The organism is Geosporobacter subterraneus DSM 17957 (genome assembly GCF_900142145.1).
GTDB classification, from domain to species: domain Bacteria; phylum Bacillota; class Clostridia; order Peptostreptococcales; family Thermotaleaceae; genus Geosporobacter; species Geosporobacter subterraneus.
Genome location: NZ_FQZV01000011.1, coordinates 1 through 90,593, shown reverse-complemented (window position 1 = coordinate 90,593; position 90,593 = coordinate 1). Strand labels below are relative to the sequence as shown.

Annotated in this window: 80 protein-coding genes, 2 tRNA genes, 1 pseudogene, 1 riboswitch and 1 other annotated feature; of the genes and pseudogenes, 76 read left to right on the top strand and 7 right to left on the bottom strand. The window is 41.7% G+C overall.

Features of this window, described 5'->3' with window-relative positions; genetic code table 11:
- Positions 1-186: hypothetical protein (locus BUB56_RS19640; protein WP_330392558.1), on the bottom strand; the 186-nt coding region annotated here is incomplete at its 3' end.
- A gap of 161 nt (positions 187-347) precedes the next feature.
- Between BUB56_RS19640 and BUB56_RS05120 the strand changes: the two genes are divergently transcribed.
- The gene (locus BUB56_RS05120; RefSeq protein WP_110940294.1) at positions 348-719 is read left to right on the top strand and encodes a hypothetical protein; all 372 of its coding nucleotides are present in this window, start codon (positions 348-350) and stop codon (positions 717-719) included.
- Positions 720-821: 102 nt separating this feature from the next.
- Positions 822-1,892, top strand: coding sequence for a histidinol-phosphate transaminase (gene hisC, locus BUB56_RS05115; RefSeq protein ID WP_110940293.1), 1,071 nt, complete (start codon positions 822-824; stop codon positions 1,890-1,892).
- 49 nt (positions 1,893-1,941) lie between these two features.
- Here hisC and BUB56_RS05110 read toward each other — a convergent pair whose 3' ends face one another.
- Both BUB56_RS05110 and BUB56_RS05105 read right to left on the bottom strand, forming a co-directional pair.
- On the bottom strand, positions 1,942-2,619 hold the full coding sequence (locus BUB56_RS05110; RefSeq protein ID WP_110940292.1) for a metal-dependent hydrolase: 678 nt from the start codon (positions 2,617-2,619) through the stop codon (positions 1,942-1,944).
- 75 nt (positions 2,620-2,694) lie between these two features.
- Positions 2,695-3,366 carry an alpha/beta hydrolase gene (locus BUB56_RS05105; protein WP_110940291.1) on the bottom strand — a complete coding sequence of 224 codons (672 nt, stop codon included), beginning with the start codon at positions 3,364-3,366 and terminating at the stop codon, positions 2,695-2,697.
- 252 nt (positions 3,367-3,618) lie between these two features.
- On the opposite strand from BUB56_RS05105, the gene BUB56_RS05100 reads away from it, so the two are divergent.
- From BUB56_RS05100 to ppx, 3 genes are read left to right on the top strand one after another with little or no spacing between them, the layout of a single operon-like run.
- Positions 3,619-5,181 carry a Ppx/GppA phosphatase family protein gene (locus tag BUB56_RS05100; protein WP_110940290.1) on the top strand — a complete coding sequence of 521 codons (1,563 nt, stop codon included), beginning with the start codon at positions 3,619-3,621 and terminating at the stop codon, positions 5,179-5,181.
- Positions 5,178-7,343 (top strand): RNA degradosome polyphosphate kinase, encoded by a 2,166-nt coding sequence (locus tag BUB56_RS05095; RefSeq protein ID WP_110940289.1) that lies wholly within the window; start codon positions 5,178-5,180, stop codon positions 7,341-7,343. Before BUB56_RS05100 ends, BUB56_RS05095 begins: the two co-directional genes overlap by 4 nt.
- A gap of 11 nt (positions 7,344-7,354) precedes the next feature.
- Positions 7,355-8,872, top strand: a complete 1,518-nt coding sequence (gene ppx, locus BUB56_RS05090; protein ID WP_110940288.1) for an exopolyphosphatase — start codon at positions 7,355-7,357, stop codon at positions 8,870-8,872.
- Positions 8,873-8,889: 17 nt separating this feature from the next.
- On the opposite strand, the gene BUB56_RS05085 is transcribed toward ppx, so the two are convergent.
- The gene (locus BUB56_RS05085) at positions 8,890-9,168 is read right to left on the bottom strand and encodes a 2Fe-2S iron-sulfur cluster-binding protein (protein WP_110940287.1); all 279 of its coding nucleotides are present in this window, start codon (positions 9,166-9,168) and stop codon (positions 8,890-8,892) included.
- Between the two features lie 165 nt (positions 9,169-9,333).
- Positions 9,334-9,581, top strand: a binding site (T-box leader).
- Between the two features lie 124 nt (positions 9,582-9,705).
- Between BUB56_RS05085 and BUB56_RS05080 the strand changes: the two genes are divergently transcribed.
- From BUB56_RS05080 to BUB56_RS05050, 7 genes are all read left to right on the top strand, one after another.
- Positions 9,706-10,233 (top strand): tryptophan transporter, encoded by a 528-nt coding sequence (locus BUB56_RS05080; protein ID WP_242946224.1) that lies wholly within the window; start codon positions 9,706-9,708, stop codon positions 10,231-10,233.
- A 315-nt stretch (positions 10,234-10,548) separates the two neighbouring features.
- Positions 10,549-11,637, top strand: coding sequence for a pyruvate dehydrogenase (acetyl-transferring) E1 component subunit alpha (gene pdhA, locus BUB56_RS05075; protein WP_110940286.1), 1,089 nt, complete (start codon positions 10,549-10,551; stop codon positions 11,635-11,637).
- Entirely contained in the window at positions 11,637-12,620 is a 984-nt protein-coding gene (locus BUB56_RS05070) for an alpha-ketoacid dehydrogenase subunit beta (RefSeq protein WP_110940285.1), read from the top strand. Before pdhA ends, BUB56_RS05070 begins: the two co-directional genes overlap by 1 nt.
- 12 nt (positions 12,621-12,632) lie before the next feature.
- Complete coding sequence (locus BUB56_RS05065) at positions 12,633-13,925, top strand: dihydrolipoamide acetyltransferase family protein (protein ID WP_207650401.1); 1,293 nt, start codon at positions 12,633-12,635, stop codon at positions 13,923-13,925.
- 30 nt (positions 13,926-13,955) lie between these two features.
- Positions 13,956-15,329, top strand: coding sequence for a dihydrolipoyl dehydrogenase (lpdA, locus tag BUB56_RS05060; RefSeq protein WP_110940284.1), 1,374 nt, complete (start codon positions 13,956-13,958; stop codon positions 15,327-15,329).
- Between the two features lie 260 nt (positions 15,330-15,589).
- On the top strand, positions 15,590-16,249 hold the full coding sequence (locus tag BUB56_RS05055; protein ID WP_110940283.1) for a hypothetical protein: 660 nt from the start codon (positions 15,590-15,592) through the stop codon (positions 16,247-16,249).
- A 78-nt stretch (positions 16,250-16,327) separates the two neighbouring features.
- A complete protein-coding gene (locus BUB56_RS05050; protein ID WP_110940282.1) occupies positions 16,328-16,648 on the top strand; it encodes a hypothetical protein in 321 nt (106 codons plus the stop codon).
- Between the two features lie 5 nt (positions 16,649-16,653).
- On the opposite strand, the gene nhaC is transcribed toward BUB56_RS05050, so the two are convergent.
- Complete coding sequence (gene nhaC, locus BUB56_RS05045) at positions 16,654-18,060, bottom strand: Na+/H+ antiporter NhaC (protein WP_110940281.1); 1,407 nt, start codon at positions 18,058-18,060, stop codon at positions 16,654-16,656.
- A gap of 369 nt (positions 18,061-18,429) precedes the next feature.
- Positions 18,430-18,620, top strand: a riboswitch (Lysine riboswitch).
- 134 nt (positions 18,621-18,754) lie between these two features.
- Between nhaC and BUB56_RS05040 the strand changes: the two genes are divergently transcribed.
- The 4 genes from BUB56_RS05040 to BUB56_RS05025 all read left to right on the top strand — a co-directional run bounded on the left by BUB56_RS05040 (position 18,755) and on the right by BUB56_RS05025 (position 23,985).
- Positions 18,755-19,960, top strand: coding sequence for an aspartate kinase (locus BUB56_RS05040; protein WP_110940280.1), 1,206 nt, complete (start codon positions 18,755-18,757; stop codon positions 19,958-19,960).
- Positions 19,961-20,252: 292 nt separating this feature from the next.
- Positions 20,253-21,866, top strand: a complete 1,614-nt coding sequence (locus tag BUB56_RS05035) for a putative manganese-dependent inorganic diphosphatase (RefSeq protein WP_110940279.1) — start codon at positions 20,253-20,255, stop codon at positions 21,864-21,866.
- Positions 21,867-22,141: 275 nt separating this feature from the next.
- Positions 22,142-22,465 carry a hypothetical protein gene (locus BUB56_RS05030; RefSeq protein WP_110940278.1) on the top strand — a complete coding sequence of 108 codons (324 nt, stop codon included), beginning with the start codon at positions 22,142-22,144 and terminating at the stop codon, positions 22,463-22,465.
- 17 nt (positions 22,466-22,482) lie between these two features.
- A complete protein-coding gene (locus BUB56_RS05025; RefSeq protein WP_110940277.1) occupies positions 22,483-23,985 on the top strand; it encodes a leucyl aminopeptidase in 1,503 nt (500 codons plus the stop codon).
- 48 nt (positions 23,986-24,033) lie between these two features.
- Here BUB56_RS05025 and BUB56_RS05020 read toward each other — a convergent pair whose 3' ends face one another.
- Positions 24,034-24,537: a peroxiredoxin gene (locus tag BUB56_RS05020; RefSeq protein ID WP_110940276.1), complete on the bottom strand. Its 504-nt coding sequence runs from the start codon at positions 24,535-24,537 to the stop codon at positions 24,034-24,036.
- A gap of 194 nt (positions 24,538-24,731) precedes the next feature.
- On the opposite strand from BUB56_RS05020, the gene BUB56_RS05015 reads away from it, so the two are divergent.
- The 13 genes and pseudogenes from BUB56_RS05015 to BUB56_RS20335 all read left to right on the top strand — a co-directional run bounded on the left by BUB56_RS05015 (position 24,732) and on the right by BUB56_RS20335 (position 38,878).
- Positions 24,732-25,511 carry a short-chain-enoyl-CoA hydratase gene (locus tag BUB56_RS05015; protein WP_110940275.1) on the top strand — a complete coding sequence of 260 codons (780 nt, stop codon included), beginning with the start codon at positions 24,732-24,734 and terminating at the stop codon, positions 25,509-25,511.
- Positions 25,512-25,562: 51 nt separating this feature from the next.
- The gene (locus tag BUB56_RS05010) at positions 25,563-26,411 is read left to right on the top strand and encodes a 3-hydroxybutyryl-CoA dehydrogenase (protein ID WP_110940274.1); all 849 of its coding nucleotides are present in this window, start codon (positions 25,563-25,565) and stop codon (positions 26,409-26,411) included.
- 151 nt (positions 26,412-26,562) lie between these two features.
- On the top strand, positions 26,563-27,525 hold the full coding sequence (locus BUB56_RS05005) for an LCP family protein (protein ID WP_110940273.1): 963 nt from the start codon (positions 26,563-26,565) through the stop codon (positions 27,523-27,525).
- A 294-nt stretch (positions 27,526-27,819) separates the two neighbouring features.
- Positions 27,820-28,956, top strand: coding sequence for a hypothetical protein (locus BUB56_RS05000; RefSeq protein WP_110940272.1), 1,137 nt, complete (start codon positions 27,820-27,822; stop codon positions 28,954-28,956).
- A gap of 205 nt (positions 28,957-29,161) precedes the next feature.
- A pseudogene (locus tag BUB56_RS20345) lies at positions 29,162-29,431 on the top strand (transposase); the annotation flags it as partial.
- Between the two features lie 49 nt (positions 29,432-29,480).
- A complete protein-coding gene (locus BUB56_RS20340) occupies positions 29,481-29,690 on the top strand; it encodes a DDE-type integrase/transposase/recombinase (RefSeq protein ID WP_190014215.1) in 210 nt (69 codons plus the stop codon).
- Positions 29,691-30,044: 354 nt separating this feature from the next.
- On the top strand, positions 30,045-30,266 hold the full coding sequence (locus BUB56_RS04985; protein WP_110940270.1) for a helix-turn-helix domain-containing protein: 222 nt from the start codon (positions 30,045-30,047) through the stop codon (positions 30,264-30,266).
- 30 nt (positions 30,267-30,296) lie between these two features.
- The gene (locus BUB56_RS04980) at positions 30,297-31,574 is read left to right on the top strand and encodes an SNF2-related protein (protein WP_330392556.1); all 1,278 of its coding nucleotides are present in this window, start codon (positions 30,297-30,299) and stop codon (positions 31,572-31,574) included.
- Positions 31,575-31,757: 183 nt separating this feature from the next.
- Positions 31,758-32,138 (top strand): DUF4391 domain-containing protein, encoded by a 381-nt coding sequence (locus tag BUB56_RS20185; protein ID WP_408606936.1) that lies wholly within the window; start codon positions 31,758-31,760, stop codon positions 32,136-32,138.
- Between the two features lie 29 nt (positions 32,139-32,167).
- Complete coding sequence (locus tag BUB56_RS04975) at positions 32,168-34,054, top strand: site-specific DNA-methyltransferase (RefSeq protein ID WP_110940298.1); 1,887 nt, start codon at positions 32,168-32,170, stop codon at positions 34,052-34,054.
- Between the two features lies 1 nt (position 34,055).
- Positions 34,056-35,075 (top strand): virulence RhuM family protein, encoded by a 1,020-nt coding sequence (locus tag BUB56_RS04970; RefSeq protein ID WP_110940269.1) that lies wholly within the window; start codon positions 34,056-34,058, stop codon positions 35,073-35,075.
- Positions 35,072-38,119: a type III restriction-modification system endonuclease gene (locus tag BUB56_RS04965; RefSeq protein ID WP_110940268.1), complete on the top strand. Its 3,048-nt coding sequence runs from the start codon at positions 35,072-35,074 to the stop codon at positions 38,117-38,119. The genes BUB56_RS04970 and BUB56_RS04965 overlap by 4 nt, the downstream gene beginning before the upstream one ends.
- Positions 38,120-38,434: 315 nt before the next feature.
- Positions 38,435-38,878: a cyclic GMP-AMP synthase DncV-like nucleotidyltransferase gene (locus BUB56_RS20335; RefSeq protein ID WP_110940267.1), complete on the top strand. Its 444-nt coding sequence runs from the start codon at positions 38,435-38,437 to the stop codon at positions 38,876-38,878.
- A gap of 220 nt (positions 38,879-39,098) precedes the next feature.
- Here BUB56_RS20335 and murC read toward each other — a convergent pair whose 3' ends face one another.
- Positions 39,099-40,487, bottom strand: coding sequence for a UDP-N-acetylmuramate--L-alanine ligase (gene murC, locus BUB56_RS04955; RefSeq protein WP_110940266.1), 1,389 nt, complete (start codon positions 40,485-40,487; stop codon positions 39,099-39,101).
- A 257-nt stretch (positions 40,488-40,744) separates the two neighbouring features.
- Here murC and purR point away from each other — a divergent pair, with 257 nt between their 5' ends.
- The 47 genes from purR (at position 40,745) to lysS (ending at position 89,753) form a co-directional block, all read left to right on the top strand.
- Positions 40,745-41,560 carry a pur operon repressor gene (purR, locus tag BUB56_RS04950; RefSeq protein ID WP_110940265.1) on the top strand — a complete coding sequence of 272 codons (816 nt, stop codon included), beginning with the start codon at positions 40,745-40,747 and terminating at the stop codon, positions 41,558-41,560.
- A gap of 115 nt (positions 41,561-41,675) precedes the next feature.
- Positions 41,676-41,948 (top strand): septation regulator SpoVG, encoded by a 273-nt coding sequence (gene spoVG, locus BUB56_RS04945; protein WP_069978486.1) that lies wholly within the window; start codon positions 41,676-41,678, stop codon positions 41,946-41,948.
- 309 nt (positions 41,949-42,257) lie between these two features.
- Positions 42,258-43,640, top strand: a complete 1,383-nt coding sequence (gene glmU / locus BUB56_RS04940; protein ID WP_110940264.1) for a bifunctional UDP-N-acetylglucosamine diphosphorylase/glucosamine-1-phosphate N-acetyltransferase GlmU — start codon at positions 42,258-42,260, stop codon at positions 43,638-43,640.
- A gap of 16 nt (positions 43,641-43,656) precedes the next feature.
- Positions 43,657-44,604: a ribose-phosphate diphosphokinase gene (locus tag BUB56_RS04935; protein WP_110940263.1), complete on the top strand. Its 948-nt coding sequence runs from the start codon at positions 43,657-43,659 to the stop codon at positions 44,602-44,604.
- A 156-nt stretch (positions 44,605-44,760) separates the two neighbouring features.
- Positions 44,761-46,752, top strand: a complete 1,992-nt coding sequence (locus tag BUB56_RS04930; RefSeq protein ID WP_110940262.1) for a methyl-accepting chemotaxis protein — start codon at positions 44,761-44,763, stop codon at positions 46,750-46,752.
- 107 nt (positions 46,753-46,859) lie between these two features.
- Complete coding sequence (gene pth / locus BUB56_RS04925) at positions 46,860-47,417, top strand: aminoacyl-tRNA hydrolase (RefSeq protein WP_110940261.1); 558 nt, start codon at positions 46,860-46,862, stop codon at positions 47,415-47,417.
- Positions 47,418-47,510: 93 nt separating this feature from the next.
- On the top strand, positions 47,511-51,014 hold the full coding sequence (gene mfd, locus BUB56_RS04920; protein WP_242946223.1) for a transcription-repair coupling factor: 3,504 nt from the start codon (positions 47,511-47,513) through the stop codon (positions 51,012-51,014).
- A 55-nt stretch (positions 51,015-51,069) separates the two neighbouring features.
- Complete coding sequence (locus BUB56_RS04915) at positions 51,070-52,017, top strand: peptidylprolyl isomerase (protein ID WP_110940260.1); 948 nt, start codon at positions 51,070-51,072, stop codon at positions 52,015-52,017.
- A gap of 172 nt (positions 52,018-52,189) precedes the next feature.
- Entirely contained in the window at positions 52,190-52,741 is a 552-nt protein-coding gene (spoVT, locus tag BUB56_RS04910; RefSeq protein WP_110940259.1) for a stage V sporulation protein T, read from the top strand.
- Positions 52,742-52,913: 172 nt separating this feature from the next.
- Positions 52,914-54,521, top strand: a complete 1,608-nt coding sequence (locus BUB56_RS04905) for a putative polysaccharide biosynthesis protein (protein ID WP_110940258.1) — start codon at positions 52,914-52,916, stop codon at positions 54,519-54,521.
- Positions 54,522-54,553: 32 nt separating this feature from the next.
- Complete coding sequence (gene yabN, locus BUB56_RS04900) at positions 54,554-56,041, top strand: bifunctional methyltransferase/pyrophosphohydrolase YabN (RefSeq protein WP_110940257.1); 1,488 nt, start codon at positions 54,554-54,556, stop codon at positions 56,039-56,041.
- Between the two features lie 72 nt (positions 56,042-56,113).
- Positions 56,114-56,392: an HU family DNA-binding protein gene (locus BUB56_RS04895; protein ID WP_110940256.1), complete on the top strand. Its 279-nt coding sequence runs from the start codon at positions 56,114-56,116 to the stop codon at positions 56,390-56,392.
- A gap of 62 nt (positions 56,393-56,454) precedes the next feature.
- On the top strand, positions 56,455-56,697 hold the full coding sequence (locus BUB56_RS04890) for an RNA-binding S4 domain-containing protein (protein ID WP_110940255.1): 243 nt from the start codon (positions 56,455-56,457) through the stop codon (positions 56,695-56,697).
- A gap of 137 nt (positions 56,698-56,834) precedes the next feature.
- A complete protein-coding gene (locus BUB56_RS04885) occupies positions 56,835-57,821 on the top strand; it encodes a SpoIID/LytB domain-containing protein (RefSeq protein WP_110940254.1) in 987 nt (328 codons plus the stop codon).
- Positions 57,822-57,922: 101 nt separating this feature from the next.
- Complete coding sequence (gene yabP / locus BUB56_RS04880) at positions 57,923-58,213, top strand: sporulation protein YabP (RefSeq protein WP_207650400.1); 291 nt, start codon at positions 57,923-57,925, stop codon at positions 58,211-58,213.
- A gap of 73 nt (positions 58,214-58,286) precedes the next feature.
- Positions 58,287-58,796 carry a spore cortex biosynthesis protein YabQ gene (yabQ, locus tag BUB56_RS04875; protein WP_110940253.1) on the top strand — a complete coding sequence of 170 codons (510 nt, stop codon included), beginning with the start codon at positions 58,287-58,289 and terminating at the stop codon, positions 58,794-58,796.
- Positions 58,797-58,856: 60 nt separating this feature from the next.
- The gene (locus tag BUB56_RS04870; RefSeq protein ID WP_190014213.1) at positions 58,857-59,165 is read left to right on the top strand and encodes an FtsB family cell division protein; all 309 of its coding nucleotides are present in this window, start codon (positions 58,857-58,859) and stop codon (positions 59,163-59,165) included.
- A gap of 101 nt (positions 59,166-59,266) precedes the next feature.
- Positions 59,267-59,695 (top strand): S1 domain-containing RNA-binding protein, encoded by a 429-nt coding sequence (locus tag BUB56_RS04865; protein ID WP_110940251.1) that lies wholly within the window; start codon positions 59,267-59,269, stop codon positions 59,693-59,695.
- A 66-nt stretch (positions 59,696-59,761) separates the two neighbouring features.
- Complete coding sequence (locus BUB56_RS04860) at positions 59,762-60,682, top strand: Ppx/GppA phosphatase family protein (RefSeq protein WP_110940250.1); 921 nt, start codon at positions 59,762-59,764, stop codon at positions 60,680-60,682.
- A gap of 77 nt (positions 60,683-60,759) precedes the next feature.
- Positions 60,760-60,836: transfer RNA gene (locus tag BUB56_RS04855), tRNA-Met, on the top strand.
- 6 nt (positions 60,837-60,842) lie between these two features.
- Positions 60,843-60,919: transfer RNA gene (locus tag BUB56_RS04850), tRNA-Asp, on the top strand.
- Positions 60,920-61,060: 141 nt separating this feature from the next.
- The gene (locus BUB56_RS04845; protein WP_190014210.1) at positions 61,061-61,480 is read left to right on the top strand and encodes a sensor histidine kinase; all 420 of its coding nucleotides are present in this window, start codon (positions 61,061-61,063) and stop codon (positions 61,478-61,480) included.
- Positions 61,481-61,761: 281 nt separating this feature from the next.
- Entirely contained in the window at positions 61,762-64,170 is a 2,409-nt protein-coding gene (gene spoIIE, locus BUB56_RS04840) for a stage II sporulation protein E (RefSeq protein WP_110940248.1), read from the top strand.
- 318 nt (positions 64,171-64,488) lie between these two features.
- Positions 64,489-65,229 carry a vWA domain-containing protein gene (locus BUB56_RS04835; protein ID WP_110940247.1) on the top strand — a complete coding sequence of 247 codons (741 nt, stop codon included), beginning with the start codon at positions 64,489-64,491 and terminating at the stop codon, positions 65,227-65,229.
- Between the two features lie 53 nt (positions 65,230-65,282).
- Positions 65,283-66,197, top strand: coding sequence for a serine/threonine protein kinase (locus tag BUB56_RS04830; RefSeq protein ID WP_110940246.1), 915 nt, complete (start codon positions 65,283-65,285; stop codon positions 66,195-66,197).
- Positions 66,198-66,257: 60 nt separating this feature from the next.
- Complete coding sequence (gene tilS / locus BUB56_RS04825; protein WP_110940245.1) at positions 66,258-67,649, top strand: tRNA lysidine(34) synthetase TilS; 1,392 nt, start codon at positions 66,258-66,260, stop codon at positions 67,647-67,649.
- Between the two features lie 126 nt (positions 67,650-67,775).
- Positions 67,776-69,611, top strand: coding sequence for an ATP-dependent zinc metalloprotease FtsH (gene ftsH / locus BUB56_RS04820; RefSeq protein WP_110940244.1), 1,836 nt, complete (start codon positions 67,776-67,778; stop codon positions 69,609-69,611).
- Between the two features lie 775 nt (positions 69,612-70,386).
- Positions 70,387-70,785, top strand: coding sequence for a thioesterase family protein (locus BUB56_RS04815; protein ID WP_110940243.1), 399 nt, complete (start codon positions 70,387-70,389; stop codon positions 70,783-70,785).
- A 427-nt stretch (positions 70,786-71,212) separates the two neighbouring features.
- Positions 71,213-72,055 (top strand): fumarate hydratase, encoded by an 843-nt coding sequence (locus tag BUB56_RS04810; protein WP_110940242.1) that lies wholly within the window; start codon positions 71,213-71,215, stop codon positions 72,053-72,055.
- Positions 72,056-72,109: 54 nt separating this feature from the next.
- Positions 72,110-72,682, top strand: coding sequence for a Fe-S-containing hydro-lyase (locus tag BUB56_RS04805; protein WP_110940241.1), 573 nt, complete (start codon positions 72,110-72,112; stop codon positions 72,680-72,682).
- A gap of 176 nt (positions 72,683-72,858) precedes the next feature.
- Positions 72,859-73,194 carry a DUF3870 domain-containing protein gene (locus BUB56_RS04800; protein WP_110940240.1) on the top strand — a complete coding sequence of 112 codons (336 nt, stop codon included), beginning with the start codon at positions 72,859-72,861 and terminating at the stop codon, positions 73,192-73,194.
- Positions 73,195-73,363: 169 nt separating this feature from the next.
- The gene (locus BUB56_RS04795) at positions 73,364-74,863 is read left to right on the top strand and encodes an acetyl-CoA hydrolase/transferase family protein (RefSeq protein WP_110940239.1); all 1,500 of its coding nucleotides are present in this window, start codon (positions 73,364-73,366) and stop codon (positions 74,861-74,863) included.
- A 247-nt stretch (positions 74,864-75,110) separates the two neighbouring features.
- Positions 75,111-76,787 (top strand): acyl-CoA mutase large subunit family protein, encoded by a 1,677-nt coding sequence (locus BUB56_RS04790; RefSeq protein WP_110940238.1) that lies wholly within the window; start codon positions 75,111-75,113, stop codon positions 76,785-76,787.
- Positions 76,788-76,879: 92 nt separating this feature from the next.
- Complete coding sequence (locus BUB56_RS04785; RefSeq protein WP_110940237.1) at positions 76,880-77,278, top strand: cobalamin B12-binding domain-containing protein; 399 nt, start codon at positions 76,880-76,882, stop codon at positions 77,276-77,278.
- An 86-nt stretch (positions 77,279-77,364) separates the two neighbouring features.
- Positions 77,365-78,294 carry a methylmalonyl Co-A mutase-associated GTPase MeaB gene (gene meaB, locus BUB56_RS04780; RefSeq protein WP_110940236.1) on the top strand — a complete coding sequence of 310 codons (930 nt, stop codon included), beginning with the start codon at positions 77,365-77,367 and terminating at the stop codon, positions 78,292-78,294.
- Between the two features lie 87 nt (positions 78,295-78,381).
- Complete coding sequence (gene mce, locus BUB56_RS04775) at positions 78,382-78,786, top strand: methylmalonyl-CoA epimerase (protein ID WP_110940235.1); 405 nt, start codon at positions 78,382-78,384, stop codon at positions 78,784-78,786.
- 54 nt (positions 78,787-78,840) lie between these two features.
- Positions 78,841-80,388, top strand: a complete 1,548-nt coding sequence (mmdA, locus tag BUB56_RS04770) for a methylmalonyl-CoA decarboxylase subunit alpha (protein ID WP_110940234.1) — start codon at positions 78,841-78,843, stop codon at positions 80,386-80,388.
- 46 nt (positions 80,389-80,434) lie between these two features.
- A complete protein-coding gene (locus BUB56_RS04765; RefSeq protein ID WP_110940233.1) occupies positions 80,435-80,785 on the top strand; it encodes an OadG family protein in 351 nt (116 codons plus the stop codon).
- A gap of 54 nt (positions 80,786-80,839) precedes the next feature.
- Complete coding sequence (locus BUB56_RS04760) at positions 80,840-81,235, top strand: biotin/lipoyl-containing protein (RefSeq protein ID WP_110940232.1); 396 nt, start codon at positions 80,840-80,842, stop codon at positions 81,233-81,235.
- A 57-nt stretch (positions 81,236-81,292) separates the two neighbouring features.
- Complete coding sequence (locus BUB56_RS04755; RefSeq protein ID WP_207650399.1) at positions 81,293-82,456, top strand: sodium ion-translocating decarboxylase subunit beta; 1,164 nt, start codon at positions 81,293-81,295, stop codon at positions 82,454-82,456.
- A gap of 163 nt (positions 82,457-82,619) precedes the next feature.
- Positions 82,620-83,609 (top strand): biotin--[acetyl-CoA-carboxylase] ligase, encoded by a 990-nt coding sequence (locus BUB56_RS04750; RefSeq protein WP_110940231.1) that lies wholly within the window; start codon positions 82,620-82,622, stop codon positions 83,607-83,609.
- A gap of 280 nt (positions 83,610-83,889) precedes the next feature.
- On the top strand, positions 83,890-84,414 hold the full coding sequence (locus BUB56_RS04745; RefSeq protein ID WP_110940230.1) for an ECF transporter S component: 525 nt from the start codon (positions 83,890-83,892) through the stop codon (positions 84,412-84,414).
- A 76-nt stretch (positions 84,415-84,490) separates the two neighbouring features.
- Complete coding sequence (locus BUB56_RS04740) at positions 84,491-85,264, top strand: type III pantothenate kinase (RefSeq protein WP_110940229.1); 774 nt, start codon at positions 84,491-84,493, stop codon at positions 85,262-85,264.
- Between the two features lie 358 nt (positions 85,265-85,622).
- Positions 85,623-86,594 carry a tRNA dihydrouridine synthase DusB gene (gene dusB / locus BUB56_RS04735; protein ID WP_110940228.1) on the top strand — a complete coding sequence of 324 codons (972 nt, stop codon included), beginning with the start codon at positions 85,623-85,625 and terminating at the stop codon, positions 86,592-86,594.
- A 57-nt stretch (positions 86,595-86,651) separates the two neighbouring features.
- Positions 86,652-87,590 carry a quinate 5-dehydrogenase gene (locus tag BUB56_RS04730; RefSeq protein WP_110940227.1) on the top strand — a complete coding sequence of 313 codons (939 nt, stop codon included), beginning with the start codon at positions 86,652-86,654 and terminating at the stop codon, positions 87,588-87,590.
- A 190-nt stretch (positions 87,591-87,780) separates the two neighbouring features.
- The gene (gene greA, locus BUB56_RS04725; RefSeq protein ID WP_110940226.1) at positions 87,781-88,257 is read left to right on the top strand and encodes a transcription elongation factor GreA; all 477 of its coding nucleotides are present in this window, start codon (positions 87,781-87,783) and stop codon (positions 88,255-88,257) included.
- Positions 88,258-88,274: 17 nt separating this feature from the next.
- Entirely contained in the window at positions 88,275-89,753 is a 1,479-nt protein-coding gene (lysS, locus tag BUB56_RS04720) for a lysine--tRNA ligase (RefSeq protein WP_110940225.1), read from the top strand.
- Positions 89,754-90,593 lie beyond the last annotated feature (840 nt).

The following is a 90,593-nucleotide window of genomic DNA, read 5'->3' as shown; positions in this document are numbered from 1 at the left end:
AAGAGAATAGTCTCGATTGGTACCTAGTGAAGAATAATACTTTTGATAAAAAGAAAAAGGGATAAACGGAGTAATATCAATATGTTGGTTTAATAGAGAAAGTAGATTATTTTGATCCTGATGAAAGAACTTATCAAAGTCAGATGAGATATCACAAAGATTTAATTGTTTCGCTGAAATTGGCATAAGTTTCTCCTTTCTTGTAAGTTTTGAGTTATGTACAATTTCACAATGTATATATACCCAAAACGGGGGAAACTTAGCCATTTCAATAGATTAAAATGCAGTATTTGTGCGAGTTGTAGAGTTCTGCAACGAGCTAATAATTATATAAAAGGGGGGATTTTATGAAATGGATATTGAATTTAATGAAACAACTGGCAGCTGCTTTCATCGGTTCAGGTGTGGTTATGTTGATGCTTCATGTATTAGGCATAACGCTTTGGAAGGGGATGCTGGGGGTAGGAATTCTAGTGCTTACAGTGGGGCTTTTAGGCACCTTTGGCGGGGATGTAACCATATCGGGATTCATGTCTAACGCTTCAGCAAAAAGCGGGGCTCACCCCCAGGCAGCCTATCGTATGGATTTGACAGGACCTAGAAAATTCACGGAATATGAGAGAAGCAATAAACAGTTAGATCTGAACTTTGCCATCATACTTATATTTATTGGCCTATTTCTAACCATTGCAGGATTTTATATAGAGTCCTTGGGCTGATGATTTGTTGACATAAAAATTGAAAGTTGATATAATTGTTTTATTATTTTCAAGAATTTTAAGACAAAGACTTGGCTTTATGGTCCTGCAAGGGGGAAAAATATGGATATACAAAGCATTCCCAATTTATTAAACATTAAGGAATATCCAGAGAGCGAAATTAAAAGAATTCTAAATAAAGAACTGATTATTAAACTGTCCAATAATGAAAATGTCTACGGGCCTTCTCCAAAGGCCTTGGAGGTTATAAAGGAAGCTGTTGAAAACTTACAGTTTTACCCCGACCCACAGGCAGCCAGTCTGAAGCGAAAGCTTTGCAGTCTGTGGGATATTGAGAAGGAGCAAATATTGATTGGCAATGGAGCCGATGAGGTTATTGATCTGATTCTTAGAGGGCTGCTGCAGAAGGGGGATGAAGTGATTATCCCTACCCCAACCTATGATAATTACGCTATAGGGGTGGAGCGCTGCCAGGGAATCTGCAGGTTTTTAGATATGCCCATGGGTAATTTTGATTTGGTAGAGATTCAGAAATCCATTACCAATCAGACAAGAATGATTATTTTGTGCAATCCAAACAATCCCACAGGGGCCTTTATATCAGGGTTAGCTTTGGAGCAGTTTATTGAATCCTTGCCTGAACATGTGATTTTGCTGTTGGATGAAGCCTATGCCGAGTACGAGTATGCCCATGTAAGTGGGATTCGATATATCAGCAAAAAGAATATTCTAGCGGTTAGAACATTTTCTAAAATATACGGATTAGCTGCCTGTAGAATTGGCTATGCGGTGGGCAAAAGTGAAATTATTCAGAAGCTGGACGATGTACGCCTGCTTTTCAATACCAATACTTTGGGGTTAATTGCAGCGGAGGCAAGTCTTGATGACCCGATTCACATCGGAAAAATTAAATATTCCAACCAGAAAAGCAAAGCCCTGATGGTTAGGCAGCTGGAAAAACAAGGTATTTCCTATTATAATTCCAGCGGTAATTTTATTATGATTAATACAGGTGTAAACAGCGTAGAGATGTATAGACGATTGTTAGAACGCGGGATTGTAGTGAAGCCTATTCTCCATGAGAAATATCAGACCTGTATTCGGGTGACTCTTGGAACCGATGAAATGAATAATTATTTTTTGGATACCCTTTTCGGAATACTATATAAATGAGAAAAAGCTTAACGGGATGTTAAGCTTTTTCTCATTTATATGTGGAAAATTAGAATACGAAAACCTCTCCAGGTTTTAGAATAATCGTTTCAGCAGCGGTAACTTTCTCTTTGAAGATCTCCGGATCTGCAGTAATGACCGGGAAAGTGCCATAATGCATAGGAATCACCTTCTTAGGCTGGATGAATTCCACTGCCCGTACCGCATCCTCAATATCCATTGTAAAGTTTCCGCCAATAGGAAGTATGGCTACATCAATGTTTTCAACAGCTAGAAGCTGCATATCCATGGTTAAGCCCGTATCCCCTGCATGATAAAATTTCTTGCCATTTACCTCTATGATAAACCCGCAGGGATTTCCACCGTAGATCAATCCACTGATGGTTTCGATAGCTGAACCATGTAAAGCAGGAGTCATTTTTACGATGCCAAAATCAAATTTTGTTCTCCCGCCAATGTGCATCGGATGGGTTGGAACGCCTTTGCCGCTTAAGTAATTGGAAATTTCATAGTTGGTAATCACCGTGGCATTAGTACGGTTGGAAATGGTTACCGTATCTCCTAAGTGATCACCATGGCCATGGGTAACAAATATATGGGTTATATCATTAAAATCTGATGTTTTTACCGGTGCATTAGGGTTGTTGGATATAAAAGGGTCTACAAGGGCTTTAAAGCTTCCCTCCTCTACATAGAAAGAGGCATGGCCTAAATATTTCAGTTTCATTCAAATCATCTCCTTCAGGTTAATCATTTCTATTTCTATCATACCATAAATGATGGAATTTAACCAAATTTATGGTTAGCCATGCTGCTTTATGAAATCTATGATGGCATCATAGATCCTGTCCTTTTCGCAGCTATAATGCAATAGATGATTGCTTTTTTCGTAAAAACAAAGTGATTTTTGGTCCGAAGGAATCGTGTTATAAATAAACCGGGCACTTTCTGCCCTTACTACCGGATCCTTTGCTCCCTGAACTACCATTACTGGCAAATTCAGTTCAGGAAGCAGGCGTTTTGAATGGTGAAGCAAAATGCGAAAGTTCAGATTCGCAGCCATCGGAGTAAAGCAGGAGAAGAAATATTCCTTCAGCCGCTGATTATTTTTGGTTCGAATGTTTAATAGAAGGTCATCCTTCAGATTTTTAAAATCGATACAGTAAATGGGAGTGCTCATGGATACCATGCATTTTGGCTTGTACTTATGAGCTAATTGAAAGGCCAACAGTCCCCCCATGGAAAAACCAATAACAGTTATTTCATCACACTGCCTTGAAAGTTCTTTATATGCCTGATCTGCGGAGTCCAGCCATTTTTTATAGGAAGAGTATCTAAGATTTTTTCGGATACCGCCATGACCGTGCAAGGTAGGACATAGGGTGATGAAACCCTCCTTTTTCAAGCAATCAGCCAAGGGTTCAACTTCAAAGGGACCACCGGTATAGCCGTGTATTAATAAACATCCTTTCATATGCAGCACCTCCTACTCTTATTATAAAGTGTAAAATTACACTTTTAAAGCAATATTTCTTATACCTGTTCAGCAGAAATTTCCTTCATTAACATAGTATTAACAAAATAAGTGCCTCTGTATGTTATAATGCATAAGAAAAACTCAAAGAAGAATTTGTCAAAATTATAAGAGATAATTGAAAACATCCATGATGCATTGTAAAGAATGTGGGTAATATAATCAAAAGAACTGTTCTGGGGAGGATTCTTAATGAGTCAAAAAACAAAAAGAGAGACGATGGCAAGTATCGATATCGGCTCCCATGCACTTCGGATGAAAATTGTAGAAGTCCATGGAACGGAAGAGGTAAAAATATTGGAAATGCTTCGTCATCCTATATCATTGGGACGGGATACCTTTGCCATGGGAAAAGTACGGTTTGAGACGGTGGATGAAACCTGTGAAATTCTAAAAGGTTTTAAAAAGTTAATGAATGATTATCAAATTAAAACCTATAGAGCAGTAGCTACCAGTGCGATTCGAGAAGCTCAAAACAGAGACTATATCGTTGATCAGATCAAACTAAAAACCGGATTAATGATCGATGTAATCGATAATGGGGAAGAACGGTTCCTAACCTATAAATCTATTCGGGAAAATCTACCCAATCATCAAAAAATAAGATCTGAAGGGGCTATGATTGTAGATATTGGCTCAGGCAGTGTTGAAATATCCGTTTACAAAAACAACCACCTAGCCATCACGGAAAATATTAAACTGGGTTCACTGAGATTGCGGGAGGTTCTCTCCAGTATTGAGAACAGAACCTTGAATTATCCAAGACTGTTGGAAGAATATATAAGCAGCAATATTGACCGTCTGGATGTTTCAACAGAAAAAGGCAGTTTTAAAAATTTTATAGCTCTTGGGGGAGAAATCCGAATTATAAGTCAGCTATGTAATAAAACCAATGACTATGATAAACTGAAATATATCAAAAAAGAAGATTTTATGCTGGTTTATAAAGAATTAATGGAGCATCCCAATCACTATGCCGCAAAACAGTATGGATTAGCTCAGGAAAGGGCCGATATCCTGCTCCCTTCCATGATGATTTTTAAGAAATTTTTCAATATGACACAGGCCAAGGGAATCCATGCGCCTTTGGTTTCACTGCGGGATGGAATTATCTCCGATATCATTGATACAAAGTTTAACACTCAAAGAAAAAGAGACTTTATGGAAGATATCATTCACTCTGCCCGTTATTTGGCTGCAAAATATAAATACGATGAAAAGCATGGGAGAGCAGTAGAGGAAAAGGCACTGTTAATTTTTGATGCATTAAAGCCCATGCACGGACTAGGAGAAAGACAGCGGTTTTTGCTGCAGTTGGCAGCGATCTTGCACGATATTGGGAAATTTGTTAATCCGCTGGAACATTATATTTATTCTTACCATATCATCTTAGCCTCCAATTTGATCGGGGTATCTAGAGAAGAGATGGAGATTATAGCCAACATCGCCCGTTATCACAGCAAGGCGGTTCCACGGGCAGACCATGATAACTTCAGAAGGCTTAGTGAAGAAAACCGGGTAATTGTTTCAAAATTAGTAGCCATTATACGCTTAGCCGATGCTTTAGACCGAAGCCATCGGCAAAAAATCAAGACAGTACAGATCCTATGGGAAGAAAAAGAAATTATATTTCGGATTGATGCAGAAGAGGATCTTTTACTGGAAGAATGGACCTTTGAGACAAAGGCAGAATTTTTTAAAGAAGTTTTTGGTGTAACCCCAATTATGAGATTAAAGAGGAAGATGGGCATATGAATAAGCTGAATTTCGATAAACCAGAATATTTTATCAACCGGGAGCTCAGTTGGCTGGAATTTAATGACCGGGTATTGGAGGAAGCACGGGATCGGAAGAATCCACTTTTTGAGCGTCTTAAGTTTTTAGCAATTGTAAGCTCAAATCTAGATGAGTTTTTTATGATACGGGTAGCTTCACTTAAGGATCAAGTTAATGCAGGCTTTAACCGGCCAGATCCTTCAGGACTGACGCCGAAACATCAGCTTAAAAGAATTTCTATTAGGACCCATAGGTTGGTGGATGAGCAGTATACCTCCTTTAATAGGGCACTGGTGCCCGGATTGAAGAAAAATGGGATTCGTATTCTTTACCGGGAGGATTTTACAAAGGAGCAGAGAGCTTATTTAGAAAGCTTTTTTCTTGAGATGATATACCCAGTGCTGACGCCAATGGCCGTTGATTCCAGCAGACCCTTTCCGTTGATCCTGAATAAAAGTTTAAATATAGGCATCCTGATCAAAGATAAAGCATCTGAAGAAGGGTATATTTTCGCCACTGTCCAAGTACCTTCTGTACTGCCGAGACTGATCGAACTGCCCTCAGATGAAAGAGAAATGCGATACTTTGTGCTGTTAGAAGAAGTTATTATCATGAATATTGATAAGCTCTTTCAGGGAAAAGATGTTGTTTGTGCATATCCCTATCGTATTACCCGAAATGCGGATTTAAGCATTGAAGAGGAAGAAGCGGAGGATCTGCTGATTGAGATCGAAAAATCTCTAAAGATGAGAAAGTGGGGAGCTGCTATACGGCTGGAGGTAGATGAAAAGATGGATGGCCGTTTAGTGGAAATGCTTAAGAATGAGTTGGAAATTCATCACGGAGATATATACTATGTCAATGGCCCACTAGACTTGACCTTCCTGATGAAGATATACAGTTTGGGAGACTATGCTCACCTGAAGTATCCTGAGAATGACCCCCAGATTCCGGGAGATCTTTTAGGAGAAGCGGATATATTTGAGGCCATCAGCAAAAAAGATATTTTGCTGCATCATCCCTATGAATCCTTTGATCCTGTTGTAGCCTTTGTGAAACATGCGGCTCAAGATCCAAAAGTATTGGCTATTAAACAGACTCTATATCGTGTCAGCGGAGATTCCCCCATTGTCAGGGCCCTAGAGGATGCGGCGGAAAGAGGCAAGCAGGTGACTGTGCTAGTAGAGGTTAAGGCGCGCTTCGATGAGGAGAACAATATTCAATGGGCAAAAAGGCTGGAAAAAGCCGGATGTCATGTGATCTACGGTCTAGTAGGCTTAAAAACCCACTGCAAGATTATTTTAGTGGTTCGACAAGAGGAATCGGGTATTAAGCGGTATGTTCATCTGGGAACAGGGAATTATAACGATATTACGGCCAGATATTATACAGATATTGGAATGTTTACCAAAAGTGAATATTTTGGTGCAGATGTATCTGCTGTGTTCAATATGCTTTCGGGGTACTCTGAGCCGCCAGGATGGCATAAAATTGAAACTGCGCCGAAGGGCTTAAGAAACAGGTTTTTAGAAATGATTGATCGTGAGCGGGAGATTTGTCTTGCGGGAGGAAAGGGAAGAATTATTGCAAAGATGAACTCTTTGGTAGACAAGGAAATCATTTTAGCATTGTATCGTGCATCGGCAGCCGGGGTAAAGATCGACCTGGCGGTACGGGGAATCTGCTGCTTGCGGACCGGTATAGCAGGTGTAAGCGACAACATTAACGTAAGAAGCATTGTAGGCCGCTTCCTGGAGCATAGCAGAATCTTCTATTTTTATAATGGGGGCCGGGAGGATGTTTATCTCTCCAGTGCAGATTGGATGCCGAGAAATCTGGATAGAAGGGTAGAGCTTCTATTCCCCGTAGAAGAAAAAAACATGAAGGATCGGTTGATCAGTATATTGCAAATCATTTTAGAGGATAATGTAAAAGCAAGATTTCTAAATATAGAAGGGCGGTATAGGAAGATAGACCGACGGGGAAAAAAGCATCGGCATTCTCAAAATGAATTTTGTCAGATTGCCCATGAGCGTGTAAAGCAGTATAATAAAGAGACAAATAAGTCCTTTTTTGAACCGATTTTATCCAATAACGAAGGCGGTATAGATGAGGTGGCAATGGACCGGAAGGAAGAATAGAAGGTGAAGCTATGAGAAAGAAAATTGCTATTATAGATTTAGGCTCCAACTCTGTACGGATGATCATTATGAAAATCTACGAGGATGGATCCTATAAAATGATGGATCAGGCAAAAGAAATGGTGAGACTCAGTGAGGACATGGGGGATGAGATGACTTTAAAGCCCTTGGCTATCAAAAGGACCCTATTTACCCTAAAGCTCTTTAAAAAATTGATAGAAGCTCATAAAGCAGATGAGGTCTTCGCCATTGCAACAGCAGCTGTCCGTAATGCCGTAAACCAGCAGGCCTTTTTAGATAAAATCAAGCTGGAAACCGGGTTTGATTTCCGCGTAATATCCGGTGAAGAAGAAGCCTATCTGGATTATATGGGTGTGATTAACAGTATAAAGATAGGGGACTGTGTCATCGTAGATATCGGCGGTGCCAGTACAGAATTGGTATGGGTGGAAAATCGGAGGATGAAAGAAGCGATTAGTCTGCCCTTTGGAGCAGTCACACTAACAGAGAAATTTCTGGGGAAAGGAAATTATACTCAAGAGGGTATCAAGAAGCTCATAGATTATGTGACGAAGCAGTATAAAGATATTGAATGGCTGTCTAGGGTGGATGGCCTCCCGGTAGTAGGCCTTGGAGGTTCTATTCGAACGCTGGCAAAAATAGATAAGAGAAAGATTGGATTTCCTTTAGAGAGTCTTCATAATTATACCATGGAATATAAGGAAGTCCTATATGCCTATGATCTAGTGACAAAGGCCAATATAGAGTCCCGTAAGGATATACCGGGTGTAGAAAAGGATCGTGCGGATATTATAGCGGGAGGGCTTGTACCGGTAAAGGCTCTGATGGATTTACTGAAAGCAGACAAAATTGTTATTAGCGGGAACGGTCTCCGGGAGGGAATGTTCTTCAAATATTATTTGGAAACATTGGGTTATGAGGACGAAATCCTGGAGGATGTACTAAGCCACAGCGTTGAGAATACATTAAAAAACTACGATGTGAACCTAGAGCATTGTGAGCATGTGACAAAGCTGGCGTTATCAATATTTGACCAGCTGCAGCCCCTGCATGGGTATGGTGAAGAGGAACGAAAGCTTCTCTATGTAGGTGCCCAGCTCCATGATATAGGGATGTATGTAGATTATTATAACCACCACAAGCATGGTTTTTATCTGGCATTAAACTCCAGACTCAACGGCTTGAGAAATCGCGAATTGGTAATGTGTGCCTTCATTGTAGCCATGCATCGGAATGAAGAATTCAAAGTTGACTGGAAAAACTATAACATGCTCATCGATAAAAATGATTATGAAATCATCAAAAGGCTCAGTGTCTTTGTGCGGATTGCAGAAAAGCTGGACCGCAATGAATCGGGCAGTGTAGAGGACATTAGCTGCTATATCACGCCCGATAGCGTACAGATGATGTTAAAGACAAGCAATACGCCGGAATTGGAAATCGCTGCTGCCATGAAGAGTGATAGAGTTTTTGAAAAGTTATTTAATAAGAAGCTATATATTGTATAAAAAAGCTAGCATAAATGCTAGCTTTTTTCCGGTATCTCAATGACCGTGTTCTGTGAAATAGTTGTCTCGCAAGCCAAGCGATAGCCTTTTTCAAGTTTGCTCTTACTTAGCAGCTTTTTTTCCTGTTTTGTAGGCTCTGATACATCTCCATCTAGGATTCTAATTAAACACTTGCCGCACTTGCCTTTCCCGTCACAGGGAGCTTTGATTTTAACCTTGGCTTCCTTAGCGGCCTTCAGTGCATTTAGACCTTTTTTAATTTCAGTTTTGCAGATAAAATTTACCTGTATGCTCATACTTTGTTCCTTTCTCCCACCCTTTGGAGTCTATATAAAAGATAATGATTATTATTCTTATAATCTATATCTATTTTAACTTATTTCAGCGAGAAAATAAATATGAAAAAATTTTCAAAATCTATTGACTTCACCACTTTTATGTATTAAAATCATAACAATAAATTAAATTCGTTGAACAAGAGAAGTAGCCGGAAGATCTAGCTGCAGCGAGTCGGGGGTGGTGGAAGCCCGATAGCGAGGATACTGGTGAATGGACTTGGGAGAAGCCAGGTGAAAGATTTCAGTAGCCGGGGCCGGGAGTTTCCCGTTATAGGAACAGGATATCGAGGCAACTCTGTATCTGGTGAGAGAGATAGTTCTATTCTATCTAATTTGGGTGGTACCGCGGAAGCAAGTCTTTCGTCCCTTTTGGGATGAAGGACTTTTTATTTTGCCTAAAAAGAGAAAATACAGGAGGTGATTAGTATGTTGTGAACATCAGAAGAAGTGGATTGGCGTTGGGAAAATGAAAAAAACAAAAAGGAGAGATGGATAATGTTAAGAAAAAATATACTCACAGCATTGCTAATGGCCATTGGTTTTATTTTACGTCAGCTAATACCCGGTTTAATAGGAGGTATGAAAGGAGATATTATGCTTTCTGTTATCTTTGTATCTCTGCTGATTAACCGTGAATTTAAAAATGCACTATTAACAGGCCTTTTAGGCGGTTTAATTACGGCTATGACCACCACCTTCCCCGGAGGTCAGCTGCCCAATATCATTGACAAGCTGATTACCTGTATAGTGGTGTATTATATGATTAAAGCACTGAGCAGATTTGAAGGAAATCCAGTGGCCACGGGAGTAATCGCCTTTGTAGGAACTGTGATCAGCGGAAGTATCTTCTTAGCTTCCGCACTGATGATTTCAGGCCTGCCGGCACCTTTTACAACTCTCTTTTCAGTAGTTGTGCTGCCTACAGCTCTGGTGAATATATTTATGACCCTGGTGGTTTATGGAACAGTAAAAACAGCCCTCAAAGTGTCCGGCATCAAAATGGACGCTCCTGTAAAAGCTTAGGGATATGCAATTATATAGAAACTGATTATCAATTTTGGGGTAGGCCTTGTGTCTGCTCCTTTTTATTTAGAAGAAAGGTAGTTCAATATACACTCAATTGTTAGAGGCCTATTTTAAAAATACAGACACGGATTTGCCAATTTAGTCCTGTTGCAATGCTTTTCCAGTCTATAAATAGCATAACACAGCTTTTATCTATAGGTGATAAAGATTTGCAATTAATTTTGCATGTCCATTGATTAGTGCTTCCATAAATTTGTTTAAGTCATCAAAAAAAGGTTATATATTTGAAAAAGACATGAGGGAGGGAATTTCATGCTTGTAGATCAATACAATCCTTTTGAAGGAAAAATGCTGCAGATATTAGACCCGGACGGCAATGTCATAGAAGAAAAACTTTTACCGGAAATACCAGAGGATGAACTGGTAAGATTGTTTAAAATAATGCTTTTCACCAGAGTGGTAGATCGCAAGGCTCTTATGTATCAACGGCAGGGGAGGATGCTGACCTATGCTCCCAATGAAGGCCAGGAGGCTTGCCAAATCGGCAGTGCCTATGCTTTAGAACAGAGGGACTGGATGGCACCTGCTTTTCGTGAACTGGGTGCCTGGCTTACCCGAGGAGTGGATTTAAAGACATTATATCTTTATTGGTACGGTAATGAAATGGGAAGCAAAGTATCAGAAGATATTCGAATCCTGCCGGTATCCATTCCCATCTCTTCACAGCTGCTTCATGCGGTAGGATTGGGCTATGCAGCGAAGGTAAGAGGATTGGATGAAGTATCCATTGCTTATTTTGGAGATGGTGGAACTTCTGAAGGAGATTTTCATGAAGCCATGAATCTGGCCGGTGTATATAAAACACCTACTATATTCCTTTGCCAAAATAATCAGTGGTCGATTTCTGTGCCCAAACACTTCCAGACTGCTTCTGAAACTTTTGCACAAAAAGCCTATGCCTATGGTTTTAAGGGCATCAAGGTTGATGGAAATGATATTTTTGCCATGTATGCAGCGACAAAGGAGGCAGTAGACCGTGCCAGAGCCGGCGAAGGCCCCACATTGATTGAGGCGTATACCTATAGATTGGGCGCCCACACCACCTCCGATGATCCAACCAGATATAGGGATGATGCGGAAGTAGAGGCATGGCGGGAGAAAGACCCTGTGAAACGCTTCAGGATTTACCTGGAAAAACGGGGGTTATGGAACCAGGAAATGGAGAAAGCTTTTGTCGCAGAAAAGGAAGAAGAAGTGGAAAAAGTATTTTCAGATATTGAACAAAATGGCGGTACAGTCTTTGATGATATATTTATGTATCAGTATGCGGAGATGACTCCGATTTTAAGAGAGCAATATGCAGAATGGAAAGCCTTCTTTCAGGAAAGGGGGATGTTATAATGCCAGTATTCAATAATATTCAAGCCCTGAATTATGCCCTTATGCAGGAAATGGAAAAAGACCCGTCTATCGTGGTGTTTGGTGAAGACGTAGGATACGAGGGCGGCGTTTTTAGAGCAACGGTAGATTTGCAGGCAAAGTTTGGCGTAGAGAGATGCTTTGATACACCGATATCGGAGTCCGGTATCGTAGGAATGGCAGTAGGAATGGCCATTAACGGTCTTAAGCCTGTGGTTGAGCTTCAATTTTGTGGGTTTACCTATCCGGCCTTCAATCAGATTATCAGCCATGTATCCCGAATGAGAAACCGCTCCCGGGGCAGATATACGCTGCCTATGGTGATTCGATTCCCATTCGGCGGCGGCATCCGGGCCTTAGAACACCATTCGGAAAGTCCTGAAGCACTGTTTGCCCATATACCGGGCCTTAAGGTGGTAGCGCCTTCAACTCCTTATGACACCAAGGGATTGTTGCTGGCTGCACTCAGGGACCCTGATCCTGTAATTTTTATGGAACCCAAAAGAATTTATCGGGCTTTCAAGCAGGAAGTGCCGGAAGACGATTACGTTATAGAAATCGGTAAGGCAAACATTGTGAAAGAAGGGGAGGATCTTACCATTGTCACCTGGGGTGCAATGGTGAGAGATACCCTAAAAGCTGTAGAAAAAGCCAATGAGAAGGGTATCCATCCAGAGGTTATCGACCTGAGAACCATCGCGCCTATGGATCGTGAAACCATCATCAAGTCTGTGAAAAAGACAGGTAGAATCCTGATTGTACAGGAAGCCGTCAAGAGCTTTAGTGTTGCTTCTGAAATTATTGCTCTTGTAAATGAAAAAGCTTTCTTGCATTTAGAAGCACCGCCAGCTCGGGTAACAGCTCCAGATATAATTGTGCCATTGCCAAGAGGAGAGCAATTCTATATGCCCCATCCCGATATGATTTATGAGAAAATAAACGAAGTTGTAAACTTCTTAACCTAGGAGGGGATTTGTATGATTCGCGAATTTAAGTTTCCCGATATCGGAGAAGGTGTCCACGAAGGGATTCTTCTCAAATGGCATGTAAAGGTTGGAGATAGGGTGAAGGCAGGAGATCCCCTGGCAGAAGTTGAAACCGACAAGGTAAATGCAGAGCTGCCATCCCCCTATAGCGGAAAGGTTTCAGAACTATTGGCAGCAGTGGGAGGTACCATTCATGTAGGACAGGTGATTATCCGCATTGAGGACCAAAGTGGTAAGGTTTCTCAAGAAGCTGCATCAGAGCCGACAGTCCAAGTGGTAGAAGAAGAGAATGCCGGAGTAGTAGGTGCATTGGAGGCATCCTCTGAAGTGATTCCTTCCAGTGCAGAGGGCAGGAAAAACAGTTTTACAGAAAAGGAAATCCCTCAGAAAGTATTGGCCACGCCTGTTGCACGAAAGATGGCCTATGACTTGGGGTTAGATATACGAACCATAAAAGGTACCGGACCAGGTGGAAGGATTATGAAGGAGGATATTCGCAGGGCTGGGGAGAGCAATGAGAAGAAGCCTGCGGCAGTTGCTGTACAGGAAACACCGGGTACGGGAATTCTTCCATCCGGATCAGGAAAAATTGAAAGAGTACCTCTCAGCATGATGAGAAAGACTATTGCAAAAAAGATGGCTCAATCCAAATATACAGCCCCCCATGCAACTGCTATGGATGAGGCTGACGTAACGGAGCTGGTTCAATTTAGAAATAAGATAAAAGAAAGGTTTTTTGCAGATTATGGTGTAAGCATTACCTTCATGCCTTTTATCATGAAAGCAGTATGCTTGGCGTTAAAGGAAAATGAAAAGTTGAACAGCTCCTATGATGAGGAAAACCAAGAATTATTATTAAAGCGATTCTACCATTTAGGCATTGCTGTAGATACAGAAGAAGGTCTAATGGTTCCGGTGATACAGGACGTAGATAAAAAGAGCATCTTTGAGCTGGCAAAGGAATTGGAAGATCTCAGTGGGAGAGCCAGAATGAAGAAGCTGAAAATAGAAGAGTTGAAGGGCAGTACTTTCTCTATTACCAATTATGGTGCTGTGGGCTCTACCTTTGGTGTGCCGGTGATCAATTATCCCGAAGCAGCCATTATCGGCATCGGAAAAATAGAGAAGAAGCCGGTAGTTCGTGAAGATAAGCTGGTGCTTCGGTATATGCTGCCCCTATCCCTATCCTTTGACCATCGCATCGTAGATGGCGGAGATGCAGGAAGATTTATCAATACCCTGAAGAAGTATCTATCAGACCCCTACAAGCTTACACTGCTGTAAGCGCTGGGGTTCTGGAGAGGTGGTGTCCAATTGATTTATGATGTTATTATTCTAGGGGCCGGCCCCGGAGGCTATGTAGCGGCAATTAAAGCAGCACAGATGGGGGGGCGGGTAGCCTTGATTGAGAAAGAGGATATTGGAGGGGTCTGCCTCAACTGGGGTTGTATTCCTACCAAGGCGTTGTTAAAGAGTGCACGACTCTTTGAAGAAGTGAAAAAAAGCGATTTTTTTGGTATAGAGGGTATTGATCAGAGCAAAATCCGCGTCAACTGGGAACAAATGAATATTCGAAAGGACGCCGTAGTAAAACGGCTGGTCAATGGCGTAAGCAATCTGCTGAAAAGAAACGGGGTAGAAGTATTCCAAGGTACTGGGAAGGTGCTGGATAAAGCTACAGTCAGTGTAGCCGGACAAATTATAAAGGGAAAAAATCTTATTATTGCTACAGGTTCCAGGGCAGTAATGCCTCCAATAGAGGGAATAGAGGAAGCGGTGAAAACCGGTATCGCGATCACCAGTAAGGAGGCACTGGCATTGAAGAGTCTGCCAGAGGCGATCGTAATCCTAGGGGGTGGTGTGATTGCTGTTGAATTCGCAACCCTATTTAATGCACTAGGCAGCAAAGTAACGCTGGTGCAAAGATCTGCTAGGATCCTTACCAATATAGAAAGGGAGCTGGCAGAAGGGCTTCAGCGGCACCTAGTTGACAAGGGAGTCAATATTGTAACCAACAGCCAGATTAAGCGAATCCAAGGCAAATCCGCAGTGCTGGAGGTCGAAGGACAAGAAAAAATCTGCTATGGAGATAAAATACTGGTTAGCCTTGGAAGAAAGCCTAATACGGAGGGACTAGAAGTATTAGGGCTGCAAATGGATAAGAACGGTATTCAGACCAATGAAAAATTAGAAACCAATATCCCGGGAGTCTATGCCGTCGGAGATGTAAATGGAAAATATCAGCTGGCCCATTTGGCTTCAGCAGAAGGAATCACTGCTGTAGAAAACATATTTGGCCAAGAGAATAAGATTAATTATGACATTGTACCTTCCTGCATTTACAGCTTTCCGGAGATTGCTACAGTAGGCCTGACAGAACAGGAGGCCAGGAAGCAGGGTTATGATGTCGCTGTCAGTAAATTTCCCCTCAGTGCCAACGGAAAGGCCTTAGCAGAGGGTGAAAGCATTGGCTTTGTGAAAATTGTGGCAGAAAAGCAATATGGTGAAATCTTGGGGGTTCATATTATGGCAGTCCATGCAACAGATATGATTTCAGAAGCCATTGTATCCATGCAAATGGAAGGAACCGTATACGATGTTGCCCAGGCAATTCACCCCCATCCAACCCTGTCAGAAATCATGATGGAGGCTGCCCACGGTGCCATTCACAAGCCAATCCATCACTAAAAAACAATACCTATAGACGAAAATCCTCCTTCTTTTTAGAGGGAGGATTTTTCATATTAAATTATATGAAAAAAGGGGTTGTAGGGGATACAATCCCCTACCTGCATTCAGGAAGGTGCTCAGGCTGCAAAGCAGCCGTCGAAGGAAACCTAGGGTTTCCTAGCGAAAGCATCGAGGATGTTTTTTTCATTCTACTCAGGACTAATTTTTTTCCTTTTATTGCATATATATTAGAGAAATAAAGGACAGGGAGGGAGATTATGTTCTGGATGACAGGAGTCTATTATGGAATCGGTTTTTTGGCGGGGACTATAGCTCTTCACAATATCTATAGGGCAGCAGCCATAGACTGCAAAACTACAAGATGGGTAGTCAGTACCATGATGCTACTGGTTATCCTGCGATATGCAGGAATGATCATATTCGGCTTAGGTCTGGAATGGCATATTCTGGAGCATTGGAAAAGGTCATTGCTATTTTCCTCTGTAGCAATTCCCATATCTTTTTTCTTTACCATAAGACATTTATATGGCAGAAAGCGTGTAACCGCCAACCGGTTCATGCTGCGTCTTTTTCCTCTGCTGCTCTTCTACTTGCTGTTTATTACTACTGCGAAGGTATCGGTAATACCCTCTGCCTTCATGGGTTATGAGATACGGCTGGACCACTATTGGAAACTGGGTCTGGGCTTTGTACAGGGAATGGTATTATTGTGTATTGGCTATAGCATTTTTAGGGCAATGGGGGCAAATAAGGATGAGGAGGCAAGAATAAGACTGATATTTCTGAACATTCCATTAATGCTGCTTATACTGGATGGGCTGGCACAAGTCATCAATATTCCTTTCTTGCAGCCCCTGTCTATATCAGAAGTGATAGCAGTTATTGCTGTAGGCTATGGGTTAAGCTATAAAAACTAAAGCAGGAATGAAAACCTCTCAATTTGGCTATGCTGAAATATTGAGAGGTTTTATTATACAGATGAAAGGTGACATTGAATGGAGCTGAAGCACTACAGGGGTAAAGTTCGTCGTTTCTATCTATCCCATTTCAAACAAGCGTATGTACAAAAGCAGCTGGAAAGAAGAGAAGGGAGCTGTAAAATGTGCGGTGCCTGCTGCCAGCTGGGGTATCGGTGTATTTATCTCACAGATTTGAATACCTGTAAGATCCATGATAGGAACGATTGGATCAGACCTAAGCAATGCATGTTATTTCCTATAGATGAGCAGGATCTGTTGGAGATGAATAATCCGAAATGCGGATACTTCTTTAAAATAAAAAAACCACCTTTATCCGTGGATAAAGGCAGCTTGTAGATACATTAGTTTTGCTTTTGACCTTCTCCTTGCGGCAGCTTTTCCATGGTGATTCCAGTGAAACCATAGAAAATAGAAACCAGTGGGTTAATAAGATTTAGGAATGTATATGGCAGATAAGCAAAAGGATGGACTCCCAAAGTACTCATCATGAAGGCCCCGCATGTATTCCATGGTACCAATGGAGAAGTCAGTGTTCCGGAATCTTCAAGACATCTGGATAGGTTCTTAGGATGGAGTCCACGATCTGCATAGATCTGACGGTACATTCTACCAGGTACTACGATTGAAAGATACTGGTCGCCAGTGGTCAAGTTTGTAAAGATACACGTTAAGATTGTTGCAGTTACCAATGAACCTGTATTCTTTGCGAAAGCAAGAATTTTTTCTGCGATTACTTCCAGCATGCCGGTTTTTTCTAAAGTTCCGCCAAAGGACATGGCCAGAAGAATCAGAGAAATCGTCCACATCATACTGTCCAATCCTCCACGGCTCAATAATTCATCAACTGCTTCAATGCCAGTTTCAGAAACAAATCCGTAATGTGCTGCATCGATAATCTCTGACATGCCTGCGCCTTGGAACATTGCAGCAAACAAACCGCCTAATATGGTTCCGCCAATGAGTCCCGGTATCGCAGGAACCTTGAAGATAACCATTGCGATTACTAAAATCGGTGGAAGCAGCAATAATGGATTAATCGCGAACTGCTCGCCCAAAGTGTCTAAAATTGTATTAATTGCAGCAACATCTAAATCTTGACCGGCATATTTGAATCCGATAATTCCATATAAAATCAATGCGATTAGTAAGCTTGGCCCGGTTGTAAATGTCATGTGCTTAATATGGTCAAACAGGTTTGTACCTGCCATTGCAGGCGCTAAATTTGTTGTATCGGAAAGGGGTGACATTTTGTCTCCGAAATAAGCCCCAGAGATGATTGCACCGGCTACGATAGGAAGCGGAATGCCAAGGCCCCCGCCAACCCCTAACAACGCAATACCTACGGTACCTGCAGTTGTCCAAGAGCTTCCTGTTGCTAAAGAAACAATGGCACAAATTAAGCAAGTAGCTACCAGGAATATTCCTGGGGATAATATCTTTAAACCATAGAAAATCATTGTTGGAACAATACCGGCTAATATCCATGTACCAATAATGGCACCGATGATCATAAGGATTAATATAGCCTGCATAGACATTCTAATTGTATCCAAGATACCTTCTTCGATATCAGACCACTTAAAGCCTGCGCGAATTGCAATAAGAGACGCTAGTACAGTTGTTGCCAGGATTGGCATATGTGGGTCTCCACCAAATAACATTAGCGTGCTCATCAGTGCTGCAATTAAGAAAACAATGACAAACAATGCTTCGAGAAAAGTAATTCTTCTAGGAATTCTGTTTTCCATTGGGTATTCCCCTTTCTTAAGTTTTATTAGGCCAATGCTAAATTAAAGTATTTTCATTATAGCATACAAGCATCCATCAATTCAAGAAAACGATACCATCTTTTTGAATTTTATGCATTGTGAAAAAAATGTCGAATACCGTGTTAAAGCGATAAAGAGACATTGCTTTATGCATATTATTATAATAATATGCATAAATATAAAAGTCAATGAAACAGTTTTTGGCATATCAAAAAGATAAAGGATAACGTTTTCATAGTTATGGACTGGGTTAGAGGACAAAAGAGGCAGGAGGAAAAAAGTTGACAGAAAAAAATGGATGTGTTAAAATACAAAAAAACTTAATAAGTATACTTAAGATTTTGGGGATTGTGTTTTAGAGGTTGCGGTGCATTATGAGTAAGGTAAGGGAGATTGAGGACATCGTAGAGCTTGCCAGAAAGGAATCACTGCCGAAGCATAGAAATCTGCCTCGATTTCTAGAGCTGGGACTATATTGAATAAATATAGGACTGTCACTGGTAAAGAACCCATTTTACCAGTGAGGGGCTATTTCACACGAGGGGGAAAGTCGTATTCTGTTGTTATAGATAACAGCTTTGAGTACCTTTTGCGCTCAGGCTGTTTTTTGTTTTTGAAACAGACGTGTGAAGCCGTTAGACAAAGAACTGAATTGTATTAGGAGGATGAAGGTATGGCGATTGTAGTACAGAAATACGGCGGAACTTCAGTAGGTACCATCGAAAAGATTATGAAGGTAGCAAAACGGGTTGCCCAGCGAAAAGAAAAAGGTGATAGTGTTGTAGTGGTAGTATCGGCCATGGGAAAAACTACCGATATGCTGCTGGGTATGGCAAAGGAGATCAGTGAGACGCCTTCCAGAAGAGAGTTAGACATGCTGATGTCCACGGGAGAGCAGGTATCTATTTCCCTGTTGTCCATTGCTCTGAATGAAATGGGATATGATTCTGTATCCTTGACAGGGTTTCAAGCAGGAATCATCACAGAAGGCTTTCATACAAAGGCAAGAATTCAGGATATCGATGCAGAACGGATTAAAGAATACTTAGCACAGCAAAAAATTGTAGTGGTAGCAGGCTTCCAGGGAATCAATGCCAATGGAGATATCACCACATTAGGCAGAGGCGGCTCCGATACTACTGCAGTGGCGGTGGCGGCAAAGCTGGGATGCACCTGCGAAATTTATACCGATGTTGATGGAATCTACTCAGTAGATCCTAGATTGGTACCGACTGCGAGAAAGCTGGATACCATCAGCTACGAGGAAATGCTGGAGATGGCCAGTCTAGGGGCTGGAGTCATGGAAACGAGAGCGGTAGAGATTGGTCAAAAATACAGTGTGCCGATTTATGTTGCTTTGAGCACAGAGGATTGGCCTGGAACTTATATAAAGGAGTATGATGTGACGATGGAAAGTAGAGCGATTACAGGATTATCCGTAAGCGATAAGGATTTAATGGTAACAATCAATCATGTACCCTATGACATTAAAAATATTTCCTTTATTTTTGAGGAACTTGCAAAGCTGGATATCAACATTGACATGATCAGCCAGACTGCACCTTCCCATGGTTTGGTCAATGTTTCCTTTACAGCGCCTAAAAACGACCAGCATATTATTGAGGACATTATGAACAAGATTAAGGAACGCTTTGAAGGGGTAGAAGTAGACATTGAAACCGCAATTACGAAGCTTTCTGTAGTAGGAATCGGAATGAGAAGCCAATCCGGTGTGGCAGCGAAAATGTTTAAAATATTTGCCGATCATAATATCGGATTCAAGCAGGTTACGACCTCAGAAATCAGAATATCCTATGCCATTGATACTGCAGATAAGCAGAAAGCGATTGAAGCAGTGGCCAGAGAGTTTCAACTGTAATAAAGAGAGGCTGCCTATAGAAAAGGCGGTCTGAGACTGATGATAAACCCCTCCTAAGATCTTCTCGACTCCGTGACAAGGCCACTTTTTCTGAAATAGATCATTGAAAAAAGTGACCTCGTCAAAGTCCCTGTTCGGAAGCTTAGGAGGGGTTTATTGAGCAACATTACTTTGTCAACAACCTGAGGCTGCCTATAGAAAAGGCAGTCTTTTTAAATGAATAATGGTATGATAATATGGTTATCTGGGAAAGAAAATAAAAAAGAGAATGATACAGGGAAGGAGAGTGGAGATGGCCTTATTAGTATTTGGACATAAAAATCCGGACACGGATTCCGTCACATCGGCGATTGCTCTTTCTAGTCTAAAGAATAGGATGGGGGAAGATACAGTCCCTTGCATTTTAGGGAATCTGACAGAGGAAGCCAAGTTTGTTTTGGATTACTTTCAGGCACCCGTACCCCAGCTTATAAAAAATGTTAAGATTCAGCTGAAGGATCTTAATTACGACCGGGTGGAAGGAATTTCTCCAAAGTCTTCAATTCTCCATGCCTATAAGCTGATGGAGGAAAAAAATCTAAAAACACTGCCTATTGTGGACGGGGACCAGCGATTAGCGGGAATTGTAACCATGAAAGATATTGCCATGGGTTTAATAAAAGGAAACTTTTATAAATTAGAAACCTCATTGGAAAATCTCACTGCAGATTTAAAAGGGCATATCTTGGTGAAGGCCTGCGAGGAAATCGAAGGAAGAATTAAAATCATGGCTTTTTATGATGATACAATCCTGGGAACCTTAAGCCAAGAGGATATCATTATCGTGGGAGACCGCTACCGTATCATAGAAAATGCCATTGAGGTAGGAGTAAAGCTTATCCTGGTAACAGGAGGAAAATCAATTCCTGAAAAATATGTGCAGAGGGCAGCAGACCAAAAAGTAAACATGCTGTCGGTGCCTACAGATACCTTTACCACTTCAAAGCTCATCAACCAATGCAACTTTATAGCTTCTATCATGAAGGGCCAGGGAATTATTCAGTTTCATGAGGAAGAATATCTAGAAGAGGTAAAGGATGAAATGATTCATACCACCTTCAGAAACTTTCCGGTGATTGACCAAGATCAGAAATTCCTAGGGTTTATCGGAAGGCGACATATCATCAATCCTCACAAAAAGAAGGTAATTTTAGTAGACCACAACGAATATGCCCAAAGTGCAGAGGGACTGGCAGAGGCGGAGATTATCGAAATTGTAGATCATCATAAGATCGGTGACATATCCACCTCTATACCGATCAGCTTCAGAAATATGCCTGTGGGCAGTACCTGCACCATTGTCTATTATCTGTTTTTGGAGGCTGGGGTGGAAATCCCGCCTAAAATTGCAGGCCTTTTACTTTCAGGAATTATCTCCGATACACTTTTACTGCGATCTCCCACAACAACTCTATGGGATCGAAATGCATTGGATGCACTGAATCAGATACTAAATCTTGACTTAGAGACCTATGCTATGGAAATGTTTAAAGCGGGAACTTCTTTAGAGGGCTACAGCATAGAAGAAGTCTTCTATAAGGATTTCAAAGAATTCCAGCTGGAAGGGGTCAAGGTGGGGATCAGTCAGGTATTTACACTGGATATTGAGGATGTTTTTAATCGTAAGCATCAGTTTTTAGACTTTATTCAACGGGTCCATGGACACAATAACTATTATCTGACTTTGCTGGTGATTACAGATATTCTCAGTGAAGGCTCCTATTTGCTCTATCAGTGTGCCAATGAAAGCTTGCTGGCGGTGGCCTTTGATATAGAGCTCCAGCAGGGGGTTTTCGTCCCTGATGTGGTTTCAAGGAAAAAGCAAATCATTCCAAAATTGATGGATGGACTAAGAATGTTGAAATAAACAAAGGGTATGGATGAGTGCATCTATACCCTTTGTTTATCAAATGATAAGACTCTGATGAAGGTAAATGTTGATCATTCGAATATAGACACTTGATTATAGCGAATCAGAAATTTGGGGACGGTTTGGGATGACCCCATTTTAGTACACACATTGGGTACGACGACGTTTCACTGTCCCAATTCAGATAAATTTTTTTATGGAAAGAGGAATCTTCGTTATATCGTAGAATAAGATGGTAATCATAATAAAGAACATAGGCAGGGGGGAATCGAATGTCCTTTATAAGGTATATACTTCGTTATCTTTTCAAGGGTATCCTGTATGCTGCTGCTTTTGCCCTGATTGGGGTCCTCTTTGCAGGGTTGAGGGGATGGCCCATACTGAAGGGAGCCTACATGTTTGCCCTTGGAGGAGGCACTATCACGATGGTTATTGCCATTGCTTTGCTCATTGGGACACCTGCCATGAGAAAATCAATGTTTACTTCCCTGAAAAAAAGAAGGGAGCCTCAAACTGGAGCCGAGGGGATCGGGGCAGCGTTGATAGGAATCATAATTGTAATCATCGGATTTTGGCTAGAAAGTCTGATGCATTGATAAAGGAGGAAAAGGGAATGGAATTTCATGTGATCAGAGGAACTGTAGGGGATATGACGGTAGACAGTCTCATCCTGTGTCTATTTAAGGACACAAAGGTCTTATCGCCGGAGATAAAGGAATTAGATCGGCAGCTGGGTGGTATTATCAGCGAAATGATTGCAGAAGAAAGCTTTGCAGGTAAGGAGATGGAAGTTCAGGTAATACATACCTTAGGGAAAATTACCCCGAAAAAGCTGATACTGGCTGGATTGGGAGAAGAAAAAAAGGTTGATGAGGAAGTATTAAGAAATGTACTGGGAAGTGTGGTAAAAAAAGCCGGTAAGCTAGGGGATAAAAGGATTGCTCTTTATTTGGAAGAGGACCTGGAAAAAAAGATATGTCCTGTTGCGATAGGCCAGAGCTTAGCAGAGGGTGCGCTGATGTCCCTATATCGCTTTGATAAATATAAAAGCGGTGATAGAAAGCAGGAAGAGATTCAAGAAATTTTATTCATAAAAAAATATGAGATGGAAAACGAACTAATAGAGAAAGGAATTCAAAGGGGAGTTGCACTGGCACAGGCAGTGAACCTAGCCAGAGATATGGTGAATGAACCGGGCAATCGGATGACGCCCACTGTCATGGCGGAAGCGGCAAAAAAGATAGCCGGCAGCCATGGAATGAAGGTCGAGATTCTGGAGAAAGAGGATATGGAAAAGCTGGGGATGTATGCGCTGGTAGGAGTTACCAAGGGAAGCGCAGAGCCTCCTAAATTAATCGTGATAGAATACAACGGAGGAGACCCTCAGGGTGAAAAAATCGCCTTGGTAGGAAAAGGACTTACCTTCGATGCGGGAGGCATCTCCATAAAACCGGCTCAAGGGATGGAAGACATGAAGGATGATATGGCTGGAGGCGCTGCTGTCATCGGAGCCATGGAGGCCATCGGAGCCTTAAAACCCCGGGTCAATATTATTGCAGTGGTACCAGCCTGTGAGAATTTGCCGTCAGGTACGGCACAAAAACCGGGAGATGTAGTAAAAAGCATGAATGGTAAAACCATTGAGATTATCAATACCGACGCAGAAGGCCGGCTGATTTTGGTCGATGCCATCTCCTATGCAATTCAAAAAGGCGCAGATAAAGTTATTGATATCGCTACTTTGACAGGAGCCTGTGTAGTAGCCTTTGGTCATGTGACTACCGGTGCCCTGACCAATAATGAAAGCTTATGGTTGCAGGTTCAGGAGGCTGCGGCAAGGGCAGGGGATAAAATCTGGCAAATGCCTGCCTTTGAGGAGTATAAAGAGTTGATTAAAAGCGACATTGCAGATATTAAAAACTCTGGAGGCCGCTGGGGAGGTATGATCACTGCAGGATTATTTATCGGGTCCTTTGTGGAAAACAAACCCTGGGTTCATATCGATATCGCAGGGACTGTCAGCACCAAGAAGGATCATGGGTATCGGGTGAAGGGGCCTACCGGTGTAGGAGTGAGAATGCTGGCCCACCTAGCAGAGATATTGGCAGGAAAGTAAATAGAGCAACACAAAACCACCGGTTTTTGAATTGACCGGTGGTTTTTACTAGGAGAGAGTGGCCATGCCTTCTTCCCAGTTAGCAGGACAGGCTTTGCCAGTCTGCAATGCCTTTAATACCCTTAGAACTTCCTTTACATTTCTGCCCACAGATAAGTTTTGTACGAGCTGATACTGAAGGAATCCATCAGGATCGATCAGGAATACACCCCGCAAAGCAATGCCGCCGGCTTCCTCTGTGAGTACTTCATAGGTTTGTGACAGATTTTTGTCATAGTCTGCAATGAGAGGGAAATCTATCCCGCCTAAATGCTGAGCCCAGGCGTTGTGAGTCGGAACACTGTCTGTATTGGCACCCAATACTACCGCATTTAACTGGTCAAAGTATTTCAGTGACTTGTTAAATTCCGGAACCTCGGTGCCTCACACCGGTGTGAAGTCAAGGGGATAGAAAAACAGCACAACCCACTTTCCTTTAAAATCCTTAAGCGTAATCTGCCCCTTCGTACTAGGTACGGAAAACTCAGGGGCCGGATGTCCGATTTTCAACATCATAGCACCTCCTAATCTTTTCATTTTTCAGTGTTGCCAACAGCTCAGTATTGTATGCATAAGGGCATAAGGAAAGAGAGAAATATATTATTTGCTGTAGGGGTTTCTATCTTGGTAAAATAGGGATATAATTTTAGGTAGATGGCAAACCTTAGATGGAACAAGTGTCACACATTTTAAAAGGAGGGATACCAATGCCTTTTCAAATGATTGAAATAGAACAGAAAGAAAAGGTAGGCATCATCAGACTGAATCGCCCTGAAGCACTGAATGCGCTAAATCGACAGCTGCTAAGGGAGCTGGATACAGCTGTAAAACAGCTGGCAGAGGATTCCTGTGTGTCGGTGTTAGTGATTACGGGAGCTGGAAAGGCCTTTGTGGCTGGGGCAGATATCTCTGAAATGAAGGATTTAGGCGGAGATGAAGGCAGAAAATTTGGCATGTTAGGACAAAAGATATTTAGAGAAATAGAGAGTATGGAGAAACCGGTCATTGCCGCAGTAAACGGTTTTGCACTGGGAGGAGGCTGCGAATTAGCCATGAGCTGCGATCTGCGGATTGCCAGCAGTAAGGCAAAATTTGGCCAGCCGGAGGTAGGATTGGGGATTACACCGGGTTTTGCCGGAACCCAGAGGCTGCCTAGGCTGGTAGGGATTGCAAAGGCAAAGGAACTTATTTATACAGGAGATATGATCGATGCTATAGAGGCTGAGCGTATTGGGCTTGTGAATAAGGTGGTCGAACCGGAGCTGCTGATGGATGAAGTGCTGGCCCTTGCTAACCGTATAGCAGAAAAAGCCCCGCTGGCCGTAGGATATTCAAAGCTGGCAATCAATAGAGGAATTGAAACTGATGTAGATACGGGTACGCAGATAGAGGCAGATCTTTTTGGCCTTTGCTTCGCCAGCACGGATCAGAAGGAAGGCATGGGTGCTTTCCTTGAAAAGCGAAAGCCGTCATTTCAAGGGAAATAACTGGAAAATATGGACACAGATTCACTTAAAATCTTTAAGGAGGAATTACATATGAATAAGATTTGTGTTATTGGTGCAGGTACTATGGGTGCCGGAATCGCTCAGGTTTTGATCCAAAAGGGTTATAGGGTTATTTTAAGGGATTTAAGCCAGGAGTTTATTGATAAAGGAATCAAGGGGATCACGAAAAATTTTGATAAAAGCATCCAAAAAGGAAAAATGACAGAAGCGGAAAAAGAAATCTCATTAGGACTGCTTAAAGGATCAACTGCACTGGAAGATGTAGCAGATTGTGATTTGGTGATTGAGGCAGCTACTGAGAATATGGAGATCAAGAAAAAAATATTTGCTGAAATCGACAGCATCTGTAAGCCGGAGGCTATTTTGGCTACCAACACCTCCTCCCTATCTATCACGGAGGTGGCGGCAGCGACCAACAGACCCCATAAGGTGATCGGTATGCATTTCTTTAATCCTGTTCCGGTTATGAAACTGGTAGAAGTAATTAAGGGAGTGGCTACGGATGAGGGGACAAGAACCGCCATTATTGATTTAACAAAGGCTGTGGATAAAACTCCTGTAGAAGTTGAGGAGGCTCCCGGTTTTGTAGTAAATCGCATTTTGATCCCTATGATCAATGAGGCAGTTGGAATATTAGCAGATGGGGTAGCAACCGCTGAAGATATCGATGAAGCCATGAAGCTGGGTGCAAATCATCCCATAGGACCTTTAGCCCTTGCAGATCTTATTGGCAATGATGTATGCCTTGCGATTATGGAGGTATTGTATACTGAGTTTGGAGATTCAAAATATAGGCCCCATCCGTTGCTGAGAAAAATGGTTCGTGGGAAGCTGCTTGGCAGAAAGACCGGTAAAGGATTCTTTAATTACAACGTTTAAACCCATTTTAGGAGCCTATAGGGCTCCTTTCTAAATTCATAGAATGAAAAAATCAGAAAATTCCTATAAAATTGTAATATAATTTTAATCCATTTCATAAATTGAGTATGATACAATAAAAGAGATACTGAAATCGTGAAAGGGGAAAAACATGAAACCTTTTTTAAAGGCTTTTCTAATTGCTTTTGTCTGTTTTATCGTTGCTCTCGGTGCAGGCTTTGCTGTTTTCTCCAAAATCTATCAGGCTCCAGATGACCTGGTGGTAAGTAAAGATGATCAGGATGATATTGTAGATAGTGAGTCGGAGCAGCCTGGGGAAGTGAAGGAGAAAACTGAATTAGAAAAGTTAGTCGATAGCAGTAACCGCATTAATATTGCGCTTTTAGGAATGGAAGGACCCCGAACCGATACCATTGTTTTCGCCAGCTTTGATCCCGACAGGAAAAGGGTAGATATGATTTCTATACCAAGAGATACCTATTATGTCCGCCCGGGACGAGACAATGCGGCTAAGAAGAAGATCAACTCTGTTTACGGCGATGAGGGCGTTCAAGGTACGATGAAGGCTATAAGCGACATACTGGCTGGGGTTCCGGTTCATCATCATATCAAGGTTACATACACCGGCGTGGAGAGAATCATCGATTCCCTAGGCGGCGTAAAGGTAAATGTACCGATGGACATGGAATATGATGATCCTTATGCAGTGCCTGAACTGCATATTCGAATTAAAAAAGGAGTGCAAGTCCTAGATGGGAAACAGGCAATGAGTTTTTTGCGCTTTAGACAGAATAATAATGGCACGGGCTATCCAGACGGGGATTTAGGACGCATCCGTGCACAGCAGCAATTTATGCAGGCTGCCTGGGGTAAAGCCCTGGGTTTTAGACTCCCTGTTGTTGCAAATACTGTATTTAAATATATTGATACAAGTATGGATTTAGGGGAGATACTGGTTTATGTAAAGAATGCCGTGGGAATCACAAAGGAAGATTTAAAAACCTATTCTCTGCCGGGAAAAAGTACGGAAAAAGGCATTTCCTACTTCTTGCATAATCCTGATCAGGTCCAACAGCTGATGCTGGAGATCTATAGCACAGAGGAAAGCTTGTAGTCTGTATGATCAGACGAAGATGTCTATAGCTTAAGCATATTACAAGGGACGAATGCGCAGCTTCGTCCTTTTTAGCGCCTCCTGTCAGCAGAATAGGAGACTGCAAACAAGATTAAAGCCTGTGAAAGGTTTTTTTGAAGATTTGTCGAATAGTATGTTTGTGCCCTTAGGAAGGCAGATACAGGTATAAAATTCCATAAAAAGACAGTATAATAAATAAACCATGTAGATACCAGTACATATCTAAGAGAGGTTCATTTTGTGCCCCATCTTAAGAACCGGGAGTGAAAAAGCATGAAGAATAAGAGAAATAATATAGGTTTGATATTAATTTGCTTTATCATGTTTTCTTTGATTAGTGCATCTATTAGTTTTTATATTGTAAGGGGAAAGCAAAATCAAAAAGAGCGTCTGGAGGAGAAATTAACGGCAGGTATTGTGAAGGAGGAAAAGAAACTTCAGCAGGAAATTGATATAAGCCACCTGTTTAAAGATATAGAAGAGGTCTGGCTGGAAAGTATTCCTGGAGCTTCTGAAGCCATTGAAGTGGATGGTGAGGACTTGGTGCAGATAATGGACTTCTTCAAAACTGCTGAGATGGAGAAAACGACAGAATTTAATGAGGACGATTTCACTTATATTATCCATATGAAGAGCAAAAGTATCAGAATATATGTGGCAGAACATCAAATAAAAGTTGAACAAATACAGGGTGCCAGTCAGTACTTTGAAATAGAAGATCAGAGGATGGAGACACTTCATATTCTATTAGAGCAAATTTATATGAGGAGGTACAATGCCAGTGTAACCTTCAAAGAAGCAGATAGTGCTTATGTTGAAGCAAGGGATGAAAATAGAAAATGGATCGTAGATAAGAACGAGATTCCAAACCTGCTGAAGGTTATCGAACTATTGGCACCGCTTCCAAGAGATAAATTTATCGAGGTTCCTGTTCAATATCCAGACTATTATATTTCTATAACCAGTAGAGAAAGAACCTATGGAATTACACTGATTAATGAGGAAATATTAGCAGTGGATTCACCGGACAGCTTTTCTTATTATCAATATAGCCCGGAGCTTTGGGAATATGTTTCCAAGAAGATGTCTGCAAAACCTACAGAAGATCCAAAGAAAATAGCTTCTTTGTTAAGATCCACAAAGGTAATTGTAAAGGACGCACAAAATGAATATGATTTTGAGGATCAAACCTATTACCCTATAGAAATTCCAAGATGGATTCTAAAGTGCAGCTTAAAGAAAGTGGAAAAATTGCCTGAGGAAGAAAGCTGGGCTTTCATGATGACTTTTACTGTAGGCCGGGAGAAACGGGATTTAAAGGTTTATCAAGACCATATTATTTACCAGGATCAGGTCTATTACAGCAGTAAAATTGCTGAGTCTGTAAGAAGCATATTTGATGCACAATAAAAAGCTTGAGGGTTTGGGCGCATTTCCATAGGGACATATTATGAACCATGGATATTGGGTGAGGCAGACAGCAAATTAGGCTGTCTGCCTTTGCCGCTGTTCGGCTATTGGACTATACTCGGTTTGCTGGACACGCAGACAGGTTGTTATAATAGAACCTAAAGAAAGGGCGTGTTAAGCAAATGACTGAAAAAACAAATTTAGCGCTGATTACAAGAAAGAAATCGTTAAGCTTATTACAGACATTGGTAAGAAACCTGTTAAAGTAGCAGAAGATATTGACGTCAGTGCTACAACTATCCGGCGTTGGGTACAACAATACAACCCTCACGGCGACCAGGCCTTTCCCGGCAAAGGAAATCTCAAGAGTGATGATGCTGAACGAAAGGCTTTAGAAAGAAAGATCAAGGATCTTGAGGAGGAAAATGCCATCCTAAAAAAGGCTATGGCTATCTTCAGCAGAGGCGCGAAGTAAAATATCAGTTTATTGAGGAAAACAGCTCCGAATTTCGCGTCAAGAAGATGTGCCTGGTCCTCAAAGTAAACAGCTAACCATTAATGCTATTGAACAGGCGATTATAAAGGAAAAGCCCGCTAAAGGACTTATTTTTCATTCCCACAGGGGATCCCAATATGCTGCCTATGCCTATCAGGATAAGCTTGTTGCCCATGGTATACGGCAAAGCATGAGCGCCAAAGGTGATTGTTATGACGATGCATTCGGAATATTATGACTATTACCCCGGCAAAGCAAAAGTGAAAATACAAAGAATCCCCTTTTTATGAAATAATGAGTATTTCTAAGAAAAGAGGATAAAAGTACCGTTCTGCGTGTCCAGTTTAGTTAAATCACTCCAAAATATCCAGTTATCAATTTACAAACTTGCATTTCGCTTTACAAAGTAGCGTCTCGTCTTTCAATTCACCCTCTCGTCTTTCAATTCACCAGATAGCTACATATATTTCTTTAAAACTGCTTAAATGTAGAATAAATATAAACAGAATCTTTACAAATGCGCAAAATATATTGTAAAATACATGCAAATTTTGGTATGATTAAGTTAAAACTTAGGAAATGGGTGGCGAATATGCGCGTAAGTTATAAAAAATTATGGAAGCTCCTTATTGATAGAGATATGAAAAAGAAGGATCTGCAATTGGCATCGGGATTAAGTTCAACCACCATTGCCAAGCTCTCAAATCATGAGAATGTCAGCATGGAAGTCTTGATTAAAGTATGCGCCACTCTCGGCGTTGATTTCGGAGACATTATGGAATTAGTTCCAGACCTGCAGGACAACACAAAATAAATAAACATATAGCCAATAAAGGAGCTTGCTATGGAAATTTTCGATAATATAACAAATACTGTGAAGAATGATTTAGCGGTTACAATCGAAAAGGGCAGCCGCCTTTCGATTGCTGCCGCTTGTTTTTCCATATACGCATACCAGGTTTTGAAAAAACAATTTGACAATATTGACGAGCTTCGTTTCATATTCACATCGCCTGCCTTTGTCACTGAAAAAGCACCTAAAGAAAAACGCGAATTTTATATCCCCCGCTTAAGCCGCGAGCGCAGCCTTTACGGAACGGAATTTGAAGTGAAGCTGCGCAACGAATTGACGCAGAAAGCAATCGCCCGTGAATGTGTCGATTGGATCAGAAAAAAGGTTAAGTTCAAGTCAAATACTACGTCGGAGAACATGGGCGGTTTCCTCAACATAGATACCGGCAATGAACAGATTACATATATGCCGCTCAGCGGCTTCACCACCGTGGACATTGGATGCGAACGTGGGAATAACAGCTACAACATGGTTACCAAGTTCCCTGCACCGCACAGTCAGGAATTCATCCGGCTGTTTGAAAGTGTCTGGAATGACAGGACGAAATTACAGGACGTAACTGAAGAGGTCATCGAGAGCATCACCGCCGCTTACAACGAAAACTCGGCGGAGTTTCTTTATTTCGTGGCTCTTTACAACATATTCAATGAATTCCTCGAAGACATCTCCGAGGATGTGCTTCCCAATGAAGCAACCGGGTTTAAAGAAAGTAAAATCTGGAGTATGTTATATGATTTCCAAAAAGATGCGGCGCTTGCAATCATAAATAAGCTTGAAAAATATAATGGGTGTATTTTGGCCGATAGTGTTGGACTTGGCAAGACGTTTACCGCCCTTGCTGTGATCAAATACTATGAGAAAAAGAACAAATCTGTGCTTGTGCTATGCCCGAAGAAACTGGCAGACAATTGGAATACTTTCAGGAGTCACTATAGAAATAATCCGCTCATTTCCGACCGGCTTGGATACACTGTTCTTTACCACACCGACCTTTCACGCGAACACGGCATGTCAAACGGCAATGACCTGGAAAAAATATATTGGGAGAATTACGGGCTTATAGTCATCGACGAATCCCACAATTTCCGCAATGGCGGCGAAGTTTACGGAGATGATGCACGTGAAAACCGTTATCTCCGACTCTTGAACAAGGTTATTCGCCCGGGTGTGGAATCAAAGGGGCTTATGCTGTCAGCAACACCGGTAAACAACCGTTTTGTCGACTTGCGCAATCAGCTTGCACTTGCTTATGAGGGAAAACCAGCCTGATAAATGAAAAATTGAACACATCGAAACCAATTGATGAGATTTTCCGCAACGCACAAAGGGCATTTAATATCTGGAGCGATTTAGGACCGGAAAAAAGAACAACAGCTGCGCTTTTAAAGATGCTGGACTTTCATCGCCACTGATTGCATTTCCGAAGGCCAGAATCTTCAGGATTGCGACTATTTGGTTAATTACGATATCCACTGGAACCCTGTCCGCATCATCCAGCGGTTCAGACGTATTGACCGTATCGGCAGCCGGAATGCGCCGATACAGCTGGTGAACTTCTGGCTGGATTTGACGCTTGACGATTACATAAACCTGAAAAGCCGTGTAGAAACCCGAATGAAGATATCCGTCATGACCTCCACCGGAGGCGATTTGAAAGATGCGGTCGCCCGCGATGAACGGCGGCAGAAGCTGCAAAAGGAAATCGCCGTGCTGGAGAACAAGGTGCGCCGCGAAAAGCAGTTCAATATACAGGTTGCGCTCAACGGAGAGTTGAAGCGGCTGAGGAAGGAATTGGAGGGATTGAGTTCCTCACAAGGATACGAAGTTGAATGAAAATATTAAAGGGAGAGGAGTTTAACAAAATGGACAAAATGCGTTTTGAATCGGCGAACCTGACCGCCGCGAATATAGAAAAAATAGCGGAGCTTTTCCCCGGTGTCGTTACTGAAGGAAAAGTAAATTTCGACCTGCTGCGCTCCCTGCTGGGAGACGAGGTGTACGGTGATGAAGCCTACGAGTTTACCTGGGTAGGTAAAAGAGCCGCCATTGCCGAGGCGGGACGCCCTATCCGAAAAACCTTGCGCCCATGCCCGGAGGAAAGCAAAAACTGGGATACCACCGAAAACCTTTACATAGAGGGTGATAATCTTGACGTGCTGAAACTGTTGCAGGAGAGCTATCTCGGCAAAGTGAAGATGATTTATATAGATCCGCCTTATAACACAGGCAATGATTTTATTTACCGCGATAATTTCACGCGGAACAGAGACGAGTATGCCGGGGAAGCGGGCGTATATGACGAGGACGGTGACCGCCTATTTCGTAATACGGAAAGCAATGGGCGGTTTCATTCTGATTGGTGCAGCATGATGTACCCGAGGCTTGTTTTAGCGAGAAATCTACTACGGGATGATGGGGTAATATTTATCAGCATTGATGATGGTGAACAAGGACAGTTAAAGAAAATATGTGATGAGGTTTTTGGCGAATCCAATTTTGCCGCCTGTATTCCTTGGCAATCGCGCTTATCAATGCAGAATGACACTGATTTAAGTATCAATCACGAATACTTAATTGTCTACGCAAAAAAACGTAGATTTGAAAACAGGCGCTTAAAAGAAAGCAATGTGAACACTTGGTATAACAAGGATTCGTTTGTTTTCAGACCATTACCACTAGATAAAGATAAATTCGATAATCCGGACAATGACCCGCGCGGTCTTTGGAAGGCTGATCCTTTTGATGCACCAAATGTCCGTCCAAACCTTACATACCCTATAACTAACCCCAACACGGGAGAGCAGCACCTCCCGCCAAGCGGGAGGCACTGGAGAATTTCTCCAGAGAAATTCTCCAGTGCCTTAGCTAATGGGCGGATTATTTTCGGCAAAAACGGCACAGGTCGTCCGCAAATGAAATCCTTCTATGAAGAAAAAAAGGACTTTGGCTCAATTGATAATAGTTGGTTTTCTGGAGATAAGGTAGGAACTGCAACAGCTGCAACAAAAGAACTGCAGTTTTTGTTTGAAAATTCTCCTTTTGATACTCCAAAACCAACTACGCTATTAAAGAAACTTATCACTTTAGGGTTTGTCGAAAGTGGTGACATCATCCTCGACTTTTTCTCCGGCTCGGCAACCACTGCCCATGCAGTCATGCAGCTTAACGCTGAGGACGGCGGCAAGCGCAAGTTCATCATGGTGCAGCTGCCTGAACCTTGCCCCGAAGGCAGCGAGGCTGCCAAGGCTGGCTATAAAAACATCTGCGAAATCGGCAAGGAGCGTATCCGCCGTGCCGGAGAGAAAATAAAAGAAGCGGCAGGGCTGACAGCTCAAAACCTCGACATCGGCTTCCGCGTGCTCAAATTGGACGATACGAATATGAAAGATGTGTACTATGCGGCAAGCGAATACACCCAGGACTTGCTTTCAATGATGGAAGACAACATCAAGGACGACCGCACCGATATGGACCTGCTCTATGCCTGCCTTTTGGATTGGGGATTGCCCCTCTCCATGCCTCACACGCAGGAGAAAATAGGCGGCTTCACCGTTCATACCTACAATGACGGCGACCTCATCGCCTGCTTTGACAAGCACATCAGCGATGAGGTGGTCAAGGAAATTGCCAGGCGTCAGCCGCTGCGCGCCGTTTTCCGCGACAGCAGTTTTGCCTGCTCGCCCGAAAAAATCAATGTGGAGGAGATTTTTAAATTATTGGCTCCGAACACAAGCGTGAGGGTGATCTGATATGAAGCGGGAAGATAAAATCATTTTGTATACGACGGACAGCGGCAATGTGACCGTTTCGGTGCGCTTTGAAGGCGAAAATTTTTGGATGACGCAAAAAGCCATTGCGGAGCTATTTGACGTACAAGTGCCGGCGATAGCAAAACACTTGAAGAACATCTACGACGAGGAAGAATTGACCCGCGAAGCAACTGTTTCCAAAAAGGAAATAGTTCAAATCGAAGGCGGCCGCGAGGTTTCCCGGCTTGTAGATTTCTATAGTCTCGATGCGATTATCGCCGTAGGTTACCGCGTCAACTCAAAAAAAGCGACGCGCTTTCGCCAATGGGCAACCAAAACGCTGCACGAATATATTCAAAAAGGCTTTGTTCTGAATGACGAATTGCTGAAAAACGGCAAGCCTTTTGGGAAGGATTACTTTGACGAGCTGCTGGAGCGCATCCGCGAGATACGCGCTAGCGAAAGGAGAGCCTACCAGAAGATTGCCGATGTCTTCGAGCAGTGCAGCTATGACTATGACAAAAACAGCAGCCTGACAAGAGAGTTTTATTCCTTTGTGCAGAACAAGCTCCATTATGCCATAACCGGAAAGACCGCTGCCGAGCTGATTGCCGAGCGGGTCAGCCTCGAACATCCGACAATGGGGCTGACCACATGGAAAGCGGCTCCGGACGGCAAAATTCTCAAACGGGATGTGGTTATTGCAAAGAACTACCTCAACGAAAAGGAGCTTTCAAGACTGAACCGTATTGTAACCATGTTTATCGACTATGCCGAGTTAATGGCAGAGGATGAAGTGCCGATGAGCATGGCGGACTGGCTGCGTGAGACGGATAACTTTCTTAAGAACAACCGCCGGAAAGTCCTTGAAGGCAAAGGTACGATTTCCCATGAGGATGCTGTAAAAAAAGCGGAAGATATCTACGAGCAGTTCCGCGTTCGACAGGACAGGGACTATATTTCGCAATTTGATAGAGAGATGGCAAAATACTTAAAGGGCGAAGGAGGCAAGGACACATGAAGCTGAAATTCAAGCATCAGAAATTCCAGGCAGATGCAGCCAAGGCGGTATGTGATGTGTTTGCCGGACAGCCGTACCTCACGCCCAGCTATATGATGGACAGGGGTTATGTAAAAAACGAGCAAATAGCGTTTGATGAAGCGGAACGTTTTACCGGTTTTGGCAACTCCAGGCTTGTGCCGGAATTGAACGACGGGGTTATCCTCGAAAACATCAACAGAATCCAGCGCAGCAACCAGATTGAGCCTTCCAAGCAATTGGAGGGCCGATATAACCTGACCGTGGAAATGGAAACCGGCGTTGGCAAGACCTATACCTATATTAAAACCATGTACGAGCTGAACAAGCGATACGGCTGGAGCAAGTTCATTGTCGTTGTTCCAAGCGTTGCCATACGCGAGGGCGTATATAAATCTTTTCAGATTACAGAGGAACATTTTGCGGAGGAATACGGAAAGAAAATCCGGTATTTTATATACAATTCCGCACAGCTGACGGAGATAGACCGCTTTGCTTCAGACAGTGCCATCAATGTGATGATTATCAATTCACAGGCATTTAACGCCCGCGGCAAGGATGCCCGCCGCATTTACATGAAGCTAGACGAGTTCAGAAGCCGCAAGCCCATTGATATTCTTGCAAAAACCAATCCTATACTGATTATCGACGAACCTCAGTCGGTGGAAGGCGCTGCCACAAAGGAACGCCTCAAAGAATTCAATCCGCTGTTTACGCTGCGCTATTCTGCAACACACAAGAAGGACAGCGTTTATAATATGATTTACCGCCTGGACGCAATGGAAGCCTACAACAAAAAGCTGGTCAAAAAGATTGCCGTTAAGGGTATTTCTGTTACGGGCAGCACGGCAACCGAAGGATATATATATCTGGAAAGCATCAACCTCTCCAAGGGCAACCCTACTGCAACCATAGAGTTTGATGTAAAAGGTTCAAGCGGTGTCCGAAAGACCCGGCGTACCGTAGGTGAGGGGTACAACCTGTTTCCCAATTCCGGTGAGCTTGAAGAATACAAAAACGGATACACCGTGCTGCGGATTGACGGAAGAGACAGCTCCATCGAGTTCACAAACGGCATCAAGCTCTTTGCCGGTGATGTTATCGGGGCGGTCAGCGAGGAGCAGCTCAGGCGCATCCAAATCCGCGAGACCATCCTCTCTCACATCGAACGGGAACGGCAGTTGTTCTATAAAGGCATCAAGGTATTGTCGCTTTTCTTCATTGATGAAGTTGCAAAGTACAAGCAGTACGATGCTGCAGGTCTTGCCTTTAATGGCCTGTATGCCGATATGTTCGAGGAAGAATACAAACAAGTGATCAGTAACCTTCAGCTTGAAATCGATGATGGTGATGCGTATTTTAAATATCTTGACGGAATAACCGCAGAGGAAACCCATGCAGGATATTTTTCCATGGACAAAAAGAGCCAGCGGATGATTGACAGCAAGCTGGGCGACAGGCGGGAGCGCACCTCCGACGATGCAGACGCTTATGATCTGATTATGAAAAATAAAGAGCGATTGCTGGATCGACGGGAGCCGGTGAGGTTTATTTTCTCTCACTCTGCTCTCCGCGAGGGATGGGACAATCCGAATGTGTTTCAGATATGCACCCTCAAGCAGAGCGGCAGCGATGTCCGCAAGCGTCAGGAAGTCGGGCGGGGCTTACGTCTCTCTGTAAATCAAAACGGAGAACGTATGGATACGAACCTGCTGGGCGAGGATGTCCATAACGTGAATGTTCTTACCGTTATCGCCAACGAAAGCTATGACAGCTTCGCCAAAGGCCTTCAAACCGAGCTTGCCGAGGCTGTAGCTGACAGGCCACGAATGGTAACGGCAGATCTCTTTAAGAGCAAAGTAATAAAAGATGCCAGCGGCGCTGAACAGGTTGTTGATATCGACCTTGCCCAGAGTATTTACGAGGGACTTATCACCAGCGGATATGTAAAGAAAGGTGTCCTTACAGATAAATATTATGAGGATAAGAAAAACGGCAGTCTTGAAATCGCCCAAGAAGCCGCCGATTGCAAAGAGTCCGTAATAGCGATTCTCGATTCTATTTACGACAGCCGGTCCATGCAGCCTGAGAACGCACGGAAAAACAATGTTGAGTTGAAGCTTGACAAATCCAAGCTGGGCTTGCCGGAATTCCAGAAGTTATGGGCTAATATAAACGCCAAGTCTGTATATGTGGTGGAATTCGACCAGGATGAATTGATTCAGAAAGCAATATCGGCACTGAACCGGGAACTGCGTGTATCTAAAATATTTTTCAAGGTAGAAACCGGGTCGATGACCGATATTCAATCCCGGGAACAACTGCAACAGGGGTCAGCCTTTGTGAAGGAGAAAAACGAGGTTTACAAAGCTGAAATATCCGCAAGCAGTGCGGTAAAATATGACCTCGTCGGTAAAGTGGTCACCGAAACAGGGCTTACCAGAAAAGCTGTTGTAAGCATCCTGCATGGAATAGAAAAGGCTGTCTTTGGCCAGTTTGCGAATAATCCGGAGGAATTCATTATTAAGGCAGCACAGATCATTAACGAGCAAAAAGCAACGACCATCATTCAGCACATCACTTATAATAAGCTGGATGCGGTTTATGAGACTACCATTTTTACCGAGCCATCATTAAAGGGACAGCTTGGCGTGAACGCAATGGCCGCGAAGAAGCATCTATATGACCATATCCTATATGATTCCTCAAATGAGAGAACCTTTGCGGAGAACGTTGATATCTGCAATGAAGTGGCGGTTTATGTAAAGCTGCCGAAGGGCTTTTATATTAGCACACCTGTAGGAAAATATAACCCCGACTGGGCGATAGCTTTTCAAGAGGGCAAAGTGAAGCATATCTACTTTGTTGCCGAGACAAAAGGCTCTATGTCCACAATGCAGATGCGTATGGTCGAGGAAGCAAAAATCCACTGCGCTCGCGAGCATTTTAAGGCTATCAGTACGGATTCTGTTGTATATGACGTGGTTGACAGTTATGCGGCACTATTGGATAAGGTGTTGAGTTGATTTACTGCATGATACTATAGATTTTGGTGAGGGAGGTGTTTCGATGTTAAGGCTTATAATCACTACAGGACGCACAAAATGACCTCCGCACCAAACGGAATACAAATATTCGAAGGCTTAAAAGTGGTTTCAAAGAGTATAATGATGAGCATGGGACTTCCTATAGCATTGCCGAGACTTTGATCCAGGGCAGTATGGCTATGTATGCTGTAATTCAAAATGATTCTAATGATTACGATATTGATGTAGCTATTGTTTTTGACTCAGCCAATATTAACAATTTGGGTCCATTATCCGTCAGAAACATAGTCGCAGATGCCATCAATCGCAAAAAAGGGAAATCTCGGGACAGAACCTGAAGCAAAAACAAACTGTGTCAGAATAAAATATAGTAATGGTTATCATGTAGATTTTGCTGTTTACAGAAGAACACTAAATAGCGACGGTACATACAGTTATGAACATGGCGGGAGTGCGTGGCAAAGCCGAGACCCCAAAGCCATATCAAATTGGTTCAGTGACCAAATAAGATCAAAGAGAGCTAAACTGTGCAAAGGTGCGTTTGATGTAAATGCCGTAAATTTTTCAAATACTGAAGAGTTTATTGAAGACGAAGTTAATGTCAATGAAATTTATGAAGTTAAAATTGACTGTGAGGCTTCTGGGAATGGTTTTAGAACAGGCCCTATCAGTGTCTATATCGATAAAGTTCTAAAAAGTTTTTGCCCCATAATTCTGTGTAGCCATCGGCCATATTGATGTACCAATTGGACATTCATAACGAGCAAGAGAGAAGCATTATCCCTTGCTGAGATAATGCTTCTTCTGCTTTTTCCGTATCGGTTTGGGGTATGGTTCAACGACAATGGGGTTTGCAAAGGGGAATCCCCTTTGCTGGTTTAAGGAAAGTGCTCAGGCTGACTTGCAGCCGTCGAAGGGAACCATGAGGTTCCCTAGCGAAAACAATAATTGACGAGAGTCAATTTTGCTTTTCTAAAAGCATTTCACCAACCCGGTAAATATCTCCGGCACCCATAGTAATAATCAGATCCCCTGACTGGGCATGTTTTAAAAGATAGTTTCTGATTTCTTCAAAACTGCCGATATAGGTGACATTTTGCTGATGCTTCTCAATGGCTTTAACCAGGTCTCTGGAATGGACTGCGCCGGTATCCTTCTCTCTTGCAGCATAGATATCTGAAATGATCACATGATCTGCATCCTTAAAAGCCTTCGCGAACTCTTCCAGCAATGTAATGGTGCGGGTATAAGTATGGGGCTGAAAAACACACCAAATTTTACGGTGAGGATACTGGGTGGACGCTTGCAATGTAGCTTTGATCTCTGTAGGATGATGAGCATAGTCATCGACAATGGTAAGTCCATTCATCTCTCCAAGCTTTTCAAAACGTCTATGGGTTCCTTGGAAGCGGTTTAGTTTTTCTTGCATTGTTTTTAGCGGAACCCCCAGTAAATGACAGCAGGCGATGGCAGCCAAGGCATTGCTGATATTATGATGGCCTGGAACAGAAAGCTGAAATTTCCCTAACAATTCTTCTTTATGATATGCTTCAAAACCAGGAAAACCTTGGGAATTGAATTGTATGTTTTTTGCCTGATAGTCGGCCTCTTCCTTCATACCGTAGGTAATGATAGGGCAGTGAACTTTTTTTATCAAAGCTTCTGTATGCAAATCATCCTTGCAGGCGATGAGAAAACCATCTTGGGGAATGCGCTGGGCAAATCTTGTGAAAGCTTCAAAGATATGATCCATATTTTTAAAGTAATCCAAATGGTCTGCATCAATATTGAGTATGATACCGATTTTGGGAAAGAATTTCAGAAAACTTTCTACGTATTCACAGGCTTCCGTCACAAGATATTGATCTTTGCCAATTTTAATATTGCCGTTGATTTCATCCAGTTCCCCACCTACAAGAATCGTAGGGTCAAAACCTGCATGCTCTAAAATAAGGGAAATCATGGAGGTTGTGGTGGTTTTTCCGTGAGTTCCTGCTACTGCAATACTGGTATCGAATTTTTTCATTAATAACCCTAGCATTTCTGCACGATCAATTACGGGAATCCCCGTCTGTCGAGCCTTTGCCAGCTCCGGATTATCTTCTTTTACCGCAGCAGTATAGACTACCAGATCACAGGCTTTAATATTTTCAGGATGATGTCCAATGATCACCTCGGCGCCCTTTTCCTGTAATCGGTCTGTAATCTTAGAGGATTTTAAATCTGAACCAGATACTTTATAGCCAAAGGATAGAAGCATTTCTGCAATCCCACTCATACTGATGCCGCCGATCCCTATAAAGTGGATATGCTGCATGTGGTGAGCGTTTAGATCAAAATTAACCATTCTGTTTCCTCCATTTTCAATATATCTAAAAAACTTGCCATAAAAATCATTTCTAGTATTGACACAAAAACTTATTAATATATGTATATTCCCCTGACTGCTAAAACTTTCAGGGACAGGCTAGTCAAATTATATCATATATATGATGGTTTTAAATAATTTTGATAAAAATTTATTAAAGTAGACATTGAATATTTTAGAGAAAACGAATAAAATTATATAATAAATACTAAAACATTCGGATTGGGGCGTAGGTTATGAAACTAAAAAGAAATGAGCGTGTGGGTGCACTGATTAAAATTCTTTCTGATCATCCTAATGAAATATTTACTCTCAGTTATTTTACAAATCGCTTCAATGCAGCTAAATCAACAATCAGTGAAGACATTGTAGTTGCAAAAAAAATGATGGAGGATTTGAAATTAGGTAAGATTGAAACTATTGCCGGTGCTGCTGGAGGGGTTAAGTATATCCCGATTACAAGCCGGGAGAATAACCGGGCAGTATTGGAGGGGATTTGCAGGAAGCTGGAGGAGCCAAATCGAATTGTCCCCGGCACGTTTCTGTATATGGCAGATATTATCTATAATCCGACCTTAGTACGCAAGATGGGCGAAATTTTTGCCAGCCAGTTTGCAGGAGAGACCCTGGATTATGTTGTGACTGTGGAAACAAAGGGAATTCCCATTGCACTGATGACTGCCAATGCCTTAAACCTACCACTCATTATTCTTCGCCGCGACAGCAAAGTAACAGAAGGATCTACTGTAAGCATCAATTATGTATCCGGATCTACGGGAAAAATCCAAACTATGTCTATCTCTAAACGGGCAATTAAGAATGGTGCCAATGTAATTATCATTGATGATTTCATGAAAGCAGGGGGAACGGCAAAGGGCATGATTGACATGATGAAAGAGTTTGAAGCAAACGTAAAAGGCATTGGCGTAATGATTGCTACCAGTGAGCCTGAGAAAAAGCTGGTAGATCACTATATTCCTTTATTAATTCTGCAAAATGTAGATGAAAAAGAGGGTAGAATCCATGTCTATCCAAATGAAAGCTTAATCTAGCTTATAAAAAGTCAAATTATTTGAAAATTTATCCCTGGACAAGCAGGAGATTGGAAATTTTTAGAGAATAAGTTAAGAATCTTAGTTAGCACGGACCGGGAAGGTGGTGAACAACATGAAGGTTACTGACGTACGAATTCGCAAGATTAATGATGAAGGAAAGATGAAAGCAATAGTATCAGTAACTTTTGATAATGAATTTGTTGTACATGATATCAAGATTATCGAAGGACAAAACGGATTATTTATCGCTATGCCCAGCAGAAAGATGGGTGAGGGAGATTTTCGAGATATCGCCCATCCAATCAACTCAGAGACAAGGACAAGACTACAGGATGCAATCTTTTCTGAGTATGAAAAGGTAAAGGATGAAAAAGAAGAAGAGTAAAAAGGAATATAGATCATCGTTATGATCTATATTCCTTTTAGTCTGCAGGAAACACTTAAAACTATGGCAGTCAGATAAGACAGTCATAGTTTTTATTTTTATGGATTTTATTTTTGTGATGAAGAAAGACAAAGAAAAAACTCGAAAACCATGATGATGTTTATGACAAAAAGTGGTATACTATTGAACGGGAAAAAGTTTACCTACATATGATATTATAAAATAGAATTTGGCAGCAAAATTAGACAAAAAAGATTGAATCCTGTATACAATAAACTTTGAAATCATGTATAATAAGGAGTGGCAGGAATGAGTAAAATAACAGCGGTTATTTTAGCTGCAGGTGCAGGAACGAGAATGAAGTCTAAGCTTCCGAAGGTTTTGCATCCGGTAGGCGGCAAAGCCATGGTTGAGCATGTAATCGATATTGCAGAAGAGGGAATTGCGGCAGAAAAAACCATTTTGGTAATAGGACATGGAGCTGATCTTGTAAAGAAAGCCACAGGCCATCGCAATGTATCTTTTGTGCTGCAGGAAGAACAGCTGGGGACAGGCCATGCAGTTATGCAAACAGACCATTTATTAGAGGAAGAAGGTCTTGTGTTATTGCTTTATGGAGACACCCCTTTGATACGGGGAAATGTCATTCAGCACTTAATCGACTTTCATCGGGAAGGAGGCTTCCAGGCCACTGTACTGACGGCGGTGATGGAGGATCCAACAGGGTATGGTAGAATTGTGCGGGATGAAGACGGCAGGGTAATGCGAATCGTTGAGCAAAAAGATGCAACGCCGGAGGAAAAAACTATCCAGGAAATCAATTCAGGTATTTACTGCTATGAGAGCAAGTTTTTAAAGCAGGCATTAAAGGAGCTTACCAATAACAACGCCCAAAAGGAGTACTATATTACAGATGTAGTAGAGATCCTGAATCGCCAGGGATATAAAGTTGGAGCTTTCACCATAGAAGATCCTACAGATATTATGGGTGTGAACTCAAGGGTACAGTTGGCAGAGGCGGAGGAAGTAATGCAGATGCGTATTTTAACAGGGCTAATGGAATCTGGTGTAACCATCTTAGATCCGAAAAATACCTATATTGATAAAACTGTAGTAATAGGAAGAGATACCATAATATATCCTGGTGCCATCATTAAAGGGAACACAGAGATTGGAGAAGACTGTATCATTGGCCACAACAGTCGTATTGAAAATTGTATTTTGAAGAATCGTGTAGAAGTCCAAAGCTCTACCCTGATTGACAGCTTTGTGGAGGATGATTGCCACATTGGCCCCTATGCCTATCTGCGACCAAACAGTAAATTAGGAAAGCATGTAAAGATAGGAGATTTTGTTGAGGTAAAGAATTCTACCATTGGAGATCATTCTAAAGCTTCTCATTTAGCTTACATAGGCGATGGAGAAGTTGGAAAAAATGTTAATATAGGCTGTGGTGTTGTATTTGTGAATTATGATGGAAAAAACAAGCATAAGGCCGTTGTAGAGGATAATGCCTTTATAGGCAGCAATGTGAATCTCGTTGCTCCAGTAACCGTTGAGAAGAATGGGTATGTTGCTACGGGCTCCACCATTACGAAAACGGTTCCGGCAGGAGCATTATCGGTTGCAAGAGCAAAGCAAGAAAACAAGCAAGGCTGGGTTGAGAGAAAAGGACTATTGAAAAAAGATTAGTTTGGGAGGGTTACAAATGAATGTCAAAGGTCAAAACATCAAGGTTTTTGCAGGAAATGCAAGCAATGCCTTAGCTCAAAGTATTTGTAAAGAGTTGGGTGTAAGCCTTGGTTGTGCACAAGTAGGATCTTTCAGCGATGGGGAGATTGCTGTAAATATTAATGAAACCGTAAGAGGTGCCCATGTGTTTGTGGTGCAGTCTACCAGTGCGCCGGTAAACAGACATTTAATGGAGCTGCTGATTATGATTGATGCTTTCAAAAGAGCTTCAGCCGGTGCTATTACTGCAGTAATTCCATATTATGGTTATGCCAGACAGGATCGAAAAGCAAAAGCCAGAGATCCGATTACCGCCAAGCTGGTAGCGGATTTAATTACAACCGCAGGTGCCGACCGGGTATTATCCATGGATCTGCATGCAGCTCAGATTCAGGGATACTTTGATATTCCTGTGGACCATCTGCTGGGTGTGCCTATCCTGGCAGAATATTTTAGAGCCCTTCACTTAGAGGATGTAGTTGTAGTGTCCCCTGACCTGGGCAGCGTAACCAGAGCCAGAAGCCTTGCCAACCTGTTGGACACTCCTATAGCAATCATAGATAAGAGAAGACCAAAGGCCAATGTATCTGAAGTTATGAATATCATTGGGGAGATCGAAGGGAAAAATGTAATTTTAGTCGATGATATGATTGATACTGCTGGTACCATTACACAAGGTGCAAAGGCGCTGAAGGAATTTGGTGCAAAAGAGGTATATGCATGCTGTACCCATCCCGTATTATCCGGACCAGCCATTGAGAGGATAGAGAGTTCTGTAATCAAGGAGCTAATTATTACCGATACGATACCGCTGCCAGAGGAAAAGCAGCTGAAGAATATCAAAACCCTTTCGGTAGCACCGGTTTTTGCAGAGGCAATCAAGCGGATTTACGAAAATATGTCAGTAAGCAAACTGTTCGACTAATCGCTATAAGGTGGAGGAATATGCTCCGCCTTTTTTTCTTTGATTGCAGAATAATCGGAAAATCGGTATAATATTCCTAAGATATTTCGACAACAAAATAGGACAAAATTTGTCTTATCCATGGGGTCGTAAAATGAAAATGGGGAGGCGTGAACGATGAAAAGAGGTATTCGATTTAAATTGATTCTTAGTTTTATTCTTTTAATTACCATCCCTATGACAGCTCTGGGTATTAACTCCTTTATTCAATCGGTAAATCTAATGGAGGCTAACCTGAAAAGTGCTACTCAAGAGACAACGCTGCAAATTGCCAATGTTATTGATGCATATATGAAGGGTCTTGAGCAGTCGACAGGCGTATTGAGCGAAAGTGAAAACTTGAGACAGGCCTTTGACGATCCTGATGCACCTATCAAGATGTTAAAGGACTTTGAAAACTTTATCAAAGAAAACCCCGATGTCACCTATGCTTATTTGGGCACTAAAAACAAGGACATGCACATTTATCCTGCAGCAGAAATGCCTGCAGGCTATGATCCTACCGCCAGACCATGGTATCAGGATGCTGTGAATAAAAATAGTTTTGTCTGGACAGAACCCTATGTAGATGCCTTTACAGGAGACTTGATTATCTCGGCAGCTAAGCCTATCTACGATTATCAGAACCAGTTTGTCGGCGTCGTTGGATTAGACATTTCATTGGAGACCCTGTCAAAGTTTGTAAACAATATTCAAGTAGGGAAAATGGGGTATGTAACTTTAATCGATAAAAATGGGAATGTTATGACCCATGTAAATCCGGATTTAATCGGGAAGCCTGTTCCTGTATCTGAACTGGCAGCGGCAATTGCTAAAGAAAAGCAAGGAAATGTGGATTATGCCATGGAAGAAGATGGGGTAATGGAGCAGAAGTTTGCAGTATTTAATACTTTAGACCGGCTAGGTTGGCGGGTTGCAGCTATTATGTGCATAAAAGAAATCCATGAACAAAACTCAGCCCTGCTAAAATCCATGCTGATCATCGGAGCTATAGCCCTGGCTGCTGCTATATTTATATCCGTATTGCTGGCCAACAGCATTGCTAAGCCGATTCAGAACTTATCTAAGGATATGGAGCGGATCAAGGAAGGAGACTTTACTGTACGGAGTCAGATTCGGACGAAGGATGAAGTTGGGGCTTTAGCAGAAAGCTTCAACATCATGGCAGAGGGACTAAAGACTTTGGTACGCCAGGTAAGACAAGTAGCCACAGAAGTAACGGGATCAGCAGAAACCCTGGCAGCAACGGCAGAAGAAACCAGTGCATCAGCAGAAGAGGTAGCCAGAACCGTAGAGGAGATCGCCAAGGGGGCCTCAGAACAGGCCAGTGAAGCAGAGAAGGGCTCTGCATTGGTAGCCAGCCTGGCAGCAAAGATGGAGAGGCTGGGAGAAGACACCAATAAAATGCTGGAGGTTTCAGCCGATGTAATGGAAGCCAACCATAAGGGTGTAGAGACTGTGGATACCCTAAAGGAAAAGACAAAGCTGAACAATGATGCAACGGAGCGGATTGTGGCAGCGGTTACAGAGCTGGACGGACAGTCCCAGCATATCGGAACCATTCTGCAAACCATCAGTGCCATTGCAGAGCAGACCAACCTGCTGGCCTTAAATGCAGCCATAGAAGCGGCCAGAGCAGGAGATGCAGGAAGAGGCTTTGCAGTGGTTGCCGACGAGATTCGTAAGCTGGCGGAGCAGTCGGGGAAATCAGCCGATGAAATCCGCAGGATTGTAGTAGGCATTCAGGCGCACAGCAAAAACACTGTGGAGATTATGCAGGATGTGAAGGAGAGAAACAAAGAGCAGGGCAGTGCAGTAGAAGAGGTAAACCGGGCCTTTGGAGAAATCTCAAAATCCATCCAGGCCATCAATGAGAAAATTGAAGGCATAGGCATCTATGTAGGAGAAGTAAACCGGGATGGACAGAGTATTGTGGCGGCCATAGAAAACATATCGGCAGTATCGGAAGAGACTGCGGCCTCCTCAGAAGAGGTAACAGCCTCCATGCAACAGCAGACTTCAGCAGTAGATGAGGTGGCTCAGGCGGCAGACAAGCTCAATGGATTGGCCAACCAGCTAAGCAATGAGTTGAGCAAATTTAAGATATAGGACAGAGAAGCAGCCTTCGGGTTGCTTTTTTTCTTATGCCTTGTACGGTAAAAGCAGAGTTGTGGTATAATAATGAATGACTGCAAAATATAGAAAGGATGTTCCAAATGATTGTAATCGTTGGGCTGGGCAATCCCGGCAGACAGTATGAAGGGACACGGCATAATGTGGGCTTTGAGGTCATTGATCTTTTATCCAGCCGAAATCAAATTCCAGTAAATAAAATTAAATTTAAGGCATTGGTGGGGGAAGGATTTATTGGAAATCAGAAGGTGCTGCTGGTGAAGCCCCAAACCTATATGAATTTAAGTGGACAGAGCTTATTAGAGATCATGAATTTTTACAAACTGGATTCACAGCAAATTATTGTTGTCTATGATGATATAGATATTGAAACCGGGAAATTAAGGATCCGCGCCAAGGGAAGTGCAGGGACCCATAACGGCATGCGGTCCATTATCTATGAAATACAAACCGATGATTTCCCGAGAGTCCGTATTGGTATTGGAAAGCCCCGGTTTGGCGATTTAGCAGACTACGTGCTGGGACGTCTGGTAAAAGAGGAGCGGGAGCTGGTGTCTATTGCTCTAAGGGATGCGGCTGAGGCTGTAGAAGTGTTTGTAAAACAGGATATTCAAACAGCAATGAATCAATATAATAAATAGGCATAAAATGATATTATAGATGCAGAGGGATGGCCCAGGTAATAGAACCTGGGCTAGGACTGTTTGCGCAGAGATAAGGGGAAGTGAAAGGACTTGCAAAAAATATTTTTAGAGGCAGTCAAAAATTTTCAGGAATATCATCAACTCCATATGACGATTGAAAAACAATGGTCTCCTGCTACGATTCATGGACTGATTGATGCTCAGATTCCTCATATGGCTTTCTCCCTGAGCCAAATCCATGGACGGCAGTGTCTTATCATTGTGGATCAAGAGATAAAGGCAAAAAAAATATACGAGGATTTAAAGTTTTTTATAGGAGAAAAGGCTTGCTTTTTCCCTGCGGTGGAGACTGTGTTTTATCACATTGACGCCCATAGTCACCAGCTTTTAGAGGATCGAATCAAAACCCTCAATAAGGTAGCCTGTGGGGATTCCTGTATTGTAGCAGCCTCTGTAGAAAGTATCATGAATCGACTGATGCCTAAGAAGCTTTTCCAAGAACAGATAATCCGTATCCGATACGGTGAGTCTTTACCTATGGATCAACTGCTTAAGGCTTTTACCCAATTGGGTTACGAGCGGGTCACTAGAGTAGAGGCGAAGGGACAGTTTAGCATTCGTGGAGGAATCGTTGATTTCTATCCTGTTTTATCGGATATGCCTTATCGAATTGAGTTTTTTGATGAGGAAGTAGATTCCATCCGATTATTTGATTTAGAAAATCAGCTTTCAGTAGAGAAAGTCAGAGAGGTAGTCATCACCCCTGTCCAGGAGATCCTCGTAAAGGATAGTATTAGAGAACGGGGGATTCATAAGCTGAAGCACACATTGCAGGGAGCCTTGAAAAAAATGAAGGGGGAGCAGGGCCGCAGACTGGGAGAAAAAGTGGGGGAAGTCATTGAACTGCTAGAAAACGGAGGGCTGCCAAAGGGAATTGAAAACTATATGGATTTTCTTTTTGAAGAGACACAGCTGCTCACAGATTATCTTCAGGAAAATGCATTTATCTTTATAGATGAGCCCTCCCGTATAAGGGAAAAGGCTCAAAATAAGGCGAGTGAATTTCAGGAAGCTTTCAAAGGTTTGTTAGAAAAAGGGGAAGTGCTGCCGGAACAGGGAAGCCTCCTGGCGGATTATGAGGAAATCCTCGGGAGCATAGAGAAGAAACAATGCTTTGTGCTGAGCAGCCTGCCGAAGGACAACCCAGACTTTCAGCCCAAGACCATAGTGAATTTTTCTACACGGATGACCCAGACTTTTCATGGAAAGATCGATCTTTTAGCGGAAGAGGTCAAAACTTTAAAAACTCGTGCCTATAAGATCATTCTGCTTTGCGGTACGGAGGACAGGAAAAAAAGGTTGTTAGAAAGCCTGGTGGATTTAGGAGTTGAGGGCATCCGATTGGGGGTGGGAGAGGAAGTTCTGCTGCCAGGCCAGATCATCATTCTGGAAGGAAGTCTTACGAAGGGCTTTGAGTACTATGCAGATAAATTTATTACCATTACCGACAGTGAAATTTTCGGTGTATCTAAAAAGAAGAAGTTAGCCACAAAGCGGAAAGATGCAAGACCTATAAAATCTTTTATGGACCTTAGTATTGGGGATTATGTTGTTCATGAAAACCACGGGATCGGAAAGTATGTAGGAATAGAACAGTTAAAGGTACAGGGTGCAAAAAAAGATTATTTAAAAATAAAGTATGGCGATGGGGATTTGCTCTATGTACCCATTGAGCAAATGGATTTGGTACAGAAATATATTGGCGCTGATGACGGCACACCGAAGCTCAATAGACTTGGGGGGGTAGAGTGGAAAAAAACAAAGGCCAGGGTTAAGGGTGCGATCGAGGATATGGCCAGAGATTTGATTGCCCTATACGCCGCAAGGCAGACCTTAGTGGGGCATAGTTTTTCAAAGGATACTCCCTGGCAAATACAGTTTGAGGATATGTTTCCCTTTGAAGAAACTCAGGATCAGCTTCGATGTATACGGGAAGTGAAGAGTGACATGGAAAAGCCTGCTCCTATGGACCGCCTGCTGTGTGGTGACGTTGGCTATGGAAAGACGGAGGTCGCCATCCGGGCAGCTTTCAAATGTGTCATGGAAGGCAAACAGGTAGCCTTTCTGGTGCCTACTACCATATTGGCCCAGCAGCACTATAATACTTTCGTGCAACGATTCAGCCAGTTTCCGGTTTCAGTAGAGATGCTGAGCCGCTTCCGTACGGAGGCTCAACAGGATCACATAGTAGAGAGTCTGCGCGTAGGCAATATTGATATTGTGATCGGGACCCATAGAATCCTGTCAAAGGATATACAATTTAAGGATCTGGGTCTGCTGATTATTGATGAAGAGCAGCGGTTTGGTGTAAAGCACAAAGAGGCATTAAAGCAAATTCGAAAAAATGTAGATGTTTTGACTTTAACAGCAACTCCTATCCCTAGAACCTTGCACATGTCTCTGATTGGTTTAAGGGATATGAGCGTGATTGAGGAACCTCCGGAAGAAAGGTATCCGGTACAAACCTATGTTTTAGAGTATCAGGAGGAGATGATACGGGACGCCATCCTACGAGAGATCAGCCGCGGCGGGCAGGTTTATTTTGTATTTAACAGGGTAAAGGGCATCCAGCAAATGGCTGGAAAGCTGAGAAAACTTATTCCTGAAATGAAGCTGGCTGTAGCCCATGGACAGATGAGCGAGCGGGAGCTGGAAAATGTAATGATTGATTTCCTGGCAGGAGAGTATGATGTACTGCTTTGTACTACCATTATCGAAACAGGGCTGGATATTGCCAATGTAAATACCATTGTTATTTATGATGCCGACAAAATGGGCTTGTCACAGCTGTACCAGTTGAGAGGAAGGGTAGGACGTTCTGATCGGATGGCCTATAGCTATCTTACCTACCAGAAGGACAAGGTACTCACAGAAGTGGCAGAGAAAAGACTTAAAGCCATCAAAGAATTTACCGAGTTTGGATCAGGCTTTAAGATTGCTATGCGGGATCTGGAAATCCGGGGAGCCGGAAACCTTCTTGGGGCAGAGCAGCACGGACACATGGCAGCCATTGGCTATGACCTGTATTGCAAGCTGCTGGAAGATACGATCCATGAGATGAAGGGTGAGGAAGTACTAAAGACTGTGGATACTACCATTGAAATCAATGTAAATGCCTTTATACCAGAGAACTTTATAGAAAATGAGAACTATAAGCTGGAAGCTTATAAAAAGATTGCATCTATACGGGCTAAACAGGATGTATATGATATCGAGGAAGAGCTGGAGGATCGGTTTGGCAGTATCCCGGAGGAGGTGCAGAATCTTATCATGATTGCCTACATTAAGACCTTAGCCCAAAGCTGCGGTGTAATCCAGGTATCTGAAAGTGAAACCCATGTAAAACTTCAATTTGATGAAGCCCGTCGTATAAAACCTGAAATGATCGCAGAAATGCTTGATGAATACGGAAACCGGATGCTTCTCCATGCTGGGATAAGCCCTTCAATACAACTAAAATATCAGTCCCATAACTTAAGACTTAAGGAAATACAAAGGCTCTTAGAAAAAATTAGTGGTTTCCATGGAAAATAAATTCTTATATAATGGAAAATAAGAGCAAAGAAAAGGAAAAAAGGGAGAGGATCACGTGAACTTAAAGAGAAATAGAAGCCTATTGCTGCTGATTATTGCATTGACTGTTTTAACGGTTTTCCTAGGGGGCTGTCAGTCTAGGGGAGGAAACACCAAGGACGGGGATGTAGTAGCAAAGGTAAATGATACACCCATCAGCTACGAGAAATATCGAAAGAATTTTGCGATGATTAAATATGAGTTAGAAGCATCCTATGGAGATAAAATATGGAGTCAGATTTACCAAGACAAAAAAACCTTTCTCCAAGTAGTACAGGAAAACCTAGTAGAAAGATTGATTCGAGATGAATTATTGAAGCAATATGTGGAAAAGCAAAACATCCAAATTGATGAAGCTGCTATTGATGCAGAATATCAAAAGCAGATTGAGCGACTAAATACCCAACCGGAAAAGAAAAAATACTATGAAGAGAATCAAATTGATGAAGCCTTCATCCGGGAATTTTTCCTATCCAGTGCCTATATGGAAAAGTTTGTTGAGGATGCCGGGAAAAATGCAATCGTAGCGGACGAGGATATTGAGAAATATATCGCTGAAAACAATGAGAAATATGTAGATTATCAAATTCAGGTAAGAGCAAGACACATTTTAGTAGAAAATGAAGAGGAAGCAAAAGACTTAGCAAATAGAATCCGTAAGGGTGAGAATTTTGCTGAGTTAGCAAAACAGTACTCCAAGGATACGGGGTCTGCTGTGCAGGGTGGAGATTTAGGTTTCTTTCCTAAGGGCATCATGGTGAAGGAGTTTGAAGAAATGGCCTTCTCTCTGCCTGTAGGACAGGTAAGTGATCCCGTAAAAACGCAGTTTGGTTATCATATTATTGAAGTATTGGATATTCAAAATATGAAAGAGGAATTGAAGGGTGTGGCCAAAATAGATTATATAATCGATAAGTTAACAAAAGAAGCCAAAATTGAAAGATATATGGATAAAATCCAGTAGGACAAAAGCTCTCCCAATGCCAGTAGAAAGGGAGAGCTTTTATTATTTAGTGTCCGTAATAAAATGCCACAAGAACAGAAAAATTCCCATAGATGTATAAAAAACGCATCCTAGTAAAATAATAAGCTTACGAGGTACAGTCTAAATTAAGGAAATTTAGGAGGGAAATCAAGTGAAAGCGACAGGCATTGTTAGAAGAATTGACGATTTAGGCAGAGTTGTAATTCCCAAGGAAATAAGACGTACACTAAGAATAAGAGAAGGGGACCCTTTGGAAATATTTACGGATCGAGAAGGCGAAGTGATTTTAAAGAAATACTCACCGATCGGAGAATTAACAGAGTTTGCTACTGAATATGCCGAATCCTTAAACGATGCCCTTGGCCATATGGCTGTGATTGCCGATAGAGATACAATCATTGCTGTTGCGGGAGGGTCTAAAAAGGAATATTTGGACAAACGTGTCAGTAAAGCATTGGAAAAGACAATGGAAGACAAAAAAGCATTGATTATCACAGAAAAAGAAAGGACTACTCCCTTGGCAGCCGATGAAGGGGAAGAGCGGAAATATACTTCTCAAGTAATCGCGCCAATTATTACACAGGGGGATCCTATTGGTGCTGTTTTGCTTGTATCCAAGGATCCGGCAAAGCCTATGACCGAGCTGGAATTAAAGGTGGCAGAGACTGCAGCCAGCTTTTTAGGGAAACAAATGGAGCAATAGATATACAAGGGAATAATACATAATGATGTAGTAGCACTTCGCTACTACTTTTTATTTACTCGTCCAATCAGTTTAACTGGATTTCCCTATAACAAGGATTCCTGATTTCTGGTATAATAGATTTGGTTTTAATAGTTATATTTTCAGTAGACTTGTGAGTGGAGGAAAAGGAATGAGTAATAAGTCATTTTTAAAGGGTGCAGTCATATTAGGTATCGCAGGAATGATCGTAAAAATCATGGGTGCTTTTTTCAGAATTCCCTTAGGAAATATTATTGGTGCCACAGGCTTTGGGTATTATCAGGCGGCTTATCCGATCTATGTATTGCTGCTGACGGTTTCTACAGCGGGTATTCCCACTGCCATCTCAAAACTTGTTTCCGAAAAAAATGCAGTTGGAGATAGACATGGGGCTTTCAAGGTATTTAAAGTATCCTTTATTCTACTGTTTATAACAGGAATTATTACCTCATCCATACTATTTTTTGGTGCAAAAATCATCGTTAACCTGATTAAGAGTCCAGGAGCCTACTATTCTATGGTAGCCATTGCACCTGCCCTTCTTTTTGTGCCGGTGATGTCTGCCTTCAGAGGCTTTTTCCAAGGACGTCAGGATATGACGCCAACAGCTGTTTCACAGGTAATGGAACAATTTGCCCGGGTTGTGGTTGGACTCAGTTTGGCCATTTTGCTCTTGGACAGGGGGTTGGAGATCTCTGCTGCCGGGGCTTCCTTCGGCGCAGCTGCCGGGGGGATTATGGGGGCTGTAACCATTATCATTATTTACTTCCGCAGGAGAAGCAGCATACTCTGTGAACTTAAGGGGGCTCCTGCCCATAAACAGGATTCATGGGGAAAAATTATTTATAGATTATTGACCATAGCAGTACCAATTACGGTGGGGGCGGCAATCATCCCAACCATGAATATGATTGATGTGGCAATCGTAGTAAGAAGGCTCCAAACCATCGGCTTTACCTATGAACAGGCTAACGACATGTATGGACAGCTGACGGGTATGGCCATGACGATTATTAATCTCCCTCAGATTCTAACGGTAGCATTAGCAATGAGTTTAGTACCGGCTATCTCTGAGGCCAACCAAAGAAGAGACAGATTGCAGATACAAAACACCATACAAACAGGAACCAGAGTAGCCTTGCTGATCGGCCTGCCTGCTGCAGCGGGATTAGTAGCCCTATCCAAACCAATTATGCTTTTGTTATATCCTTTAAAACCTGAAAGTGCTGCTAGTGCGGCAGCTCCTTTAGCGGTTTTGGCAGTAGGGGTTATCTTCCTAACCTTGGTACAAACCTTTACAGGTATTTTGCAAGGCTTAGGCAGGCCTACAGTGCCCGTATGCAATTTATTCATTGGTGCGGTGGTAAAGGTTATTTTGACCTATTTTCTTACAGGTATTCCTTCGATTAATATAAAGGGTGCAGCTTTTGGAACGGTCATGGCCTATGGGGTTGCAGCGGTCCTAAACTTTTTAGCTGTAAGAAGGTTAACAAAAACCAAGTTTGATGTGGTGCAATTTGTAATTAAACCACTCATTGCAATTACTTCTATGTCTGTAGCGGTTCTTCTGATTTACAGTCAATTTGTAGATATACTGGGCAATCGTACGACGGCAGTGACAGCCATCGGCATAGGTGCGCTGATCTATGGATTCATGCTGTTGGCTACCGGGGGTATTACCGCCGCAGACTTTGATTTGATGCCGGGAGGAAGAAAGCTGGTTAAACTGTTGCGTATTTTTGGATTGCTGCGGAAATAATAGGAAGAAGTTTAAAAAAGAAGGTGATTTTGATGCAGTATCAATTGACCATATTAGGATTAGGTCCTGGAAGTATGGATTATATTACAACGAAAGCATTAAACCGGCTTAAGGAAGGGAAAAAAATCCTGCTAAGGACCCAAAAACATCCTGTTGTTGAGGATTTAAAAGCAATGGGCATTCAGATGGAGAGCTTTGATCATCTCTATGAAGAGGCGGCGGATTTTGATCAGGTCTACGGAAAAATCGTTGATCGAATTTTTCAGATGCTTAAAGAGGGGGACTTGATTTATGCCGTGCCAGGGAGTCCTTTTGTGGCAGAGCATTCTGTACAGATGCTTATACAGCGGGCAGAAGAAATGGGTGCTGCCATAGATTTTGTTCCTGGAATCAGCTTTATTGAAGCTGTGCTCAACGCCCTGAAAAAGGATCCGGTTCAAGGCTTGCAGATTGTGGACGGACTGCAGCTAGACAGTCAGATTCCAAACTCTGATGAGGATGTTTTGATTACGCAGGTGTATAGCAGAGCGGTGGCTTCTGGTATTAAGCTAAATTTAATGAACTATTATCCTGATGAAACGCCGATTACCATCATAAGAGGAGCTGGTATTCCGAAGATAGAACATATAGAATACTGCAGACTCCATGAGATGGATCATTTTGATTGGATAGATTATTTAACCAGTGTATATATCCCTAAATTAGGAGAAAATGCAGAAAAATACTATACCATGAATAATTTGATTCATATTATGGCAAAATTAAGAAATAAAGACGGCTGTCCCTGGGATCGCAAGCAGACCCATGAAAGTCTAAAGCAGTATTTGATTGAGGAAGCCTACGAAGTATTGGAAGCCATCGAGAAAGAAGACTCAGATTTAATGGTAGAAGAACTGGGGGATTTGCTTCTGCAGATTGTGTTTCATGCACGCATTGCAGAGGAGTCAGGTCATTTTAGCATGATAGATGTTTTGACGGGAATCTGCAAAAAGCTGGTGTACAGACATCCGCATGTATTCGGCTCCTACCGTGTAAATACTGATACAGCCGCATTACAGAATTGGGAGGAGATGAAACGGAAAGAGAAGGATGAGAAGAGCCATACAGAAGGTTTAAAAAGAGTGCCCAAACAGCTACCTGCACTGATGCGAAGCTATAAGGTGCAGGGAAAAGCAGCCGATGTAGGGTTTGATTGGCATCATGTAGAGGATGCCATTGAAAAGATACAGGAAGAATTGCAGGAGCTGCTGGAAGTATATAATACGTCAGAAACAGACAAAATAACGGAGGAACTCGGCGATTTGCTTTTCGCTGTAGTAAATGTGGCGAGATTCTTAAAAGTCAATCCTGAGCTGGCTTTGAAGGGAACTACGGAGAAATTTATTCAAAGATTTGCGTACATTGAGGAAATGGCACGGAAAAATGGAAAGAATCTGGAAGATATGACTTTGCAAGAGTTGGATTCTATGTGGAATATGGCAAAAATACATAAAAATAAAAAAAATGATAAAAAATACTAGTAAAAAGAAGGAATTTACAAGAAAAGATAGAATATGCTATACGTATTCTAAATCCATAAGGAGGTTATGAGTGTGAATAAAGCTGAATTAGTTGCGAGCATGGCAGAAAAGTCAGGATTGACAAAGAAAGATGCAGAGGCTGCTTTAAATGCATTTATGAAAAGTGTAGAAGAGGCTCTTGCAAAAGATGACAAGGTACAATTAGTTGGATTCGGTACTTTCGACGTTAGAGAAAGAAAAGCAAGACAAGGAAGAAATCCAAGAAATCCTGAGCAAGTAATCGACATTCCAGCATCAAAAGCACCTGTTTTCAAAGCTGGTAAAGCATTGAAAGACATGGTAAATGCTTAATTTAAAACCATAAAATGAAAAAAGCAGCTGGGCTGCTTTTTTTAAGTTGGAGAGATGAATCCATGAGGATTGATAAATTTTTAAAGAACTCACGTTTGATCAAGAGAAGAACCTTAGCAAAGGAAGCCTGTGATCAGGGGAAAATACTGATCAATGATAAAGTAGCAAAGGCCGGTACGGAAGTAGCCCTGGGAGATATTATCACCTTAGAATTCGGAACGAGGACTACGAAAGTAGAAGTATTAGATCTTTCAGAGCATGTTACAAAGGACAGCTCTAGAGAAATGTATAAAGTGATCGAATAGCATCTGAAGAGGTGCTATTTTTGTTTTCCCGTGAACTGAACGCACTACAAGCGGGTGCATAGATCTAATTGCATAGGGGGCACTTCCGTGAGGAAAGCTATAGCAAATAGAAAGTCGGCTGGAAAGGGGTGGAGTTAGTGCAAGAATGGAAAATTCATGGTGGATTTTTTCTGCTTTTATGCATATGTGTCATGATACTAGTGAACTTTGAGGATTTAAATCAAATAGATATTGAAAATTTGCCCGAAGAAACACATCAACTGCCGCTGCCTAAAATATTTGAGGACCAGCAAGGTGTGGAACCCTCTATTCGTGTATATGTTTTAGAACAGGGAGAAATTATTGAATTGCCCTTTGAAACCTATCTCCAGGGAGTCTTGGGGGGTGAAATGCCTAACAATTGGCCTTTAGAAGCATTGAAAGCCCAAGCAATCATTGCAAGAACCTTCACAATGGATTTTTTGCTGACAAGACAAACTAAATATCCGGGGGCAGATATATCCAGTGATATAACAGAGGCTCAGGCATGGAATGAGGCGGCAATAAATGAAAATATTGTTCGAGCCGTAGAAGAAACAAGGGGGCAGGTAGCGGCTTATGGCAATACCTATGCAAAAACCTGGTATCATGCCCATGGCGGCGGAAAAACTGCCTTTGCCAGGGAAGGCTTTGGCACGAGGGGAGAGGAACCAGAGCACACAAAGGTTGTCGATTCCCAAGATGCTCTTGAAGCTCCGGCGGAATACAGATTGTGGCGTGCTGCTTTTAGCAAAAAAGAGGTAAGAGATGCCTGCAGACAGTTGGGTAAGGATCCTGGTATCATTAAACGAATGGAGATCATTGAGAGAGGGCCTTCGGGAAGAGCTACCATGCTGCAGATAGGAGAAGCTGAGGTAGGTGCAGCAGCACTGCGGATGAAGCTTGGGGGGAAGAAAATGAGATCTACCCTAATCGATCAAATTGAAGTGAAAAGAAGTTCCGTACTGATTCAGGGCAGAGGTTTCGGACACGGAGTAGGCATGTCCCAATGGGGAGCCCTGGGATTGGCCAAAAGAGGATATGTGGCAGAGGAAATTATTCATTATTATTTTAGAAATATCAACCTAGTCAAGCTTTGGCAATGAATATGAACAGACTGGATTTCTAACGTTAAAAAGCTGGCATAAAGACTTGCCTACAGGAATATCTTAGAATAAGAATACTGTTGGCAAAGAGGTGAATGCTGGTGGATGAGAGAAGAGCTGGCAAAAGTAGAGGCCAAAGCATTATACTGGAAAACCGGGAGAAACTGAGTGTTTCCGGTGTAGAACATGTGACGAGCTTCAACGAGAATACGGTCTTATTGGAAACCACTGAGGGTGGACTCATTATAAAGGGGAAAGATTTAGATATCAGCAGGTTAAATTTGGAAGACGGGAATGTGGTCGTTAACGGACACATCTATTCAATGCAGTATACGGAGAAGGAAAGTGGGAGCAATAAAGGAGCAGGCTTTTTAGGCAGAATGTTCAAATAACCGCATGGCGGTTATTTTTTTCCATATATTGAAGACTGTCAGATCAAATTCTGCAGAATTCGGGGTGAAATAGGTGGGGAATCTTGTATTAGAGCAAATATATATCTTTCTTGCAGCGACCTATGGCGGTATGCTCATAGGTTTTATCTATGATCTGTATAGGATTTTTAGGGGTATTTTTAAGCCGGGAAAAATCGCCACAATAATTCAGGATTTCTTCTTTTGGGTTATCATTGCAGGTGTAGCTATGTCGGTACTATTGTTTAGTACTTCAGGACAGCTTCGTTTTTTCAGTTTTTTAGGATTTTCATTGGGAGTGATCCTATATTGCTGGGCATTTAGCAGCATTGTCATAAGAACCATTCGTAAAGTTTTGCGTATAATATATAAGAGTATTGGCAGCATGGTAAAAATAATATGCTATCCTATTAAAATGGTGAGAACAGGTCTTAGAAAAGTCCTAGTTCCAGTAAAAAGAAAATTTGCTTGGATCCCAAAAACATTTCAACGTCTTCGTCAGTTACCGAAAGCGGCCCTTAAAAGAGTAAAAGGAAACATAATGGCAGCGATTAAAAAAAAATAGCAGGAATTCATTTCTCAATATAGAATAATAATGCAACGTCATTTTTTGAGGGATGATATCATGGGTACAAAAGGAAGAAAAAAGCTTTTAAAAGGCAACCGTCTTTTTTATATGATTATCCTTTCTGCGATGTTGTATGTGGTTTGGGTTTTTGGCAATCAGCAAATCAGGCTCCGTGCTTTTCAACAGCAGGAAAAAGAAAAACAGCAGCAGGTGGCAGCGTTGAAGCAGGAAGTGCTGCGGCTGGAGGAAGAGATTAAACAGTCTAATACTCCGGAGTTTGTCGAGAAGGTAGCTCGGGAACAGCTAAAAATGGTGAAGCCGAATGAAATTATTTATATTGATATGGAAAAGGCCAAGCATGAGTAGCTTTTGGGAGATACAGGGATTGTATTGACAGGCCTTAGGTTATCCATTATAATTAGTGATAGCTAGGGTTGTGATTAGATAAAAGGAGGAAGATTAAATTTATGCCCGTTGAAATCGGAAAAGTAATAGAGGGCACTGTGACAGGCATTACGAACTTTGGTGCTTTTATTCAATTACCTGAAGGAAAAACTGGTCTATGTCATATCTCTGAGGTAGCAGATGACTATGTAAAAAATATTCATAATTATTTAAAAGAACAGCAGAAAGTTAAGGTAAAAGTAATATCCGTTGACGGAAATGGAAAAATTAGTCTTTCTATCCGACAAGCACAAGTAAAACCACCAAGTAAAAGCAGTCAGCCAGTGCAGACTGAGTGGCAGAGGAAAAATGTAGACGCAGGACTATCCTTCGAAGACAAATTATCAAAATTTTTCAAGGATAGCGATGAGAAACAGCAGCAATTAAAAAAGCACGGCAAGGACAACAGAAAAGGCAATGGATTTAATACTCGCAAAGAGATTTTAAAATAAATATGATGACGCTAACCGAGACCTTTGTCTCGGTTTTATAATTTCTATTGTAAGGAGGAGCAGCTCATGAAAGCTTATGGGGCTATAGATATCGGGACCAATTCGATTAGACTGTTGGTGGCATACGTAGAGAAAGGAAAGATTACAAGATCCTATAAGGATCTGGAAACTACCCGCATTGGAGAAAATGTGGATAAGAACGGGCTTTTGTCTGAGGCTGCTATGGAAAGGAGCATGCAGACGATTGTCAGATTTGCTGAAAGAATTCGGGAAGAAGGAATACAGGATATTCAGATTATCGCTACCAGTGCTGTTCGTGATGCTGAAAATCGTGAAGATTTTGTACATAGGGTTAAGGCTGCAGCAAATGTGGATATCGATGTGATCAGTGGAGAAAGAGAAGCTTACCTTGGATTTCTTGGTGTATTAAAAGGATCTAAGGATCCTGAAGAAAGAATTCTTGTGATTGATATTGGAGGAGGAAGTACAGAGCTCATCCTTGGCGGCAGCTCTGGAATACAACAGGCCGTCAGTTTAAATTTAGGGGCTGTACGGATGACGGAGAAATATATCACTACAGATCCCATTACCCAAGAAGAAATGGAAAGGCTGATGGCTGGCATTGATCTTGTAGCTGCTGATACTCTTGAAAGCTTGAAGAAATACCCTATTGACCGGGCCATTGGCATCGGAGGCACGGCAACGACTGTAGGGGCCATGGTGAAAAAGCTGGAGGTATATGACCGGGATGAGATTCACAATTTTGATGTAAGCCAACAACAGCTGAAAGAGCTGTGGACAAAAGTTAAAGTCAGTACCCTTGAAGAAAGAACGGGCATGCAGGGACTGCATCCAAAACGGGCAGATGTGATACTGGCAGGTATTACAATCCTAGACAGAATTCTAACGAAGCTGGGGCTGGACAACATAAGGATTAGTGAATATGACAACCTGGAAGGATTGATATTCGAAAAAGCGGGGTGGTAAAAGATATAGCTATGCCAGAAATAGTATATTGACAAGGTATTGTTTCTGCTGTATTATATATTTTGTCACTAAATAATGGCGGCGTAGCTTAGTTGGCTAGAGCGTCCGGTTCATACCCGGAAGGTCGGTGGTTCGAGTCCACTCGCCGCTACCATAATAGGGCCCAGTAGTTCAGTTGGTTAGAATGCCAGCCTGTCACGCTGGAGGTCGAGGGTTCGAGCCCCTTCTGGGTCGCCAAAACAAAAACACAGTCTGTTTAGATGCAGACTGTGTTTTTGTTTTTTAGAAAGGGTGCTCCAGGCGGCAGAAAGGAGACAGCAAATTAAGCTGGCATTCAAAGCGACTAAAGAAAGTCATATAATAGCCATAAATACGGATATGTACGAAAGAATCCTTTTAAATCTTTTGTCCAATGGATTTAAGTTTTCACATGAGAACAGTAAAGTTGCTGTAAAGATCGAAGTTGGAAGAAAGCATGTAAAAATATCTGTTCAGGATCGAGGAATTGGAATCCTACCAGATCAGATAGATGCAATCTTTAATCGGTTTGTGCAGCTGGACAGCTCTTTGTCCAGAAAAAGTGAAGGAACGGGCATTGGATTATCCCTTGTAAAGGCATTGGTGGAAAAAATGGAAGGGATTTTGGAAGTGAAGATCAAAGAAAAGGAAGGAACAGTTTTTACTATACGGTTGCAGACCAAAAAGCTTCCTAAGGAAGAAGAGGCTATGGGACGGATTAAATCCGGCAATGAACTGGCAGAGATCATCAATATTAAGTTTTCAAATATTTATTCATAAGAGAGAAAATATATAAAAATAAGTATATGTGTCATTTCTAAAGATCATTCCTATAATCTTTCAGAAGGTTTTTCATGAATCGGCAAGGAAACAGGTATATTTCTATCCTATTGTCTATTCCTGAAAAAAACTTTGATGGTTTCGTGATAAATTCACTGGATTTTGTAAAAACCTTAAATCCTTTGTCACAAAAAAACTCTATAGAATACAGGTAAGCTGACAAATCTTTTATTCGCCGGTTGTTATAATCTCCATAAGAATAACAATAGGTGGTGTTTTTTATGATCGAAAGATTCCAGATTGTAACAGGCAAAAAGAGTAAAGGCTTGCAAGGAAAAACACTTTTATGGAATGACAGAAGAGTATTTGGCACAGGTCTTAACAAGAATACCATCGTCATTATCCTGTTGGCTCTTTTGTTGGGAAGAGCAAGTATTTTAGATGGACTGGCCCCTTTTGGAATTGCTTTTTATGCTGCGATGATCTCAAGAGAAAAGGGTTACGGATACTTGTCACTATTGATTATGGCCGGGCTTTTATCGGCACAGCATGCAAGTGAATGGGTAAAATATGGCAGTGTTATGGTGTTGTGCTGGGTTATTTTCAGTTATTGCCGTGAGAAAAAACCCCTATCCACTTTGGGAACTGCAAGCATTGCCGGTTTAATCATGTTTGTGGTAGGAGCGACATATATATTTTTTTCCGGCTTCTATGCCTATGATCTGTTTATGATCAGTTTTGAATCTACGGTAGTATTCGTATTTGTATACATTTTGTCCTATGCTTTGCCAATCGTTGTACAACGTACCAATCGGAAGAAATTATCCAATGAGGAACTGATTTGTATAGCCATATCGGCGGCTATTGCTGTTACCGGATTGTCTAATATCGGGATTTGGAATTATGAACTGAAAAATATATTAGGGATTCTGCTCACTTTAATATTTGCCTATCTGGGAGGCGCAAGCATTGGAGCTAGTGTAGGGATCACCATTGGAATTATTACAAGTATGTCTACCATTGGAACACCTACGGTGATTGGTATATACGGTTTTTCAGGGCTTTTAGCAGGGATATTCAAGGATCTTGGCAAATTCGGGTCTGCTGTAGGGATTATATTAGGAAATGCAATTCTTACTTTCTATATTAATGGTTCTACGGAAGTAATCATACAGTTTGAAGAAATATTGGCAGCCATTTTTCTTTTTCTCATGATGCCTAAGGGTGTGATTCAATATATCGAAAGGTTCACAAATGGGGGCGTGGGAGCTGTAGAGTGGGATAGATCCTATAGTGAAAGGATGCGGCAGGTGAATTATGAACGGTTGCAGGAATATGCCAATGCTTTTTCTGAACTGGCCAGTACCTATGATCAAGTGTCTGTAAAAGAAAGAATGATTGATCAGCAGGAGTTAGCCAGTATTGTAGATCAGGTGGTCAATAAGATATGCAGTCAGTGTGGTATGTGCAGGAGTTGTTGGAAGAATGGGTTTTACGATACCTATAACGGGATTGTAGACCTCATCTCTCAGCTCGAGGCTTCGGGAGCTATTACGGTGGATAGGATTCCTCAGAGCCTAAAGAGAAGGTGCATACGGATAGAGATTCTGCTTCAGGCTGTCAGGGATATTTTTGAGCTATATAAGATTCATTATAAATGGGAACGGAAGCTATTTGAAAACAGACAGCTGCTAGCGGAGCAGTTTAGAGGAGTATCTGAGATTTTCCACGAACTGATCACTGAGATCAGCGAGGATATAGCCTTTCGTACAGAAATAGAGGATGCCATCTATATAGCCTTTGATAAGGCCGGACTTGATATTGACAGGGTAACCGTTATGGAACGGAGCAGCGGCAAATTTGAAATCGATATTGAACGAAGGGCCTGCTATGACAGAAAACAGTGTGATGACAAAATTGCTCCCTTGGTATCCAGGGTGATTGGAAGAGAAGTGATACGGCAAAATCAACGATGTACTAGCTTAAAGGACAGCAACCGATGTCTTTTTAAACTGGTAGAGGCAGAGAAATATAAAGTAGCTACCGGTGTATCTCGTGTGTCTAAAGACAATCGATATATCTGCGGAGATAACTATTCCTTTACCCATCTCAAAGACGGCATGTATATGGTGGCCCTCAGCGATGGCATGGGTTCGGGAGAAAAAGCAGCAAAGGAAAGCTTGACCACTATCACATTGCTTGAACAGTTGCTGGAGGCAGGCTTTAACCGAGAGCTGGCTATACGCACCATTAACTCCATATTAGTATCCAAATCCTCGGAAGAAATATTCTCTACCATTGATTTATCTATGATTGATCTTTACAGTGGGAAATTAGAGTTTATCAAAATTGGGGCAGCACCCAGCTTTATTAAAAGAACGAACGGGGAGGTAGAGATCATAAAATCTACTTCACTTCCCGTGGGAATCCTAAACAATGTAGATATTGAAAGCTTCGGCAAAAGATTAAATAACGGAGATCTCATTGTGATGCTTTCCGACGGAGTATTGGATGCGGATAAGCATATGGATGAAAAAGAAAACTGGATACTAGCCGCCCTTCGAAGTCTCGACAGCAAGAATCCCCAGTTTATTTCCGATGCGCTTTTAGATCTGGCTATCAGCAAATACGGCAACCGGGTAGAAGATGATATGACTGTATTGGTGTCAAAAATATGGGAATCAAAATAGGGCTTTTAAACGTCCTTGAGCCTGATGACAAACCCCTCCTAATATCCTCTCGACTCCGTGACAAGGCCACTTTTTCTGAAATAGATCATTGAAAAAAGTGACCTCGTTAAAGTCTCTGTTCGGAAGCTTAGGAGGGGTTTATTGAGCAACATTACTTTGTCAACACCCTGTAGGGCCTTTTAAAGGGCCTTGTTTTTATTTGGTATTTTTCCCCGGATACAAACATATATTGTATAGAACAAACAAGGACAGGCCTAAGAGTATAGAATTGGGAGAACTAGACAATAATCAGGATAAAAGTGTACAGGGGGGATACCTATGAAAAAACCGGAGATTAAACAAATCATTGTGGTGACCGATGGAAAATCAAATATAGGCGGAAGTCCGTCAGAGGCTGCTATGCAAGCTGCAAGAGCAGGAATTACGGTCAATGCCATCGGAATTATGGCATCCAGGGAAATGGACGATGAATTTCTCCAAGAGGTGGAAGAAATTGCCCAAGCAGGAAAGGGCATATCAGAGACTGCCATGATTCAAGACTTAGGACATACGATGCATATGGTAACACAGAAGAGCATGAATAAAACCATTGAGACCATTGTAGGAAAGCAATTGAAAGAGATATTGGGAAATGAACTGGAAGAGATTCCTCCGCGATCTAGAAATAAGATCATAGAGTACATGGATCAGCTGGGAGAAACCATAGGACTGAAATGTTGCATTGTGATGGATTGCAGCGGCAGTATGGGTCCCAAAATTGGAACTGCACGGCAAAGCATTATTGAGCTGATGAATTCCCTAAAGGGAAGAGGGGGAAAAAGTGAAATTGCTGTGATTGCCTATCCAGGAGAAAACGGGGATTATTGCAGGGTAGTTCAATCTTTTACAGAGGACTTAGATCAAATCAAGAGAAGTGTTCTTACCTTAAAGACTGGGGGAACAACACCTACAGCTCCTGCTATTAAAGAAGCATTGGAACTGATACAAGGAGAGCATATACAAAAATCCCTGGGAAATGACTGGAGTCAGACACCCCTATTGAAGGAGAGTATGGTATGAAAACGGCTGAATAAGCCGTTTTGTTCTGGGATGAATATATTGGGGGAAGCAATATGGGAAAATGTGATTTGGGGCTTGGGAATATCATTGTGGGAAAGTGGAACCAAAGGCATTATAAAATACTATCAAAGTTGGGAGAAGGAGGGATTGGAGCAGTATATCGGGTTGTAGATTTGGATTCTGGCACTGTCTGTGCACTAAAAATCAGCAATGATATGCAAAGTATCACAAAGGAATATGAAAAGCTTCGTGATTTTCAACAATTGGATGCAATCCCTGCTGTTGGAGAACTGGACGATTGGGTGCAGAATGAGGAAAAAATGCATTTTTTCTCAATGGAGTACATACAAGGTTGTGATTTGAAAAAGTATATAAGGAGTAGAAAGATTTCTATACAAACAGCCATAGGAATTATCCTAATCATCGGAGGCATCTTCAGTAAGTTTCACCAGCGGGGATATGTGTTTGGCGACTTAAAACTTGAAAATCTGATGCTTGACGAGGTCAAAGGCTCCATACGAATCATTGATTTGGGGGGTGTAACAGCTATGGGTAAGGGCATTAAGGAGTTCACGCCTCTTTATGATCGGGCCAGTTGGAACATGGGCCTTCGAAGGGCGGATGAGGCTTATGATCTTTTCAGTTTAAATATGCTCTTTGCTTTTTTATTGTTAGGAGAAAAAATGCCAAACATAAGCCATGGAATAGAAAGGGTCAGAGATGGTCTGGTACAAGCAGGGTTGCCTTCTCCGTTTTTACGGCTGATGGAAAAAGTTTTATACCAAAAGAAGGTATCAATGAATCACTATTTAAAGCAGTTGAGAAAGCTCTATAACCAAAAACTGGCCTTCGATCATAGGTATAGGATCTCCATAAAAGATTTAAGGATCAATCTTGTTTTTGGAGGCAGTATTTTTCTATTTCTATTGATTATATGGTTTTCTTTTGGAAAATTATCATTAGGTTAGAGGTTTTTTCCTAATCTAAATAGAAATAAATAGCAAGAACAAAAAAGCAGGAGTAGGGATATGTTGAAAAAGTTTTTGGAAACGATTGAGAAAAACCAACTGGTTGAAAAAAAACAGGGTGTTGTATTAGGTATATCCGGGGGTCCAGATTCCGTAACAATGCTTCATTTGTTTTGGAGGATTCGCGAGGATTATCAATTACGGCTGTATGCTGTGCATTTAAACCATCAGTTTCGCGGTGAAGCGGCGGATCAAGATGCCGTCTATGTGGAGGAGCTCTGCCGCCGGTTCGGGATTCCTTGCTATTGCTTCCGTGAGGATATACAAGCTTACAGCAAAGAGAAGGGGATCAGCTTCGAAGAGGGCGGAAGAGAACGGAGGTATCAGCTGTTTGAAAAAGTACTTACTACGAACCAAGCTCAGCGTATAGCGGTAGCTCAAAATCTGGATGATCAGGCAGAAACCGTTCTAATGCGCTTAATGCGGGGGGCAGGGATAGAAGGCCTCGGTGCAATGGATTATAAGAGAGGAGAACATATTATCCGGCCTCTATTAAATATCAGTCGCAAGGAAATAGAAGATTATTGCCAAAAATATCAATTGCAGCCAAGAATCGATCAAACGAATTTCCAATCGATCTATACGAGAAATCGAATTCGGTTAGAATTAATCCCCTATATTGAAAAGTACTTCAATCCGGGAATCAAGGAAACCCTATCCCGAACTGCAAAACTAATGCGAGAGGATACGGACTTTATTTTATCAGCGAGTAAAGGTCTTTACAAACAGATCGCTTTGAAAGCAGGGGATGAAATACATATTCTTACAGGACCGCTGCAGGATAATCATCCGGCCTTGCAGAAGCGGGTGCTAAGAGAAGCGATACTACAATTGGATGGAACCATCAAAAACATAGGTGCCGTACATGTGGAACAATTGATAGAGCTTATGGATCAGGGCAAGTCAGGCAGCACTTTGGATTTGCCTAATGAAATAAACGTATTAAGGGATTATGGGAAGCTTTGCTTTCGAAGAAAAAAAAATCATAAAAATAAGGATTTATTTGAGTATCCTCTGAAAATTGGAGAAAATATTGAAATAGAGAAGTTAAATATGGTTTTTTTAGCGGAGGAATTGCCCCGTGGATTTAAAGACTCTCTGAAGGGAGGGTCTATGGTTCAGTACTTTGATTTGGACAAGGTCCATGGGGATATGATTGTTAGGAATAGAAAAGAGGGGGACAAATTTGCACCTCTTGGAATTAGGGGGACAAAAAAGCTGAAGGAATTCATGATAGATGAAAAAGTCTCGAGAGAAAAGAGGGATCAGATTCCTTTGATTTGTGACCAAGGAGGAATCATGTGGGTAGTTGGTTATCGTATGAGTGAGCGGTACAAAGTAGATAAGGACACAAAACGGGTTCTAAGAATCAGCTGCTGTCCCAAATATTGATGTTTTTGATTGAAATTTAGCTGTCAGCACCTGTACTTTTAATTTATTGTTTTCCTTAAAAAAATATGATAGAATAAAAAGACGCCAGGTATAAGCCAATTTTTGTCACTGAAAGGAGGGCTTTTGTTGAAGAAATTCTTTAGGGGAGCTAGCTTCTATATACTAATATTTATCATTATTGTAGCCATCGTACAATTCTATGGGAAACCTACTCAAGACAAGGTAACCCTTGGCTTTTCAGAATTTATACAAGAGCTGCAGAAAGAAAATGTAAGAGAAATCTATGTTGTGGAAAATACGATTCGAGGCAGGCTCAGAACTAGCGAGCAAACCTTTGAAACATATATACCTCCTATGGTCATTTCTCCGTTGTTGATGGAAAAATATATTTATCCACAAATGGAAAAGGGTGCTTTGAAGCTTGATGGAGAACCTCCAGCGAAGACACCCTGGTTTTTTGATATATTGCCTTCAATATTTATGATTTTGATTTTCGTAGTATTCTGGTTTGTATTTATGCAGCAGTCTCAGGGCGGAGGCAGCCGTGTGATGTCCTTTGGAAAGAGCAGGGCGAAGCTGCATAAGGAAGATGAGAGAAAGCGTGTTACCTTTGAAGATGTAGCCGGTTTGGATGAAGAGAAGGAAGAACTACAGGAAATTGTAGATTTCTTAAAAAACCCAAGAAAATACATCGAACTGGGAGCAAGAATTCCAAAAGGAATCTTAATGGTAGGACCTCCTGGAACCGGAAAAACCTATCTTACAAGGGCTGTTGCCGGAGAAGCTGGAGTTCCATTCTTCAGTATCAGTGGTTCTGACTTTGTAGAGATGTTTGTAGGGGTAGGAGCTTCCCGCGTAAGGGATCTTTTTGAGCAGGCAAAGAAAAGCTCACCTTGTATCATATTTATCGATGAGATTGATGCAGTGGGAAGAAAACGGGGTGCCGGTCTTGGCGGAGGTCACGATGAGCGCGAACAGACCTTAAATCAACTGTTGGTAGAGATGGATGGATTTGGTGTCAATGAAGGAATTATTATCATTGCTGCCACCAACAGACCTGACATTCTGGACCCAGCTCTTCTGAGACCGGGCCGATTTGATCGACAGGTAGTGGTAGGCGTGCCCGATGTCAAAGGACGTGAGGCAATCCTAAAGGTTCATGCTAGAAATAAACCACTGGCAGAAGATGTGGATCTTCAAGTGTTAGCACGAAGAACACCGGGCTTTACACCAGCAGATATCGAAAATCTAATGAATGAAGCTGCACTGCTTTCTGCGAGACACAATAGCAAGAAGATTGATATGCATACTATCGAGGAAGCCATTACAAAAGTGATTGCAGGACCAGCGAAGCGAAGTCGAGTGATCAGTGAAAAGGATAAAAAGCTCACAGCTTACCATGAAGCCGGCCATGCGGTAGTAGCAAGAATGCTGCCGAATACAGATCCTGTGCATCAGGTAACAATTATCCCACGGGGAAGAGCTGGCGGTTTTACCATGATCTTGCCTAAGGAAGACAAGTACTATGCTACAAAGACAGAAATGGAAGAGCAAATTGTACACCTGCTGGGCGGAAGAGTTGCGGAAAAACTTGTTCTGGATGATATCAGTACAGGTGCAAGCAATGATTTAGAGCGTGCAACAAATATCGCCAGAGCCATGGTGACTAAATATGGTATGAGCGAAAACATCGGACCGATTAACTATAGCTCTGAGGATGAAGTATTCTTAGGCAGAGATTTCTCTACAAAGAGAAATTATTCTGAAGAAATCGCGTCGGCCATTGACAAGGAAGTAAGGGTTATCATTGAAAAGGCCTATGCAACAACAGAAAATATTCTGAAAGAAAATATTGATAAGCTTCATTTAGTGGCCAATACCTTATTAGAAGTAGAAACTCTTGATGCAGAGGACTTTGAAAAGTTATTTGGCAATGATGAGGATGGTCAAAAGGAAGAATAGAATTTTAAGAAAGTGGTACAAAATTGTACCACTTTTTTCGAATCTGTAATAAAATTATCGGTAGTACATATCGCTGTGACTCCGGGTGTAAAAGGATCTATTGCCGCAAAAATCTATTTTAAAATGTTAAGGTGAATAAATGAAATATAAGCCCGTACTACTCATGTAAAAAGTGAGGGTTTTATTAATCTGGATACATGAACTAGGGCAGAAAGTATTAGATAGGGTTGGGCAGTAAAAAATATGAACAGGCACAATTGTAGATAAATGCGTCATAGTACGGTTCTATATGGTTGTCATCCTGAGTGAAACGAAGGATCTTTAAAACAGAAACCAAAGATCCTTCACTGCGTTCAGGATGACATCTCTATGATAGTGAGGGATGTAGGGGCGCACAGTGTGCGCCCGTCCAAATATGTATTGGAATTAGGTTGTAGGGGTGGAGGACCCTGTCCACCCGGGCAGCAAGATTCCTGCAACCCGCTTTATGATTTGTCATCCTGAACGGAGTGAAGGATCTGACCTTTAAAATTCTAGACCCGTTCGCTCCCCTCAGGGTGACAGCTTTATGAGGATGATAAAGTAGGGTTGGGTCTCCGTGACCAACCTGGTTGAAAACCCAATGGCGGGCATGGAAACCCGCCACTACGCATGAATGACATATTTCAATGGTAGGGAACCACGCCCCCGGGGTTCCGCCTTACGTCGTATTCTTCCTATGTCGTGCAGCAAAAGCATCCTATTAAAAATGAATATATGATTGGAGGAGATGAATTTGGAGTTCAATTTAAAAGTAGGTATGAAAGCCATGGTGGAGCACCTGGTCGGGGAGAAAGATACAGCGGCAAGCTTTGGCAGCGGGATGGTTCTCGTATATGCAACCCCTATGATGATCGGTCTGATGGAAAATGCATCTTTAAAGGCGGTAGATCCTTATTTGCCCGAAGGGTTTGCAACAGTAGGAACCCACCTGGATGTAAGGCATTTAGCGGCTACACCTGTGGGCATGCAGGTAAGAGCAGAAGCTGAACTAATAGAAGTAGAGGGGAAAAGGCTGAAATTTAAAATTGAAGCTTTTGATGAAAAGGATAAAATTGGAGAAGGCTATCATAGCCGGTATATTATTCAGGTGGATAAATTTATACAAGCAGCAGATGCCAAGGGGAAAAAGTAAATTGTCGTCAAAAAATGTGGAACAAGATAGAAACTTGCCTAAATTTCCCGGGAAATATCACAAGATGCATTGCGGTGGGAAAAAGATTTGAAAGCAGTATATTATTTAGAGGACAGTTCATGTGTTGTCCTGAAAAGAGGCAGACAGACGGAGCGGCTCCATAGGCAGCAACTTAATCTAAATACTCCCGGATAAACCTTTAAATCGTGGAAGTTCTGGGTACTAACAAAGAATCTTGTTACAGATATAAGATAGATTACTTATGGCGGTTAGGATATAATTGCCCAGGTCAAAGCTCCTACGACTTTGCTTTACTTTGCTGAGGATGGAAAATTACAGGTTAGGCTGACGCCTATGGATCTGTTTCTTTAAAACATATGAGATATTAGACCAAATATTGATTCGTGCAGGGTGAGGTGAAAATTTCATGCGATTGATGGATGTAAAAGTAATCATCGATGCAGTGGAAAAAATGTGTATTCAGGCGAATATTCAATTGGGAATGGACGTAGTCAAAGCACTGAAGGAGAGTATAGAAAAAGAGAATTCACCTATCGGAAGGGAAATAATGGAAAAGCTACTGCGAAATGCTGAAATTGCTGTAGAACAGGACATGCCTATTTGCCAGGACACGGGTATGGCAGTTTTCTTTATAGAAGTAGGGCAAGAAATTCAGTTTACAGGAGGGAATTTGACAGAGGCCATTAATGAGGGTGTCAGGAGAGGTTATCGAGAGGGTTATCTTAGAAAATCTGTTGTGTTAGATCCCTTACAGCGAAAAAATAGCGGTGATAACACGCCTGCGATCATTCATTATGATATTGTTCCTGGAAACCAGATAAAGATAATCTTTGCACCAAAGGGATTTGGAAGTGAAAATATGAGCGCGATTAAAATGTTGAATCCTTCCGATGGAGAAAAAGGTGTGCTGGCTTTTGTAGAAGAAACAGTATTCAAGGCTGGACCCAATCCTTGTCCTCCCATTGTTGTGGGTGTGGGAATCGGAGGAACGATGGAAAAGGCTGCGTTGCTGGCGAAGAGAGCATTAACAAGAGAAATCGGCAGCAGCAATGAGAACGAATACTATCAGGCTTTAGAGAAAAAGCTTCTCCAGAAAGTGAATAATCTTGGAATTGGTCCCCAGGGATTAGGGGGAAATACTACTGCGCTGGCGGTTCATGTAGAGGCTTTCCCAACCCATATCGCGGGCTTGCCTGTGGCAGTCAACATTAACTGTCATGCAGCCCGACATGTTGAAGTAACACTTTAAGACCTAGGATATACCTTTCTTTAAACGAAGGCTTCAGAAAGGAGTTTTGTATGAATGGCTACTAGAAAAATACATACCCCGCTAACGGAAGAGGAAGTAAGAAAGTTAAAAGCTGGAGATACGGTTTATTTGTCAGGGACAATTTATACAGGAAGAGACGCTGCCCACCAACGAATTATTGCAGCTTTAGATAGGGGAGAACCCTTGCCTTTTGAAATAAGGAATTCTGTCATCTACTATGTAGGTCCTTCACCGGCAAAGCCTGGGCAAGTAATTGGATCTGCGGGACCTACCACCAGCGGAAGAATGGATGATCTGACTGTGCCGCTGCTGGAGAGAGGATTGAGAGGAATGATCGGAAAAGGTACAAGAAGTCAGAAGGTAGTGGAAGCGATGAAGAAACATTGTTCTGTATACTTTGCTGCCATAGGGGGAGCAGGGGCTTTAATTGCTAATGCGATCACAAAGGCGGAAGGAGTAGCTTATGAGGATTTGGGACCAGAAGCTGTAACCATGCTGGAGGTAGAAGATTTTCCAATGATCGTGGTAATTGACTGTGAAGGAACAAATTTATATGAAACCGAGAGAAAAAAATATGCAAAAATGGATGGAGATCTATTAGAATAATACTATACAAATTATTTATTAAGTGATACAATAATCTCACAAATAGAGTAACGGAGTTGCATAAACAATAAAAAAGCTGCATATAAAAAATATGTTAAAAATTTATTAATTTTTTTAAGAATAAAGAAGGAAATTGACTTAATAGGTCGAATAATATATACATAAGAGGTGTAGCTATGGCATCAAGAAAAATATTTATCAGTGGGTATGCCAAATTGCCAAAGGGAATTACTGCTACAGAGTTGTATAGCGTCATAGCTGTAGGGCTTTTGGTCAATCGTTCTACCGGAGAGATCCTCGAGGGAGACTGTTCCCTAGTGACGAATACGGCAAAGAACTTTTTCAGGAATATTGTTATCGGGGAAAACCTTAACAATGTAGAAGCGATTGAGAAAATATTTAACGAAAGCTATTACGGTTCAGCTAGGAAAGCTATCATATCTGCATTAAAAACCTGCCATGAGAAGTACAAGCAAGCTATAGAAGGTGTAGAAACCGAAGAAATCGAATAAGTGAGCCCTATTATCTATGATGGTAAAAAAACCTTTTACCACCTCCAGTAGGTAAATTACGGCTAGATATACTATCAACCTATTTATTAATAGGCCAATAGTATATCTAGCCGTTTTTATTTGCATAATAAAAAATGATAATAAACATTGATTAAAGGAGGATATTACCATGATCGACAACAGAATCAGGAGAGAAGATCTAAAGGGTAAAATTGTATCTGCAGAAGAAGCGGCATTATTGATTAAAGACGGAATGACAGTTGCTGCCAGCGGATTTACACCATCCGGCTATCCTAAGGCAGTACCATTAGCTTTAGCAAAAAGAGCAGAAGCGGGAGAACAAATTGGCATCACACTTTTAACAGGTGCTTCTGTAGGGGATGAGTTAGACGGTGCTCTTTCTAGAGCTGGTGTAATCAAAAGAAGATTCCCTTATCAGACACACAACGATACTAGAAATGGCATCAACAACGGTTCAATTATGTATCAGGATATGCACTTAAGCCATTTGCCGCAGTATATGAGCTATGGTTTCTTTGGAAACATTGATGTAGCTGTTGTAGAAGCTCTTGCAATTACTGAAGAAGGCGGAATTATTCCAACGACATCTGTAGGTATTTCCCCAACTGCTGTAAAGTTGGCAGATAAGGTGATTGTTGAAATTAACACCAGTCAGCCAATGGCATTAGAAGGAATCCACGACATTTATATTCCTGAAAATCCTCCTTACAGAAAGCCTATTCCAATTGAAAAGTCGGGAGATAGAATTGGAACTACATATATACCATGTGATCCTTCAAAAATTGCAGCGATCGTTGTAACTGATATTACAGATAAGGTAAGACCATTAGGGCCTATCGACGAAGACTCTGAGGCAATTTCTAACCATATTATAGAGTTCCTTGATTTCGAGGTAAAAAAGGGAAGACTGCCTAAAAACCTTCTGCCGCTGCAGTCTGGCGTAGGTTCTGTAGCAAATGCAGTTTTAGGCGGATTGGTAAAGGCTCCTTTTACAGATTTAACCTGCTATACAGAGGTTATCCAGGACTCTATGCTGGATCTAATTGATGCAGGAAAGGTAACCATTGCATCCGGTACTTCCATTACGCCATCTACTGAAGGTTTAGTAAGACTGCACAAGGATATTGAAAAATATGCAAAATATATTATTCTTAGACCACAGGAAATCAGTAACAACCCAGAAGTAGCCAGAAGACTTGGTGTTCTTTCTATGAATACTGCTATCGAGATCGATCTGTACGGACATGTAAATTCTACCAATATCATGGGATCTCGCATGATGAATGGTCTAGGCGGCTCTGCAGACTATACTAGAAATGCATATATTTCTTTCTATACTACTGTATCCACTGCGAAGAATGGAGATATCTCATCTATTGTGCCAATGGTATCCCATGTAGACCATACGGAGCATGATGTAATGGTAGTAGTTACTGAAAGAGGATTGGCAGACTTAAGAGGAACTGCACCGGTTGAAAGAGCAAGAATGATTATCGACAAGTGTGCACATCCTGATTATCAGCCAATGCTAAATGACTATTTTGAAAGGGCATTGAAGACAAAGACAAGGCATGAGCCACACCTAATTGGAGAAGCGTTGTCCTGGCATCAAAGATTCCTTGATACAGGTTCTATGAAATTAAAATAGTCTGAAAATTGCAAGATACACAGTTTTACTTGAAAATTGAAGGAATTTAACCATCATTAATAGAATTGAAAATATGCAGTTAACGGGGGGATTTTGATTCCCCCGAAGTTATGCAGAGAAAACTTCATCTATGTACTATTTTCAGAAAAAAAGGGAAACATAAACTAAGTTCAAACTCCCTTACAACGACAGTGCAAGCAGTAAATTAAAATATAATAAAGGTAGATTTATTTAAGGAGGAAAAAGAATGTTTGACAAAGAGAAACTAGGCCAAATCAAAGAAAGTGCTGAAGCATTTCAAGCAAAACATCAAAAATCAATTGAGAAGAGACCAGAAAGAAAACAAACTTTTGAAACAGGTTCCGGTGCAGAAGTAAACGTACTTTACACACCAGCGGACATTCCTGAGTTTGACTATATGGAAGATCTAGGCATGCCTGGAAGCTATCCTTATACAAGAGGGGTTCAAACCAACATGTATAGAGGTAGATTCTGGACAATGAGAATGTATGCAGGATTTGCAACTGCAGAAGAGTCCAACAAGAGATACAAATACCTAATCGAGCAAGGATCTATGGGTCTTTCTGTAGCCTTCGACTTACCAACACAAATCGGATACGATTCAGATCATGCATTAGCTGAAGGTGAAGTTGGAAAAGTAGGGGTTGCAATTGACTCTCTGGCAGATATGGAAATCTTATTTGATGGTATTCCACTAGACAAGGTATCCACATCTATGACCATCAACGCACCTGCTTCTGTACTGCTGGCAATGTATATTGCAGTAGCTGAAAAACAAGGCGTTTCTTCTGATCAATTAAGAGGAACGATTCAAAATGATATCTTAAAAGAGTACATCGCTCGTGGAACTTATATCTTCCCAACGGAACCGTCCATGAGATTAATCACGAATATCTTCGAGTATTGTTCAAAGCATGTACCGCAATGGAATACAATCAGTATTTCAGGCTACCACATCAGAGAAGCCGGTTCTACTGCGGCACAAGAAGTTGGTTTCACATTGGCAGACGGTATTGCTTATGTTGATGCTGCTATTAAAGCGGGCCTCGATGTAGACGTATTCGCTCCTAGACTTTCCTTCTTCTTCAACGCACACAATGACATTTTAGAAGAAGTTGCTAAGTACAGAGCAGCAAGAAGATTGTGGGCAAGAATCATGAAAGAAAGATTTGGTGCGAAGGATCCTAAGTCTATGGCATTAAAATTCCATACACAAACAGGTGGATCTACACTTACAGCGCAACAGCCTGAAAACAATATTGTTCGTGTGGCCATTCAAACATTAGCAGCTGTTCTTGGTGGAACTCAGTCTCTACACACAAACTCTAAGGATGAGGCCCTTGCATTGCCAACGGAAGATTCCGTGCGTGTTGCATTAAGAACACAACAAATCGTTGCATATGAGAGTGGTGCAGCAGATACAGTAGATCCATTAGCAGGTTCCTACTATATCGAAGCAAAAACAAATCAAATTGAAAAAGAAGCTATGGAATACATCAAGAAAATTGATGAAATCGGTGGAGCTCCAAAGGCAATCGATGCTGGATATATCCAACAAGAAATTATGGATGCAGCTTACAACTACCAAAAAGATATCGAAGCTGGAAAGAGAATCATTGTTGGTATGAACAAATTCCAAATCAAAGAAGAAGCGCCTAAGGGCTTATTAAAGGTGGATCCATCTGTTGGCGAATTACAAAAGAACAAGCTGGCTGAATTAAGAGCGAAGAGAGACAATGCTTTAGTACAATCTAAACTAGAAGCTTTAAAAGCAGCTTGCTCAACAGACGCAAACTTAATGCCATTTATTCTGGATGCAGTAAGAGCGTACGCTACTCTTGGAGAAATCTGCGGTGTAATGAGAGAAGTATTTGGTGAGTATCAACAATCCGTTCAGCTGTAAAATAGAGGATTTAGACCTTAGAAATTGTTTAGGAATAGATCTGACACAAATCTAAAAATTGAAAACCGATTGTATATAAGGAGGAAATATTCATGGATAGACCGATTAGAGTATTAGTTGCAAAACCTGGCCTGGATGGTCATGATAGAGGAGCGAAGGTAATTGCAAGAGCTCTTCGTGATGCTGGTATGGAAGTAATCTATACAGGCTTAAGACAAACGCCTGAGCAAATTGTAAACGCTACAATTCAAGAGGACGTAGATGTAGTAGCAATGAGCATCCTTTCCGGAGCACATAATACATTGCTTCCCAAAGTGGTAGAGCTGCTAAAGGCTGAAAAAGCAGACGATGTATTAGTGATTGGCGGAGGTGTTATTCCAGATGATGATATTCCTTTCCTAAAGGAAAAGGGAATCGCTGAAATATTTACGCCAGGAACTCCAACATCTGTAACAATCGACTTCATCAGAGCAAACATCAAGAGAAAATAATAAAAAAAGACCAAGAGCGACAGGCTGCAGTACAAATCTCTGAAGCTTGTCGCCAAGGTTTCTTGTTCGTATAGGTGGTGTAGAGCATGGCGTTAGCTGAAAGATTACTGCAGGGAGATAAAAGAGCAGCAGCCCGATTAATCTCAATGGCAGAGAATCACGACCCTGAAGCAGTAGAAATTTTAAAGAGTCTTTACCAACGGACAGGCAGAGCCCATGTAATAGGTATTACAGGCCCTCCCGGTGCAGGAAAGAGTACGCTGACAGATAAGCTGGCAAAGGCAATTCGTGCACGAGGAAAAACCGTAGGTATTATTGCTGTGGATCCAACCAGCCCTTTTACCGGTGGCTCAATTTTAGGAGATAGAGTAAGAATGAATGATCTTAGTACGGATCCCGGTGTCTTTATCCGAAGTATGGGTACAAGAGGTCATTTGGGCGGGCTGTCTAAAGCTACCCAGGCTGCAGTGAAGGTATTGGATATATACGGTGCTGATTATATCTTCATCGAAACCGTAGGGGTAGGACAGTCAGAAGTAGATATTGCAAAAAACGCAGATACTACACTGATGGTGATGGTACCGGGGTTAGGTGATGATATTCAAGCAATTAAAGCAGGAATCATGGAAATAGGCGATGTTTTCGCAGTAAACAAAGCAGACCGCGATGGAGCAAAGAGAACAGCCACTGAAATAGAAATGATGTTAGATTTTAATAAAACCGATTGGAGACCCCCTGTGCAAATGGTAATTGCCGTAGACAATAAGGGTGTCGAGGAGCTTCTAGGTCATATTATGGATCACATGACCCATATGAAAGAAACCGGAAAGCTTGAAAAGAAACGGGTATTAAACAGCAAACTAGAGATCATTGATCTGATTCAAGAAAATTTGATGCGTATGATCCTAGATAAATCCAGTAAGGAAGATTTGATCAACAACCTTGCAACGGAGGTTGCTGCTAGAAAGGCAGACCCTTATACGGCTGCTGAAATGGTTTTAAAGGAAATAAAATAAACTGGTTTATAGGGGTGGGAGGCAATTGACAGAGGCAGTTGACCGATGAAGAAACCCTTAATTATAAAATATAAAGGAGGATTTTTTATGAAAGTACTAAAAGTTGACCATATTGGTGTAGCTGTAAAAAGCCTTGATGAGACATTAAAATTTTATCAAGAAATGCTGGGCTTAGAGCTTCATGGTACAGAGACGGTAGAAGAACAAAAAGTAAAAGTAGCTTTCTTACCAGTAGGTGATACTGAAGTTGAGCTTTTAGAGTCCACAGACCCAGAAGGACCGATTGCAAAATTCATTGAGAAAAAAGGCGAAGGCATTCAGCATATCGCTTTCCGTGTAGAAAATATTGAAGAAGCAATCGCTGAATTAATGGCAAAGGGCGTTAAAATGATTGATGAGAAGCCAAGATACGGTGCTGGCGGTGCGAAAATTGCTTTCTGTCATCCAAAGAGTACAAATGGTGTTCTTGTTGAAATCAGTGAAAGAGAGTAGTATGGGGCTGCCGATTTTCCGGCAGCTTAAATCAGAGTAGGAGGTATAGAAAACATGGCAAACAACAAAATAGAAGATTTGCGTAAACGCAGAGAGAAAATTACTCTTGGTGGTGGCGCTAAAAGAATCGAAAAGCAGCATCAAAGCGGAAAGCTGACAGCCAGAGAAAGAATGAACCTGTTATTTGATGAGGGTACTTTTGTAGAGTTAGATGCTTTTGTTACCCACAGATGCGTAAACTTTGGCATGGATAAAATGGAAGCACCTGGTGAAGGGGTAGTAACTGGTTATGGAATGGTAGATGGAAGATTAGTATATGCCTTTGCACAGGATTTCACTGTAGTAGGCGGTTCTCTTGGAGAAATGCATGCAGCTAAAATTTGCAAGGTATTAGATAATGCACTAAAAGTAGGTGCACCCGTTGTAGGATTAAATGACTCCGGTGGAGCAAGAATTCAAGAAGCGGTTGATGCATTATCGGGATACGGAAAAATCTTCTACAGAAATACGATTGCATCCGGTGTAATTCCACAGATTTCTGCAATCATGGGACCATGTGCCGGAGGTGCAGTTTACTCACCGGCATTGACTGACTTTATCTATATGGTAGACAAGACAAGCCAGATGTTTATTACCGGTCCGCAGGTAATCAAGACAGTTACAGGAGAAGAAGTATCGGCTGAAGACCTTGGGGGTGCCATGACTCACAATACAACCAGCGGGGTAGCGCATTTTGTAGCTTCCAACGATGAAGACTGTATCGCACAAATCAGAAGACTATTAAGCTTCTTACCATCCAACAACATGGAGACAGCACCACTTTTCGATACAGAGGATGACGTAAATCGTTTAGCACCTGAATTAGATGATTTACTACCGGATAATCCAAACAAGCCATACGACATGTTTGAGGTAATCTCTAGAATTGTTGATGATGGAGACTATTATGAAGTACAGCCATACTATGCGAAAAATATCATTACCTGCTTTGCAAGAATCAATGGACAATCCGTTGGAATTATTGCAAATCAGCCAAAGGTATTGGCAGGCTGCTTAGACATCAATGCTTCTGACAAGGCTGGAAGATTTATCAGAACTTGCGATGCTTTCAACATTCCATTGTTAAACATCGTAGACGTACCTGGCTTCTTACCAGGAACAAACCAAGAATATGGCGGAATTATCCGACATGGTGCAAAAATGCTTTATGCTTACAGTGAGGCAACTGTACCAAAGGTAACCCTGATTGTAAGAAAAGCCTATGGTGGATCCTACCTGGCAATGTGCTCTAAGGACTTAGGCGCTGATATCGTACTGGCTTGGCCACAAGCAGAGATCGCTGTTATGGGACCACAAGGGGCTGCAAATATTATCTTCAAAGATGATATCGCTAAAGCTGCAGATCCAGCGGCTGAAAGAGCTAAGAAAGTACAAGAATACACGGATGAATTTGCTACACCATATAAAGCCGCTGAGAGAGGCTTCGTAGATGACGTTATTGAGCCAAATGCAACAAGACCAAGACTTGCAGACGCTTTCAATATGCTTGCATCTAAGAGAGAATCAAGACCTGCGAAGAAACACGGCAACCTGCCGGTATAAAAGTTAGCAGCTCACCAGTGAAGATCAAGAAAAAGAGGTGATATCATTGTTTGGTGAAACGATTAGTTTAGGTGAAGGTTTAATAGTTACCGCACTTGGTATGAGTGTAACCTTCGTAGCGTTAATAGTATTGTCATTAATGCTGGACTTACTAAGGATTCTATTCTATAAAGAGCCGCAAAAAGCTCCGGTACAAATAGTTCAACAGCCTGTTGCAGAAGCAGAGGCAGAAGAAGATAATATGGAAGAATTAGTAGCGGTAATCACGGCCGCTGTAGCTGCTAGTCTGCAGACATCTACCCACAACATTATTGTACAAAATATCCTTCGTGTAGGAGATACTACACCAACTTGGGGTAGAGCAGGCAGAGTTGAGCAAATGAACAGCAGATTTTAGTCCGCTTTAAACTATAATAAATCAGTTTGTGAAAATTGAAGGAGGATCATAATTATGAAAAAATTTAACATAACTGTAAACGGTAATACTTATGAGGTAGAGGTAGAAGAAATTGGTGGTGTTTCTGCACCTGCTCCAGTAGCTAGACCAGCGGCAGCTCCAGCAACACCAAAGGCAGCAGCTCCAGCAGCAAAACCAGCAGCACCAAAGGCAGCTCCAAAGGCAGCTCCTGCAGGCGGAAACAGTGTAACCGCTCCAATGCCAGGAACAATCCTAGATATTAAAGTAAAAGAAGGCGATACCGTAAAATCTGGTGATGTTTTAGTAATCCTAGAAGCTATGAAGATGGAAAATGAAATCATGGCACCGGGAGATGGAAAAGTTGTATCTGTAAACGCAACAAAAGGTGCTTCTGTAAATGCTGGAGATGTATTAATTGTTCTAGGGTAATCCATAATCCCAGTATAACTGCAGCATAAAAATTTTGAAAGAGAGGGAGACGCCAAGATGTTTCTAAACGTTATTGAGAACTTCTTGTCAAGTACCGGATTTGTGGCCCTCACATGGCAGCACCTAGTAATGCTGGGCATCGCATGCTTTTTCCTGTACTTGGCAATTGTAAAACAATATGAGCCCTTATTACTGCTCCCTATTTCCTTCGGTATGCTTCTAACAAACATTCCCCTGGGAGGTTTAATGGACTATCCGGTTTATGAAATAGGTACTGATGGTTTACCCCACTTAAAACAATTGGGTGGTGTATTATACTACTTATACCAAGGGGTTAAATTGGGTATTTTCCCACCATTGATTTTCCTTGGTGTTGGTGCGATGACCGACTTTGGTCCATTGATCGCCAATCCACGAAGCTTACTTTTAGGCGCAGCAGCACAGTTTGGTATCTTTACAACCTTTATTGGTGCAGTAGCTCTTGGATTTACAGGACAGGAAGCAGCATCTATCGGTATCATCGGTGGTGCAGACGGACCGACTGCAATTTTCTTAACATCTAAGCTTGCACCCCACCTATTAGGACCAATTGCGGTTGCAGCTTACTCCTACATGGCACTGGTACCAGTTATCCAGCCGCCGATCATGAAAGCTCTTACAACAAAGGAAGAGCGTATGATCAAGATGGAGCAGCTAAGACCTGTAACCAAAATAGAAAAGATTTTATTCCCGATTATCACTACAATCCTAGGGGCTTTATTGCTTCCTTCAGCTACGGGACTCCTGGGTATGTTAATGCTTGGTAACCTGTTTAGAGAATCTGGAGTAGTAGATCGAATCTTTAAAACTGCACAGAATGAGTTAATCAACATCGTTACCATCTTCCTAGGAGTAACCGTAGGTGCAACCACAAGTGCAGATAAGTTTTTAAAAGCACAGACGATTATGATCATTGCTCTTGGTATGTTGGCATTTGCAGTGGGAACTGCGGCAGGAACCATTTTCGGAAAGATTATGTCCAAGTTAAGCGGCGGCAAAATCAATCCATTAATCGGATCTGCAGGGGTTTCTGCAGTACCAATGGCAGCAAGGGTATCTCAAGTAGTTGGTCAAAAAGAAAATCCATCCAACTTCCTATTGATGCATGCCATGGGACCAAACGTTGCGGGGGTTATCGGATCAGCTATTGCGGCAGGGGTACTGCTGTCCATATTTGGTTAGAAGGTATTCCTTTTAATACATTCATTTAAACATAGCTATAGTAAGGTATGTCCGTTAGGAAAGCGGGCATATCTTGCTTTTTTTTGTTTTCATTTCTTAGGAATATGATAAAATAAACATTAGGGTGAAAATGGTTTACAATGCTGATAGAGGATGTGGGAAAATGAAAAAGGACATATTGGAAGCATTAAAGCAAAATAAGGGAAAATTCATTTCCGGTGAAGAATTGAGCATCAAAATAGGTGTTACAAGAACGGCAATCTGGAAGCACATAAAGCAGCTAAAAGAAGACGGATACGAAATTGATGCTGTTTCCAGGCGGGGGTATCGTTTAATTCAAGAACCGGATACGCTGGAGCTAAACGAGCTTGAGATTGATATACAAACCCGGCTAATAGGGCGTAATCTTATTTATTATCCCAGTATTGATTCAACCAATAACGAAGCAAAAAAAGAAGCAGCCCTAGGTGCACCGGAGGGAACTGTGATTATAGCGGATGAACAAACTGGGGGCAGAGGTCGACTAGGCAGACACTGGGTATCTCCCAGAGGAACGGGAATCTGGATGTCTATCATTTTAAAGCCGCAGCTGGAGCCGGCAGAGGCCGCTAAAATCACACAGCTTACAGCAGCCGCAGTAACTACAGCTTTGAGAAATGTCACTGGCTGTGAGGCGGGGATTAAGTGGCCAAATGACATTATTATTAACAAAAAGAAGGTATGCGGTATATTAACAGAAATGAGTGCGGAGCTGAACACCGTCAATCATATCATCGTAGGTATTGGGATTAACGTAAACGTAGATCCTAAAGAATTCCCCGATGAGGTTAGGGCTATAGCAACCTCCATAAAGGAAAGTGTAGGACATGAAATCTACCGAAAAGAAATTGTATTAGAGATTCTGCAAATATTTGAGGAATTATATTTAGATTTCTTGAGAACTAGGAGTATGGCAAAAAGTGTAGAGATCTGCAAGAAATACTCAGTAACCCTAGGGAATGCCGTAAGAATTATCAGCAAGGACAAAATTATCTTTGGGGAAGCCCTGGATTTGACTGAGGATGGAGAACTGGTGATCAGAAATGAAGCTGGTGCTGTTGAAAAAATCATATCCGGTGAGGTTTCTGTCAGAGGGATATCGGACTATATATAGATACAAAAAAGAACTTATGGAAGGGTCAGGCACATTTATGCTGTTAAAGAATAGGCTATAGGGATTTGGGTATACTGTAAAATAGAAATCTATGCAAAAAAAGTTAAGAAATCTGTTTGTCAACTTGACAAAATCACTTGCAAAACCAAAGTACAAATGGTACGATATCTTAGGGGTAACAGCCAGCATCAAATTGAGCTGGACTTATGTTGAACAGCTTAGATGTAAGTGAAACATATTTGTCCGGTATCCTACATGGAACTGGAACGGAGGTGAAAAAATGGAAAGAGTTGCAAACAACGGTTTATCGTTGTCATTAAAGCAGATTACAGTAGCCGGATTATTGGGGGCCGTAGCAATTGCATTAAGCATGACACCCCTTGGGTACATTCCTATTCCTTGGCTAGCAAATGTTAATGCGACCACCATGCATATTCCTGTTATTATTGCATCAATAGTATCAGGGCCGCTGGTAGGAACAATGGTAGGGGCAATATTTGGGGTATCCAGCTTTCTGAGAGCAAACAACCCGTTCTTTATGAATCCGATTGTGGCCATACTGCCAAGATTGTTGATTGGATTTACATCCTACTACGCATATAAGTGGACGAAGAGCTCACTTGCAGCTGCAATTGTGGGAACCCTAACAAACACCATCGGCGTATTATCGCTTATTTTTGCTTTTGGCTACCTGCCGCTGAATGTAGTGTTAGGAATTGCGGGAGTGAATGGTACTGCTGAGGTTATCGTATCCTCATTGATTGTTGCAGCAGTGGTAAAGTCCTTAAAAAAAGCAATAAAATAATAGGAATATAAATGAAACAGATGAAAAACGGGCTATGGCATGCCGAGATAGCCCCGGAGAGAGGTTGAAGAAGTATATGTTGTTAGCATTTGATGTTGGTAACACCAATATAGTACTAGGTGTTTACAAAGGCCGCGAATTGATTAATAGCTGGAGATTCTCTACGGACAAGAGTAAAACTTCTGATGAGTATGGCATGCTGATTTATCAGCTGTTCCAATACGAGGGATTGGATATGAAGGAAGTAGAAGATATTATTATCTCTTCTGTAGTACCTCCATTAATGTATTCGTTGCAGCATATGGCAATGTCCTATTTTCAAAAACAAGCAATGGTTGTAGGTCCTGGCATCAAAACAGGCGTAAACATAAAATATGATAATCCAAAGCAGGTTGGGGCAGATAGAATTGTAAATGCTGTTGCTGCCTATGAAGCCTATGGCGGACCTTTAGTAATCGTCGACTTCGGAACCGCAACAACATTTTGTGCGATCTCTGAAAAGGGTGAATATCTGGGCGGAACCATCTCCCCGGGAATTAAGATATCTAGCGAGGCTTTATTCCAGCATGCAGCAAAGCTGCCAAGAGTAGAGCTGGTGAAACCAGGCAATGTAATCTGTAAGAATACGGTAAGCAGCATGCAATCCGGTATTGTATATGGCTATATTGGGCTAGTAGATTATATTGTTCGCAGAATGAAAAAGGAATTAGGAGATAATCCTAAGATAAAGGTAATAGCTACAGGCGGATTAGCAGGGTTGATTGCCTCCGAATCAGAGACAATTGATGAGGTGAATAAGCTGCTAACCTTGGAGGGCCTTAGAATTATTTACGAACGAAATAAGGAGTAGCGTATAGCCAGGAGCAATCCTGGCTATTTTTATATACAAAGGCTATGATAGGCAGCATAAAGAAAATAAAGACACAGACTCGCTAGTTTTGGCCTTTTGATCGCTCTAAAGCTCATTCCGATAAAAAATACTAAAACTTGCAAAACTCGCTGCCCTCAGACATGCAAGTTTTTATACACACTTTTTATCTATTCTCGCTAAGAACGAAGGCAAAAGGATCAAAGAGTCGCTCCCTTAGGGTCTGTTATTTTCTATTACTAAGAGAGTCATATTTTTTATATGCAGGGGCGTGCAGTGTTCGCCTGATATAGAATGCTTAGAAGAGAAGCATTAATACTTATCGTATGGCGGTGAAATAATGAAAATCGGAAATATACAATTAGAAAACAATCTATCCTTAGGTCCCATGGCTGGGGTAACGGATCTAACCTTCCGGCTGATCTGCAAGGAGAAGCAATGTGGTTTGGTATATACGGAGATGGTCAGTGCCAAGGGGATCTGTTACGGGGATAAAAATACAGAAGCATTATTAAAAATAGAAGAAGGAGAAAAGCCCGTGAGCCTGCAGATATTCGGCTCAGATCCTGAGTTTATGGCCCGGGCTGCTGAAAAACTCAACAAACAGGAACATGCAATTCTGGATATCAATATGGGTTGTCCGACTCCCAAAATTGTGAAAAATGGTGACGGTTCTGCTTTAATGAGGGACCCGGAGCTGGCAGGAAGAATTGTAAAAGCGGTGGTAGGTGCTACGGACCGGCCTGTTACGGTAAAGATTAGAAAAGGATGGGATGAGACCCAGATCAATGCAGTAGAACTGGCTCAGATCCTAGAGGCAAATGGGGCCCAGGCCATCGCAGTTCATGGCAGAACCAGAGAGCAATTTTATAGCGGCAAAGCAGATTGGGACATTATAAGAAGAGTAAAAGCTGCAGTCTCCATTCCGGTGATCGGAAATGGAGATATTTTTAGTGTAGAAGATGCGATGCAGATGATGACACAGACAAACTGTGACGGACTGATGGTTGCCAGGGGTGCTCAGGGAAACCCTTGGATATTTGAGCGGATTGCACATTACCAGAAGACCGGGATATTGCTTCCGGAACCTCCTATAGAAGAAAAAATCAATACTGCGTTAAAGCATATGGAAATGATCATAGAGGAAAAAGGCGAATATATCGGTGTTCGTGAAATGCGTAAGCATGTAGCTTGGTATTTAAAAGGCATCCGACATTCTGCACAAATTCGAAGTAAGATTAATCAAATGGACAGTAAAGAGGATTTTAGAGAATTGCTGCTAAACTTTCTCAAGCTTGTGACAGGTGTTTAATTTATGTTTAGCTTGGAGAGAATTCCATAGAGTAGTAATTCTAGGGGAGGAAACAGTATGAAACATATTGTTAGTGTAAGCCTTGGCTCATCCAGTAGAAACCATCGGGCAGAGGTAGAGCTTTTAGGGGAACAGTATATCATAGAACGGATTGGAACCGATGGAGATATGGATAAGGCTATCAGCATATTGAAGACATTAGACGGTCAGGTAGATGCTTTTGGTATGGGAGGCATAGATCTATATATCTACGCAGGCAGCAGACGGTATACGATTAAGGATGCAGTTCCGCTGAAGGAGGCTGTAATACACACCCCCATTGTAGATGGTTCTGGTCTGAAGAATACATTAGAACGAAATGTTATTGAATACCTGGAAGAACAGAAAATCATTTGCTTTGAAGGAAAGAAGGTTTTGATGGTATCTGCTGCAGACCGATTTGGCATGTCGCAAGCATTAGAGAAAGCGGGTTCTATCTTGACCTGTGGAGATCTAATGTTTTCCTTAGGGATTCCTTATCCAATAAAGTCCTTGAAGTTGTTCTATAGAATTGCAGGAATATTGGCACCGATCGCTGTAAAATTGCCCTTTCATCTACTTTACCCAACTGGAAAAGAGCAGCATAAAAATGAAGTCCATAGATATGAGCAGTATTATAATGAAGCAGATATTATCGCAGGGGATTTTCACTATATCCATCGGTTTATGCCAGATAACCTGGAAGGGAAAGTGATTATAACAAATACCGTCACCCCACAAGATATAGAGGAACTGCGAAAAAGACAGGCAGCAACGCTGGTTACTACAACTCCCGAGATTGGGGGGAGGTCTTTTGGAACAAACGTCATGGAAGCCATCATTATTGCTTGCATTAATAAGAATATCCATGAGATTACGACACAGGATTATGAAGATATGCTTCAAAGGCTTGCAATTAAGCCTAGAATACTATCTTTACAAGAACAGTCGAATTACGGTAAAATATCCAGTATATAGCTTGACAACAAATTGCAACTACATTATAATTATTCGCATATAGCACGCATTAGAGAAAAGCACTGTTTATTCAGTGCTTCTTATACTAATCTAGGGCAAATCAACAGGGGATTATAAGAATAAATAAGTAGTCGTTACATATACTTATTATCAAACATTTATAAATCAAACAGAAAAGGAGAGGGAATATATGACCGATAAGGAGGTACTATTGACCCCACAAGGGCTCAAAAAGATTGAGGATGATTTGGAGATTTTGAAGACAGTTCGTAGAAAAGAAGTTGCAGAAAGAATCAAACAGGCTATCGCCTTTGGAGATATCAGTGAAAACTCAGAATATGATGAAGCAAAAAATGAGCAGGCCCAATTAGAAGAAAGAATTGCGAAGTTGGAATCCATGCTTAGGAAAGCAAAAATTATAGATGAAGATGAAATTTCTTTTGATACAGTAGGTATTGGTGCCACCATTAAAGTAAAAGATATTGAATTTGACGAAGAAGTGGAATATACAATCGTAGGCTCTGCAGAGGCAGACCCTTATGAAATGAGAATATCAAATGAATCTCCCGTAGGCAGAGCGCTTCTTGGTAAAAAAGTTGGAGAAATAGTGGAAGTTCAAATACCCGATGGTGTGACGAAGTACGAGATCCTAGAAATCAAAAGATAGCTAAGGGGGAACAAAAGATGAGTGAAGAATTAAATCTCAGCGAAGTACTAAGAATCAGAAGAGATAAACTTAAAAAGCTGGTAGAAATGGGACGAGACCCCTTCAAAATTGAAAAGTATAAGGCCACAGCCTTTAGCAAAGATATAAAAGAAAACTTTGGTGCCATGGAAGGACAGCTAGTTGCTATTGCAGGCAGAATTATGGCTAAGCGGACCATGGGCAAAGCAGCCTTCTTAGATATTCAGGATAAACAGGGCAGAATTCAAAGTTATGTAAGACAAGATGCTATTGGAGAAGAAGAATACGATATTCTTGTTACATATGACATTGGAGATATCGTAGGGATACAAGGAACTGTTTTTAAAACGAAACAGGGTGAAGTATCGATAAAGGCTTCAGAGGTATTATTGCTGTCAAAGTCCCTTCAGGTTCTGCCAGAGAAATGGCATGGATTGAAGGATCAAGAGATTCGTTATAGACAAAGATACGTAGACTTAATTGTAAATCCGGAAGTAAAAGAAACCTTTTTAAAGAGAAATAAGATTATCAAAGCGATACGAGAATTCTTGGATGATAGGGGTTATCTAGAGGTTGAAACACCTATTCTTACCACTATTGCCGGTGGGGCTGCAGCAAGGCCTTTTGTTACGCACCACAATACTCTGGATTTGGATATGCAGCTGAGAATTGCAAACGAGTTATATCTTAAGCGATTAATTGTAGGCGGCTTTGATAAGGTATATGAAATGGGTAAGATGTTTAGAAATGAAGGAATTTCTATTAAGCATAATCCTGAGTTTACGAATATAGAGTTATATGCAGCTTATGAGGATTATGAGGATATGATGGATATTACAGAAAATATCGTAGCTTATTGTGCTGAAAAAGCAAATGGTACTACTGTTGTCAATTACCAGGGAAGGGAAATAGATTTCAAGCCACCCTGGAGAAGAGTTTCTATGCATGATTTGGTTAAGGAGAAAACAGGCATTGATTTTTATGCTTTTGAAAGCGATGAGGAAGCAAGAAAAGCAGCAAAGGAAAAGTTGCATCTGGAAGTAGAAGGACATATGAAAAAAGGACATCTGGTGAGCTTGGCATTCGAGGAATTTTGTGAAAAGGACTTGATTCAGCCTACATTTGTACTGCACCATCCGGTGGAAGTGTCGCCCTTAGCCAAGAGAAATCCTGATAATCCTTTAATTACCAATCGTTTTGAGGCCTTTGCAAATACCTGGGAGATCGCCAATGCTTTTTCCGAGTTGAATGATCCAATAGATCAGAAGCAAAGATTCGAAGAGCAATTAGCACAAAAGGAAGCGGGCGATGAAGAAGCCCATCCAATGGATGATGACTTTATTAATGCATTAGAGGTAGGCCTCCCGCCTACAGGAGGACTTGGCATTGGTGTAGACCGACTGATTATGCTGCTGACGGATTCACCATCTATACGTGACATTATTTTGTTCCCAACCATGAAACCAATAGAAAAGTAAAGAATAAAGAGCTTAGAAATCCATCTGAGCTCTTTTATTTTAGATATATAGAAGAGGAAGGATAGTTATTAGAATAAAAAAACAGAGGGAAAGCTTAAGGAAAAATGAATATTATTAAGATATCTGCATATAATGGTTAATAGTGATTTGTAAAAGTACTTGTCAAGGCGGCAATAGTATGATATATTAGAACTTGCCTTTAGGACGAATATTCTATAAGGATCACGATTGTAATAATGAGAAAAAGTAGAAATGGAAAGATGTTGACACAAGATACAATCCGTGATAAGATAAATTTTGTCGTCACTCAATGGAAGAAACTAAAAACTTCCAGTAAAAAAAGGTTGACAAGGTGCGACAACCATGATAATATATTTAAGTCGGTGTCACTCAAAGACGCCACTGCAAATTGGTCTTTGAAAACTAAACAGTGTAAGAATTAAAGCCAGCAATAAATAAATGGTTGAAGGTTGAATGTTGAAAGTTGAATGTTTCTAGGGAACGAATCTAGGGTCTTAATACCCGTTAGAACGGCCCGAAAACATACAACCTACAACATAGAACATACAACCAAAATTGCAACGCAATTTTTATTTGAGAGTTTGATCCTGGCTCAGGATGAACGCTGGCGGCGTGCCTAACACATGCAAGTCGAGCGGTCTAGTGCTCAACTGAACTTCGTTCAGTTGAGGTTGAAGGAGAAATGTTGAAGGTTGAAGGTTCTTTAGGAAAGTCTCTGAGGGTTTAAAACCCAAGAGATAGACCCCAAAACATTCAACATACAACATGCAACTTACAACGACTCAACACAGCGAAGCTGAGTTGAGTGCTAGATAGCGG

Excerpts from the sequence above, each read along its gene's own strand:
- greA (WP_110940226.1), top strand. The coding sequence starts at position 87,781 with ATGACCGATAAGGAGGTACTATTGACCCCACAAGGGCTCAAAAAGATT.
- spoVG (WP_069978486.1), top strand. The coding sequence starts at position 41,676 with ATGAAGGTTACTGACGTACGAATTCGCAAGATTAATGATGAAGGAAAG.
- BUB56_RS05040 (WP_110940280.1), top strand. The coding sequence starts at position 18,755 with ATGGCGATTGTAGTACAGAAATACGGCGGAACTTCAGTAGGTACCATC.
- BUB56_RS04935 (WP_110940263.1), top strand. The coding sequence starts at position 43,657 with ATGAATGTCAAAGGTCAAAACATCAAGGTTTTTGCAGGAAATGCAAGC.
- BUB56_RS04805 (WP_110940241.1), top strand. The coding sequence starts at position 72,110 with ATGGCTACTAGAAAAATACATACCCCGCTAACGGAAGAGGAAGTAAGA.
- BUB56_RS05005 (WP_110940273.1), top strand. The coding sequence starts at position 26,563 with ATGAAACCTTTTTTAAAGGCTTTTCTAATTGCTTTTGTCTGTTTTATC.
- hisC (WP_110940293.1), top strand. The coding sequence starts at position 822 with ATGGATATACAAAGCATTCCCAATTTATTAAACATTAAGGAATATCCA.
- murC (WP_110940266.1), bottom strand. The coding sequence starts at position 40,487 with ATGGTTAATTTTGATCTAAACGCTCACCACATGCAGCATATCCACTTT.
- yabN (WP_110940257.1), top strand. The coding sequence starts at position 54,554 with ATGCAGTATCAATTGACCATATTAGGATTAGGTCCTGGAAGTATGGAT.
- BUB56_RS05065 (WP_207650401.1), top strand. The coding sequence starts at position 12,633 with ATGATTCGCGAATTTAAGTTTCCCGATATCGGAGAAGGTGTCCACGAA.
- BUB56_RS05015 (WP_110940275.1), top strand. The coding sequence starts at position 24,732 with ATGCCTTTTCAAATGATTGAAATAGAACAGAAAGAAAAGGTAGGCATC.
- mmdA (WP_110940234.1), top strand. The coding sequence starts at position 78,841 with ATGGCAAACAACAAAATAGAAGATTTGCGTAAACGCAGAGAGAAAATT.
- spoIIE (WP_110940248.1), top strand. The coding sequence starts at position 61,762 with ATGATCGAAAGATTCCAGATTGTAACAGGCAAAAAGAGTAAAGGCTTG.
- BUB56_RS04860 (WP_110940250.1), top strand. The coding sequence starts at position 59,762 with ATGAAAGCTTATGGGGCTATAGATATCGGGACCAATTCGATTAGACTG.
- BUB56_RS04760 (WP_110940232.1), top strand. The coding sequence starts at position 80,840 with ATGAAAAAATTTAACATAACTGTAAACGGTAATACTTATGAGGTAGAG.
- BUB56_RS04800 (WP_110940240.1), top strand. The coding sequence starts at position 72,859 with ATGGCATCAAGAAAAATATTTATCAGTGGGTATGCCAAATTGCCAAAG.
- BUB56_RS04810 (WP_110940242.1), top strand. The coding sequence starts at position 71,213 with ATGCGATTGATGGATGTAAAAGTAATCATCGATGCAGTGGAAAAAATG.
- BUB56_RS04870 (WP_190014213.1), top strand. The coding sequence starts at position 58,857 with ATGGGTACAAAAGGAAGAAAAAAGCTTTTAAAAGGCAACCGTCTTTTT.
- BUB56_RS05035 (WP_110940279.1), top strand. The coding sequence starts at position 20,253 with ATGGCCTTATTAGTATTTGGACATAAAAATCCGGACACGGATTCCGTC.
- BUB56_RS04965 (WP_110940268.1), top strand. The coding sequence starts at position 35,072 with ATGAAGCTGAAATTCAAGCATCAGAAATTCCAGGCAGATGCAGCCAAG.
- BUB56_RS04835 (WP_110940247.1), top strand. The coding sequence starts at position 64,489 with ATGAAAAAACCGGAGATTAAACAAATCATTGTGGTGACCGATGGAAAA.
- BUB56_RS05100 (WP_110940290.1), top strand. The coding sequence starts at position 3,619 with ATGAGTCAAAAAACAAAAAGAGAGACGATGGCAAGTATCGATATCGGC.
- BUB56_RS05010 (WP_110940274.1), top strand. The coding sequence starts at position 25,563 with ATGAATAAGATTTGTGTTATTGGTGCAGGTACTATGGGTGCCGGAATC.
- BUB56_RS04975 (WP_110940298.1), top strand. The coding sequence starts at position 32,168 with ATGGACAAAATGCGTTTTGAATCGGCGAACCTGACCGCCGCGAATATA.
- BUB56_RS04730 (WP_110940227.1), top strand. The coding sequence starts at position 86,652 with ATGAAACATATTGTTAGTGTAAGCCTTGGCTCATCCAGTAGAAACCAT.
- BUB56_RS20335 (WP_110940267.1), top strand. The coding sequence starts at position 38,435 with ATGCCATCAATCGCAAAAAAGGGAAATCTCGGGACAGAACCTGAAGCA.
- BUB56_RS04785 (WP_110940237.1), top strand. The coding sequence starts at position 76,880 with ATGGATAGACCGATTAGAGTATTAGTTGCAAAACCTGGCCTGGATGGT.
- BUB56_RS04755 (WP_207650399.1), top strand. The coding sequence starts at position 81,293 with ATGTTTCTAAACGTTATTGAGAACTTCTTGTCAAGTACCGGATTTGTG.
- BUB56_RS04930 (WP_110940262.1), top strand. The coding sequence starts at position 44,761 with ATGAAAAGAGGTATTCGATTTAAATTGATTCTTAGTTTTATTCTTTTA.
- mce (WP_110940235.1), top strand. The coding sequence starts at position 78,382 with ATGAAAGTACTAAAAGTTGACCATATTGGTGTAGCTGTAAAAAGCCTT.
- BUB56_RS04750 (WP_110940231.1), top strand. The coding sequence starts at position 82,620 with ATGAAAAAGGACATATTGGAAGCATTAAAGCAAAATAAGGGAAAATTC.
- BUB56_RS04740 (WP_110940229.1), top strand. The coding sequence starts at position 84,491 with ATGTTGTTAGCATTTGATGTTGGTAACACCAATATAGTACTAGGTGTT.
- BUB56_RS04970 (WP_110940269.1), top strand. The coding sequence starts at position 34,056 with ATGAAGCGGGAAGATAAAATCATTTTGTATACGACGGACAGCGGCAAT.
- BUB56_RS04795 (WP_110940239.1), top strand. The coding sequence starts at position 73,364 with ATGATCGACAACAGAATCAGGAGAGAAGATCTAAAGGGTAAAATTGTA.
- lysS (WP_110940225.1), top strand. The coding sequence starts at position 88,275 with ATGAGTGAAGAATTAAATCTCAGCGAAGTACTAAGAATCAGAAGAGAT.
- BUB56_RS04845 (WP_190014210.1), top strand. The coding sequence starts at position 61,061 with ATGTACGAAAGAATCCTTTTAAATCTTTTGTCCAATGGATTTAAGTTT.
- BUB56_RS04790 (WP_110940238.1), top strand. The coding sequence starts at position 75,111 with ATGTTTGACAAAGAGAAACTAGGCCAAATCAAAGAAAGTGCTGAAGCA.
- BUB56_RS05095 (WP_110940289.1), top strand. The coding sequence starts at position 5,178 with ATGAATAAGCTGAATTTCGATAAACCAGAATATTTTATCAACCGGGAG.
- glmU (WP_110940264.1), top strand. The coding sequence starts at position 42,258 with ATGAGTAAAATAACAGCGGTTATTTTAGCTGCAGGTGCAGGAACGAGA.
- nhaC (WP_110940281.1), bottom strand. The coding sequence starts at position 18,060 with ATGGAAAACAGAATTCCTAGAAGAATTACTTTTCTCGAAGCATTGTTT.
- BUB56_RS05120 (WP_110940294.1), top strand. The coding sequence starts at position 348 with ATGAAATGGATATTGAATTTAATGAAACAACTGGCAGCTGCTTTCATC.
- BUB56_RS05055 (WP_110940283.1), top strand. The coding sequence starts at position 15,590 with ATGTTCTGGATGACAGGAGTCTATTATGGAATCGGTTTTTTGGCGGGG.
- dusB (WP_110940228.1), top strand. The coding sequence starts at position 85,623 with ATGAAAATCGGAAATATACAATTAGAAAACAATCTATCCTTAGGTCCC.
- BUB56_RS05080 (WP_242946224.1), top strand. The coding sequence starts at position 9,706 with ATGTTAAGAAAAAATATACTCACAGCATTGCTAATGGCCATTGGTTTT.
- BUB56_RS04890 (WP_110940255.1), top strand. The coding sequence starts at position 56,455 with ATGAGGATTGATAAATTTTTAAAGAACTCACGTTTGATCAAGAGAAGA.
- BUB56_RS05050 (WP_110940282.1), top strand. The coding sequence starts at position 16,328 with ATGGAGCTGAAGCACTACAGGGGTAAAGTTCGTCGTTTCTATCTATCC.
- BUB56_RS05070 (WP_110940285.1), top strand. The coding sequence starts at position 11,637 with ATGCCAGTATTCAATAATATTCAAGCCCTGAATTATGCCCTTATGCAG.
- BUB56_RS04905 (WP_110940258.1), top strand. The coding sequence starts at position 52,914 with ATGAGTAATAAGTCATTTTTAAAGGGTGCAGTCATATTAGGTATCGCA.
- ppx (WP_110940288.1), top strand. The coding sequence starts at position 7,355 with ATGAGAAAGAAAATTGCTATTATAGATTTAGGCTCCAACTCTGTACGG.
- meaB (WP_110940236.1), top strand. The coding sequence starts at position 77,365 with ATGGCGTTAGCTGAAAGATTACTGCAGGGAGATAAAAGAGCAGCAGCC.
- BUB56_RS05025 (WP_110940277.1), top strand. The coding sequence starts at position 22,483 with ATGGAATTTCATGTGATCAGAGGAACTGTAGGGGATATGACGGTAGAC.
- BUB56_RS05030 (WP_110940278.1), top strand. The coding sequence starts at position 22,142 with ATGTCCTTTATAAGGTATATACTTCGTTATCTTTTCAAGGGTATCCTG.
- BUB56_RS05110 (WP_110940292.1), bottom strand. The coding sequence starts at position 2,619 with ATGAAACTGAAATATTTAGGCCATGCCTCTTTCTATGTAGAGGAGGGA.
- purR (WP_110940265.1), top strand. The coding sequence starts at position 40,745 with ATGAAACTAAAAAGAAATGAGCGTGTGGGTGCACTGATTAAAATTCTT.
- BUB56_RS04745 (WP_110940230.1), top strand. The coding sequence starts at position 83,890 with ATGGAAAGAGTTGCAAACAACGGTTTATCGTTGTCATTAAAGCAGATT.
- BUB56_RS05085 (WP_110940287.1), bottom strand. The coding sequence starts at position 9,168 with ATGAGCATACAGGTAAATTTTATCTGCAAAACTGAAATTAAAAAAGGT.
- BUB56_RS04865 (WP_110940251.1), top strand. The coding sequence starts at position 59,267 with ATGCCCGTTGAAATCGGAAAAGTAATAGAGGGCACTGTGACAGGCATT.
- BUB56_RS04980 (WP_330392556.1), top strand. The coding sequence starts at position 30,297 with ATGGAAATTTTCGATAATATAACAAATACTGTGAAGAATGATTTAGCG.
- pdhA (WP_110940286.1), top strand. The coding sequence starts at position 10,549 with ATGCTTGTAGATCAATACAATCCTTTTGAAGGAAAAATGCTGCAGATA.
- BUB56_RS04985 (WP_110940270.1), top strand. The coding sequence starts at position 30,045 with ATGCGCGTAAGTTATAAAAAATTATGGAAGCTCCTTATTGATAGAGAT.
- BUB56_RS05105 (WP_110940291.1), bottom strand. The coding sequence starts at position 3,366 with ATGAAAGGATGTTTATTAATACACGGCTATACCGGTGGTCCCTTTGAA.
- tilS (WP_110940245.1), top strand. The coding sequence starts at position 66,258 with ATGTTGAAAAAGTTTTTGGAAACGATTGAGAAAAACCAACTGGTTGAA.
- BUB56_RS04830 (WP_110940246.1), top strand. The coding sequence starts at position 65,283 with ATGGGAAAATGTGATTTGGGGCTTGGGAATATCATTGTGGGAAAGTGG.
- pth (WP_110940261.1), top strand. The coding sequence starts at position 46,860 with ATGATTGTAATCGTTGGGCTGGGCAATCCCGGCAGACAGTATGAAGGG.
- BUB56_RS05000 (WP_110940272.1), top strand. The coding sequence starts at position 27,820 with ATGAAGAATAAGAGAAATAATATAGGTTTGATATTAATTTGCTTTATC.